At 51.8% G+C, this 115,343-nt stretch carries 102 protein-coding genes, 1 tRNA gene and 1 pseudogene (2 of these 104 running past the window's edge); 67 read left to right on the top strand and 37 right to left on the bottom strand.

The features are described from left to right. The 16 genes and pseudogenes from ACK3CJ_RS16740 to ACK3CJ_RS16665 all read left to right on the top strand — a co-directional run. Positions 1 to 1,363, top strand: the 3' portion of a protein-coding gene (locus ACK3CJ_RS16740) for an LTA synthase family protein (RefSeq protein ID WP_409523354.1). Its footprint begins 188 nt before the window's first position; the window shows 1,363 of its 1,551 coding nt (coding positions 189-1,551); its start codon lies beyond the left edge, outside the window; its stop codon occupies positions 1,361 to 1,363. A 79-nt stretch (positions 1,364 to 1,442) separates the two neighbouring features. Then, positions 1,443 to 9,023: a type I polyketide synthase gene (locus ACK3CJ_RS16735; RefSeq protein WP_409523353.1), complete on the top strand. Its 7,581-nt coding sequence runs from the start codon at positions 1,443 to 1,445 to the stop codon at positions 9,021 to 9,023. Then, positions 9,024 to 10,349: an aminotransferase class I/II-fold pyridoxal phosphate-dependent enzyme gene (locus ACK3CJ_RS16730; RefSeq protein WP_409523352.1), complete on the top strand. Its 1,326-nt coding sequence runs from the start codon at positions 9,024 to 9,026 to the stop codon at positions 10,347 to 10,349. A gap of 128 nt (positions 10,350 to 10,477) precedes the next feature. Continuing rightward, a complete protein-coding gene (locus tag ACK3CJ_RS16725) occupies positions 10,478 to 10,876 on the top strand; it encodes a DVU3141 family protein (protein ID WP_409523351.1) in 399 nt (132 codons plus the stop codon). 35 nt (positions 10,877 to 10,911) lie between these two features. Beyond that, a complete protein-coding gene (locus ACK3CJ_RS16720) occupies positions 10,912 to 12,609 on the top strand; it encodes a polysaccharide biosynthesis/export family protein (RefSeq protein ID WP_409523350.1) in 1,698 nt (565 codons plus the stop codon). Between the two features lie 70 nt (positions 12,610 to 12,679). Then, complete coding sequence (locus ACK3CJ_RS16715) at positions 12,680 to 13,468, top strand: ABC transporter permease (RefSeq protein WP_409523349.1); 789 nt, start codon at positions 12,680 to 12,682, stop codon at positions 13,466 to 13,468. Next, the gene (locus tag ACK3CJ_RS16710) at positions 13,465 to 14,139 is read left to right on the top strand and encodes an ABC transporter ATP-binding protein (RefSeq protein ID WP_409523348.1); all 675 of its coding nucleotides are present in this window, start codon (positions 13,465 to 13,467) and stop codon (positions 14,137 to 14,139) included. The genes ACK3CJ_RS16715 and ACK3CJ_RS16710 overlap by 4 nt, the downstream gene beginning before the upstream one ends. Then, positions 14,136 to 15,278, top strand: coding sequence for a chain-length determining protein (locus ACK3CJ_RS16705; protein ID WP_409523347.1), 1,143 nt, complete (start codon positions 14,136 to 14,138; stop codon positions 15,276 to 15,278). The genes ACK3CJ_RS16710 and ACK3CJ_RS16705 overlap by 4 nt, the downstream gene beginning before the upstream one ends. A 211-nt stretch (positions 15,279 to 15,489) precedes the next feature. Then, positions 15,490 to 15,999 carry a DUF6036 family nucleotidyltransferase gene (locus tag ACK3CJ_RS16700; protein ID WP_409523346.1) on the top strand — a complete coding sequence of 170 codons (510 nt, stop codon included), beginning with the start codon at positions 15,490 to 15,492 and terminating at the stop codon, positions 15,997 to 15,999. Beyond that, entirely contained in the window at positions 15,992 to 16,429 is a 438-nt protein-coding gene (locus ACK3CJ_RS16695; RefSeq protein WP_409523345.1) for a hypothetical protein, read from the top strand. Before ACK3CJ_RS16700 ends, ACK3CJ_RS16695 begins: the two co-directional genes overlap by 8 nt. 119 nt (positions 16,430 to 16,548) lie before the next feature. After that, on the top strand, positions 16,549 to 18,594 hold the full coding sequence (locus ACK3CJ_RS16690) for a hypothetical protein (protein ID WP_409523344.1): 2,046 nt from the start codon (positions 16,549 to 16,551) through the stop codon (positions 18,592 to 18,594). 17 nt (positions 18,595 to 18,611) lie between these two features. Beyond that, complete coding sequence (locus ACK3CJ_RS16685; protein WP_409523343.1) at positions 18,612 to 18,929, top strand: hypothetical protein; 318 nt, start codon at positions 18,612 to 18,614, stop codon at positions 18,927 to 18,929. Continuing rightward, on the top strand, positions 18,926 to 20,044 hold the full coding sequence (gene wecB / locus ACK3CJ_RS16680; RefSeq protein ID WP_409523342.1) for a non-hydrolyzing UDP-N-acetylglucosamine 2-epimerase: 1,119 nt from the start codon (positions 18,926 to 18,928) through the stop codon (positions 20,042 to 20,044). Before ACK3CJ_RS16685 ends, wecB begins: the two co-directional genes overlap by 4 nt. 18 nt (positions 20,045 to 20,062) lie before the next feature. After that, entirely contained in the window at positions 20,063 to 21,346 is a 1,284-nt protein-coding gene (wecC, locus tag ACK3CJ_RS16675) for a UDP-N-acetyl-D-mannosamine dehydrogenase (protein ID WP_409523341.1), read from the top strand. Positions 21,347 to 21,432: 86 nt separating this feature from the next. Beyond that, a complete protein-coding gene (locus ACK3CJ_RS16670) occupies positions 21,433 to 25,992 on the top strand; it encodes a glycosyltransferase (RefSeq protein ID WP_409523340.1) in 4,560 nt (1,519 codons plus the stop codon). A 184-nt stretch (positions 25,993 to 26,176) separates the two neighbouring features. Continuing rightward, a pseudogene (locus ACK3CJ_RS16665) lies at positions 26,177 to 26,367 on the top strand (transposase family protein); the annotation flags it as partial. 131 nt (positions 26,368 to 26,498) lie between these two features. On the opposite strand, the gene ACK3CJ_RS16660 reads toward ACK3CJ_RS16665, so the two are convergent. Then, positions 26,499 to 27,533, bottom strand: a complete 1,035-nt coding sequence (locus ACK3CJ_RS16660; protein ID WP_409523339.1) for an IS630 family transposase — start codon at positions 27,531 to 27,533, stop codon at positions 26,499 to 26,501. Between the two features lie 103 nt (positions 27,534 to 27,636). Between ACK3CJ_RS16660 and ACK3CJ_RS16655 the strand changes: the two genes are divergently transcribed. The 27 genes from ACK3CJ_RS16655 to ACK3CJ_RS16525 all read left to right on the top strand — a co-directional run bounded on the left by ACK3CJ_RS16655 (position 27,637) and on the right by ACK3CJ_RS16525 (position 59,597). Next, entirely contained in the window at positions 27,637 to 28,740 is a 1,104-nt protein-coding gene (locus ACK3CJ_RS16655; protein ID WP_409523338.1) for a hypothetical protein, read from the top strand. A 127-nt stretch (positions 28,741 to 28,867) separates the two neighbouring features. Beyond that, on the top strand, positions 28,868 to 30,199 hold the full coding sequence (locus tag ACK3CJ_RS16650) for an IS1380 family transposase (RefSeq protein ID WP_409523337.1): 1,332 nt from the start codon (positions 28,868 to 28,870) through the stop codon (positions 30,197 to 30,199). 276 nt (positions 30,200 to 30,475) lie between these two features. Further along, a complete protein-coding gene (gene gmd / locus ACK3CJ_RS16645) occupies positions 30,476 to 31,591 on the top strand; it encodes a GDP-mannose 4,6-dehydratase (RefSeq protein WP_409523336.1) in 1,116 nt (371 codons plus the stop codon). Between the two features lie 8 nt (positions 31,592 to 31,599). Next, positions 31,600 to 32,529, top strand: coding sequence for a GDP-L-fucose synthase family protein (locus tag ACK3CJ_RS16640; protein WP_409523335.1), 930 nt, complete (start codon positions 31,600 to 31,602; stop codon positions 32,527 to 32,529). Continuing rightward, positions 32,522 to 33,700: a DegT/DnrJ/EryC1/StrS family aminotransferase gene (locus ACK3CJ_RS16635; protein WP_409523334.1), complete on the top strand. Its 1,179-nt coding sequence runs from the start codon at positions 32,522 to 32,524 to the stop codon at positions 33,698 to 33,700. The genes ACK3CJ_RS16640 and ACK3CJ_RS16635 overlap by 8 nt, the downstream gene beginning before the upstream one ends. A gap of 11 nt (positions 33,701 to 33,711) precedes the next feature. Beyond that, on the top strand, positions 33,712 to 34,188 hold the full coding sequence (locus ACK3CJ_RS16630; RefSeq protein ID WP_409523333.1) for a GDP-mannose mannosyl hydrolase: 477 nt from the start codon (positions 33,712 to 33,714) through the stop codon (positions 34,186 to 34,188). Between the two features lie 68 nt (positions 34,189 to 34,256). Then, positions 34,257 to 35,609 (top strand): mannose-1-phosphate guanylyltransferase/mannose-6-phosphate isomerase, encoded by a 1,353-nt coding sequence (locus tag ACK3CJ_RS16625; protein WP_409523332.1) that lies wholly within the window; start codon positions 34,257 to 34,259, stop codon positions 35,607 to 35,609. Between the two features lie 64 nt (positions 35,610 to 35,673). Further along, complete coding sequence (locus tag ACK3CJ_RS16620) at positions 35,674 to 36,645, top strand: IS5 family transposase (RefSeq protein ID WP_409523331.1); 972 nt, start codon at positions 35,674 to 35,676, stop codon at positions 36,643 to 36,645. 80 nt (positions 36,646 to 36,725) lie between these two features. After that, the gene (locus ACK3CJ_RS16615) at positions 36,726 to 37,052 is read left to right on the top strand and encodes an ISAs1 family transposase (protein ID WP_409523330.1); all 327 of its coding nucleotides are present in this window, start codon (positions 36,726 to 36,728) and stop codon (positions 37,050 to 37,052) included. A 163-nt stretch (positions 37,053 to 37,215) separates the two neighbouring features. Further along, positions 37,216 to 38,247, top strand: coding sequence for an FkbM family methyltransferase (locus ACK3CJ_RS16610; RefSeq protein WP_409523329.1), 1,032 nt, complete (start codon positions 37,216 to 37,218; stop codon positions 38,245 to 38,247). A gap of 221 nt (positions 38,248 to 38,468) precedes the next feature. Continuing rightward, complete coding sequence (pgm, locus tag ACK3CJ_RS16605) at positions 38,469 to 40,076, top strand: phosphoglucomutase (alpha-D-glucose-1,6-bisphosphate-dependent) (protein ID WP_409523328.1); 1,608 nt, start codon at positions 38,469 to 38,471, stop codon at positions 40,074 to 40,076. Positions 40,077 to 40,248: 172 nt separating this feature from the next. After that, complete coding sequence (locus ACK3CJ_RS16600; protein WP_409523327.1) at positions 40,249 to 40,515, top strand: hypothetical protein; 267 nt, start codon at positions 40,249 to 40,251, stop codon at positions 40,513 to 40,515. Positions 40,516 to 40,735: 220 nt separating this feature from the next. Then, positions 40,736 to 40,984 carry a hypothetical protein gene (locus ACK3CJ_RS16595; protein WP_409523326.1) on the top strand — a complete coding sequence of 83 codons (249 nt, stop codon included), beginning with the start codon at positions 40,736 to 40,738 and terminating at the stop codon, positions 40,982 to 40,984. Between the two features lie 128 nt (positions 40,985 to 41,112). Further along, positions 41,113 to 42,492: a hypothetical protein gene (locus ACK3CJ_RS16590; protein WP_409523325.1), complete on the top strand. Its 1,380-nt coding sequence runs from the start codon at positions 41,113 to 41,115 to the stop codon at positions 42,490 to 42,492. A gap of 162 nt (positions 42,493 to 42,654) precedes the next feature. Beyond that, complete coding sequence (locus ACK3CJ_RS16585) at positions 42,655 to 43,035, top strand: hypothetical protein (RefSeq protein WP_409523324.1); 381 nt, start codon at positions 42,655 to 42,657, stop codon at positions 43,033 to 43,035. Then, on the top strand, positions 43,032 to 43,523 hold the full coding sequence (locus tag ACK3CJ_RS16580; RefSeq protein WP_409523323.1) for a DUF2335 domain-containing protein: 492 nt from the start codon (positions 43,032 to 43,034) through the stop codon (positions 43,521 to 43,523). Before ACK3CJ_RS16585 ends, ACK3CJ_RS16580 begins: the two co-directional genes overlap by 4 nt. Before the next feature lie 126 nt (positions 43,524 to 43,649). After that, positions 43,650 to 44,111, top strand: coding sequence for a hypothetical protein (locus ACK3CJ_RS16575; RefSeq protein ID WP_409523322.1), 462 nt, complete (start codon positions 43,650 to 43,652; stop codon positions 44,109 to 44,111). Continuing rightward, positions 44,108 to 47,200 (top strand): glycosyltransferase, encoded by a 3,093-nt coding sequence (locus ACK3CJ_RS16570; protein ID WP_409523321.1) that lies wholly within the window; start codon positions 44,108 to 44,110, stop codon positions 47,198 to 47,200. Before ACK3CJ_RS16575 ends, ACK3CJ_RS16570 begins: the two co-directional genes overlap by 4 nt. 82 nt (positions 47,201 to 47,282) lie before the next feature. Then, positions 47,283 to 47,672 carry a hypothetical protein gene (locus tag ACK3CJ_RS16565; RefSeq protein WP_409523320.1) on the top strand — a complete coding sequence of 130 codons (390 nt, stop codon included), beginning with the start codon at positions 47,283 to 47,285 and terminating at the stop codon, positions 47,670 to 47,672. Further along, positions 47,651 to 49,075, top strand: coding sequence for an ImmA/IrrE family metallo-endopeptidase (locus ACK3CJ_RS16560; RefSeq protein WP_409523319.1), 1,425 nt, complete (start codon positions 47,651 to 47,653; stop codon positions 49,073 to 49,075). Before ACK3CJ_RS16565 ends, ACK3CJ_RS16560 begins: the two co-directional genes overlap by 22 nt. A 118-nt stretch (positions 49,076 to 49,193) precedes the next feature. After that, positions 49,194 to 51,755: a glycoside hydrolase family 99-like domain-containing protein gene (locus ACK3CJ_RS16555; RefSeq protein ID WP_409523318.1), complete on the top strand. Its 2,562-nt coding sequence runs from the start codon at positions 49,194 to 49,196 to the stop codon at positions 51,753 to 51,755. A 16-nt stretch (positions 51,756 to 51,771) separates the two neighbouring features. After that, positions 51,772 to 52,311 carry a hypothetical protein gene (locus ACK3CJ_RS16550; protein ID WP_409523316.1) on the top strand — a complete coding sequence of 180 codons (540 nt, stop codon included), beginning with the start codon at positions 51,772 to 51,774 and terminating at the stop codon, positions 52,309 to 52,311. A 40-nt stretch (positions 52,312 to 52,351) separates the two neighbouring features. Continuing rightward, on the top strand, positions 52,352 to 53,812 hold the full coding sequence (locus ACK3CJ_RS16545) for a methyltransferase domain-containing protein (protein WP_409523315.1): 1,461 nt from the start codon (positions 52,352 to 52,354) through the stop codon (positions 53,810 to 53,812). A gap of 45 nt (positions 53,813 to 53,857) precedes the next feature. Next, positions 53,858 to 55,999 carry a glycosyltransferase family 2 protein gene (locus ACK3CJ_RS16540; protein ID WP_409523314.1) on the top strand — a complete coding sequence of 714 codons (2,142 nt, stop codon included), beginning with the start codon at positions 53,858 to 53,860 and terminating at the stop codon, positions 55,997 to 55,999. Positions 56,000 to 56,004: 5 nt separating this feature from the next. Next, on the top strand, positions 56,005 to 56,925 hold the full coding sequence (locus tag ACK3CJ_RS16535; RefSeq protein ID WP_409523313.1) for a glycosyltransferase family 1 protein: 921 nt from the start codon (positions 56,005 to 56,007) through the stop codon (positions 56,923 to 56,925). Between the two features lie 10 nt (positions 56,926 to 56,935). Continuing rightward, positions 56,936 to 58,960, top strand: a complete 2,025-nt coding sequence (locus ACK3CJ_RS16530) for a capsular polysaccharide biosynthesis protein (protein WP_409523312.1) — start codon at positions 56,936 to 56,938, stop codon at positions 58,958 to 58,960. A gap of 28 nt (positions 58,961 to 58,988) precedes the next feature. Then, positions 58,989 to 59,597, top strand: a complete 609-nt coding sequence (locus ACK3CJ_RS16525) for a GNAT family N-acetyltransferase (RefSeq protein ID WP_409523311.1) — start codon at positions 58,989 to 58,991, stop codon at positions 59,595 to 59,597. Here the strand turns inward: ACK3CJ_RS16525 and ACK3CJ_RS16520 are convergent. The 3 genes from ACK3CJ_RS16520 to ACK3CJ_RS16510 form a co-directional block, all read right to left on the bottom strand. After that, on the bottom strand, positions 59,569 to 60,792 hold the full coding sequence (locus ACK3CJ_RS16520) for a nucleotidyl transferase AbiEii/AbiGii toxin family protein (protein WP_409523310.1): 1,224 nt from the start codon (positions 60,790 to 60,792) through the stop codon (positions 59,569 to 59,571). The two genes, ACK3CJ_RS16525 and ACK3CJ_RS16520, sit on opposite strands and share 29 nt — an antisense overlap. Beyond that, positions 60,792 to 61,379, bottom strand: a complete 588-nt coding sequence (locus ACK3CJ_RS16515) for a DUF6088 family protein (protein WP_409523309.1) — start codon at positions 61,377 to 61,379, stop codon at positions 60,792 to 60,794. The genes ACK3CJ_RS16520 and ACK3CJ_RS16515 overlap by 1 nt, the downstream gene beginning before the upstream one ends. Before the next feature lie 165 nt (positions 61,380 to 61,544). Beyond that, positions 61,545 to 62,846, bottom strand: a complete 1,302-nt coding sequence (locus tag ACK3CJ_RS16510; RefSeq protein WP_409523308.1) for an MBL fold metallo-hydrolase — start codon at positions 62,844 to 62,846, stop codon at positions 61,545 to 61,547. A 94-nt stretch (positions 62,847 to 62,940) separates the two neighbouring features. On the opposite strand from ACK3CJ_RS16510, the gene ACK3CJ_RS16505 reads away from it, so the two are divergent. Beyond that, on the top strand, positions 62,941 to 65,067 hold the full coding sequence (locus tag ACK3CJ_RS16505; protein WP_409523307.1) for a GGDEF domain-containing protein: 2,127 nt from the start codon (positions 62,941 to 62,943) through the stop codon (positions 65,065 to 65,067). Positions 65,068 to 65,130: 63 nt separating this feature from the next. Here the strand turns inward: ACK3CJ_RS16505 and ACK3CJ_RS16500 are convergent, their stop codons facing one another. The 12 genes from ACK3CJ_RS16500 to ACK3CJ_RS16445 all read right to left on the bottom strand — a co-directional run bounded on the left by ACK3CJ_RS16500 (position 65,131) and on the right by ACK3CJ_RS16445 (position 76,162). Next, positions 65,131 to 65,901: a MetQ/NlpA family ABC transporter substrate-binding protein gene (locus tag ACK3CJ_RS16500; protein WP_409523306.1), complete on the bottom strand. Its 771-nt coding sequence runs from the start codon at positions 65,899 to 65,901 to the stop codon at positions 65,131 to 65,133. 30 nt (positions 65,902 to 65,931) lie between these two features. Continuing rightward, positions 65,932 to 66,597 carry a methionine ABC transporter permease gene (locus tag ACK3CJ_RS16495; RefSeq protein ID WP_409523305.1) on the bottom strand — a complete coding sequence of 222 codons (666 nt, stop codon included), beginning with the start codon at positions 66,595 to 66,597 and terminating at the stop codon, positions 65,932 to 65,934. Further along, entirely contained in the window at positions 66,594 to 67,604 is a 1,011-nt protein-coding gene (locus ACK3CJ_RS16490; RefSeq protein WP_409523304.1) for a methionine ABC transporter ATP-binding protein, read from the bottom strand. Before ACK3CJ_RS16490 ends, ACK3CJ_RS16495 begins: the two co-directional genes overlap by 4 nt. A gap of 366 nt (positions 67,605 to 67,970) precedes the next feature. Beyond that, positions 67,971 to 68,047 (bottom strand) — tRNA-Met (locus tag ACK3CJ_RS16485). Positions 68,048 to 68,117: 70 nt separating this feature from the next. Beyond that, complete coding sequence (locus tag ACK3CJ_RS16480) at positions 68,118 to 68,540, bottom strand: PilZ domain-containing protein (protein WP_409523303.1); 423 nt, start codon at positions 68,538 to 68,540, stop codon at positions 68,118 to 68,120. Next, entirely contained in the window at positions 68,537 to 69,331 is a 795-nt protein-coding gene (locus ACK3CJ_RS16475) for an OmpA/MotB family protein (RefSeq protein ID WP_409523302.1), read from the bottom strand. The genes ACK3CJ_RS16480 and ACK3CJ_RS16475 overlap by 4 nt, the downstream gene beginning before the upstream one ends. Before the next feature lie 4 nt (positions 69,332 to 69,335). After that, a complete protein-coding gene (locus ACK3CJ_RS16470; RefSeq protein ID WP_409523301.1) occupies positions 69,336 to 70,124 on the bottom strand; it encodes a motility protein A in 789 nt (262 codons plus the stop codon). Between the two features lie 85 nt (positions 70,125 to 70,209). Next, entirely contained in the window at positions 70,210 to 70,596 is a 387-nt protein-coding gene (apaG, locus tag ACK3CJ_RS16465) for a Co2+/Mg2+ efflux protein ApaG (protein ID WP_409523300.1), read from the bottom strand. A 16-nt stretch (positions 70,597 to 70,612) separates the two neighbouring features. Continuing rightward, complete coding sequence (rsmA, locus tag ACK3CJ_RS16460; protein ID WP_409523299.1) at positions 70,613 to 71,416, bottom strand: 16S rRNA (adenine(1518)-N(6)/adenine(1519)-N(6))-dimethyltransferase RsmA; 804 nt, start codon at positions 71,414 to 71,416, stop codon at positions 70,613 to 70,615. Beyond that, on the bottom strand, positions 71,416 to 72,429 hold the full coding sequence (gene pdxA / locus ACK3CJ_RS16455) for a 4-hydroxythreonine-4-phosphate dehydrogenase PdxA (RefSeq protein ID WP_409523298.1): 1,014 nt from the start codon (positions 72,427 to 72,429) through the stop codon (positions 71,416 to 71,418). The genes rsmA and pdxA overlap by 1 nt, the downstream gene beginning before the upstream one ends. Positions 72,430 to 72,435: 6 nt before the next feature. Beyond that, positions 72,436 to 73,728, bottom strand: coding sequence for a peptidylprolyl isomerase (locus ACK3CJ_RS16450; protein WP_409523297.1), 1,293 nt, complete (start codon positions 73,726 to 73,728; stop codon positions 72,436 to 72,438). Then, positions 73,715 to 76,162, bottom strand: a complete 2,448-nt coding sequence (locus tag ACK3CJ_RS16445) for an LPS-assembly protein LptD (RefSeq protein ID WP_409523296.1) — start codon at positions 76,160 to 76,162, stop codon at positions 73,715 to 73,717. Before ACK3CJ_RS16445 ends, ACK3CJ_RS16450 begins: the two co-directional genes overlap by 14 nt. A gap of 117 nt (positions 76,163 to 76,279) precedes the next feature. On the opposite strand from ACK3CJ_RS16445, the gene ACK3CJ_RS16440 reads away from it, so the two are divergent. From ACK3CJ_RS16440 to djlA, 3 genes are read left to right on the top strand one after another with little or no spacing between them, the layout of a single operon-like run. Continuing rightward, on the top strand, positions 76,280 to 77,410 hold the full coding sequence (locus ACK3CJ_RS16440) for an aminoglycoside phosphotransferase family protein (RefSeq protein ID WP_409523295.1): 1,131 nt from the start codon (positions 76,280 to 76,282) through the stop codon (positions 77,408 to 77,410). Next, on the top strand, positions 77,407 to 78,105 hold the full coding sequence (gene murU, locus ACK3CJ_RS16435) for an N-acetylmuramate alpha-1-phosphate uridylyltransferase MurU (protein ID WP_409523294.1): 699 nt from the start codon (positions 77,407 to 77,409) through the stop codon (positions 78,103 to 78,105). The genes ACK3CJ_RS16440 and murU overlap by 4 nt, the downstream gene beginning before the upstream one ends. Then, a complete protein-coding gene (djlA, locus tag ACK3CJ_RS16430) occupies positions 78,098 to 78,940 on the top strand; it encodes a co-chaperone DjlA (protein ID WP_409523293.1) in 843 nt (280 codons plus the stop codon). Before murU ends, djlA begins: the two co-directional genes overlap by 8 nt. On the opposite strand, the gene ACK3CJ_RS16425 is transcribed toward djlA, so the two are convergent. Continuing rightward, positions 78,937 to 80,043 carry a DUF3530 family protein gene (locus ACK3CJ_RS16425; RefSeq protein ID WP_409523292.1) on the bottom strand — a complete coding sequence of 369 codons (1,107 nt, stop codon included), beginning with the start codon at positions 80,041 to 80,043 and terminating at the stop codon, positions 78,937 to 78,939. The two genes, djlA and ACK3CJ_RS16425, sit on opposite strands and share 4 nt — an antisense overlap. 142 nt (positions 80,044 to 80,185) lie before the next feature. On the opposite strand from ACK3CJ_RS16425, the gene rpe reads away from it, so the two are divergent. Continuing rightward, positions 80,186 to 80,860, top strand: coding sequence for a ribulose-phosphate 3-epimerase (gene rpe, locus ACK3CJ_RS16420; RefSeq protein WP_409523291.1), 675 nt, complete (start codon positions 80,186 to 80,188; stop codon positions 80,858 to 80,860). Beyond that, positions 80,860 to 81,555 (top strand): phosphoglycolate phosphatase, encoded by a 696-nt coding sequence (locus ACK3CJ_RS16415; RefSeq protein ID WP_409523290.1) that lies wholly within the window; start codon positions 80,860 to 80,862, stop codon positions 81,553 to 81,555. The genes rpe and ACK3CJ_RS16415 overlap by 1 nt, the downstream gene beginning before the upstream one ends. A gap of 119 nt (positions 81,556 to 81,674) precedes the next feature. Here the strand turns inward: ACK3CJ_RS16415 and ACK3CJ_RS16410 are convergent, their stop codons facing one another. From ACK3CJ_RS16410 to gatC, 4 genes are all read right to left on the bottom strand, one after another. Further along, positions 81,675 to 81,869 (bottom strand): bacterioferritin-associated ferredoxin, encoded by a 195-nt coding sequence (locus tag ACK3CJ_RS16410; RefSeq protein WP_409523289.1) that lies wholly within the window; start codon positions 81,867 to 81,869, stop codon positions 81,675 to 81,677. Positions 81,870 to 82,143: 274 nt separating this feature from the next. Continuing rightward, positions 82,144 to 83,613, bottom strand: a complete 1,470-nt coding sequence (gene gatB, locus ACK3CJ_RS16405) for an Asp-tRNA(Asn)/Glu-tRNA(Gln) amidotransferase subunit GatB (protein ID WP_409523288.1) — start codon at positions 83,611 to 83,613, stop codon at positions 82,144 to 82,146. A 13-nt stretch (positions 83,614 to 83,626) separates the two neighbouring features. Then, positions 83,627 to 85,078: an Asp-tRNA(Asn)/Glu-tRNA(Gln) amidotransferase subunit GatA gene (gene gatA / locus ACK3CJ_RS16400; protein ID WP_409523287.1), complete on the bottom strand. Its 1,452-nt coding sequence runs from the start codon at positions 85,076 to 85,078 to the stop codon at positions 83,627 to 83,629. 36 nt (positions 85,079 to 85,114) lie between these two features. Continuing rightward, a complete protein-coding gene (gatC, locus tag ACK3CJ_RS16395; RefSeq protein ID WP_409523286.1) occupies positions 85,115 to 85,402 on the bottom strand; it encodes an Asp-tRNA(Asn)/Glu-tRNA(Gln) amidotransferase subunit GatC in 288 nt (95 codons plus the stop codon). Positions 85,403 to 85,603: 201 nt separating this feature from the next. On the opposite strand from gatC, the gene ACK3CJ_RS16390 reads away from it, so the two are divergent. The 7 genes from ACK3CJ_RS16390 to ACK3CJ_RS16360 all read left to right on the top strand — a co-directional run bounded on the left by ACK3CJ_RS16390 (position 85,604) and on the right by ACK3CJ_RS16360 (position 94,807). Next, positions 85,604 to 86,641: a rod shape-determining protein gene (locus tag ACK3CJ_RS16390; protein WP_151702950.1), complete on the top strand. Its 1,038-nt coding sequence runs from the start codon at positions 85,604 to 85,606 to the stop codon at positions 86,639 to 86,641. Between the two features lie 115 nt (positions 86,642 to 86,756). Next, positions 86,757 to 87,566 (top strand): rod shape-determining protein MreC, encoded by an 810-nt coding sequence (mreC, locus tag ACK3CJ_RS16385; protein WP_409523285.1) that lies wholly within the window; start codon positions 86,757 to 86,759, stop codon positions 87,564 to 87,566. Continuing rightward, positions 87,559 to 88,047: a rod shape-determining protein MreD gene (gene mreD, locus ACK3CJ_RS16380; protein ID WP_409523283.1), complete on the top strand. Its 489-nt coding sequence runs from the start codon at positions 87,559 to 87,561 to the stop codon at positions 88,045 to 88,047. Before mreC ends, mreD begins: the two co-directional genes overlap by 8 nt. 6 nt (positions 88,048 to 88,053) lie before the next feature. Continuing rightward, a complete protein-coding gene (locus ACK3CJ_RS16375) occupies positions 88,054 to 88,662 on the top strand; it encodes a Maf family protein (protein ID WP_409523282.1) in 609 nt (202 codons plus the stop codon). A gap of 29 nt (positions 88,663 to 88,691) precedes the next feature. After that, positions 88,692 to 90,167: a ribonuclease G gene (gene rng / locus ACK3CJ_RS16370; RefSeq protein ID WP_409523281.1), complete on the top strand. Its 1,476-nt coding sequence runs from the start codon at positions 88,692 to 88,694 to the stop codon at positions 90,165 to 90,167. An 11-nt stretch (positions 90,168 to 90,178) separates the two neighbouring features. Then, on the top strand, positions 90,179 to 93,979 hold the full coding sequence (locus ACK3CJ_RS16365; protein ID WP_409523280.1) for a YhdP family protein: 3,801 nt from the start codon (positions 90,179 to 90,181) through the stop codon (positions 93,977 to 93,979). Between the two features lie 3 nt (positions 93,980 to 93,982). Beyond that, entirely contained in the window at positions 93,983 to 94,807 is an 825-nt protein-coding gene (locus tag ACK3CJ_RS16360) for a carbon-nitrogen hydrolase family protein (protein ID WP_409523279.1), read from the top strand. 29 nt (positions 94,808 to 94,836) lie between these two features. Here ACK3CJ_RS16360 and yjgA read toward each other — a convergent pair whose 3' ends face one another. The 11 genes from yjgA to ACK3CJ_RS16305 are packed head-to-tail and all read right to left on the bottom strand — an operon-like array spanning position 94,837 to position 102,333. Next, the gene (gene yjgA / locus ACK3CJ_RS16355; RefSeq protein WP_409523278.1) at positions 94,837 to 95,382 is read right to left on the bottom strand and encodes a ribosome biogenesis factor YjgA; all 546 of its coding nucleotides are present in this window, start codon (positions 95,380 to 95,382) and stop codon (positions 94,837 to 94,839) included. A 17-nt stretch (positions 95,383 to 95,399) separates the two neighbouring features. Continuing rightward, the gene (locus ACK3CJ_RS16350; RefSeq protein ID WP_409523276.1) at positions 95,400 to 95,669 is read right to left on the bottom strand and encodes an HPr family phosphocarrier protein; all 270 of its coding nucleotides are present in this window, start codon (positions 95,667 to 95,669) and stop codon (positions 95,400 to 95,402) included. A gap of 31 nt (positions 95,670 to 95,700) precedes the next feature. Next, a complete protein-coding gene (rapZ, locus tag ACK3CJ_RS16345; protein WP_409523275.1) occupies positions 95,701 to 96,558 on the bottom strand; it encodes an RNase adapter RapZ in 858 nt (285 codons plus the stop codon). A gap of 3 nt (positions 96,559 to 96,561) precedes the next feature. Continuing rightward, positions 96,562 to 97,026 carry a PTS IIA-like nitrogen regulatory protein PtsN gene (ptsN, locus tag ACK3CJ_RS16340; protein WP_409523274.1) on the bottom strand — a complete coding sequence of 155 codons (465 nt, stop codon included), beginning with the start codon at positions 97,024 to 97,026 and terminating at the stop codon, positions 96,562 to 96,564. Positions 97,027 to 97,053: 27 nt separating this feature from the next. Further along, positions 97,054 to 97,344, bottom strand: a complete 291-nt coding sequence (gene hpf, locus ACK3CJ_RS16335) for a ribosome hibernation promoting factor (RefSeq protein WP_409523273.1) — start codon at positions 97,342 to 97,344, stop codon at positions 97,054 to 97,056. 54 nt (positions 97,345 to 97,398) lie between these two features. After that, entirely contained in the window at positions 97,399 to 98,988 is a 1,590-nt protein-coding gene (locus ACK3CJ_RS16330) for an RNA polymerase factor sigma-54 (protein ID WP_409523272.1), read from the bottom strand. A gap of 43 nt (positions 98,989 to 99,031) precedes the next feature. Beyond that, positions 99,032 to 99,757 carry an LPS export ABC transporter ATP-binding protein gene (gene lptB, locus ACK3CJ_RS16325; protein WP_409523271.1) on the bottom strand — a complete coding sequence of 242 codons (726 nt, stop codon included), beginning with the start codon at positions 99,755 to 99,757 and terminating at the stop codon, positions 99,032 to 99,034. A 2-nt stretch (positions 99,758 to 99,759) separates the two neighbouring features. Beyond that, the gene (gene lptA / locus ACK3CJ_RS16320; RefSeq protein ID WP_409523270.1) at positions 99,760 to 100,272 is read right to left on the bottom strand and encodes a lipopolysaccharide transport periplasmic protein LptA; all 513 of its coding nucleotides are present in this window, start codon (positions 100,270 to 100,272) and stop codon (positions 99,760 to 99,762) included. Then, entirely contained in the window at positions 100,259 to 100,825 is a 567-nt protein-coding gene (gene lptC / locus ACK3CJ_RS16315) for an LPS export ABC transporter periplasmic protein LptC (protein ID WP_409523269.1), read from the bottom strand. The genes lptA and lptC overlap by 14 nt, the downstream gene beginning before the upstream one ends. After that, on the bottom strand, positions 100,826 to 101,362 hold the full coding sequence (locus ACK3CJ_RS16310) for a KdsC family phosphatase (protein WP_409523268.1): 537 nt from the start codon (positions 101,360 to 101,362) through the stop codon (positions 100,826 to 100,828). It lies immediately after the preceding gene. Next, entirely contained in the window at positions 101,362 to 102,333 is a 972-nt protein-coding gene (locus ACK3CJ_RS16305) for a KpsF/GutQ family sugar-phosphate isomerase (protein WP_409523267.1), read from the bottom strand. Before ACK3CJ_RS16305 ends, ACK3CJ_RS16310 begins: the two co-directional genes overlap by 1 nt. A 379-nt stretch (positions 102,334 to 102,712) precedes the next feature. Here ACK3CJ_RS16305 and ACK3CJ_RS16300 point away from each other — a divergent pair, with 379 nt between their 5' ends. The 9 genes from ACK3CJ_RS16300 (at position 102,713) to hisD (ending at position 109,305) form a co-directional block, all read left to right on the top strand. Next, positions 102,713 to 103,522, top strand: a complete 810-nt coding sequence (locus tag ACK3CJ_RS16300) for an ATP-binding cassette domain-containing protein (protein ID WP_409526607.1) — start codon at positions 102,713 to 102,715, stop codon at positions 103,520 to 103,522. Beyond that, a complete protein-coding gene (mlaE, locus tag ACK3CJ_RS16295) occupies positions 103,519 to 104,301 on the top strand; it encodes a lipid asymmetry maintenance ABC transporter permease subunit MlaE (protein WP_409523266.1) in 783 nt (260 codons plus the stop codon). The genes ACK3CJ_RS16300 and mlaE overlap by 4 nt, the downstream gene beginning before the upstream one ends. A gap of 2 nt (positions 104,302 to 104,303) precedes the next feature. After that, positions 104,304 to 104,762: an outer membrane lipid asymmetry maintenance protein MlaD gene (gene mlaD / locus ACK3CJ_RS16290; protein ID WP_409523265.1), complete on the top strand. Its 459-nt coding sequence runs from the start codon at positions 104,304 to 104,306 to the stop codon at positions 104,760 to 104,762. Between the two features lie 4 nt (positions 104,763 to 104,766). Next, positions 104,767 to 105,423 carry an MlaC/ttg2D family ABC transporter substrate-binding protein gene (locus ACK3CJ_RS16285; protein ID WP_409523264.1) on the top strand — a complete coding sequence of 219 codons (657 nt, stop codon included), beginning with the start codon at positions 104,767 to 104,769 and terminating at the stop codon, positions 105,421 to 105,423. Continuing rightward, on the top strand, positions 105,404 to 105,703 hold the full coding sequence (locus ACK3CJ_RS16280) for an STAS domain-containing protein (protein WP_409523263.1): 300 nt from the start codon (positions 105,404 to 105,406) through the stop codon (positions 105,701 to 105,703). Before ACK3CJ_RS16285 ends, ACK3CJ_RS16280 begins: the two co-directional genes overlap by 20 nt. A 102-nt stretch (positions 105,704 to 105,805) precedes the next feature. Next, positions 105,806 to 106,045 (top strand): BolA family protein, encoded by a 240-nt coding sequence (locus tag ACK3CJ_RS16275; RefSeq protein ID WP_409523262.1) that lies wholly within the window; start codon positions 105,806 to 105,808, stop codon positions 106,043 to 106,045. 24 nt (positions 106,046 to 106,069) lie between these two features. After that, positions 106,070 to 107,332 (top strand): UDP-N-acetylglucosamine 1-carboxyvinyltransferase, encoded by a 1,263-nt coding sequence (gene murA / locus ACK3CJ_RS16270; protein WP_409523261.1) that lies wholly within the window; start codon positions 106,070 to 106,072, stop codon positions 107,330 to 107,332. A gap of 19 nt (positions 107,333 to 107,351) precedes the next feature. Continuing rightward, complete coding sequence (gene hisG / locus ACK3CJ_RS16265; RefSeq protein WP_409523260.1) at positions 107,352 to 107,996, top strand: ATP phosphoribosyltransferase; 645 nt, start codon at positions 107,352 to 107,354, stop codon at positions 107,994 to 107,996. A gap of 1 nt (position 107,997) precedes the next feature. Further along, positions 107,998 to 109,305, top strand: coding sequence for a histidinol dehydrogenase (gene hisD, locus ACK3CJ_RS16260; RefSeq protein WP_409523259.1), 1,308 nt, complete (start codon positions 107,998 to 108,000; stop codon positions 109,303 to 109,305). A gap of 23 nt (positions 109,306 to 109,328) precedes the next feature. On the opposite strand, the gene ACK3CJ_RS16255 is transcribed toward hisD, so the two are convergent. Further along, complete coding sequence (locus ACK3CJ_RS16255) at positions 109,329 to 110,489, bottom strand: S1C family serine protease (RefSeq protein WP_409523258.1); 1,161 nt, start codon at positions 110,487 to 110,489, stop codon at positions 109,329 to 109,331. A gap of 76 nt (positions 110,490 to 110,565) precedes the next feature. Here ACK3CJ_RS16255 and ACK3CJ_RS16250 point away from each other — a divergent pair, with 76 nt between their 5' ends. After that, on the top strand, positions 110,566 to 111,327 hold the full coding sequence (locus tag ACK3CJ_RS16250; protein WP_409526606.1) for a Nif3-like dinuclear metal center hexameric protein: 762 nt from the start codon (positions 110,566 to 110,568) through the stop codon (positions 111,325 to 111,327). A gap of 5 nt (positions 111,328 to 111,332) precedes the next feature. Here ACK3CJ_RS16250 and ACK3CJ_RS16245 read toward each other — a convergent pair whose 3' ends face one another. Continuing rightward, positions 111,333 to 111,929, bottom strand: a complete 597-nt coding sequence (locus ACK3CJ_RS16245; protein WP_409523257.1) for a YhcB family protein — start codon at positions 111,927 to 111,929, stop codon at positions 111,333 to 111,335. A gap of 256 nt (positions 111,930 to 112,185) precedes the next feature. Between ACK3CJ_RS16245 and ACK3CJ_RS16240 the strand changes: the two genes are divergently transcribed. Continuing rightward, positions 112,186 to 113,745: an HDOD domain-containing protein gene (locus tag ACK3CJ_RS16240; protein WP_409523256.1), complete on the top strand. Its 1,560-nt coding sequence runs from the start codon at positions 112,186 to 112,188 to the stop codon at positions 113,743 to 113,745. A gap of 13 nt (positions 113,746 to 113,758) precedes the next feature. Here the strand turns inward: ACK3CJ_RS16240 and ACK3CJ_RS16235 are convergent, their stop codons facing one another. The 3 genes from ACK3CJ_RS16235 to ACK3CJ_RS16225 form a co-directional block, all read right to left on the bottom strand. Next, positions 113,759 to 114,328 (bottom strand): cob(I)yrinic acid a,c-diamide adenosyltransferase, encoded by a 570-nt coding sequence (locus ACK3CJ_RS16235; RefSeq protein ID WP_409523255.1) that lies wholly within the window; start codon positions 114,326 to 114,328, stop codon positions 113,759 to 113,761. Positions 114,329 to 114,435: 107 nt separating this feature from the next. Beyond that, on the bottom strand, positions 114,436 to 115,230 hold the full coding sequence (gene ppk2, locus ACK3CJ_RS16230; RefSeq protein ID WP_409523254.1) for a polyphosphate kinase 2: 795 nt from the start codon (positions 115,228 to 115,230) through the stop codon (positions 114,436 to 114,438). Next, positions 115,223 to 115,343, bottom strand: the final stretch of a protein-coding gene (locus tag ACK3CJ_RS16225; RefSeq protein ID WP_409523253.1) for a ketopantoate reductase family protein. It continues 809 nt past the right edge of the window; the window shows 121 of its 930 coding nt (coding positions 810-930); the start codon falls outside the window, past its right edge; its stop codon occupies positions 115,223 to 115,225. Before ACK3CJ_RS16225 ends, ppk2 begins: the two co-directional genes overlap by 8 nt.

Genomic DNA, 115,343 nt, shown 5'->3' with positions numbered 1-115,343 from the left:
CGCCGCATCCGGGGTGTTGGCGCTCTACTTTATCCTGCTGATGGTCAATAACGTTAAATTCGACTCGCTTAAAGAGCCGTTTGTGCATCAGGATTTCGAGTATTTCACAGACGCAATTCGACACCCTCGCCTGTATCTGCCGTTCTTTGGGGTGGCCAGAACACTGCTTGGTGTATTGGTATCACTCTTGGTTGTCGGTGCTGCGATATGGGTTGAACCCTCACTGTCGGCCTCTTTTCAGCTGCTACACTGGCTGGGAGTGGTTGGAGTGCTGCTCATAGTGGCGCTGGTGATGACGCTGTATGCCTGCCGTTATCTGCCCGAGATGCGAGTCCGGCCTGCCGAGGATCTGGCGAGGATCGGCTTTTTGCCCATGCTGTGTGCCTATATCCGTCTGGCATGCAGGCCGATGAAAATTGATCGGCCTACGCGCCTGGAGCAGGCAGCTCAACCCCTGCTACAGTCAGGGAGCAGTCCTGGAGCGGAGAAAAAATCCCTGCCTGATCTTATCGTGGTTCAGAGTGAATCCTTTTTTGATCCCAGGGTCGCCTATCCCTTCATTCGCTCGGATGTACTGGCAAATTTTGACCAGGCATGCCTTGCGTCTGTGCAGTATGGTGAACTGACTGTTCCGGCATGGGGGGCAAATACGGTCAGAACCGAATGTGCGTTCCTGACCGGTCTGACTGAGCAGGAGCTCGGCATACACCGGTTCAATCCTTATCGCCAGCTCCTCAAACAGCCGGATCTGCCCAATCTGGCAGGATTGCTGAAGCAAGCGGGCTATCAGACAATCTGTATACACCCCTATCCCCAGAGTTTTTACCAGCGTGACCAGGTATTTAAACATCTCGGTTTTGATCAGTTTATTGATATCCGCAATTTTGAAGCAGATGAGTATTGTGGTCAGTATATCGGTGATCAGGCTGTGATGGATCGGGTTGAGGCTCTGATGTCAGAGCCTGCTGCTCAGCCGCGATTCATTTTTGTCATCACGATGGAGAATCATGGGCCGTTGCATCTGGAAAAACCACTGCCAGGCAGTAAAGGTCTTTTTTATCAAACAGAAGCGCCACCAGAGTGCGAGGATTTGACGGTGTATCTGCAGCATCTCAAAAATGCAGATAACATGATTGCGCGTCTGACCGCTCTTCAGAAGGCATCTTTCAGGCCTTGTGTGGTGGGCTGGTACGGAGATCATGTGCCGATTATGCCTGATTTGTACGGTCGCTATGGTGAACCCAATGGGGGAACTTGTTATTATATCAACACGGCTCATTCCGAAGGTTTCAAACAAACCATCAAACCGATTGATATGAGTGCTTTCACAACAGAACTGCTGCGGTACGTGGTGTGTGAATAATTTTTTAGTGTGACTCATCTGGCTGAATCAAGAGATGAGTACTTAGTCATTGTTTTAATGGATGCAAGATTGGTTATTCATGGATAAAACTGTAGCAATTATCGGTTATTCATTCAGGTTTCCCGGTACATCACAAGCCAGATTCTGGCAGGATCTACTGGATAAAAGGGATCTGGTTACAGAAGTGGCGGATGATCGCTGGGCCAAAGAAACTCTGTTGCATCCCGACAAGCGTCACGCCGGTACCAGTTACAGCTTTGCGGCAGGCAGTCTTGGTGATATTTCCGGGTTTGATGCTGGCTTTTTTGGCCTGTCCCCCCGTGAACTGACACATATGGACCCTCAGCAACGGATGTTGTTGGAAATGAGCTGGGAAGCAATCGAATCTGCCAATATGCCTCCATCGCAACTCCGTGGCAGCCGTTGTGGCGTCTATATCGGAATTGCCAGTGGTGATTACGGGTATCGCTATTCTGATGACTTCAGCGCAATCGATGCCAATACGGCAACGGGTACCTCGCCCAGCATAGCGGCAAACAGAATATCCTTCATGTTTGATCTTCACGGACCAAGCATGGCCATGGATACCGCTTGCTCCTCATCCATGATTGCATTCCATCAGGCCTGCCGGGCAATTCAAAGTGGCGAGATCTCAACGGCCCTGACAGGGGGCATCAGTCTGCATGCTCATCCGATCGGCTTTTTGATGTTTTCCAAAGCCACCATGCTGTCACCGACAGGCCGCTGTCAGGTGTTTGATGCCGATGGCGATGGATATGTCCGTTCAGAGGGTGGTGGAGTCTTTCTACTCAAATGCTACGAACAGGCGTTAGCCGATGGCGATCCGATCCTTGCAATTGTTGCCGGCTCCGCTGCTAATGCTGATGGCAGCAAATCAGGGCTGACGATCCCGAATGCCGATGCACAGGTCGCGTTGATGGAGCAGGTTTATGCCAAAGCAGGCATCAGTGCTGACGACATCACCTATCTTGAGGCTCACGGTACGGGCACCCCGGTCGGTGATCCAATTGAGACGCGTGCGATAGGTCTTGCACTGGCGCAAAAGCGTTCAAAGCCGCTACCTATTGGCTCCATTAAAAGTAATCTGGGACATCTGGAAACGGCATCAGGTGTCGCGGGGCTTGCCAAGGCACTACTCAGTATCCGGAATCGTACGATTCCAGCAACCATCAGCATGAAAACGCCAAACCCCAATATCCTGTTTGATGACTGGAATATCCGGGTTGTGACAGACACGCAACCCTTGTCTGAATCCGGCGTCCTGACCATAGGGGTTAACTCCTTCGGGTTTGGTGGAGCAAATGCGCATGTCATTCTGCAGTCTCCTCCGGAAACGGTCACACAAAATGCGCCATGCCAGACCTGTCAGCCAGATAGGCTGGCGGGCGCAAAGCTTCCGATCAGGATAACGGCTCGCTCACCAGAGGCGTTGAAGGCGCAGGTGCTAGCCTTATCGGATTTTCTGGCCAACAGCGAAGATGAGCTTTACAACATCGCCTGGTCGACCATGTTCCGTCGTGAACATCACCCGCATGGCCTTCTTATCTTTTCAGACAGCAAGCAGAGCTGTCGCGAACAGTTGCAGGAATTTGTTGAGAAGGGTGAGGCAGGGCAGGTTTATCGTGGCGATAAAGTCGAGTCTGCCCAAGGGCCCATCTTTGTCTACTCAGGTAATGGGTGTCAGTGGGAAACAATGGGGCGGACACTGCTGGAGCAGTCTGAAATTTTCCGCCGGGCGGTAGTTTCTGTCGATCAGATTTTCCAGCAGCACGCTGGTTTTTCACTGGTAAAAGAGATTCAAGGTGAAAATGGAGCGGGTCGCTTCGAACGTACAGAAATAGCACAGCCCGCCCTGTTTGCATTACAAGTAGGTATTACAGAACTGTTACGCTCGCAGGGTGTGCAGCCAGTATCGGTAATCGGACACAGCGTGGGTGAAGTAGCTGCAGCCTGGGCTTCTGGTGCACTGAGTCTGGAACAAGCCGTCAAGGTGATCTTCTACCGTAGCTATCATCAGGGCAAAACGGCCGGTCAGGGTCAGATGACAGCAGTAGCATTGCCAGTAGATGAGATAATGCACTGGCTGGAGCAATCAGAATACAGGCAGATCAGCCTTGCCGGTATCAATAGCCATCGCGGGGTCACTCTGGCTGGCGATGCGGATCTTTTGACAGCGCTTGAATCTGAACTGAAGCTACAGGGTGTGCGACTCAAGCGTCTGGATCTGGACTACGCGTTCCATAGTAGCAAGATGGATCCGATAGAACACGGGGTCAGGGAGGATCTCAGTGCCATAGTGCCTGTGAGCACGCTGGTGCCCTTTATTTCTACAGTCACGGGCAGTGTGCTTCACGGCGAAAATCTCGGTGCCGAGTACTGGTGGGACAATATTCGACAGCCAGTGCAGTTCCAGTCTGCTGTTAATCAACTGCTGGAGCAGGGTAACAACACCTTCATTGAGATAGGTGGTCACCCTGTACTCAGCAGCTACCTGCATGAAGCGCTTCGCGAAGCAGATCAATCGGGCGCTGTTATCCCGACAGTCGCGCGTCAGCAAGACCATATCAGTGCTATCAATCAGTCGATCGCTCAGTTTGTGCTGAGTGGCGCCGTAAAGGATTATTCACACTGGTTTCCGGTCAGTGGGCAAAGTGTCAGCTTGCCCGGATATGTATGGCAGCATGAGTCCTATTGGCATCCTGTAACAACAGAAGCAATAGGCACACTGAGTCGGCATTACGTACACCCTCTGCTGGGCTACAGAACCAAGCAGCGGCAGCCTACCTGGCAAAGTGAACTGGATACACAGCGATATCCCTGGCTGGCTGATCATAAAGTGGGAGGGGGCGTCGTTTTCCCCGGTACCGGATTCACAGAGTTGGCACTGGCTGCAGTCGTACATCTGCGTGCGCCTGAGGTGATAGCCATGGAGGATCTTGAGATTCTCTCTCCGCTATTGCTGGATGACAAAAACAGCAAGTCAATGCAGATTCAGATGGACAGCCAGACCGGATCTATCCACGTTTATAGCTGCGATAAGCAGCGTTCTGACGAGTGGAATCTGCATCTGCGTGCTCGTGCGCTGAGCGAAACCGTTGGTAGTGAGTTGAACGTCACAGCACCAGTGCTGCCTGTTCGTCAGCCAGACTTCACCCGTTCAGAACATCATGCAATCGCATCCGAGATAGGCCTGGATTACGGACCTGCTTTTCAGGCGATCAGCCATGGCTGGGTTGATCAGCGCAGCGTGATCGGTGTGTTCGATATTACACCCGAAATAGCAGCAGACGTACCTGCACTGATCTTGCATCCCGGGATACTGGACAGCGCTTTTCAGCTTCTGATTCAGCTCTTGAAAGAGCAACTGCAACAACAAAGCGGAATCGTCTTTGTTCCCACTCAGATTGCGTCACTGCAGTTGAGAACAGCCTGCTCAGGCATTGCTCCGACCATGACCAGAGTCACCCTTCTCAAACATTCTCCGCACTCGCTGTTGGCAAAAGTTGAACTTTTTGCAGCAGATGGTCAGGCAATGGCTGTTATGGACGGTGTTCGTTTGCGGGCAGTTGCCTTGCGCAAAACACATGAGCAATCGATCAGCCACCTTAATTATTCACTGGTGCCTGTGTCATTGCCGACTCAGCAGGCCCCTCAATTGCCGGAATCATCCGCTTGGCTGCACGAGCTTTCTCAGTTGCTGAGCAGCCAGGAAGCGTTCGAGACCTATATCGGTGAAGTGGAGCCGCTGCTGGATGCTCTGTCTGAAGCCTTTGTGCTTAAAGCGCTTTCAGAGCTTGCAGTGGATGATGGGGTGTTACAAGAGCTGCCAGTCAATCTGCTGTCACAGGTGTTGCTTGCCCAGGCTCATGCAGAGGGCTGGGTGAGTGATGAGCACCCGCCGCGGTTGTTGATGCAACCCGAAACCGATCCCGCTGTGATCTGGAACCTGCTGGTGCAGGATTATCCTGCTCATGTATCGCTGACGCACATGGTTGGGCGGGCAGGGCTACATCTGCCAGCGTTGTTACGACAGCACATGACGGATGATCATCCGGTTCCCGGCAGGCAACAATATGCGCAGGCATTAAAAAACTCACTGGGCGAGCAACTGCTGTCGGTGCTGACCTGTGCGTTGGCTGCTCGTATGGAAAAAATTCAGGAATCCCTTCAGCCCGGTCAACGCCTGAGTGTGGCTGAAATTTCAGCCGGACTTCCTCTGGCAACAGATGGCATCTGCCGCAAACTGGATTTTTCAGTCAGTGACTACACCTGTCTTTCAACCAGTGCAGATACATTGGCAGAGTTGAGTCAGCATTTGCACGACTATCCACTGATGCAACTGGGTCATATCGATACAGAAGCGCTGAAAATAAAGTGCCATACTGGCTCTGCCATACCCCTGCTGGACCAGGTTGTTATACATCTGGATTTTATGGCCTTGTCGCAGGCGCAAACCGTGCTGCGTATGCTGCGCCCTCAGCTCAGACCGGATGCCCAGATCATCATGCTTGTGCACCAGCCCACCTACTGGCTTGATCAGGTTTTTGGTGCCAATGATGATTGGTGGATCGATGCCAGCCAATCACAGCAGGCCACCCCTGAGCAGTGGCAGGCAATGCTCAAAGAGCTGGGTTATCAGGTGGTGGAGGCAGTGCCTCTGAGCGATAACGAGCGTGGAGCTGTCTTGATCTCTGCTGTTGCTCCGCAATCATTGCCTGAAGAGGGTGAGGCAGCAGATAGTGTGACACCGGAGCATTGGTGCCTCTTCACCGATCAGGCGGATGCTCAGTTACATCTTACGCATTGCCTGACACAGGCGCTGGAGGCAAAGGGTATTCGTGTCAGCGTTTGTGATACAACCGATATTACGGCTGAAGATGCCCATAAACTGCATGACTTGATCCCTTCAGCGGATGTGCCACCCACCAGGGTGGTATTGATCAGCGGACTGGAAGACACCAATCCGGTGATAGACGCGCAGACACGCCGTTGTCGGCTGGCAACAGCACTGGTCGGTGAATCTGAGCGATATCAGTCTCAGCCGCAGGCGATCATCCTCACGCGTGGCGTCGTCGCGATGTACGATTATCAGAACGCAGCGCCCAATGCTGATCCTGAACCAGTGGCGTCAGATGCTGCTGTGTGGGGATTTGTTCGAACCTTGATGAATGAATACCCACAGGTACCTGTTCGTCTGGTCGACTTACCAGCGGCTGATGATAGTCGAGCCTTATCCTCGCTGGTTGAGGCGATTAATGAGCTCCATGAAGATGAACTCTTTATCAGCAATGATGGCAGTTGTGCTGCACCGCGGCTTCGCAATCAGGAAGAAACCGTCTGTGAGGATTCTATAGAGCAGGGCAAGTCGTCACAGACAACTCTGACGTTGGGATTTGACCTGCCAGGTCAGTTGAGAAATCTGCACTGGTATCAGAAAACTCTGCCATTGCCTGCTGCCGACGAAGTACAGATCGACGTGAAGGCGACGGGCCTCAACTTCCGTGATGTGATGTATGCATTGGGGTTGTTGTCTGATGAGGCGATAGAAAACGGTTTTTCCGGACCGACTATGGGCCTTGAGTTTGCTGGTGTGGTGACCCAGGTTGGAGCCCACATCACACAGTTTGTTAAAGGCGATCAGGTGGTTGGCTTTGGGCCGGCCAGCTTTACCACGCGGATGTGTGTCTCGGCCGATAATCTGACCCTGATACCTAAGGGCATTGATTTTGCTGGTGCTGCCACCATCCCGACCACCTTTTTTACCGTCTATTATGCGCTTAAACATCTTGCAAGACTGGAGCCAGGCGAGCGCGTACTGATTCATGGTGCTGCCGGTGGTGTAGGGCTGGCTGCGATTCAGATTGCGCGCCTGCTCGGCGCCGAAATCTACGCCACGGTCGGTTCTCAGTCCAAGCGTGATTTTCTGACACTGCTGGGTGAGGACAGGGTTTTTGATTCACGCTCGCTGACATTTGCTGAAGAGATACTGGCATCTACACCCGATGGGCAAGGGGTGGATATCGTCCTCAACTCCCTGGCGGGTGAAGCAATCAATCAGAACTTACGCGTACTCAAACCGTTTGGTCGTTTTCTGGAGCTCGGTAAACGTGACTTCTACGAAAACACAGCAATCGGTTTACGTCCTTTCCGGAACAATATCAGTTATTTCGGGATCGATTCCGATCAGCTTATGAAACTGCGTCCAGAGCTGACTCAACGGTTGTATGGTGAAATGATGGGGATGTTTGAGGCGGGCGATTTGCATCCGCTGCCCTATACCCAGTTCCATGCCGACCATGTCATTGAAGCGTATCGGTACATGCAGCAGGCCAAGCAGATAGGTAAGGTCGTCATAACCTATCCACAGGCACCGCAGGCGTATCATCCAGAGAGTGTAAAACGGGATTTCGACACTCAGGCATTCCAGATAAGTCCAGACAGTACCCATCTGGTAACCGGGGGGCTGAATGGATTCGGTTTGCGGACTGCTCAGTGGTTAGTGGAAAAAGGCGCAAGGCATCTTGTACTGATCAGTCGCAGTGGACCCGTCACCGAGGAAGCGCAGGCGGCCATAGCTCAGTTCGAGTCACAGGGCGTTGCCGTGCACGCTTGTGCCTGTGATGTCACCGACCGTGATGCACTTGCCGCCTTGCTCAGTCAGCTGTCCGGTACTATGCCGCCGCTGAAAGGGGTTGTTCATGCAGCAACCGTTTTTGAGGATGGGTTGGCAAGGCACCTGAGTGCTGAACAGATTCGTCAGGTTCTGGCGGTGAAAATATCAGGGGCGCAGAATCTGCATCAGCTCGTTGGTGCTGAGCTGGAACTGTTTGTGCTCTTCTCTTCCGCCACCACCTTGTTCGGCAATCCGGGGCAAGGTAATTATGTGGCAGCCAACCATTGGCTTGAGGCGCTGGCAATGTCCCGCCATCGTCAGGGGCTGGCTGCTACCTGTGTGCGTTGGGGTGCGATTGATGATGTTGGTTATCTGGCCAGAAATCAGAAGATAAAAGAGGCCCTGGAAGGGCGAATGGGTGGGCGTTCGCTCAGATCTGATCAGGCGATGCAGCAGCTTGAGCATCTGCTCCTTCGGCAGATACCGCTGATGGGTGTAATGGAGCTTGAATGGCCAGCCATGGCTCGTTTTCTGCCCAACTCGGATGCAGCTAAATTCCACGAGATTGCTGCGCGTGCAGATGAGTCAGATGGCGGCGAAAACGCTCAGGCAGAACTGCTGGCGCTGCTGGAAACACAATCGCCCGAAGAGCAGATCAAAACCGTGACCCAGATCCTGGCCAGTGAGCTCAGCAAAATTTTGCTGATTTCTGAAGAGAAACTGGATGTGAATCGATCCGTCTATGATATGGGGTTTGATTCATTGATGGGTGTTGAGCTCATGACGGCGATAGAAAACCGATTTGGTGTTCAGTTATCTGTCATGGCGCTGAGTGAGGCACCGACGTTGACCCGTCTGGCAGAACGCCTCACCAGTCAGCTGAATGGAGAAGAAGGGCAGTCCTCAGATGAGGGCGGTGATATGGAAAATGTTGCTGTACAACTTGCTCAGCAGCACGGCGTGACAGATGAGATCAAGGACAAACTGGCTGAAAAGCAGTCAGTCGCATTGGAGCATAAGGGCTGAATGAAGAAAACCGGCGCGACAGAACTACTCAAGCAGAAGCTTATTGAGCAATCACTCAAGCGTAAGCTTAAAGTGGCAGAGAAACCAACGACCGCAGGGCTCTTTTCGCGCGGTATGAAGGACCTCTCAGCTTATACGGATTTTGCGAGCCATCCTGGCCATAAACAGATCCGCCTTATTCGCGAAGGGTCGGCGTTGCTGGGGGTTCCGGATCCCTTCTTTCGGGTGCACGAGGGTAGCTCGGGTGCGACAGCGCAGATAGGTGGCAAGACATATCTGAATTTTTCCAGCTATAACTATCTTGGTCTGTCTGGCCATCCGGAGGTGAATAGAGCTGCGAAGGCCGCCATTGATACCTATGGTACCTCAGTGTCTGCCAGCCGCATGGTGTCTGGCGAAAGGCCATTGCATCAGATGCTTGAAGCTGAGCTGGCCAGGGCATATCAGTGTGAAGATGCGTTAGTGTTTGTCAGTGGCCATGCCACCAATGTGTCTACGCTTGGTTATCTTCTAGGCCCGAAGGATCTTGTGCTGCATGACGAGTTCATCCACAACAGTACTCTGGTGGGGGCTGAGCTGTCGGGCGCGCGCCGTATCTCCTTCAAACACAATGATACAGACGCGCTGGAGAGTATTCTCTCCGAACAGCGTGATCGATACGAACGGGTTCTGATTGTGACAGAAGGGCTGTTCAGTATGGATGGCGATATTCCGGATCTGCCAAAACTGATCAGTTTGAAAAAGCGTTATCACGCCTGGTTAATGGTCGATGAAGCTCACTCATTTGGCGTGCTGGGTAAGACAGGGCTGGGAATACGTGAGCACTTTTCGCTTGAGTCATCCGATGTCGATATCTGGATGGGCACGCTCAGCAAGAGTCTGGCCAGCTGTGGGGGGTATATTGCCGGGAACCGAATACTGATTGAAATGCTGCGTCATTTTGCGCCCGGTTTTTTATACAGTGTTGGCATGCCGGCCCCTCAGGCTGCTGCTTCACTCGCTGCGCTTGAAGTGATGGAAAGAGAGCCTGATCGGGTGCATCGACTGCATCGAAACTCAATGTATTTCATGCAAAAGCTGAAGAGTATGGGGTTCAATATCGGGGCAGCCAATGGATATGCTGTTGTGCCGCTGATCACTGGAAGCTCACTTAAGGCCGGTCGTATGACGGCAGAATTGTTTGAAAATGGGATAAATGTTCAGCCAATACTCTACCCGGCTATTGCAGAAAAAAGCGCCCGGTTGCGTTTTTTCATCAGTGGTGAACATACAGAAGAACAACTGGAGCAGGCGCTTAACTCGATCAAGCAACTGAAGATTAGATAGATGCCTGTTTGAATTTGAACAGTGATTTTAAACTGGTGCACTGGAATGCAAGTTGCTACTATGCAAAATAGTGCTGCAGGCCGCGTGGGCACGTCATGTGGCAATGAAACTCAGGAGATAACATAAAAATGCAACGAAAATTTACGCGAGCTTTGCTCATCGGTAGCGTATTGGCACTGGTCGGTGGCTGCAGCTCAATGCAGAATAGCCTGCCTTTTTCCAAATCACATGCTGATTACCAGGCACCGAGCGTCACGCAGCCATCTCTACCGAACGAGATTGGCAAGTTGTTGACCGAGGCCAGCATCAGCCAGATTTTTCAGGTGACGCCCAGCCCCTGGGGTGATCAAGTTGAGCTGAGACTGGATGCGCCTTACTTCGCAGCCACCGGCCAGACATGCCGTGAGTTCAGTGTTCTCAGAACATCTGGCGTAGTCAGCCGCCATCTGGCATGCGAGCATGCAGCGGGTCGTTGGTTAGAAGTGAGATTGATCACTGAAACTGCCTCAACGAGCGCTGGAAATTGATAGTGAAAACGCTACTCAGGCTAAAGGAATTTGTTATGTTGCGTAAATCGGTTTCATTATTACTGTTGCTATTGGCTGTGTCATTCTCCCTGTCATCGCAGGCTAACACCGCACTCAGCTCAGATGGCATACTCTCGGCGGATCAGCGAGCTCAGGCCATCCCCGATACAGAGCTGGAACAGCACAGAACAGACTGGCGCAGCGGTAGCTACGGCTCACAGCAGCGTTACCCACAGATACCACCAGAGCCCGTCCGTCCGTTCGGCGTGCATCTGTTCAATGGTGGGTTCAGTGGTAACCGTGCGGATGGTCTGAATCCCGGTTACCGTATCGTACCGGGTGATCAGGTCACCTTAAGAACCTGGGGCGCTGTCGAGATTGAACGATTGCTGCCGGTTGATGCGCAAGGGAATATCTTTATCCCATCCATTGGTCCCATCCAGGTTCAAGGCTTGAGCAATAGCCAGCTGAATGATCGCGTCAGGCAGGGTGTACAGTCTGTCTATCCAGAAAACGTTTCTGTTTACACCAACCTGCAGGGCGTGCAGCCTGTCGCCGTTTTTGTGACGGGTTATGTTGTCAACCCAGGGCGCTATGCAGGCACCCCCAGTGATTCACTGCTGTATTTCCTCGACCAGGCTGGCGGAATAGATGACCAGTTGGGTAGCTACCGTCAGATCAAAGTACTCAGAGGCAATCGTGAAATTGCACGTACCGACCTTTACGACTTCCTGATCAAAGGCGAAATGGCGCGTCCGCAGTTTCAGGATGGCGACACCATCGTCGTGGAGGAGCGTGGCCCTGCCGTTATCGTGACAGGTGATGTTCAGCGCGATTATCGTTATGAGTTGCTGCCAAATGAGATGACCGGTGCAGCCTTGCTGGAACTGGCACGTCTGCGTTCAGACGTCTCTCATGTCCTGTTGCGCGGTGCAAGATCTCAGGGGCCTGTTTCAGCCTACTTCTCGATTAATGAGTTCCCCAACCAGAAAATCTCCAGCGGAGATGAGATCCTCTTCAGTGCTGATCAGCGTGATGAAACTATCGTTGTTCAACTCGAAGGCAGCTTCTATGGTCCATCACGTTATGCCTTGCCAAAAGATGCGCGCCTGCTGGAGCTGTTGTCTGCCATACCGGTTCCTCAGAGCCTGACAGATGTGCACAGTGTTTCTCTGCGCCGTCTCAGTGTGGCTGAGCGTCAGCGTCAATCACTGGATGATAGTCTGAAGCGTCTTGAAGCAACCTACCTGGGGGCATCATCTGCCACCTCACAGGAAGCAGAAATCCGCGTGCGCGAAGCTGAACTTATCGCACGCTTTGTAGACAAAGCTTCTCAGGTTGAGCCGACTGGCCGTCTGGTGGTGTCCAGCAATGACCGCATCACCGATATCCGCCTGCAGGATGGTGATGTTATCACCCTGCCCGAATACAGTGATTCATTGCTGATCAGTGGCGAGGTGCTGGTTCCCCAGTCGGTAGTCTTTACCCCAGGCATGAGTGCGCAGGATTACATCAGCAGCGCCGGTGGATTCTCGCAGCATGCCGATAAGAACCTTGTGTTGGTTGTGCGGCAGAACGGCGAAGTTCGCAGTGCATCAGATGTCAAGTTAAGAGCTGGTGACGAGATTCTGGTGTTGCCGAAGATTCCAACCAAAAACCTGCAACTGGCATCAACCGTCAGTCAGATTCTTTACCACATTGCGATTGCCGCAAAAGTGGTTCTGGATATCTGATTCAGCCAGTGGCATAAATCACGTGGGTGCTGTCAGAAGCGCCCACGTGTTGTTTTTTTGGAGTTAACGCTTGAAAACCCGCTCCTCCTGGCAGGTCACCTGTGCTGTATGGCATGCCATGTTTATGCGCGAAATAGTTGCGCGCACCATGAAAGACCGCATGGCATGGTTCTGGATGCTTGCAGAACCTATCGCCATGATTTCACTCATGCTGCTTATTCGAACCATCGTGCTCGGGCGTTCGAACATGCTGTACAACGCTGAGTTTGTTCCCTGGCTGATTGTCGGACTTCTGGGGTTCTTCCTGTTTCGCGAAAATATGACGCGATCCATTGGTGCCGTGGATGCCAACAAAACGCTCTTTTCCTATCGTCAGGTGAAACCCGTCGACGCAGTGCTGGTGCGCTGCTTTCTTGAGAGCACGCTCAAATCCTTTATCTTCCTGCTGTTTATTGCCGCTGGGGTGCTGCTGGATCTTAAGCTGCTGCCGGATCTACCGCTCGAGGCGATGTTTGTCTGGTTATCACTCTGGATGTTCGGTCTGGGTATCGGGTTGCTCCTGTCAGTTGCGTCAGGACTGGTCCCCGAGATAGGAACGGTCGCACGGATCATGGCCATTCCCCTGCTGCTGCTGTCGGGCGTGATCATCCCCATTACCATGCTGCCGACGTTCCTGCATCCCTATATTCTGATGAATCCCATCGTGCATGGGGTAGAGACGCTGCGGATGAGCTTTTTCGAGCGTTACGTCACCCTCCCCGAGATAGATCTCATGTATATGTGGTACTGGACGCTGACCATGATGGCGTTGGGGTTGATGTTGCATATCCGATTTGAGATGAGGCTGAAAGAAGCATGATCAAAGTCAACTCACTCTGGAAGCGTTACCATCATCATATCGCCAATGACTGGGTGCTGCAGGATATCAACCTGAACATCCCCAGGCATGTCAATGTGGGGCTGATTGGTGCCAATGGAGCGGGCAAGTCAACGCTGCTCCAGTTGATCGCAGGAATGGATGCGCCAACGCGCGGCAGTATTGAGCGCAACTGCAGTGTGTCCTGGCCCATCGGGCTGTCGGGTGGGTTTCAAGGCTCCATGACCGGCAGGCAGAATGTGAAATTTGTTGCCCGTATTCATGGCAATGATCGCATGCAGGAGATCATGGATTTTGTGCAGGATTTTGCCGAGATAGGCAAGGCGTTCGAACAACCAGTTAATACCTACTCATCCGGTATGAAAGCAAGGCTGAAGTTTGGCCTTTCGCTGGCGTTCAATTTTGATGTGTATCTGTCTGATGAGGCCACAGCGGTCGGCGACAGATCCTTCAGAAAAAAAGCAGAGCAGGCATTTCGCGACAGAGTGGGCGAGTCCAGCCTGGTCATAGTGTCGCACAGTGAAGGGATACTGAAGGACCTTTGTCAGGCAGGGGTCTGGCTTCATCAAGGCCGGGCTTTCTGGTTCGACAACGTCAACGATGCAATCGATGCCTATCACGAACAGGCAGATATGAAAGATAGATTAAAATGACATCAACTATTCAAAACGCTATACCCGGCACGGCCATTAAAAAGGCAAAGGCTGCTGGACTACTCAAGAAGTATCCATATCTTCTGTTCTGTCTGATCGCCATTGCCGGCGCCAGCATCTACTGGAGCTTGATAGCCAGTGACCGCTACGTATCAGAAGCCAACGTGGTGCTCGAAAGCCCGCAACTGGGCGCTGCCTCTCTGAACTTCCAATCCATTCTGTCGGGCGGTGGGCCGGGGCGCAGCGATATGCTGTTGCTGCGTGATCACCTGATGTCTGTCGATATGCTCAATCGCCTGCAACTGGGGCTGGATATTCGGACCCACTTTGCTGATTCAAAAGTCGACTACCTATCTCGACTGAGTTCGGCGGATGTGCCAACAGAGGAACTCCACAAATATTTTCTTAAGCGCGTCAGTGTCGATCTGGATGAGTATGCACAGGTGTTGCGAATACGTGTAGAAGCGTTTGACCCGAATATGGCGCAGGCGATCACCGATCTGATGCTGTCGCAGGGTGAGGCCCATATGAATATCATGGGTAAACGCCTTGCCGAGGAGCAGGTGCGTTTTCTTGAGGCTCAGGTTAATCAATTAAAAGAGAACCTGGATGAAGCGATCGTTGTGCTCATCGATTACCAGAACGAGAGTGGGCTTGTGTCACCTCAGGGCGCTGTCGAAAGTATCAGTGCCGTAGTGGCCGGGCTGGAATCGCAGCTGGCGACCTTGAGTGCACGCCGAACAGCGCTACTGAGTTATCAAAGCCTTCGCTCCCCGGAAATACTGCGTGTAGACAGTGAGATACAAGCCGTCAATGAGCAGATCAGGCGTGAAAGGGCGCGTATGGCGCAATCATCCGGTGGTGCGCTCAACACACTGAGCTCGGAGTATCAGGCACTGGAACTACGCATGAAGTTTGCCATGGAAAGCTACTCAGCCGCCCTGATGGCATTGGAAAATACCCGCATAGAAGCTGCTCGAAAGCTCAAACAGGTTTCAGTGCTGCAAAGCCCCACCTTTCCGGAGTATCCGGTGGAGCCGCGGCGGATATACAACATCACCGTGTTTACCATTATTACTCTATTTTTCGCTCTGATTGCACACATGCTGGTGTTGATCATAAAAGACCATCGCGACTGATTGCGTAGGCCGATAAATTAAGACTGGGTAAAGAGTGCCACTTGCCCAGTCTGTTAAGTGAAAAATAAAAAAATGGCACAAATACAATATGTTATAAGGATATCTCCGAGGTTGTTGCTTTTTAAAGTACCGCGATCGGGCGGTAGCGTGTCTGTTGGCTACAATTTGAGCAGGTGAGTTTATTAGTCTGAATACCTTCGGAAGGTGGTGAATGCAGAAAGTCATTGAACCAAGATCAAGCCTGGGCTGTGCAATAGTAGAGTTCTTTGATGCACTTTCGGAGTACTTTCCTGAAAATGACGTAAAGCGATGTGAGATCCTTGTGTTTGGTGGCTGTGCAGTTCATGTCTACACTGAGGCTCGAGGTAGTGCAGATATAGATGCCGAAATACTGGCTTGTGATCAGGCCAGAAAAGAGGATATTGTTGCAACTCTCGTCGGTGAGGAAGGCTTTTATTATATTGACGATGACGGGATTTCCAAAAGCCTGGAGCTCGATACCAACTTCAATACCTCCCTTGGCCCACTGCATGAAGACTATACTGATCGAAAAGTTCGTTTGACTCTGCAAACTGCAAACCCCCGAATTGAGGTCTATCTTGCTAGCCCAGTGGATGTTGCGATCTCGAAGCTTGGGCGTTTCGGTCAGATTGAACTTACAAGAGGTGCTGTCTTATCAAAGCAGCCATTGAACCATAAATATGGTATTCGCTATGAATGATATGAAGGTTATGGAACTGTTGGTTGGGGTAGCCAGGCAACCATTGCAGTATATGCCAGAAGACGTTATCAAGCTGGCTCAACAACTATGGTTTCAAGAATCAGAACCTTCCGACACAGTGCTTGAAGTTTTAGCTGTGCGATTAAATGATCATGAGTTCAGGCGTGTGCTTTGTGTATTGGAGATGCTGAGTCAGTACCCTGTGTGTAAGACCAAAACCGCAAAGCGACTACAACGGCTCACAGAAAAATATCATCTTAAACTTTTCGGTAACGAGCCTAATCAGTTAAGTGGGCGTTACTCACCCAGCAAACGGTGGCATCTAAAAGACGAAACAAGTGCATTGAGACAAGCTCTATTGCCACTGCAAACCAGAACTTTTGCATTCAATCAAAAGTCTTCACATGGCTTTAACGAAGTTTCAATGTAATGTTTTCGCTGCACGATATTGCCAACCCTCTAACCAAAAGGCGGGTTTACATTTGAATGAATGATAGTCTACCAGCCTACGCTGAAATACCTGCTTCAAAAGTAATTCGAGAACAACTCATGGATTCTCCCTCCCCGTATCACAAACATAGCATCAGAATTGACACACTTATTCATCTGGGTGCGGGCCGTTGTACTGAGTTTGCGGCTTATCAGCAGATCAATCCCGAGAGGATCATTCTTGTTGAGGGCAACAAGGATATTGTTGAGTACCTTAAGGATGCTTACGGCAGTAACCCTCAGGTAGAACTCATCCATCAGGTAGTGGCTGAAGCCAAGAGGCAGGTTATATTCAATCGCTTCAGCCTCAGCGATGCCAACAGCACCTTTGAGCCCGATGCCTTGCTGGAATATTACCCAGGTATTCGGCAGATAGATCAGATCGAGACAGAGGCTGAAGATATCAGCGAGCTGATCAACCGCTTATCTTTGACTACTACTCAAAACATTCTGGTGGTAGATCTGCCGGGGCAGGAGGGTCAGTTGATCAGGCGGCTGGCCGAAGCCGGAGTTCTTGATCAGTTTGAACAACTTTGGGTGTACACCAACGCGCAGAGCCTTTACCAGCAGGAAGCTGACGTAAGTGAAACGCTGACCTGGATAGAAGGCCAAGGATATGACTTTACAGGTACAGATACGAGCATGGACCTGGAAAGGCCTTGCTATCAGTTTTACCGCCACCCGCTGGTACTGGAAAATACGAAACTGCTACAGAAGGTCCAAGAACAGGCAGAGGCTGCAGCCAATACTGAAAAAACACTGGCAGTAACACAACAGTCATTGGCAGAGGCTCAAAAAAGCCTAAGTAGCATCAAACAAGCCAACGAAAAACTCAAGGTAGAAAAAACGGATCTGGAACTGTCCAAGCAGTCTCTGAGCAGGCAGTTGAGCAAATCAGATGAGCATCTGAAGTTGTCAAATCAACAGTTAGCAGAGAGTGAAAAAGCTGTTGCGCAGATACATGCATCATTAGCAGAAGCCCAGAAAGAGCTAGCCAGCATCAGGCAAACCAATGAACAACTCGAGGCCGAAAAATCTGAACTTATTGCTGCTAACGAATCTCTTATTGCACAGTTGAGCATAACCCGTGAAAATTTGGATAATAATCGTACCTGGTTCATAACACGGAAGGAGCAGGCAGAGAAAGGCGAGCTCAGGATAAACGAACTCACTGCGAAGTTAGCAGAATCAGAGCAGAAGCTGGTATTGACTCAGCAGTCGCTGGAGATGGCGCAGCAATCATTACAGGCACAAACCGCAACCGGTAGCCAGTTGAATCATCTTGAGACCAAGCTTCAGGAGCTATTCAATGCTCAGAGCGAGCAGATGCAGCAATATACCAATGCACTGGGACAGCATGTTACGCGTACTGCCAAAAACAGCACACAGCAGCTCGAGGCATTTGTCAGCGTGCAGAAATATCTCGTGCAGGATGGTGTGCCGCTACAGCTCAATGGGGACGACATGCAGGCAGATCTCGCTTTGCAACTGACCGAGCTGATCAATCAACAGCACTACGACCTGATTATTGAGTTTGGCAGTGGCACCTCCACCTTGCTGTTGGCTAAGGCGATCCTGAAGCAGCAGCAGGATAAAAACCAAAACCATCATCTGATTACACGAGAAAGAACAGTCTCTGATAGCTACGACCTGCCGAAGCGGATCATCTGCTTTGAGCACGACAAGCGAGAGTGCAAATCGTTTGGTGAGCTGCTTCAAAAAGAGGGGCTGGATCACCTGGTTGATCTGGTTTTCGCGCCATTGACCGAGGTCAATCACAAGGGGAGCGAATATCTCTACTATGAAAGCAAGGCAAAACTGCGACAGATTGCGCAGGTATTTGAGAATCGTGAGGCAAAGCTACTGATCCTTGTGAATGGCCCGGATACTCAACAGGAACAGTTAGACCGTTTCCCGGTATTACCTCTGCTGCTCAAGCAACTGGCTGCACACCAACTGGATCTACTTTTGACAAATGCTCAAAAAAATTCAAATCCTGCACTCCTGCAAAAGTGGGATGAGATACTCGAAAAGCGCTGCCTGACCTTTCATAGAAAAGAACTGGCTTCCCAGAAGGGCGCTTTGCTACTCAGTATCAATCGTTAATATAGAGCAGGTAACTTATGTCAACATTCGTTAAAGATGCAGCCAGCCTGTTCAGGCAGGGGCAGTATGAAAAAGCAAAACAGTGTTATATACAAGCTGCCTCTCGTTATGGTGAGCAACTGTTCAAGGCAAATATTGCGCTGTGCGATCGTTATATCAGCAAAAAACCATCTAAGGCTTTTGCTGTGGCCTCACTAGGTATTCTGCCAGCCGCAGCCAGCCAAGATCCCGTTGTTCTCGCTAACCAACTGCAACAGACCCAGGCCCTGTTAGAAAAATATTTTATACGAGCTCAGGAGCTGGAGTATCAACTGAAGGACACACATTCAGCATGAAAGTATTAACCGTATTCGGAACCCGCCCCGAGGCGATTAAAATGGCGCCCCTGGCGCTTCAGCTAGCCAGCGATGAGCGCTTTACCGCTAAAGTATGTGTGACGGCTCAGCACCGTGAGATGTTGGATCAGGTGTTGGGGTTGTTTGATCTGACACCGGATTATGATCTCAACCTGATGAAGCCGGGGCAGGATCTGACCGATATTACAACAGGAATACTGCAGGGCCTGAAAGGGATATTTGCAGAGTTCCGGCCCGATATTGTGCTGGTACACGGTGATACCGCCACGACCTTTGCAACCACACTGGCGGCTTATTATCAGCAGATTCCAGTTGGCCACGTAGAGGCTGGTTTGCGCACAGGTAACATCTACTCACCCTGGCCAGAAGAGGGTAATCGCAAATTGACCGGTGCACTGGCCAATATTCACTTTGCGCCCACAGAAACCTCAAAGGCAAACCTGCTGAACGAGGGCGTGGCAGAAGCCAGTATTCATGTCACTGGCAACACAGTGATCGATGCCCTGTTTGAAGTAGTGCGTAAGCTGGACAGCAACAGTCAGTTCTCGGAGCAGCAGGCTGCCTGTTTTGACTTTCTGGATGCCGATAAAAAAATGGTTCTGGTGACCGGGCATCGTCGTGAAAGCTTCGGTGGCGGCTTTGAGCGTATCTGCCAGGCGTTAGCCGATACTGCACAGGCGCATCCAGAGGTACAGATTGTTTATCCAGTTCACCTGAATCCCAATGTGCAGGAGCCAGTGAACCGCCTGCTGGCAGGCTTCAGCAATATTCATTTGATAGAGCCACAGGACTATCTGCCGTTTGTTTACCTGATGTACCGTGCTCATATCATCCTGACCGACTCCGGGGGTATTCAGGAGGAAGCGCCATCGCTGGGTAAACCAGTACTGGTGATGCGTGACACCACCGAAAGGCCAGAAGCGGTAGACGCAGGTACCGTCAAGTTGGTGGGTACGGATGTTGGCACTATCACGCAGGAGCTTTCAACATTGCTGACTGATCAGGCAGCTTATAACACCATGAGCTTTGCCCATAACCCCTATGGGGATGGCAAAGCTTGCCAACGAATTCTCGATGCACTTGCTGCAGTATAATGTAAACAGGTATTTTTCATGAGCTTTAACACCATCTCAGTTATCGGCCTGGGGTATATCGGCCTGCCAACAGCAGCAGTATTTGCATCGCGCAAGCAAAACGTCATAGGCGTTGATGTCAATTTACAAGCTGTGGAAACAATCAACAAAGGTGAAATCCATATTGTCGAGCCAGAGCTGGATATTGTCGTACATGCAGCCGTGACTCAGGGTTACCTCCGTGCCACGACGCAGCCAGAAGCTGCGGATGCTTTTATGGTCGCGGTTCCGACTCCGTTTATTCATGACGAAGCTGGTGACAGCCACAAAGCCGACTTGAGTTATATCGAATCTGCCAGCAAAGCGATTGCACCGGTACTGAAAGCAGGTGATCTGGTAGTGCTTGAGTCTACCAGCCCAGTTGGTGCCACCGAACAGATGGCTGCTTGGCTGGCTGAAGCAAGGCCTGATCTAACCTTTCCGCAGACTCACGGCGAAACTTCCGATATACGTATCGCGCATTGCCCTGAGCGTGTACTACCGGGTCATGTGATTCGTGAACTGGTTGAGAATGACCGTGTGATTGGAGGCATGACGCCCAAGTGTTCAGAAAGAGCGGTTGAACTTTACAGAATTATTGTTGAAGGCGAGTGTGTTATCACCAATGCACGTACAGCCGAGATGGCTAAACTGACGGAAAACTCCTTCCGTGATGTGAACATCGCTTTTGCAAATGAGCTGTCAACCATCTGTGATGAGTTGGATATAAACGTGTGGGAACTGATTGCGCTGGCTAATCGACACCCCCGCGTTAATATTCTGCAGCCGGGTGCTGGTGTGGGTGGGCACTGCATTGCTGTTGATCCCTGGTTTATTGTTGACTCCTGCCCTGAACAGGCGCGCCTGATTAAAACCGCCCGTATCGTTAACGATGACAAACCAAAATGGGTACTGGCGAAAATCAAACAACAGCTCGATATCCTCCATCAGCAGCACCCGGAAATGACGCGTAGCGATATCAAAGTTGCTTGCCTGGGTATTTCGTTCAAACCAGATATAGACGACCTGCGCGAAAGCCCTGCGCTGGGCATTGCACAGCAGGTGAAATCACTTGGGTGTCAGTTGATGGTAGTTGAGCCCAATATCGAATCTCTCCCTGCTTGCATGCAAGGTGGCAATGCTGTTTTAGCGACACTGGATGAAGCCATAACCCAGGCTGATGTGATCGCTGTGTTGGTCAAGCACACACTCTTCACCAACAATGCAACAAAGGTTGCTGAAAAAGAGCTAGTGGTTGACGCAGTGGGTCTGCTCAACCGCTGAGTTTTCTGATTGATACTGTTTCCGTACACCTCAGGCATTTAATCGTGCCTGAGCCTCATGGATTCTAAACCGAGGCCCCGGACTAAATGGACGCGCTCCTGCAACACGCTCAACAACTGGCAGAACAGCCAGACACGCCTTACCTCCCTGTAAAACACCGTATTGCATACATTGTCAGTCATGGGCAGAGCTATGCAAGCAATGGCTATGCCATACGCACTCAAGGCATTGCCCAAGCGCTGAATCAACATGGATTCGAAACGTTCTGCTTTGTGCGGCCTGGACGTCCTTGGGAACTAGGTATAGACCAACAGGGCATAGCTCCCGAGGTAACAGTCCAAGGTGTACGTTATATTCACAGTCGCTGGCCCAATGGGCAGCGACCGGAGGGCGAACGCAAGCGTATTGAGGCCTCAGTAGATCGTTTCATTGAGCTGTTCCGTGTCTACCGCCCCCAGGTGGTGCTGGCCGCCTCTAACCACGAAGTTGCGCTACCGGCGCTGATTGCAGCTCGCCGGCTGGGGCTGCCGTTCCACTATGAAGTCCGTGGGTTCTGGGAAATATCACGTATCTCTCGCGATCCGTCCTGGCATGACACTCCTGACTTTATGCGCCACTACGACCATGAAACCTGGGTGTGCAACCACGCGGACAGGCTCTATACCCTGAACCGGTTCATGCGTGAAGAGCTGGTCAGACGAGGTGTCGCGGCTCAGCGAGTCACGCTGGTGCCCAATAGCGTGGCTGAGTTGCCATCATCGCAGCTGTCAGCTAATCAGCAACTGAAAGCGTCGTTGGGTATTCCTGAAGGCGCTTTCGTGGTGGGTTATATCGGGGCCTTGACCGAGTACGAGGGACTGGAGTTGCTGCTGGAGGCGCTGGTCAAACCTCAGTGCCAGACCGTTCATGCACTGATTGTCGGCGGCTACAGTCCTGTCAGCCAGCCCAGCCAGAGCAGGAGCGAGCCTATCGTCGAACAGCTCGCCTCACTCGCCAAACGTCTCGGTGTGGCCGACCGCGTTACCTTTACCGGCCGAGTTCCGCATGAAGCGCTGGGCGATTATTTCGGGCTGATTGATGCCACGGTGATTCCTCGTAGGCCGCTACCGGTATGCGAACTAGTCAGCGCCATCAAGCCGCTTGAGTACTTGGCCTGGGGCAAGCCGGTTATCGCCTCCGATGTAGCACCGCAGGCTGAGCTACTTGAGCATGGAGAACTGGGTTGGCTGTTTGCCAAGGGGAATATTGACTCTTTGGCAGATACCATCCAGACGGTTCGCAGTGGCTCTCCTGAGGTGCGCCAGGCAAAAGTGGATAAGGGGCGCGAGACCATCAAGCGCCACTACCTGTGGCACCAGGTGGTCCGGCCGATGGTGGAGGGGCTGAAGGGCGAGCCCTTGGCTACCAAGGGGCCCAGAGTGGCCTGTATCATGGATAACTTCACCTATAGCTCCTACAGCCCAGAAGCCAACTTCTTCCAGCTGACGCCGGAGTACTGGGAGCAGGAGCTGGAGGGGTTTAGGCCGGAGATGCTGTTCATCGAGTCCGCATGGCGCGGCAAGGATGAACTGTGGGGCAGCAAGGTTGGCCACAAGAGCCAGGAAGTGCTAGGTATTGTGTCTTGGTGCAATCAGCATGGCATTCCCACGGTGTTCTGGAACAAGGAAGACCCGGTCCACTTTGAGACCTTCCTGAATACGGCCAAACTGTTTGACCACGTCTTTACAACCGATCTGGACTGCATCCATCGCTACAAAGCCGCGCTGGGCCATAACCAGGTGTATTTCCTGCCGTTCGCCTGCCAGCCCAGGCTAACCAACCCCATAGAAACCTACGACCGCAAAGATGCCTTCTGCTTTGCTGGTGCCTATTACGTTCGATATCCAGACAGAACCAAAGACCTCGAAACCTTCGTGGAAGAGTTACCCAAGTTCAAACCACTGGAAATTTACGACCGCAATTACGGCAAGAACGACCCGAACTACCAGTTCCCGGCTAACTACCAGCCCTACATTGTTGGCACTCTACCATTCAGCGAGATCGACAAGGCCTACAAAGGCTACCGGTACGCCATCAACCTGAACTCAATCAAACAGTCGCAAACAATGTTCGCGCGCCGGGTATACGAACTGCTGGGCAGTAACACCATCACTGTGAGCAACTTCTCACGAGGTGTGCGCCTGATGTTCGGCGAACTGGTGCTGACTTCAGACAGCGGAGAGGAAATTGTAGACCGCCTGCAAAAACTGGAAGAAAACCCTGCCAAGGCGGACAAATTCCGCTTAGCCGGGCTGCGCAAGGTGCTCCGTGAACACACCTACCAGAACCGCTTGGATTACATTCTCAGTAAGGTGACAGGTAAGCCACACAACCACCCGTTACCCGGCTACACCGTCATCAGCCCCGTAGCGGATGAGCAGCAACTGAAGAACACGCTGGATAATTTCAAACGCCAGAGCCACGAAGACAAAAAACTTCTTCTGGTTTTATGTGACGGCTACAGCGAAGCGGAGGCAAAAGAACACATCTCGGTTGAAGCGTTAAGCGATTGCTGCAGCTGTATTGCAGAAGTACAGCTGGACAATCAGCAACTCAAAAACATTGCCGGCGGCTATCGCTGGGCTGCGAGCTTCAGCCCGGAAGACTACTACGGCCCAAATTACCTGACAGACCTTGCGCTGGCAACCCGGTTTACCGACGCACCGGTTATTGGTAAGGCGAGCTACTACCAGGTGCAGGAGGGTGAGTTGCGCCAGCAAAGTAAACATCACGTATACGCTAGCGGTGCTCCCATACCTGTTCGAGCCAGTGCTCAGGCACCAGAGGCTCAAAACGTGCCAGCCAGTAAATGGCTGAATAGCATAATTACCGGTTGGCACACCGACACAAACCAGCAGTCTATCGACCCGTTCAACTACGCCTGGCATGCCTTGGTGCCCACTGAGCCGGTAATAAACCTTGAACAACTCCAGTTGGAAGTGGGCGACGCACAATTCGATGAGGGAATACCGCTGGATGACCTTACACAACTGGCCGAGCGCACAATACCCACGGGTGCGACAGAAGACCAGATTCCAACCTACAGCGCCGAGGAGCTGTACCAGATATTCGATAACCCTGGCACTAATAACGTACAGCTAAAAGTTACCGATGACGGCATAGTCGTAACCTCAGACCTTGAAGACGGTAAACACGAATACATCTATGTAAAAGGTGGAAATGATCTGCCCCTGTACAAGCTACAAGACCCCGCCACTGAAGGTGGAAGGCTTCGCTTGCACTTGGAGATGACTCCAGGCCTGAATCTGAGCTTTGTGATTATTTTCTTTGAAGCAAAGGGTGAACGTCTACAACACAAAATCCTTCAGGCAAACAAAAACAATGAACTAGTTGTACCGGAAGGTACTGCAAAAGTCCGCCTGGGCTTCAGGGTGTATCAAACTGGTCAAGGAACCATCAAAAAGCTCCTGTTGGGCAATAAAGACTTGTCACCGGGAAATGTGCTGGGTCGCTCTGATGTGTTGCTAGTGACAAACCACTACCCAAGCTATGACGATCTTTACCGTAATGGTTTTGTTCATAGCCGAGTAAAGGCCTACAAGGAACGCGGTGTTGAAGTTGATGTTTTCCGTTTCCGCAAGGATCAGGCAGTCAGTTGGCACGAGTTCCAGAATGTCGACGTCATTACTGGTTCTCCCTCGGCATTGAGTCGAATACTGGAAAGTGGAAAGTACCGGCACGTTCTTGTCCACTTCCTGGATGCTGAGATGTGGGATGTGCTTGGTGGCTTTATTGATGAGATTAAAATGACAGTGTGGGTGCATGGCGCTGAGGTCCAACCTTGGTGGCGCCGAGAATACAACTACACTAATAAAAAAGACTTGGAGTTGGCTAAAATCCAAAGTGCTAAACGTCTAGGCTTCTGGCAAAAATTGCTGGACACAATGCCTACACACTTGTCATTGGTTTTCGTTTCGCAGTATTTTGCTGACGAAGTGATGGAAGATATTGGGTTTAGGTTGCCAGAAAACCAGTATAAGATTATTCATAACCCAGTCGATACAGATCTATTTTTTTATATTGAAAAAACACCTGAACAGCGCAAGAGAATACTATCAATCAGACCTTATGCTTCTCGAAAGTATGCGAATGACTTGAGTGTTAATGCAGTGTTAGAACTTTCAAAAGAGCCTTTTTTCAATGACTTAGAATTTCGCTTTATAGGTGATGGGGCGTTGTTTGATGAGACACTGTTGCCGTTGAGAAAATTTTCGAATGTGACTATTGAACGTGGATTCTTGGCACAAACCGATATTGCAAAGTTACATAAAGAATATGGTGTTTTCTTGTGCCCGACTCGAATGGATGCGCAAGGAGTCTCAAAAGACGAAGCTATGTCATCAGGTTTGGTTGTCGTTACTAATGGTGTAACAGCGATTCCTGAGTTTTTAGATAACAATTGCGGTGTTCTAGCCGAAGGTGAGGATTTCCTCGGAATTGCAGACGGAATTAAACGGCTATATCTCAGTGAGGCCTACTTTAAAAAATTATCTATAGATTCTTCTAAACGAGCTAGAAAACAAGTTGGTAAAGAGCTAATTATAAAAAAAGAATTGAAAGAGTTTGAGGGGCTGAAGTTTGAATGAGCTTTAACATTATAGAAAAAGCTTAATGTCTTTAGGGGAGTAAAATTAGTGAGCTGTCGGATTAGGGAAATATCACGAAACCCCTTGCTATCACTGGCTTTCATCCGAACTCAAATACAAGGTAATTGGTGTCAATCGACAAAATATGCTCTGATGCAGATACAACGACACATCAGGTATCCCTATGAATCCACAAGACTTATTCAGCCATTTTTCAATTCTTATAGACTATCGCCAGGACTGGAAAGTTGAACATAAGCTTTCAGATGTGCTGTTGCTGACAGTCTGGCGGGTGCAGAGGGCTGGGAAGAGATCGCTGATTTTGGTGGTGACACACATCTTGAATGGCTGAAGTGTTATGGTGATTTTGAAAACTACCGGCATTCAGCGCAAACGAAAGAAGGCAGCAATGAGCTGGGAGTATCTGTCACAAGTCTTAAAGACATGCGGGGTTTCATGATATTTCCGTGGGTTGAATGTATTAACCCGGCGGCATTTTAGATCGCCTATGCAGCATAGGCTATATGCTCAGAGTTAAAGTACTTTTTCACCCGTTCGGGACGTCGCTGCAGTGTCCGCATGCAGGAGCGAGTTCGGTTCTTCAGCTCGTCCACTGTCCGAGGAGCCGGACCACTATGTACCATGCCTTTCAGATCGCAGTTCAGATACTCATCCGGGTTCAGCTCTGGCGAATACGCCGGCAGAAAGAAGACTTCCAGATAGCGCTTAACCGCCTTACGTTCGAGCCAGCGTTTCACCACTTTGGCATGATGTACCCGCAGATTGTCCAGGATCAGGAAGACCTTACCGGGTGTCGACTCAATCAAGGCCCGCAGGAATTTCTTCAACACCTTGGCTGTCATCGTCGACTCATACAACATGAAGCGCACAGTGCCCTGATTGGTGATCGCCGAAATCATATTCAGCGACACCCGCTTGGCAGGCAGTGGCTGGACCGGAGTTTGACCCACCGGTGCATAGCTCCGACCGTGCTGGGTGTTGTTCTTGATACCCGTCTCATCACCCCAGAAAATCTGGGCATTCTCCGCTTCTGCACGCGCTTTGATCTGGGGATACTCCTCCTTCAGCCAGGCATCGACACGGGAGGGGTTCTGCTCCCATGCTTTCTTCAGCGGCTTCTGTGGTGTGAAGCCCCAGCGTTTGAGGTAATCCCCCATTGTACGGACAGGTATGTCGATGCCCCAGAGCTGCTTGATCAACTGAGCAATAGCGCGACGAGTCCACAAGGCGAAACCAAGCTTGTACTGATCTGGCATCTGGTCGCGAACAGCTTCTATGACCTGCTGCTCCTGTTGTTCACTCAATCGACGTGGTTTGTTTTTAGGGCCTCGTTTTTGAACCGCAATAGCGGCGGCACCGCCTGTCTCGTAGCGCTTGTACCAGCGCCCGACAGTATCGGGGTGAACGTCGAGAAGTTGACCGATTTCACGGAAGGTTTTGCCTCTCTTGCGGAGTCGAATCGACTTCTGCCTAAGAAGTTCCTGTTGCTCTGGGCTGAGCTTGCGTGCGTCAATATTCATGCAGGCATTATACATAAATCAGATGTAAATTACCACCGGGTTAATAATCTCAGAAGTATTTGACAATAATCCTATTTTTTGAGAAAGAGGTAATCACTAAGTTATGACTAATATTATTGCTAAGGGGTATTATGGGCTAGGTGGAAATATCGCAGTCTTGTCCTCAGCGATGCGGCTCGCTGATTTGCGTGGTGCAAAGTTGATCGTTGATTGGGTAGATGGTGTTTATGGCCTCAGTAGTGGAGACGTATTTAATGAAGTGTTTGAGTTTCCTGTTTCTAATTCTGAGCTGTTAAAGAGTGAAGACTTCACAGTATGGCCGGTTGCTTGGCAAAATTATTACAAAATGACAAGGCCACACAAGGAAGTCAACGGGTTGCAGTTGTCTCGGGTAACTTCTGATATGATTGAAGCATCTGGAGAGTTGTATTCAGGGAATTTTGATGCCTTTATTGTGTCGCGTGATGACAAGTATTGGCATCATAGTGAATTTAGCGACGAAATTTCGAAGTATGTCCAACAAATTAGGCCACAGCCGAGAATTGTAAATAAAGTGAACAGCTATGATTTAGGGGGTAGCAGTATCGCTGTTCATTTTAGGCATGGAAATGGTGAAATAACTGTAGTGCCGCCTGATTTGCAGTGGTTCTTTTCAAAAGTAGATGGGTACTTAGAGAGTGCTCCTTTATCAAGTGTGTTGGTCTGTACAGATTGTATTAGAATATTGGAACTCTTTCGGGAAAGGTACGGTGACAAGGTTATTTCAACAGATAAGCAATATCCTGAAGTTGGAAATGGAGCGATGCATTGCGAGGATACGAACGATGGTAGGCTTAGGAGTTTAGAGGAGGCTATTATTGATATTTGGTTAATGTCTCGTTGTGATTTTTTTGTAGGGTCCAAGAGTTTTTTTACGGGTGTGGCGCTGAAGTTAGCTGGGAGGGTGGAAAAACAAAAAATTTCTGTGTGGAGTCCTGTATGGCGGAGTCATAAACCAGAACCACAACAATTGCCGGTGGAAAAATTTGAAGAAATTGCGGATATGCTTTTGGGGGCTGGTATAACATTAGATGGTCTTTTCGTTGAGGAAACAGGAAATGCATTTGAGTTATACTATTTGTATAATTTTGTTTGTTCTATAAATGATTTGCACCTCGCAGATATCGAGTTTATTAGAGAAAAAATTAAAGGTTTTAGGTATTATTAGCTGTTCATTTAATGTATTCGACCTGAATCCGTGACTTTAAAGCAATAAATCATTCTGTAAACATATGATATATAATGTATTTTTGGTAAAATATTCGTCCGACAAAAACTCACTTCCCAGGTGAATCATGCGCAACTTCATGATCGAGCAGTCCCCCTCCGAGATCTACACCTCTGCCGCCGGTCTGGCACTGGGCGGGCTCTGTCTGAACAAGCACACCTCACTGATAAAAACCTCGCGCAGCCTCGCCAAGCGCCACGGCATCGCCAACATCGACCTGATCCGTACCTACATGGGGCTGATACTGACCGGCAAAAGTGATTTCGAAGCCGTTGACCTGGTTCGCCGGGATCCCTTTTTCAAGGAGGCCATGGGCATCAAGCAAAGCCCGTCCGCTTCCCGTCTGCGTCAACGATTCGATGAAGACGCCAAGGCATTGATTCCTCTGATGGATGAGGCCAGCATTGCGTTTCTTCAGTCAGTGAAGGCCCCCATTACGGCACTGGCAACCGGTCATGTCCCGCTGGATATGGATGTGTTTCCCCAGGATAACGGAAGAACCAAAAAAGAGGGGGTGTCGCGCACCTACAAGGATAATATCGACGGCTATGCGCCCATCGCTGCCTATCTGGGCAATGAGGGCTGGTGCGTTGCCTGTGAGTTGCGCCCTGGCGCTCAACACTCCCAGAAGGAGTTCGGCTATACTCTGGACCGCGTCCTGCCCCGGGTGAAAGCCCTGACGAGTGCGCCGATCCTGGTTCGCCTGGACAGCGCCCACGACGCCGAAGACAACCGGGATCGATTCCGGGTGGAGGAGATGGACTACCTGACCAAGTGGAATCCCCGCAAACAGTCCCCGTTAGAGTGGTATGACCTGGCCAAAGAGCAGGACGCCGACTGGAGTGATCCCCGTCCCGGCAAGCGAGTGGCAGTCTTCAGCGTCACCCGTTACGACGGCAAGCAGGACGAGGAAAAGCGACCCTACCGCTTGGTGGTCCGTCTGATCATCCGGCTATCTGATCGACACGGACAGCTCTTTCTGGAACCACAATTCGAGCTGGAAGGCTGGACCACCTCGTTGGCGGAACAGGACTATGATGACAAAAGGATCATCCAGCTGTACCGGGATCATGCCACTAGCGAACAGTTCCACAGCGAGTTCAAGACCGATCTGGATCTGGAGCGGCTGCCTTCGGGCAAATTTGACACCAATGATCTGGTCATGACCTTCGGCGTACTGGCCTATAACATTTTGCGCTGGATGGGGATCAAGTCCTTACTGGGGATGGATTCGCCGGTGCGCCATCCGGCCAAGCGTCGAAGATTGCGAACGGTGATGCAGGAGATCATTGGCGTGGCGGGCCGAATGATGGAGCGTAGCCGACGGCTGGTGCTGCGCTTTGGTCAACATTGCCCAGGCTTCAACGCTTACAGGCAGTTACACCTGCTGTTGAACTGAGCCGATCAGGCTTGAGCGATCTAACTGAGACCGATGGCGAGAGCAACCGGGGGTACCGCTCGGGAAAACGTAACTATTGATCACTAAATGATCAGATTGAGCTCAAAAGGAGTACCGAATGAAGCTTGATAGCGGATAAAATCAGCCATTTTAAAGAGCGAAGTCGGAAAATTTAAACAGAAAATTTCCGGTAATGCCGAGCAACGGACTAAGTCACGGATTCAGGTTCGAGAGTTGAAAAGTTGATTGGCTTAAAAAATAGGCGTGGGTTTGACGATGAAAAAAGCTTTGATTACTGGTGTTACCGGTCAAGATGGATCGTATTTGGCGGAAATTTTGCTGGAAATGGGTTATGAAGTCCATGGTATTAAGAGAAGAGCTTCTCTATTCAATACTCAACGTGTAGATCATATTTACGAAGATCCTCATGTAGAGAATCAGCACTTTATACTTCACTATGGTGACTTGTCAGATGCTACGAACATTATTCGTATAATTCAGGAAGTTCAGCCTGATGAGGTATACAATTTGGCGGCTCAATCTCATGTTGCTGTGTCTTTTGAGTCTCCGGAATACACGGCAGATATTGATGCTATCGGTACTCTGCGACTGTTAGAGGCTATTCGTATTTGTGGATTGATAAATAAGACTCGTTTTTATCAAGCCTCCACATCTGAGTTGTACGGCTTAGTTCAAGAAACTCCTCAGAAAGAAACTACTCCTTTCTATCCTCGCTCACCATATGCTGTCGCCAAGCTGTATGCTTATTGGATAACGGTGAACTACCGTGAATCCTACGGGATGTATGCGTGTAATGGTATTCTGTTTAACCACGAGTCTCCACGTCGTGGAGAAACATTTGTAACTCGCAAGATCACGCGAGGCCTGGCAAATATCGCGCAAGGTTTGGAAAATTGCTTGTATTTGGGAAATATGGATGCTCTACGCGACTGGGGGCATGCCAAGGATTATGTTCGTATGCAGTGGTTAATGCTTCAACAGGAGCAGCCTGAAGATTTTGTAATCGCTACGGGTAAGCAGTATACGGTTCGGCAATTCGTACAATGGTCCGCTGAAGAGCTTGGTATTAAGCTCCGTTTTGAAGGCGAAGGAGTTGAAGAGCAGGCCGTAGTAGAATCGGTTAACGGTGAAAACGCGCCAGCAGTGAAGGCTGGTGACGTGATCCTGAAGGTCGATCCTCGCTATTTCCGGCCCGCTGAAGTGGAAACCTTGCTCGGTGACCCCACAATGGCGAAAGAGAAACTGGGCTGGGAGCCAGAAATCACAGTGCAGGAAATGTGTTCTGAAATGGTGGCACATGATCTCGATCAAGCAAAACGCCACGCACTGCTCAAGAGTCATGGGCATCATGTTTCTGTGTCAACAGAGTGAGAGCCACCATGCGGATACTATTAACCGGCGGCTCAGGAATGGTTGGTCGCAATTTGCAGGAACATCCGGCAGCCGATAAATTCGAGATTCTGGCACCAAGAAGCCAGGAGCTGGATCTTTTGGATAGAAAAGCAGTTTCCAGCTATATGGAAGAGAAAAAACCTGATCTGGTGATCCATGCAGCTGGTCGAGTAGGCGGTATTCAGGCCAATATGGCAGATCCAGTAGGTTTTCTGGTTGATAACTCCTTGATGGGCATTCATGTTATTAACGAGGCTTATAAAGCTGGTGTTGAAAAGTGCATTAATCTAGCCAGTTCATGTATGTACCCAAGAAGCGCCACTAATCCTCTGAGTGAGGATCAGATTCTTACTGGTGAATTGGAACCAACCAACGAAGGCTATGCACTGGCCAAAATCACCGCTACAAGATTAAGTCAGTACATCAGCAAGGTCGATAGTACCAGGAAATACGTTACTCTGGTCCCCTGTAATCTTTATGGCAAGTACGACAAGTTTGATCCTGCTCACTCTCACATGATACCCGCAGTGATTCGGAAGATTCATGAAGCCAAAATGGCTGGGCTGTCGGCGGTGGACATTTGGGGCGATGGAGAGGCGCGGCGTGAGTTCATGTTTGTGGCTGATCTCGCATCCTGTGTGTTTAAGGTCATTGAACAGATGCGTGCTGATGTACCTTTACTGATGAATGTAGGGCTGGGTAAAGACCACACAATCAATGAGTACTATCGTGCTGTAGCTGACGTCATTGGGTTTCAAGGTGAGTTTGAGCACGATCTGACCAAGCCTGTAGGCATGCGACAGAAGCTAATCGATAGCACTCGAGTAGGTAGTGTTGGATGGCAAGCCAAAACATCTCTCCGTGAAGGCATTGAGCAAACTTACCAGTATTTTTTGAAGGACGTGATTAATGAGTAACTATTCTCTGGCATCCAGCACATGGGATCAAAAAGAGTTGGATGCAATCCAGCGTGTCATTGATTCCGACATGTACACCATGGGCAAGAACGTTGCAGAGTATGAAAAGCAGTTTGCAGGCTACTTTGGTTCAAAGTATGCCGTTATGGTCAGTTCCGGCTCTACAGCAAACTTGTTGATGATTGCCGCTTTGTTCTTCACACAAAACCCAAAGCTGAAGCGTGGGGATGAAGTTATCGTGCCTGCTGTATCCTGGTCAACCACCTATTTTCCACTCCAGCAGTATGGTTTGAAAGTCAAGTTTGTGGATATTGACCCGGACACCTTGAATATAGATTTGCAAAAGCTGGAATCAGCTATCTCCGATAGTACAAAGGCTATTTTGCTGGTTAACCTTCTGGGTAATCCCAATGATTTCGATGCTATCCAGGAAATGGTCTCAGGAAAAGACATCCTCATTCTGGAGGATAACTGTGAGTCGATGGGGGCTGAGTATAAAGGCAAGAAAGCTGGCAGCTTCGGGTTAATGGGTACTTTCAGTTCCTTCTTCTCTCATCATATTGCAACAATGGAAGGTGGCTGTGTCATTACAGATGACGAAGAGCTCTACCATATCCTGCTTTGTATTCGTGCACATGGGTGGACGCGTAACCTGCCTAAGGAAAACAAAGTATCAGGAATAAAGAGCGATGATCCATTTGAGGAGTCGTTCAAGTTTATACTTCCAGGGTATAACGTACGGCCGCTTGAAATGAGTGGAGCCATTGGGCTTGAACAGCTTAAAAAGCTGCCTGATTTTGTAGCCGTTCGACGCCAGAATGCCACTTTGTTTCAGCAGCTTTTTTCTGACCATCCCTTTTTGACGATTCAAAAAGAAATTGGTGATAGCAGTTGGTTTGGGTTTTCCATGGTGATTAACCCCGGTGCACCTTTCACACGAAAGCAGATGGTAGCAGCAATGCAAGAGGCTGAAATCGAGTGCAGGCCCATTGTTACTGGAAACTTTCTCAAGAATAAAGAGGTACTGGAGTACTTTGATTACGAAGTGGGAAGTTCAATGGAGGCGGCTGAGCATATCGACCAGAATGGGCTGTTCGTTGGTAATCACCAAGTGTCTCTAGACAAAGAACTCCACTATTTGAAGTCCATTGTCGACAAGCTTACTGCATAAGGTGGTTGGCATTGTTCAATGAATTGAGATCATCACAGGCCTTGTCAGAAGAGCAGTTCAAGCAAGTGGTTTTTGCCACACCACTGGTTTCCATCGATCTTGTGGTACTGAACGCCGGTCGAATTCTTCTAGGTCAGCGGCTAAATCGCCCGGCAAAGGGCTATTGGTTCGTACCTGGAGGGCGAATCCGCAAGGGCGAGTCAATTGAGAGCGCGTTTGGCCGACTTACAACACAAGAGCTTGGGGTCGACCTGCCTTTTTCTGAAGCTCGATTATTAGGTGCCTATGATCACTTCTACAGTGACAGTGTTTTCGGGGAATCTCCTTCAACTCACTATGTTGCGCTTGGGATGTTGATAGAAGTAGATCAAGAACTCAAAGCAATGCCAGATGATCAGCATGACAGCTTTACGTGGTGGCCTATTCAAGAGGCATTGGATAGCTATGTTGTTCACCAGAATACCAAAGCCTACCTGCTGGCGATTTAATTCAAGGGAGTTTTACTATGATACACCCCGTGGTAATGGCTGGTGGTAGCGGTTCTCGGCTTTGGCCCATGTCCCGTGAATTGTATCCGAAGCAATTCATCAGTTTACTTGGCAATCAGTCGATGCTTCAGCAAACCCTGGCCAGGCTAGAAGGCTTGAATACGGCACCGTCTGTACTGATTTGCAATGAAGCACATCGTTTCCTGGCGGCCGAGCAGCTAAGGCAAATGGACTTGTTGGATCACAATATCATTCTTGAACCGGTGGGGAGGAATACAGCGCCAGCGATTGCATTGGCTGCTATCACAGCGTTGAAAGAAGACAGTAACGCTATTCTATTGGTTTTAGCAGCAGACCATGCTATTGCCAAAGAACAAGTATTTCACGAAGCAGTCTTGGAAGCTGAACGTTACGCCAAGTCTGGAGAATTAGTCACATTTGGCATTGTACCGACACACCCTGAAACTGGATATGGCTATATTCGAAGAGGGGAGGACACTGAGAATGCCTATCGGGTTGCTCAGTTCGTCGAAAAGCCTGACCAGGCTACTGCGAATCAGTATGTAGAGAGTGGAGATTACTACTGGAACAGCGGCATGTTTATGTTCCGAGCGGATAGGTACTTGGAGGAACTGCAGAAGTTTCGACCTGATATTTACAATGCTTGTGTTGTTGCAATGCAAAGTGCGCAGTCAGACTTGGACTTCATTCGTGTTGATGAACCAGCATTCACTCAATGCCCTTCTGAATCAGTTGACTATGCTGTTATGGAAAAAACAGACCGGGCTATGGTTGTGCCACTAGATGCTGGATGGAGCGATGTAGGTGCATGGTCGGCCCTGTGGGAGCTTTCAGAAAAGGATTCTCAAGGTAATGTCTGTAAGGGGGACGTAATAGCCCAGAGTACAGAAGGTTCCTACGTATTGGCTGAAAACGCTTTGGTAGCCACTGTAGGAGTGAGGGACCTTGTAATTGTTCAAACGAAAGATGCAGTTCTGGTGGCAAACAAGCACCAGGTACAAGATGTAAAAGCGATCGTAGCCGAACTGAAAAGCCATGGCCGGAATGAATACAAGTTACATCGCGAAGTGTATCGCCCATGGGGTAAGTACGACTCGATAGATAACGGTCATCGCTATCAGGTCAAACGAATTACCGTTAAACCCGGCGAAAAACTGTCTGTGCAGAAGCATTATCACCGTGCTGAACATTGGGTGGTTGTTTCTGGTACTGCCAATGTGACTATAGATAGTGAAACCCGAATGTTGACAGAGAACCAATCCATTTATATCCCTGTTGGTAGTGTTCATGCGTTGGAAAATCCCGGAAGGATACCTCTGGAATTGATAGAAGTACAAAGTGGTACTTATCTTGGAGAAGATGATATTGTTAGGTTTGAGGATCGATATGGCCGAAGCTAGGGAAGGTGTGAACAAGTCTCCCTCATGAGACAATATCACCATCAAGTATATTGAGGACAGCCGGATGGATCAGCAGCTCACCTTCGCTGACAGCGAGTTCAACAACAAGCGTCGTCAAACCCGCAAGGAGAAATTTCTTGGACGAATGGACAAACTGATCCCGTGGTCTCGTCTGGAAGCTGTGATTGAACCCTATTACCCTAAGGCTGGTAATGAGCCCCGTCCTTACCCTCTGGCAACCATGCTCCGAATTCACTGCATGCAGCAATGGTACAACCTCAGTGATCCCGCGATGGAAGATGCGTTGTATGAAATAGCTTCTATGCGTCTGTTTGCGGGCCTGTCACTGGACAAAGCAATTCCTGATCACTCCACTATATTGAAGTTTCGCCATTTGCTGGAGCGCCATGGCCTTGCTCGTCAGATTTTTGAAGAAGTAAATCAATGGTTGTCCGAGGCCGGTGTGCTGCTCAAGGAAGGCTCTCTCATTGATGCCACAATTATCGAAGCGCCCAGTTCTACCAAAAATCAGGCTGGTGAGCGTGACCCCGAGATGCACCAGACCAAGAAGGGTAACGAATGGTACTTTGGCATGAAAGCGCATATTGGCGTTGATGCACGAACCGGTATCACGCATAGTTTTACCACGACAGCGGCACATGAGCATGATCTCAACCAAGCGGGACAAGTGCTGCATGGGAAGGAAGCCTTTATCTTCGCTGATGCTGGATACCGCGGGGCTGAAAAGCGGCCCGAGCTAAAACATGTTCAAGCTGACTGGCATATCGCAGAACAGCCTGGGAAGATGAAAGCCCTGAAAAAGCATCCTCGAATCAATAAAGTCAGGATCCGTACTGAATATCTGAAAGCGAGTGTTCGAGCGAAGGTTGAGCATCCATTCCGGATCATCAAATGCCAGTTCGGATTTGTTAAAGCTCGCTATCGCGGTCTGATGAAAAACGATGGCAAGTTGGCGATGCTGTTTGCACTGTCAAACGTCGTACGTGTGGATCAGATATTGCGATCGCAGAGTTAATCCGTCTGCACCACCTGAAAAGGTGATCTGCGGGTAGCAAATACGGGATAAACACATCCAGTTGGCGTGTTTTTGCTGCGGTGATCGCGTGTAAGGGAAAGGCTCCGCTTAATCACAGGTTCCTTAGCTCAGAAGTTTTAACAGCGGAGCGTTTTGCGCAGGCGGTACGCCAGCACTGGCAGATAGAGAATAAATTGCACTGGTGTCTAGATGTTGGATTTAAAGAGGATGCCTGTCGGATACGTCGAGAAGATGCGGCCGAGAACTTGGCAGCCGTCAGGCATATCGCGATGAACTTCTTGAAAAGTGAAAAAACGTTCAAGGCAGGTATTCAGCGCAAACGAAAGAAGGCAGCAATGAGCTGGGAGTACCTGTCGCAAGTCTTAGAGACATGCGGGGTTTCATGATATTTCCGTGGCATTTGAGGCTAGCTGGGAGGGTGTGCAGTCGGATGACCCGGTTCTTTCAGTAAAGTTGTCTGTTTTGCTGAAGAAATAAGAATCATCGTATTGTATTTCTGGCGTTGACGCAGGAACATGTATAAAAATAATTCCGCCAAAGGTAAATCAAGTGGCAGATAATATATTCGAGATTTCAGTAGACGAACACAGCTACAGGATGGTACTGCCGCATTGGGAGACCGACTATATACAGGGAGTTTTGGCGAGTACTCATCAGCCCTATGAGTTGGAAATGTTGCGGGCTATGGCCGCTATGCTCAAGCCAGGAGAGCTGGTTCTGGATATTGGGGCCAATATTGGTAATCACAGCATGTACCTTTCGGCCGTTGCAGGATGTAGGGTTTTTGCTTTCGAGCCGAATGTGGAGCTTTATAAAGCGTTTGTTGAGTCTGTCGAAAACAATGGGCTGGTTGGCCTAATAACCGTTCACCAAAAAGGAATTGGCGCTGCGTCAGGCAAGGCACACTTTGCTAACCACACTCCGGATAATCTGGGCGGGCAATCCTTGACCGTAGATGGTTCTGAGGCGTCTGATATTACCGTCGTCTCCTTAGATTCCTTCGGCATTAATGACACAGTTAGAGCAGTCAAGGTTGATGTTGAGGGTATGGAGTTGGAGGTGCTGCGGGGTGCCAGGCAACTTTTATCTCGCGACAAACCGCATTTATTTGTAGAAGCACAGACTGAACATGACTTTGATATGCTGGAAGGTGTTTTGGTTTGTTTGGGCTATGTGTATTGGAAAACATATAATGCAACTCCTACTCATTTATTTATACACAAAGATGAATTAGCTCAATCTGATATGATTAATCGCTATTTTGAAATAGCAAGGGATCTGTATAAATTTCGAGCGGTAAAAAGTGAAATAGAGCAAAAGTTAAGTGACGCCAATAAAAAATATCGAAATGCAAATGAGCGTATAGAAGAGCTAAAAGAGAAACTAAATAGTGCAAATGAAAAGTACCGTGAATTCACAAAGCATGCGCGAGAGGTGTCTGATAGGTTGAATAAGGAGGTTTCTATCCTAAGAGTAGAGATTTTAAGCCTCAAAAAGCAATGTTTGCCAGTTTTATCAATAAATGGAAGTCATCCGGAACGTGATATAGGCTTAGACTTCTCCCTTCCTGAAGAGCGCTAATAAGCGCACTTATTCAATTAGCTTTAGTTATTCACACTACCGCAGCCACGCCTGGAAAAATCGTTCAAAGACCTTTTTCCGATGCATCGCCTGGTTGATTAGGATGGCGATTACTACAGCACCAGTGGTGAGTGATCGTAAGCGTTCATTCCAAGACGTCCTGTCCCCTTGGTGAATTTGTGGGGCGGGTAAACTAATTCAAATTCATGAGGTGTAAGTCAATGATTGAGACTCTTCTTCGTGCTTACACCAACCGTCCTGATAATGCAGACCCCGCTCAGCGCGTGAGCTTCGGTACGTCTGGCCACCGTGGTAGTTCGCTGGCTGGTAGCTTTAATGACGCGCATATTGCTGCCATTGTGCAAGCGGTGGTGGACTATCGCTGTGAAGCTGGCATCACTGGCCCGCTGTTTTTAGGTCGTGATACCCATGCGCTGTCGCGACCTGCCTGGGATACGGCGATGGAAGTGCTGGCTGGCAACGGAGTTGAGGTGGTGATCGCCAAAGAGGATGAGGTGCTGGCCACGCCGGTGATCAGCCATGCGATACTGCGCCACAATGCTTCGCTGAAGGCTCAATCGGATGCGCCATTGGCCGATGGTTTGATCATTACGCCGTCGCATAATCCGCCAGAAGATGGCGGGATCAAGTACAACCCTCCTCATGGCGGTCCGGCGGAAGCCAATATCACCGCCTCGCTGGAAGCGCAGGCTAACCGTTATCTGGATGATGGAGGTGCCACAATTCAGCGCCTGCCGTTGGAGCAGGCTCGTGCTCTGGTTCGCGAGCAGGATCTGATCGGACACTATGTGGACACGCTGGGTGATGTGATTGATATGGCCGCCATTCAGAGCCAACAACAGCGCAGCGGGTTGCGCTTGGGTGTGGATCCAATGGGCGGAACGGCCTTGCCGATCTGGCAGACCATTGCCAAGCGCTACGGGTTGGCGTTGGACATAATCAATCCTCAGGTAGATGCCAACTTTGCTTTTATGCCGCCAGATCATGACGGCAAAATTCGTATGGATTGTTCCAGTAGTGCAGCTATGGCGAACCTCTTGGCGATCAAGGATCGCTTCGATCTGGCATTTGGTAATGACCCGGATGCGGACCGTCATGGTATTGTTGATGCCGGTGGATTGATGAATCCTAATCACTATCTGGCAGTGGCAATAGACTATCTGTTAGGTCATCGACCTCTGTGGGGACAGTCATTGAAGCTGGGTAAAACGCTGGTGTCATCCTCCATGATTGATCGCGTGGTGGCTGCCCATGGCTGCGAGCTTTATGAGGTGCCGGTGGGTTTCAAGTGGTTTGTTGAAGGGCTGCACCAAAGCTGGCTGGCGTTTGGCGGGGAAGAGAGCGCTGGTGCAAGTCTGCTGACGTTCGACGCTATGCCTTGGTCAACGGATAAGGATGGCATTGCACTGTGCCTGTTGGCAGCCGAAATAATGGCCGTGACTGGTCAGTCGCCCAGCCAGCGCTACGCCGAGTTGACCGCCCGCCACGGTGCCCCCGTATATAGACGAATCGATAGTCCGTGCGACGCGCAACAGAAGGCTGCCTTCAAACAGCTAAGCGCAGATAGTGTTGTAGCCAGCACCCTGGCAGGGGACCCTATCACACAGATCATGACCAAAGCCCCCGGCAACAACGAGTCGATCGGTGGCCTGAAAGTCACCACAGCCCACGGCTGGTTTGCGGCACGCCCCAGTGGGACTGAAGCGCTGTATAAGCTTTATGCTGAAAGCTTCCGTGGTGAGGCGCACCTTGAGGCCATTCTGGATGAGGCTCGGCAACTGTTGGCGGTTGCGTTGGCAGTAGTGTGAAGGTGGTATGTAATCTGTCCGAGGGCGAAATGTATGTTGTGCCCAAGGGGATTGAGCACAAACCTTATGCTGAAGGTGATGCTGATGTCAGCTTTGATACAATCAATCTATGGTGCTTGGACAGGGTGAGAAGCTGTGTGTATGCTATTAGACTGGTGAGAGGGTAAAAGAAATGAGTACATGTCATAAGAGTCTGGTTGCAACCAAAGTGCGTAAGCACAAGCGAGCTGATGCATTTGAAGACAATCGTGAACTGATGCGGCTGGCAAAGGTATCATCGCGAAATGCTATAGCCTCGCTCCTGGAGTCAGGTATCTCTGTTGTTTACCTCAAAGACGGTAATGTGGTCCGCAAGTCGCCAGATAATACAATTACGGTTGTGAGTGAAGGCGGCAGTGCTGAGAAGTTTGATCTGAGAGAGTATTTGTGCCAAGGATAAGGTTGATTGCGGGACCCAATGGATCGGGTAAGACAACACTGATGCGTACGCTGGTACAAAACGGGATACCAGTAGGCCAGTATATTAACCCTGACGATATGGCAAAGCATATTGTCTTATCGGAGCAACTGAAAAAAACAGCTGATATTATGTTTGTACTTCTGATCTTGAGATTAACAAGCAACGAGTGAAACAGCGAGTATGTTCCGGTGGGCATGATGTGCCTGAAGACAAAATTGCCAGTCGCTATGTGAACAGCCTTAATTTACTAACTCCTATGGCCCGAAAGTGTAAGCGAGTATATCTGTTTGATAATTCCGGTAGTGAACAGCTGCACTTTGCAGAGGTAACACCTGACGGTTATCTTGATATCTTCGAGAATCAGTTTACCCAGCTCAACCCCCAGTGGTTCGTTAAAAACATGTTACTCAAGTGGGATAGAAAAAAAATCCGCTTGGCAACACTATAGTGAATTCTGAGCTGGATAAGTAAGGCTTTCTGCCTCAAAGATGCAATGTATGCTCAATCATTTCAATGTTAATTTTGCTTCAGTGCTTTGGTTAATAGAGCACTGATCGCTCTGTGGATGGAACGGATATGGTGTTGTTGGTTGGTAGTACACCCTATAGTGATGTAAAGCCGTTGGTACCTTTTTTTGAATGGCTGGGGTCTACCAGTGTTCAGTTGCTCGAATCTTCTCAGCAGGCTGAGGAGCTGGAGCAACAGTTGAAGAGTAACACTCAGGCTGGCGCCATTCTGCTATTTCACTCGCTGGAGTATACGCTGCATCAGGCTGTGACTGGGCAGGATAGTGCTGAGGGTGTAGTGGAGCGCTGGCGGCTGGCGGCTGAGCAGATGCTCAGGTTGAGCAAGCTGTATCGTGGCAGGGTGTTTCTGTTTGATCTGGATGAGGTGCTGAGTTATCCACAGATGTTTTTTGATCTCTGTGTTGATAAATTTTCTGTCACGTCTGAAGTGCCTACAGGCTGTAAGGTACTACCTCAATTTAATCCCGCTCCTGCAAGCCTGACGCTGGCTGTAGCCCAGCTGAAAAAAACTCAGATGCCTTTGTTTCGCTTGAGTGAACAGCTCAAGGCTTGTGCCTATCCTGTGAATATTTCAGAGGTTAAGGCTGAAAGCTCTGATCCTTTAGCAGCATTCAATGAGTATCGCCAGTTGCTGCTGCAAGCGCAGGCACTGTCGGCAAGTCAGGCAGATACTGAGGCTAAGTTGTCAGACAGGGATAATGAGCTCTTGCTGCAGACGCAGCGTAATCAACAGTTGGCCACTGACCTTGAGCAACGTGAAGAGGAGAGTTCGTTACTGATCAAGCAGCTTCATACCGTTCAGGAGGAACTTGAGCGGGCATATCTTGATAAAGAGTCACTTGAAGAAGAAAATTCTTTGCTGATCAATCAGCTGCATACCGTGCAGGAAGAGTTTGAGCAGATATTTCTCGACAGAAAGTCACTCCAGGATGAGTGCAGTCATCTGCAGCAAGCAGTCACTGATCTGAATGCTGATTTGAATGCAAGGGTGTCTGAATTGGAGGGCAACCTCCAACAGCAGGGCAAGGCAAATGATCAGCTCAAGCGACATTTGGCTGCAAGTGAACTCAGAATCCAGTTACTCAATCATCAGTTGAGTGAGCAGAAGCGATTAAGTGGGTTGAACAGGATCGAGCGCAGCCTGCTGAAGAAAAAGCAGTTGGCCAAGGCTGAAGAGATCAACCAGTGCGAATGGTTTGATGCGCAGTGGTACCTGGATCAGTACCCAGATATCGCATCAGATCAGCGACTCTCCAGCAACCCTGCTTTGCACTACCTGCGCTTTGGTGCATTTGAGGGACGCAACCCATCAGTACGTTTTAATAGCTTCAATTATCTGCTGGCTAATCCTGATGTACTCGAAAGCGGTATGAATCCGCTATGGCACTTCATCAAACAGGGGCTGGATGAGGGGCGAAAGCCACTTTAGGCTGCGAAAACAAGTGCCCAGAGCCTTGAATACCTGCTAGTCGCAGTGAGTCTGATTGTTAGCAACTGCTATAATATAGGCAATGCTGAACTTAGATTTCACTGGGTTTTTAATGCAGAAAAGCCTACAATTTGGCTTAGAAGTAAAGGAGAAAAAATGGTTATGCAAACTGATCGAACAGATCTAAAGCATGAGTCAAACATCCTTGATGGTTCAAGCTTAAATAAGCTCAAAGAGTACATAAAAACTCATGAGACTATTTGCGATGAAGCTTCGAGCTCTCAAGATTACGATTTGCTAAATAAAAGCTTGACTAATATTTATATGTTGGAGATTGGTCGGGAAAAAGATATTACAGAAAGAGTTAGAGATACTTTTTTTACATTTAATATATACCCAGACTCTACGGCTAGTGACTATTTAAAAAATACTAAGTTAAAGGTTTCAGTTAACAAATCTATAGCTGGCGACTGGAAGAAAGTCGGTGCTCAATTATGGTTAGCCTACTATAATCAAGTTAATGATAAGGCCGACTCCGAATGAAAAATACAGCTGAGTCAGGAAGTCTCGAGAAGGCTGATGAAAAAGAGATTTTAGAGTTGCTCTCCAAGCTTCCAGAAAATGTTCTGGCAGAAGCGTTGGCTGAAAAAGTAGTAAGAGAAGATCCTTCTGGTGAAATTACCGAAGTTGTTAGAACAATTGCGCAAGAATATTCTGGGCCTATTCCCCCGCCAAGAATGCTGGAGCACTATGAATCGGTACAACCTGGATTTGCTGATCGAATTGTTTCGATGGCAGAAAAAGAGCAATCTCATAGGCATCAGTTAGAATCTCGCGGGGTTGAAGGAGCTGTCAGGAAGGATGCAAGAGGACAGCATTATGCACTCATAACCTCTGTACTCCTGATTGTTAGCTGTGTATTTCTAATTTATACGGGACATGAGGTGTCTGGATCTATATTGGCTGGCGGTTCACTAACTGGATTGGCATATATTTTTATCTCTGGTAGAAAAAAAGATAAAGCGCCTTGAATTTATCCTAATTCGGAAAGACCGTCAGGAAGGTTGTCAGAAAGTCAGGCGTGAGGTTACATGCAGTCTGATCAGCAATCCAGCATTATGTGAGCGAGATGAGTGTGGTGCGGGTGTAATGTGAGTGTGATTAAAGATCAAGCCAGTGTCGAAGCTGATCAGGCAAGCCAATTGCAGCAGCGTATTCGCCATTTGCTGAATGAAAATGAACAGTTGCAGCAGTATCGGCAAGCGATGCTCACTAAGATTGAGGCGCTGCAGTTCAGGCTTGATCGATCTGATGATGCGCTACGGCAGCACTTTCAGGAAGTGTCGGTTCTGACCGCTATGTTGCACGATGAGCAGACCCTTTCGGCAGGGCAGGCCAGCGAGTTGGAAGTTGCGAATGCAGAAAAAAATGCAATGGAGTTGGCTTTGGCAGAGTGCCTCCAGCATGGCTCAGAGAAAGAACAGCAATGGGCGAGTGAGCGCAAGGCGCTGATAAAGCAGATGGTGCGGCAACAGTGTGAGCTGGAGCGTCAGGCACGGGAGTTGGGCCAACTGGCCAGACAAGCTCTGGCCAGCGGCAATAAAAGTGCTTCAGGATGATGTTTGATCAGGCAGTGCAGCAAAGACTGATAGCATCTGGATTGTTTGATGAACAGTGGTATACACAGCAGTATCCCGATGTCGCTCTCAGCGGATACCCAGCCTGGGAGCACTTTGTTCAGTTAGGCTCAAAACTGGGCCGTAATCCTGGCCCCGGGTTCGATGGGCAGCTGTATCTGAGTGCCAATACAGACGTTGCAGCAGCTGGCATCAATCCTTTGCTCCACTACCTAGGCTATGGCTGGGAAGAGGGGCGCCCGGTGATCCCCCCCAAAGTGTCTCGGTTAGAATATTATCTGTGGCGTGGCCTTGCCCCGGCCATGCAGCCTCGCCTTGAGCGGATAGTGGGTGAGGGGCGGGCAAGTTCGATTGAAGTTGGCTACGCCCGTTGGGCGTTGGCTCGCTGGTATGCGTGGCAGCAGGATTGGCCCGCTGTGGACGGGGTGTTACAGCACTGCTATCCGCTTGCAGGCAGTGCCGGAATCGGGCCTTTTCTGTTGCGTTTGCAGGCGTCGTTACATTTGGCAGAGCTGGACGAGGCAGAAAAACGGCTCGCAACGCTCAAACGGCTGTTTCCTGATGCTGCTGACACGCTGTTGGCGGAGTCCAACTATCTGGCGGTGCGTGCCCAATACGAGTGTCAGGACGAGTCTGAACATTTGAGTGCTGTCGACAGCCAGCGTTTGAGCCTGTTGAATCAGGTATATGCTCACCACGGGTTGCTGCCGCTGAGTCTTCAGCCCGGCAGCGATATGTTGATGCTGGATAATCTGGGTACCGATGAACATTCAGATCAGATACCCTTAGATGAGCTAACCCTTGATCAGGCACATCTGGCTCAGATACAAAAAGTATCTGTGATTGTTCCTGTATTTAATGCCGCGACAACTCTGCCAACAGCACTGAACAGCCTGCTGGCGCAGACCTGGCCCAGGATTGAAATTCTGCTGGTGGATGATGCCAGTGAGGATAACAGCTGGGAGGTAATGCAGGCATTTAAGAATGGATCTCGCCCCGATATTGAGCTGGTGCTGTTGCGCCATGAGGTGAACCAAGGGGCCTATCCGGCAAGGAATACGGCTCTGGCAGCAGCCACCGGTGATTTTATCACCGTTCACGACAGTGATGACTGGTCTCATCCGCAAAAAATCGAGTGTCAGGTGCAGGCGTTGCTGGACGATCCTGACAGCAAAGCCTGCTGGTCATCCTGGGCACGGTGTACGGACGATCTCTATTTTGATACCTGGTATCTGGAGCCTGGCTGGGTCAGGCCGAATATCTCATCGCTGATGTTCAGGCGAGAGGTCTTTGATCAATTGGGGTACTGGGATCGGGTGCGTGTCAGTGGTGATACTGAGTATCACCAGCGCATAGTCAAGGCTTATGGTGCACAGAGTGTGCTACATGCCTTGCCGGATGCCCCTCTGGCTTTTGGGCGCATGTCTGCTGAGTCCTTGACTCAGACCGGTGCCACACATCTGGTCACTCAGTTTATGGGGCTGCGCAAGGATTATGAGGATGCTTTCAGGCGTTGGCATGATCAGGCCGCTTCGCTCTATTGTTCTGACACGGCATCTAGCCGCCTTTTCCCTGCTCCCCAAGCACAGGTGCGTAATTCAAAATCCCAGACACACCCTTCAGACTTGCTGATTGAGCTGCAAGACCCGCGAACAACCGCGCAGCTCTCCGATCTGTTTGACTCAGCCTGGTATACCCGTTGTGTGTTGGGGTTGGAGGCAGAGCCTGTTGATCCTTTCCAGCATTACTGGAGTTGCGGTGTTGATCAGGGGTTGGACCCTGGGCCTGAGTTCAGCACCAGTGGTTATCTGCGTGCCTATGCTGAGCACCTGGAAGAGGGTGAGCACCCGCTGCTGCACTTTATTGAAAAAGGCCGATTACAGGGGTTGGACCCCTGCCCGGAGTTTGCCGGTGAGCAGGCGTTCAAATCGGGTAGGCCGACCCTGCTGCTGGTGGCGCATATGGCCAAAGCGACGCTGTATGGCGCCGAGCGCAGTTTGCTGGATACGCTGCGAGCGTTGGCGGCTCTGGATATCAATGTGATGGTCATGCTGCCATCGGCGGCTAATAGTGATTATGTTGACCAGATCTGTGCACTGGCTTGTCGGATTAAAGTGCAGCCTTATGGTTGGTGGATGCAGGGGTTTGATCCATGTGAGGCGACCATCAGGCAGATGCAGGCGTTTTATACTCAGCACGCAATCGACTATGTGTATGTGAATACGCTGGTGTTGTGTGAGCCGCTGATCGCGGCGAAGCAACTGGGGCTTCCTGTCTGGCTGCATGTGCGTGAGCTGCTGGAGTATGACCCGGCGCTGCAGCAGATTTTGAATGCCGGTCAGCCCGAGGTGGCTGCTTTTGTCATGGAGCATGTGGATCAATTGATCTGCAACTCACTGGCAACGGCCGAACCCTGGCAGGATAAAGGCAAACCGATCCATCTGCTGTACAATACGCTGCCCATGCAGCCGCTGCTGATGTTGCCCGAGCCTGTAAGTAAGCCATCACGCGATGTCAGTGTTCCTGTAAGTGAACCGATGCGGGTGGTGATGATCAGCAGCAACACGGAAAAGAAAGGGGTAGTAGAGCTGTATGAGGTGGCGCGATTGTGCAGCCTGGAAGGGGCGCCCATCGAGTTCTACCTGTATGGAGAAGATACGCCTTTGCTCAGGCAGTTGCTTGAGCAGGCCACTGAGCAGGGCATAACGAATATGGTTTATGCCGGCTATACCGAAACACCCTTAACAGCCCTGCAGCAGGCAGACCTGCTGGTGAGCCTGTCGGTGTTTCGTGAAACCTTCGGGCGCACAGTGCTTGAAGCGATGGCCGCCGCCCGACCGGTTATCTGTTATAACTGGGGGGCCTTGCCAGAGCTGGTGCAGCAGGATGAAACCGGCTATCTCGTCCCCTTTATGGATGTGCAAGCGGTTGCTGAGCGTTTGCTTGAGCTGGCACGCGACCCTGCTCTGTGTCGTCGTCTGGGGCAGGCCGGTCGGCAACGCGCAGTGACTGTTTTCGGTGAGCAGGTGTACGCCCAGGCCTGGGAAAAACTCTGCGCCAGGCTGATGTAGCCACCCGACCTGTTTTTTTGCAAAAAGGATGTTATGCGAGTGTGTAAATGTTGATCCAAGGAGTAAGGAGATAACCATTTCAATGAATTGGAATTTTGAACGTGGTGAAGGACGGCATAAGCATCGCTGGAAGCAGGATGAAGCAGGCTTTCAGCCGGGACGAAATGGCTCGATAGGAAAATGCCATCGCAGCATCACTGAAGAGCTTGCCACTGAAATACTTAACAAGGGTGTTCCAGTCTACAATGATCCAGAAGACAGCTATCCAGGCAAGATATACACTTTGTATCGAGGGGTTATTTACGAAGCCGTACCAACAACACCTGGAGTGTCTTGGCATGGATACCCATGGAGGGGCGATCTTCCGGGGCGCCCGGGATTGCCCAGAAGTGTGAAAAATAAGTTGGAGAGCATGGCTCAACATACTGGCTACAGTGAAGAATATGAAAAATGGCTGAAACAATACGGTTAGGCAGCAGTGAAGGGATTGAGCTTCTGTTTCAGCATTCCGGTAAGAAAAAACGGAGTGCGGGGCTGGCTTGGGGCTATGGCACGGTTTATGTAGCCGGTGCTCCCGTATTTTCTGCAGAAGACGGTGTGCCAGTAGAGTGGACCTGGATAGACCTACTCGAATGGCTGGCAAAAAACTGGGCATATATTCTTTGTGAACAGACCTTTCCTTTTCAAATGCAAACCAACAGCATCGTCACGCTGATGCGTGATCTTGAACAGCGCTGGGAAAACATGCCAGAGGAGCGTGTAGAAGAAGAGGAAGCACAAGCCATCAGATTCATCGAAAGGCATGACACAGCAACAGCGTTCAAAGGCATATACTTTCCAGCAGTATTTCTGATGCGGACAGGCCTTGTCATGGAAGTGCTGACGGCTGAAAACCAGAGAACTCATTATTTACCACTGCAACGCGCAGTGCAGGACTTGCAAGCCATAGGTGATGGCATTGTGGAGCTGCTGGCAGGTACTGAACATAATCGCGCTGAGCTCGCAATCAGTAACTGGACAAATAAAGAAGATCTGCTGCAACAAAATGCCTTGAGCTTATTGACGGGATTAAGCTTATCCAGTCAGCAGGCATTGCAAGCACAGGATGAAAATTTCTGGGAATATGACAGCACTGCTGGGTACATAGAAACAGAGCTTATGGCTGCTGCACGGATGACTAATGGTAGTTTGTCGTTGACGCAGCAAAAATACTTATTGACCTTATGCCGTCAACTGACTCAGCAAAGCACCGATGAGCTTGATCAGCTTGCTAACGAGCTGAGGCATGAATTTCAGCCACAGGGAAAACCCCACGACCAAGGTTATTGGGTAGCAGGATGGCTACGAAGGAAGTTGAAACTGGCAGACAATCAACCTGCCATGCCTGCAACGTTGTTAAGCACGTGGAAGGTGAGGGTTGAATCTTTCGAACTGGAAAATTCAAAACTGGACGCTTTGGCCTGCTGGGGGCCAAAGCATGGCCCCGCAATTCTCATTAATAAATCTGACCAGAGTACGGCAGCGCACTTATTTGGTGAAAATTCAACGCTGGCCCATGAGATCTGTCATCTGCTACTCGATAGAGCAGACACGTTGCCGGTTGCAGAAGTGTTGAATGGTCATACACCGGAAAGACTTGAGAAAAGAGCCAGAGCTTTTGCAGCTGAGTTTCTGTTACCTCGGCATATTGCTGCTCAACAGGTGAAGAGCGGAACCTCTGTAGAAAAATCTGTGAAACAGTTATCGGAGAAATATCAAGTCAGTGAAACTCTTGTTTCTTGGCAAGTGATCAATTCGGATGTTTATGGGGCATTGAATCAAAATGAACAACACTGGTTAACCCAACACGCAACCGGGTCGATCATGCACCCGTAGGGATGGTTTTTTATGCCCGATCGGTTATCTGCTATAACTGGGGGCCTTGCCAGAGTTGGTGCAGCGGGTGTAGCCCACAACCTGTTTTTTTGCAAAAGGATGTTATGCGAGTGTGTAAATGTTGAGTCGGCAAAACCTGCTGAATGAAGTGTTGTTTGATGCCCAGTGGTATGAGCAGAACTACCCTGATGTGGCTCACTCAGGATTGTCGCCCGAGCATCACTATCTGTCGGTAGGTATCTCGTTGGGGCGTCTGGGGCGGGACTATGCGCAGGGCTCAGCCCTCGGCAAAGGTAATGATGCCTTTGCTCAGGGTAATTATGAAGACGCGATCAAATACTATGTTGATGCCATCGGTGACGATGAGACCTTGCTGCCTGTGCTGGAGCTGAATATCAGGCTCTGCTACGACAGGCAGGGCATACAGGCCAGTGACGCGATCATTCTGACCCGGATAAAAACCGCATTGCGTGAGCAGCAACGCATCCGCCTGGATGCCGCATTGTTGCAAAGACCTGAGTGGCTGGATACCTACAGTTATGGCCGCATCATTGAGTCTGGCCTGTTTGATCTGTCTTACTATCGGGAGCATAACGCCGATGTTGAGGGTGTCGAGGAGAATCCCTTGGCGCACTATCTCAGCGTTGGTGTGGAGATGGGTTTGAACCCGTCGGAGCATTTCGACACGCTGCACTATTTAAAGCAGTATCCGGATGTCGCCGAGGCAGGCGTACACCCGCTGATCCACTATGTGTGCAGCGGGCATAAAGAGGGGCGGGAACCTGTGCCTTTCCCGTCTGGCCCTTATCAATCGCGCTATACGGTGGCAGAGGTTGAGTATATCCCTTATGCCGAGTCCGACCGAGTTGAGCGGAATACCCCGGTTAAGGTGATCTGTTTCTATCTGCCGCAGTTCCATGCGATCCCCGAGAACGATGAGTGGTGGGGCAAGGGGTTTACCGAGTGGACCAATGTTGAGCCCGCCAGATCGCAGTTTGCCGGCCACTACCAGCCGCATGTTCCGCATGAGGATATCGGTTATTACAATCTGCTGGATCGTGAGGCACAGGCTAAGCAGATAGAGCTGGCGCGCCATTATGGCATAGAGGGTTTCTGCTACTATCTTTACTGGTTTTCGGGCGAGCGCCTGCTGGAGCAGCCGCTGGATAATATGCTGGCAGACAAATCGCTGGATTTCCCCTTTTGTGTCTGTTGGGCCAACGAGAACTGGAGTCGGCGCTGGGATGGTCTGGATCATGATCTACTGATGGTGCAACACTACTCTGACGAAGACGATATCGCGTTTATCCAGAATATTGCCCGTTACTTGCAGGATGAACGTTACATCCGCATTGATGGCAAGCCGCTGTTGCTGATCTATCGCCCCAATCTTTTCCCGTCGATGAAAGAGACCGCCACGCGCTGGCGAGACTGGTGTCGTGATAACGGCATCGGCGAGATCTACCTGGCCTATCCGCAATCGTTTGAGTGTGCGGATCCGGTTATTTATGGATTCGATGCGGCGATTGAGTTTCCACCGAATAACAGTGTGCCGCCCGATATTACGGATCAGGTGGAGAAGCATGATCCGGATTCATCCAGCACGGTATACGACTGGCGGATTTTTCTGGAAAGAAGTGATGCTTACACAGAGGAGGGCTATAAGCTCTTCAGAGGCGCAACGCCCTCATGGGATAATACCGCACGTAAAAAAGACCGGAGCACGATCTTCCACAACAGTTGCCCCAGGTTGTTTACACAACTGCTTGTAAATGCCTTTTCGCATACGCTGTTGCAGCAACCGAATCCTGATGAGCGCCTGGTGTTTGTCAATGCCTGGAATGAGTGGGCCGAGGGTGCGCACCTGGAGCCGGATCAGCGCTATGGCTATGCCTGGCTGAAGAGTGTCAGTGATGCGCACAGGCTCACACAACAGGCACAGGAATTGAAAGTGGGCATCGTGATTCATGCTTTCTATCCTGATGTGCTGGAGGAGATCATGAGCAGCCTGGAGTGGTTGCCCACGCAGGGTGTGAAGTTCTATGTCACGACAGCGCAGGATAAAGAGCAGCGTGTGCGGGAGATTTTCAATGCTTATGCTCACGATCTGCATCTGGAAATACATGAGAACAAAGGCCGAGATGTGCTGCCGTTCTTGCAGCTTCTGCCGCGTGTGATCGAGGATGGCTGCCATTTGCTGTTGAAGGTGCATACCAAGAAATCCCCTCATCGGGTGGATGGCGAGCAGTGGCGACAGGATCTGTATCGTGCGCTGCTGTCGAGGGGCTTCTATCTGAAAGCCCGCAGTCTGTTTGTGCTGGACCCGTCTGTCGGTTTGATTTCGCCGGCGGATCATGTGGTGCCGCTGTCCAGCTACTGGGGCTCAAACAGCCAGCATGTGACCACTCTCTGCGACAGGCTGGGTATTGAGTTGCAGGAGGTGGATGATTACGAATTTGTTGCCGGCACCATGTTTATGGCACGGGTGGATATGCTGAGCCAGGTATTGCAACTGGGCCTGGGTGCTGAGGATTTTGAGCCGGAATCCGGGCAGGTGGATGGAACGCTGGCGCATGCGCTGGAGCGTTTTTTCAGTATTGTATGTGTTGCGCAGGGTAAAACGATTCACAAGTATGGTGAACGCAAGGACAATACCTATAAATATGCAGAGGTTGGCTAGGTGATAAGGTACAGTGATGCAACCTGATAATGATGAAGAGCGCATGAAACAGCTGGTGAATGAAAATGAGCGCCTGGTACAGCATCTGCATTTTGTGCAGGAGGAGCTTGAACGGTTTCGTCATGAAAATCGTGCGCTCAAGAATACGATAGCGGATATGGAGGGCCAGCGCGTTTCTGACAACCCTGTAGACCTCGATAGTCAGAAGACTCAGGTGAAGGGGCGCGGCTCTAACAAGCTTCTATCCCTGTTCTCTTCGGGGCACAGACAGCGTGTTCAGTTGCAGAAAACAGCAGCGGAGTTGCTTGACTCCGGCTGGTTTGATGCAAAGTGGTATCTGCAAGAGTATCCCGATATTGCCGCCAACCCTGATTTTTCGGCGAATCCTGCGTTGCATTTTTTGAAGTTTGGTGGCTTTGAGGGCCGTAATCCCGGTCCTGGCTTTGATTCTGCTTATTACGTGAAACGCTATCCGGATGTTATCAACAGTGGCATGAATCCGCTGTTGCACTTTATTCGGGTTGGGGAAGCAGAAGGGCGTAAGCCTGCTCCCTGAGTGTGTCGAGTCATTATTTACTGAAGGTGTACACGCAAGTATGCAGTATCAATCATTTCCCGGTATGAAGGGTGGCTCTGAGTCACATGACAAGCTGATCGCGTTTCGCTTGCCGGATCTTACCGGAAGAAAGGTGTTGGATGTCGGCTGTAATGAGGGCTATTTCTGTGGCTATGCTCACTTTGCCGGGGCATCCAGTGTGGTCGGGATGGATCGCTCGAAAGAGGCGATTGAACGGGCATCGGTGCGCTTTCCTGAATGCCGGTTCTTGAATCAGTCGTGGGATAGCTTGCCAGAGGATGAGTTCGATCTGATCCTGCTGGCATCGGCACTGCATTATGCAGAGGATCAAGCCGAACTGATTCACCGTTTGATGGGTCGACTGGCACCGGGTGGCACTTTTGTCCTTGAGGTGGGTATTGCTTCATCTAATGAGAGTGAGTGGGTGCTGGTGGACCGATCCATCGATCAGTGCTACTTCCCCTCGCGCTCGAAACTGGGCGAGATTCTGCAGGATTACGCCTGGAAAATCATAGGTCACAGCGTAAAACAGCAGGGCGATCCGGTGCAGCGATATGTGGTGCATATCAAACATATGCGCCCCTTTGCCTATCTGTTGATGGGCACCCCCGGTACTGGAAAATCCACGATAGGGCGTCAGTTGTTTGGTCGGGCTGATGTTCATGTGGTGTCTGGTGATGGTGTGTTTCAGCAGGTTGCGAATGGCGCGCATGAGGTGTCGGACTTGCTGCGAGAAACGATCAGCGAGAACTTCACGACCGGCACAATCGATAAGACAACCGAGCGGGTATATGCCAATGGTTTAATCGATGAGCTGGTGCATCTCTGGATCACTTTGGCTGGTGAACGCGATTTTGCAGTGGATTCGTTTGTACCTGAAAAGTATCAGGATGAGTTGATAAGGTGTATTGAAAAAGCGGGCTATATACCGGTGATTCTGTCCTGGCATGTGGAAAAATCCATGTCGTCGGCTCAGGGTGCACGTGAGCGTGCCGACAGTTATCAATTGGCACTTGAGCAGCGATTCTGCAATCCGAAATGGACGGTGGATGTAACCAGCTGTCTGGAAAGCCACTACAGAAAACGCTTTAAATGGCACTTTGACTCACCCTTGAAGGGAAACAGCCCGATACAGGGGCAGGCGCTGGGAATCTCTGGCTGGGTGATTGATACTTTTGCACAGGAACCTGAGCCTCTTCAGCTGTATATCAAGACAGCGGCAGAGATCAAGGTGTCTCCCTTTACCGTTGGCCGTAAAGATGCGCTGAACCATGTCTATGGAGGTGATGCGCCACCCGGGTATGCGGGACTCCGCTGCGGCTTCAGCACACGTATCGACTTTGATGATTTTTTGCAGGGGGTCGAGGTGGGCATCGTGTCGAAAGGTGACAGGATTCCGTTCATCAAAGTGACCAATAGCAGTGCATCTAAATCTATTTTTGAATCACTGAAAGAGAAAGTGTCCAGGGGATTGAAATAGTGTGTTTTCCACTACTCTCTGATTCAGGTATAGGTTGTTTGGAAATTGGCTAGTTTGAATAGCACTATCGATTTTTCGGAGCTGGACCGGGTTCTGTTGAGTGAAGAGTCGCACCTGCTGCGTGAAGGGTGGGTGTTGCTGCGTGGGCATCTTCGGCGAAAAGGGCGGCAGCTATCAGCATCTGTTCTTGCTCATACCGGCAATCAGAGCCACAGAATCAATCTGCCGGTCACCTATAAGGGCACAATTTTTGAGTTGGTGAAGCTTCCTGCCGGTGTCACGCGTCTGGAGTTGGTTCCGCTGCTGGGTGCCGGGGAGTATGAGTTGACTCATTTCACGATCCGGCGCGTCAATATTGCTGAGCGCACCTATCTGATGTGGAAGCGGGTGTTGCCGTCCTTAAGAAAGATTCCACCGGTTCAGCGTTCAAGAGCAAACCTCTTCTGGTATACGCCATTGCTGAATCTGCCGCGTGCGTATGAATCAGTGGGGATGTTCCGTGGTTATTCTCCTCAGATATCCTACTCCGATTGGGTTATCCGGTTTGATACGCTGACCGCTCAGGATAAGCGAGCAATTGCGTCGCGAGCCCGTCGCCTGTACTCAGCGCAGCCTGTTATATTGCTGGACGCCACAGCCGCGACAAAACTATCGGATGTCGTGGAGTCACTCTATTCGATCAAAGCCCAGATCATGAAGCCGGTTCGGGTTCTTCTGCAAGTTAATGATGATCAGGCAGCGCAGTTGCAGCCGTATTGCTGGCCAGAGGTGGAGGTGCTGGGCCCGAACAGGGCTCTGGCATGCGGGGAATTGCAGTTTGCCGCATCCGACTGGGTGCTCTGGGTACCGGCAGGCAAGGTGCTGGCACCTCATGCACTTTTCTGGTTCAGTGCTATGATTCGACGCCGTAAGGATGCCAGTTTTATCTACTCGGATCATGATCACCACACGGCTGAGCGCGAGCGGGTTGATCCCTGCTTCAAGCCAGACTGGTCAATCGAGCTTGCCAGAACCGCGGGATATACGGGGAGTGTCTTTGCGCTGAAGGCAGAAAGGCTTATGAGTATTGCCAGAAATAGCGCTCAGATGATGAGCCCCTATTCACTGATGCTGCAGGCGACCGCTGGTATTGAGCCATCTGCCATTGTGCATATCCCGGCTATTCTATGGCACCAGTTAAGCCATGAGTCTCTGGCTGATAAGTCAGAGGAACGGGAGTCCAGTTTGTCGCAGGAAGCACTGGAGTACTCTCTGGCGCTGCAGGGTATTGCCGCCAGTGTGCAGCGAACAGCGCAGGGTTATCTGCGTGTGCAGTATGCCTTGCCAGCCAGCTTGCCGAAGGTGTCGATTCTGGTACCGACCCGGAATATGTTGAGTCATCTTCAGCCCTGTATTGAAAGTCTGCTATCCAGAACCGGTTATCCGGATTTTGAGGTGTTGATTATCGATAATCAGAGCGATGATCCGGATACGCTGGCCTTTATGCAAAGCGCCTCCTCCGATCCAAGGGTTCGGGTGCTGCACTATGATCAGCCTTTTAACTTCTCGGCGATCAATAACTTTGCCGCAGCGCACGCTCAGGGAGTGCTGATCTGTTTGCTGAACAACGATACTGAGGTGATCAGCGAAGACTGGCTGGATGAGATGGTCAGCCAGGTGTTGCAGCCAGGTGTGGGTGTGGTGGGGGCAAAGCTTTATTTCTCTGATGGTCGTGTCCAGCATGCAGGTGATTGTGTCGGGCCCGGCGGGTGTGCCGATCACATGTATGGTGATCTGGATAAGAGTGATACCGGTTATATGGATCGGGTTGTGCTGGCTCAGGATCTCTCTGCTGTGACTGCTGCCTGTATGCTGACACCAAAATCACTGTATCAGAAGCTGAGCGGGTTGGATGCGGCTAATCTGGCTGTAGCGTTCAATGATGTCGACTATTGCTTGCGTGTGCGTGAGGCAGGTTTTCGCGTTGTATTTACTCCCTATGCCGAGCTGTATCATCATGAGTCTGTCTCGCGTGGCAAGGATGATAATCCCGAGAAAAAAGCCCGCGCGAAAAGCGAAGCAGACTATATGCGCAAGCGCTGGCGGCATGTGATGCAGCATGACCCTTTTTATAATCCGAACCTGAATTATAAAAGAGCGGACTTTACGCTGAATCAGGCGCCAGCCGTCGAAAAACCCTGGGAGTAGTCGCTGTGCAGCCGCATGAGCAAGTGTATCTGGTTGAGGAGGGCAGTAATCCATCCACGGATTTCTTTGTATTGCCTTATCTGCGTGATGCAGGGTGCCCGGTTGAACGCTTCAACTTTGATCAGTTGCCGGCGCTGGTCGGTGCTTCGGTACAGGTGGTATTTGTTCGTTATATACCGTCTTTATGGAAGGAGTGGGTTCAGCAGAATCGGTCGGTGATCTCCTCTGTGGTCTACTTCATGGATGATGATCTGCTGGATCGACAAGTGCATGCCGCCTTACCTTTGCGCTACCGATGGAAACTCTGGTCTCTGGCTCAGCGCCACCGGCAGTGGTTACACAAGGTCGGTGCGCAATTATGGGTATCCACTGCTTGGCTGGCTGATAAGTACAGGGAGTGGCAGCCTAGTGTATTACCGCCGCGCTATCCGCATCATGGCATTACATCGAGTGCAAAAACCTTTTTCTATCATGGTAGCGCCTCCCACGCGGCAGAGCTTGAGTGGCTGGTGCCGGTGGTGACTGGCGTGCTGCAGGAACAACCGGACCTGACCTTCGAGTTGATTGGTGGCAAGACGGCACGCAAGTTGTTTGCAAAGTGCCATCAGGTGCGTGTGCTGCACCCCATGAAGTGGCCAGCCTATCAGGTACTGCTGCAACAACCGGGCCGACGGGTAGGGCTGGCGCCGCTGTTACCGGGCAGATTCAATGCGGCACGCTCGCCAACCAAGTTTTTTGACATTACGGCAACCGGTGCCGTGGGCGTGTATGCAAAGGACCCGGTTTTTGCCTCTTTGGTGACGCACGAGATGAACGGCTTGCTCCTGCCGATGAACACCCATGAGTGGATAGACGCCATTATCAGGTTGATGAATGATGATGCCGCTTGTCAGAGGTTGCTGGCCAATGCGCGGGCAGGACTGTGATTGAGTGGTTATGACAGTGACTGAACCTGTGGTGGGTGTGTTTGTTCGCAGCCTGGTCAGACGAAAGCATCTGGAAGCCTTGCTGGGCTGTCGGGTGGTGTCGATGAACTCTCGGGCGCGCAAGGATGTGACACATATCGCTGGCTGGGGGTTGAAGTCTTCAGCAGACAAAGCGCGAGACTACGCCCAGCGCTGTGGTTTGAACTACATCAGCCTGGAAGATGGATTTCTGCGTTCGTTGTTGCCGGGTGTCAGTGGCGGGGCGGCACATAGCCTGATCGCGGATTACAGCGGTGTCTATTATGATGCAACGCGCCCGTCGGATCTGGAATCCCTGATTCAGGCTGCAGAGTATAGCTCCTCGTTTAGCGAGGGGCAGCTACAGCGGGCCGAGCAGGCGATGGCACTGCTGCGCCAGTATCGCTTGAGCAAGTATAATCATGCGCCAGAAGTGGTGCTTAAACCCGTCGGCACTGCACGTGTGCTGGTGGTGGATCAGACGGCGGGAGATGCGTCCATCGCGTTTGGAATGGCCAGCGCGGCCCATTTTGAACAGATGCTGCGTGATGCCGTGCGGGATAATCCCGAGGCAGAGGTTCTGGTCAAGATCCATCCCGATGTGATTGCCGGAAAAAAGCAGGGGCATCTGCTGGCGCTGGCCAGATCGTTACGCTGCACGTTACTGAGTGATGATATCTGCCCCTGGTCGTTACTTGATGCTGTCTCCCGCGTGTATGTGGTCACCAGTCAACTGGGCTTTGAGGCGCTGTTGGCCGGTAAAGAGGTGATCTGTTACGGCGCGCCTTTTTACAGTGGTTGGGGGCTGACTCAGGACAAGTTGATTCTGCCACGTCGGCAGGTGAAGCGCTCATTGGCACAGGTTTTTTATGCGGCGTATATCGAGTATTCGCGTTATGTAAACCCTTATACCGGTGAGCGTTGCGAGCTGGAGCAGACAATACGGCTTCTGGCTCAGCAGAAAGAGCATAATGACAAGACGGCAGGGCGCTGGTTTGCACTGGGTTTTTCCGGTTATAAAAAGCGTTTTCTACCCCATTTTCTCGGTGAGCGTTCGACGCTGACCTTCTCCCAGCGGTTGAGTGGTGCCGTGTTGAAGCGATTGAAGCCTGAGGATTGTGTGCTGGCCTGGTCCAGCCAAGTGGGCGCTGATCTTGAACAGGCAGTTCGGGCATCGGGAGCCCACTTGTGGCGTATGGAGGATGGTTTTATTCGATCTGTGGGCCTCGGCGTTGATCTGGTGCCGCCGCTGTCTTTGGTGTTGGATACGCGGGGGATCTATTACGATGCCACTCGCAGCAGTGATCTTGAGCACCTGCTTAATCATCATGAGTTTGATGAGGTGTTGCTGAAGAGCGGAGCCGAGTTGCGTCAAAGGTTGGTGGATGCGGGATTATCCAAATACAATGTGGGGCGATCCGGCAGGTTGAATTTGCCATCGGGCCGACCCGTTCTGTTGGTGCCGGGTCAGGTGGAAACAGACGCCTCGATCCGGATGGGATCACCTCAACTGAAGCGTAATGTTGAATTGCTTCAGGCCGTTCGCACAGCCAATCCCGATGCGTTTATTATCTATAAGCCACACCCGGATGTCGTGGGTGGTGGTCGTGTGGGTGAAATTGTCGGCCAGCCTCTCGACACGCTGTGCGATCTGGAAGTGCGTGATCTCGCGATGCCTGACCTGCTGGCGCAGGTGGATGAAGTGCATACCCTGACCTCTCTGACCGGCTTTGAGGCGTTGCTGAGAGGGATACCCGTCACGACCTATGGTTTGCCTTTTTATGCAGGCTGGGGCCTGACCCGAGATCATATGAACTGTCATCGTCGGAGCAGAACCTTGACACTTGATCAACTGGTGGTGGCAACCTTGATTCTGTATCCCACCTATGTGGACCCTGATTCCGGGGATGTGATTGATGCAGAATCGGCCGTGACACTTCTCACCCGCCAGAGAGAGCAAGCCTCCGGGTCTTCAGTGAAGACATACCTTTATCGCATGATTCGACGTCGTAAGTAATCATCAGCCTATGGATTTATCTGTTCGAATGGCAAAGAAAATAAACAGTCCCATTGAGATTATGGTGGCTCCGAATCAAGCACAGCTGACCCCCGACATGCTGCATATCGTTGCAACCGGCAGGGGCTCCATGAGCTTTGTGCTGGGCGATGCTGAGCAGCGTTATCAGCTGTTTCATCAGTCGATCGACTGGAGCAAGGTTGTCATTGCCTGTGTTGATCAGGAGGTGGTGGGTTTTCTGGCCTGTAAAATGAAAAATCGGGGGCCCTACCGCCCGGATTTTGCTGCATTCAAAAAGACATTCGGGATTGCTTCGGCACTTTGGCGTTTTTTGATTTTCTATCTGGTGGAGCTGGCGCAATCCACTTTCTCCTTTTACATCTACGGACTGAAAGTGATGCCCCGTTGGCGACGTAAAGGGGTAGCTCTGGCTATGCTTGAGGCAGCAGAGCAAATTGCGATAGAGGCTGGCTCACCTGGGTTGCGTCTGGATGTGTCGGTGGCAAACACGGCTGCACTGGCGCTGTATACACAGCGAGGTTACCGGGTAACGAAAACAGTGGACCTGTTTTTTCTTCCCCGGGTTTTCAATTTCAAGAAAATCTGCGTTATGCAGAAGGATTTGTACTCAGAATAACATTAACCAAGTGATCGATTGCTCTCTGTGGATTTTCAATTAACGTCATTTCAGAGCGGATTTTTTTCTTCTCTAACACCAGCACGGCTTGCATCCAGGCGCCAGAATACGCCCAGTGAGCATTGTTTGTAATCCAATCAGTCAAAATTGCTTTATTGATATTATTCTGTGCGAGGGTTAACCGACTGATAATCTGGTCAAAGTCGTCAGGGTGTTGATGAGTAAAGAACATGCGTCCCTGAATTGCATCCCTGTGATCATCCGCTATACCAGCCAAACGTTCACCGTCAGGAATGAGCTTCAGTTGACCTCGCAATGCTAACTCATAATCAACACCTTTTTCAGCCCAGCGCTGCTTCTTCATTTCAACCACATCATCTCGTGCCTGTTTTGCCGAGAAAGGATCATTGATGTCTTTCTCCAGCATGCAATCGACATCATACCAATGTCTGGCTAAACGATGTTTATTGGGTTCTTTTTCCATAGTCGAGTACTGATGAAGTGCTGTCAGTTTTTCCCATATGATATACGCAGGGTCGTACGCCTGAACGGTGGCCGTTGGCAAGTCAAAGGCATCCTGCAACTCAGGAATGTCTGCCATATAGCTGCCGATCTTATGAGCTACCGTAGGCTGCCCTCGATTCCGACCACCAAACTCCAGCAGCACATAATCCAGGTGGTAATGGTTTTCGCTCTCGGTCACTCTCGGAAACTGAATGTTGATCTTTTCACCATGTGAGCCGACTTCAAGCTTAGCGCTTAATTCTTCAATACCATATTCTGCAAAGCGCTGATTGAGCTTCTCTACAAGCTGGCAGGACCATTCTGTCAAGCGAGCGGTTTGACGTTCACGAAATTTTTTCTGCTGACTTGGGTTTCTTATTGATTGCGCCCATGCAGCCGACTCTTCTTCTACTTCGGCTAAGTCTGCCCAGTGAATAGAGAGGTCAATATCTTCGGAGAATCGATCAATAGCCTTCCAACACTTGCTGAGCGCAGTACCACCTTTAAAAGCGACGGCGTAATCCCCCAAAAGCTGTTCGTCATAGAGTAAGCGTAGGATTTCGGTCACCCACAGGTCTTTTTCCAGGAAAAAATCCGGCAGACCATCTGGGTGCTTCTGAGCACCGATCAGCAGTATCTGTTTTAGCTCCTCACGTTTCTCAGGGGCTCGATAATAATCGAATATATACATCAGGCAGTCTGCTCCAACTGCTCCAACTGCTCCAACTTGCTTTGCCAGGCATTCAGAAGAGGGAGAGAGCTGAGTTTTTTTACAACCGCTTTGATTTCTGCAGGCGTCAGTGACAATCGCTGGACGGCTTTTTTCAGGCCCGAAACTTCTACTGATTCAGGCGGGGTCACCAGAAGTCCACGCAACAAAGCTCCTGCCGGCTCTTTTTCCCAGCGCAGCTTTTGGTCACTGATATGGCGGACTTCAACAACTTGATTGCCAATCCGGAACTCCCTTGACGGCCCATTGCTCCAATAAACTGTTTTCATGGGCGCCTGCGTTTGCAACCCCAATCGGTAAGCTGCTTCCTGACCTTGACTCACCAGCTTATAGCCGTGCTCTTTGGCCCAAGCCTTGGCGACTTGTTCAGCACTGGCTGTCGTTTTGATTGAAGGCATACTCGGCAAGGGTTTTGGGCGAACGTAGAAACCTTTGGATACCCGCTCAACAACGCCTTCCAGCGCCAAGCGACTGATCGCTTTTTGCACGGACGCGCGGCTCCCCAAGGAATAAAACCCTGTGATGGAGAAGGGAACGCCGCGCTTCATGCGGTTAATCCGGTATGCCACTTTCATTGCAACAGACATGGTCACTCTAATTCAGACAATAAATATTAATGTGAATCTATTGTAGCTCACTATTTACAGTGCTTTCCAGATAATTTATGTCAGTATTATTTTGGGTACATGCGGAGATCTGGATGTCAATTACACTTAGCTACCTGTGGGTATCGGCAGGGTGGTGGCGCGCATTGTTTTGCGTGCCCAGAGTAGCCAGCGGATCAGCGAGGCTGGTTTGTCTGCATAGCCATAGTCTGCCAGTATCATCAGCATCCAGATAATATCTACACGTCGTGCCGTTGTTTTACCATGCAGGTGGATCGGTACAAACATGGTGATGCACAGGTCGCCGAAATGGCCGTAATTCAGTGCATCTTTCAGCGCTGCTACCGGGATCTCCAGTGTGCAGGCACCCAGAGTTTCGCACTCGATCAGTCTCCCGCTGATGGGGCGGTAGAGAAAACGCCGGCCAGCGCTGGTGATCCCGATGCCTTGTGGCATGATGCCGGCAATCAGCCAGCGACATCTGTTCAGTGTGCTGCGTAGCTTTTTGATATCCTTTTCAGTCAACGTTTCACGTTGATTCCGCATCTCTTCGTCTGCAATCTTCTCTTTCCACTCCTCTTGTTCCTGTGCATCTGATAAGACGGGTGTGCGATCTGTCATGGTCAGCGAACTCAGTGCAACTGTGGAGAAGGGTTTGCAGAGCTGAGTTTTGCAGTTCCATCCCTTTTCAAGATCCGGATAGGTGACTTTGTACTCATTAGCCCAACTGGAGTCTGCCCGGCGCATGACTACCTGGCTGGCAAAAGGGATGTAGAGATCTGCCTTCAGGCGTCTGCATACCGAGTTGACCTTGCGCACATAGCCATCAAGTGTCATCTGTGGTGTGCGCTTACCCTCACGGAAGTAGTTGAAAAAAGGGCCAGCAGGTGAGTAGCTTCTGAGCAGTATCAGAGGTTTGTTCAGGTGTGTTTTAAGGGTGGCGATCTCATCCAGAACATGGCTTTGGGGTTTAGCATCGTTCAGATTAACGATCAGGGCTTGCGGTGTGTTAATGAGCAGAACCGAGTCGTTGTTCCATTGTGGCAGTGCCATCACCTGTACACCTTCTTCAAGGTGCTCCCAGGTGTGGCTGCGCAGCCGTCTGACCGAGTATCCCATCTTGATCAGATGCTGATCCATTGACATGCACAGGAAGTCAGGCATTAATATTTGCGGGTGGCTGCCGATACGCCTCAGGCTTGGCAGGTGTAGATGATCAGGATGTTCATGCGTGAGATATAGATAGCGTGATTCTGCTATTCTAGCTATCTGGGTATCTGTTGGCGGATTCTGCAGCCACCAGCTTCTCCAGTAGCTTGAACCGAACAGCCAGGGATCGGTTGCCAATAGCGATTCGCCCGACGAGTTTTCCAGCAAAAGGCAGGCGTGGCCGTAGGTATGGAGTTGCATGACAGTTGTCCTGAAAAGTAGTCCTGAAGCGTTTTACGGATGAGCAAGGGTAGCTGTGAGTGTCATTGAATTCAATAGAAACCCGGAGAGGGATATGTCTCGAAGCTGTATTCGATACCTGTTGTTCCTGATCATGTTGGTGTTTGTCTCAAACGCGATGGCTGCGTCTCGTCTGGCCCTGGATCAGGGTTGGGAATATCGCTGGGGGGACTCACCTTTTGTTGATGGTGTGCCGCAATGGGTGCTGGCTGATGAGCCAGACCAGTGGCATGGCATTGAGTTTCCTTCCAATCCACCGGGGCGTCATCTACAGCAGAATATCTGGTATCGGGTGACATTACCGCAGAGTCACTGGGTTGATCCGGTTTTGTATGTCACGAGTATAGACCTGATCGGCGAGGTGTATCTCGAAGCAGACAAAATTTACCATTACGGCGAATTTGATGCTGAGGGCAAGGGCGATTTCATCGGCTGGCCTTGGCATATGATTGAACTGAACCCGGATGACATGGGGCAAACGCTCTATTTCCGAGTTTATTCCGACTACACAGACATCGGACTCTGGGGCGAGGTGATGCTGATGGAGCGACCGGACCTGTTGCTGATGATTATCAGTAGTTCGGTTGTGGATCTGGCAATCGCAGCCTTTTGCATTTTTATCTCCTTGCTGGCTCTCGCGTTTGCGCCGATGCGGCCCGGCAGTCAGCACTTCGTTTATCTGGCCCTGTTTTCATTGACGATTGCTGGCAAGTTGCTGGGCGAGAATGCAGCTGTTCAGTTGGTTCTTGATGCGCCTCTTTTTCGAGTCTATCTGACGGCGGCAGCCTACTTCTCGATGCCGATCTTTATCGCTTTCCTGTTGGGACAGTGGTTGGGTAAAGAGGGGAGTCGGTTGATTAATCGCATCGGTTACCTTCATCTCGCCTATCTGTTTGTTGCACTGGGTTTGTCATTGATCGGGGTTATTCACCTGTCGATCACCTATCCGATCTTTGATGCACTCTTCACACTGACGCTGGTCGTGTTGTTGGTGGTGACGCTGCGCGATCTGAAACAGTTGAATACGGATCAGCGCCTTATAGTGGCGGCCTTCAGTATCTTCGCCCTCTTTTTGCTGGTGGATATGGCGGTTGCGCATGGCTTTCTGCCTTGGACTAGTGTACCGCTCTCGCTGGGTGGGTTGATCTTTGTATTGGTACTGGTGCTGATTTCTCTGCGTGAGTATGGGCGGACAGATAAAGCGGTGCGCCTGATGAATATCACCCTGGAGAATCGTGTTGCTGAGCGGACCGCAGCGATCGAAACCTATGCTCAGATAGAAAGGGAGCGTAGCCAGCAGGCTGAGCGGACCCATCAGATGAGTCTGTCTCTGGATGAGTTGGTAAACCAGTTGCAACAACTGGACAGTCTGAAAGAGGCTGGTGAATTGCTGGTTCAGCGGTTACCGGAGCTGTTTGCTCCGATGAGGCTCAAGGTCAAACTGCTCAGTGCGGTGGAGCGTTATGCCGAAGAGGAGTTGAGCGAGAGTGAGGTGCTGATCAGAATCCAGCAGATGCAATCCGGCGATCATCCGTTTGCCAAGGTTTATCTTGATCTGGGATCATTGCCCTCCGATGATTCCAGAAGGATGACCAAGGCCTTTTTGCTGCGGATGAGTGAACGGATCGGTGTGACCCTGACCAGTATTAATCTGCGTGAATGTTTGCAGCAGATGTCTTATGAGGATGCCCTGACAGGACTGAAAAACCGCCGCCATCTGGATGATTCGCTCAAACGCGAGATAGCGCTGGCCAAGCGCCAGCAGAGTGCTCTATCGATATTGATCTGCGATATAGACTTTTTCAAGCAGTTCAACGACCGCTTTGGTCATCAGGCGGGAGATATGGCGTTGCGTGCAGTGGCGTCTGTCATGCTGGAGCAGTTTCGGGAGACCGACATCTGCTGTCGCTTCGGTGGTGAGGAGTTCGTTGTGGTGATGCCTGGCATTGCATCTGAAAGCGCGTTACAGCGCGCTCTGGATCTGCTGATTAAAGTGTCTGAGCGGGAGCTGGTGTACCAAGGGCAGCATCTTGGCAACATCACTGTGTCGATCGGACTGTCGAGTTGGCCAGGTGGCAGCTCCACACCACATCAGCTGATGGATGATGCCGACCGAGCCCTGTACCGGGCCAAGGTGAATGGACGTAATCGGGTAGAGCTGCATCAGGCGGTTCAGGTTTAGGCGCTATTGTCAGGGGAGGGGGTGTTGACCCACGCCACTCCCCCGCAAATATCTATGTCTGGATCAGAATGCCGGTACAACCGCTCCGGTATACTTCTCCAGTATGAAGGCACGGACTTCGTCTGTTTGCAGTGCATCAATCAGGGCTTTCAAACCGCTGTTCTCGGTATTGTCAGCATGAGTCACCAGAATGTTCACATAAGGTGATTCGCTACCTTCAATGAACAGCGCGTCATCGCTAGGTGACAAGCCAGCTTCCAATGCATAGTTGGTGTTGATCAGCGCCAGATCCACCTGATTCATTACGCGTGGCAGGGTTGCCGCTTCGATTTCACGAATGTGCAGCTGCAGCGGGTTTTCGGCGATATCGCGTGGTGTGGCGGTGATGCCGGCTTCGGGCTTGAGCGTGATCAGACCAGCGCTCTGAAGCAGCAACAGGGCACGGCCACCGTTGGTGGCATCATTCGGGATCGCTACCTGCGCGCGCTCTGGCAGGCTTTCCAGAGTGGTATGCTTGCTGGAGTATGCGCCAAACGGTTCGACATGAACCCCTGCCACATTCACCAGTGAGGTGCCGCGGGTGGTATTGAAGTTATCCAGATAGGGCTGGTGCTGAAAGAAGTTGGCATCAATGCGCTTTTCGGATACTTGCACATTGGGCTGAACATAGTCGGTAAAGACGCTGATTTTCAGCTCTACTCCCTGCTCGGCCAGCTGTGGTTTAACAAATTCAAGAATTTCGGCATGGGGAACAGCCGTTGCGGCCACGCTGATTGATTCGGCCTGAACAGTAAAAGCAGCCAGTGCAGCAAGGGCGGCAAACAATTTTTTCATGGTGTATCTCCGTAAGGTGAATATATGCATTTACTTGCGTGAATAATGAACAACCAGTCGATCCCCGAGGCTTTGCAGGATCTGAACCAGTATGAGTAGCAGTACGACAGTGACAATCATCACGTCGGTCTGAAAACGTTGGTAGCCATAACGTATGGCCAGATCACCCAATCCACCGGCGCCCACGACCCCGGCCATCGCGGTATAGGAGACCAGTGTAATGGCAGTAACCGTGGTGGCTGCGATGATGCCGGGACGGGCCTCTGGCAGCAGGGCATGGGTGATGATCTGGCGTGTGCTGGCACCCATTGCCTGGGTGGCCTCTATGATGCCGCGATCCACTTCGCGCAGGGCAGTTTCTACCAGCCGGGCGAAGAAGGGGGTTGCCCCAGCCACCAGTGGCGGTATTGCTCCAGCCACACCCAGAGAGGTGCCGGTGATCATCAGCGTCATCGGGATCATCACAATCAGCAGGATAATGAACGGCAGGGAGCGCAGAACATTCACGCAGAAAGACAGCAGAGCATAGATCCCCTTTTGCTCGAACATCTGCTTGGGGCCTGTCATGAACAGGACAATGCCCAGCGGTAAGCCCAGCAGCACGGTGAACAGCATCGATCCACCCAGCATCAGCAGGGTGTCGAGTGTGGCCATCCAGATATCGTACCAGTCTACATTACTGAAAAACTGCATCATGATCGGATCACCTCAACGGTTACCTGTGCCGCTTTGAGTTGTTCAATCGCCATATCGGCATCTCCGCCCACCAGCGACAGCGTTAACTGGCCGTAAGGCGTGTCTCGTATATGGTCAATGCGACCGGACAGAATGCTGTAGTCGACACCAGACTGCCGTGCTACCTGGCCCAGCAGAGGGGCATAGGTGGACTCACCCTGGAAGGTCAGGCGCACAATGCGTCCCTGTACCTGTGCAAAGTCATTCGACAGTTCCTGTTCATCCACATGCTCCGCCTCGTACACAAAGCGGCGAGTGGTGGGGTGTTTCGGGTGCAGGAACAGATCAGAGACCAGGCCCTGTTCAACTATGTGCCCTGCATCCATCACGGCTACTTGATCGCAGATACGACGGATCACATCCATCTCATGGGTGATCAGCACGATGGTCAGATTCAGCTCGCGGTTCAACTCATTCAGGAGCTGCAGAACCTGCGCTGTGGTCTGAGGATCCAGTGCGCTGGTGGCCTCGTCACAGAGCAGGATTCTTGGGTTGGTAGCGAGTGCGCGGGCAATCCCGACGCGCTGCTTCTGACCGCCGGAAAGCTGTGCCGGATATTTCAGGGCATGGCCGCTGAGCCCAACACGATCAAGTAGCATAGCGACACGCTCGCGGATCTGCACAGTTGAGTAGTTACCTGCCAGCTTGAGCGGCATGGCGACATTGTCGGCAACCGTTTTGGAGGAGAGCAGATTAAAGTGCTGGAAGATCATCCCCAGGCGCTGACGGAACTGTCGCAGCGCTTTGGCATCCATGGCGGTAACATCCTCGTTATCAACCAGAATGCGGCCTGCGGAAGGGTCTTCAAGGCGGTTGATAAGACGCAGCAGAGTACTTTTACCGGCACCTGAGTGCCCGATAAGACCGAAGATCTGCCCCTGCGGAATATGCAGGTCACAGGGCTCCAGTGCCGTAATCTCGCGTCCACCGACCTGGTAGGTCTTGTGTACACGTTCAAATTCGATCACAGAGAGTAAACCTTGTGGGTTGTAATGCCTTTTGGTAATAGATATTGGATTTGATATGCGATTATATAGTAAAAAATGGTGCACCTGCACTATAAATCAGCAGGTGCTAAACAATAATTTTTGCACGTTAAGATGATTGTTATTCAGGTTGAGTAGGGGGAAAGGGTTCTTCAGGCACAAAAAAACCGGGTAAACTGTAAGCTTACCCGGTTTCTCTTAATTGGTAGCGGGGACAGGATTTGAACCTATGACCTTCGCCTGGGTTTATGAAGAGCGAGCCCGACGAGCTACCAGACTGCTCCACTTATCCATCCTTCAGGCACAAAAAAACCGGGTAAACTGTAAGCTTACCCGGTTTCTCTTAATTGGTAGCGGGGACAGGATTTGAACCTATGACCTTCGGGTTATGAGCCCGACGAGCTACCAGACTGCTCCACCCCGCATCAACGTGAGCAAACTATACGCTCGCATCAGAGGTGTGTCAACCCATTGTTTTATAAACTTCAGTTAAACTCAGGATTTATGGCCTGCTTGTTGCTCTTCCAACCTTTTGCGTCGCTGTTCAAGGCGTTCTTCATGGGCTTGCTGTATCAGTACTTTCTGACAGTAGGTGATAAAACGCGACAAAATGCGCTCGTCTACTTCATTGAGCTGCTCAAACTCACCTGCGAAGTATTCGCTGCCGATGCGGTTGAGATTGAGCTGTAGATTGAGGTTGAAGGTCTGTTCATCCAACACAAAGCTCAAGTGTGCAGGGTATTGCCCTGGTTGCAACTTTTCAGAGCCATGAAACGCGATACCGGTGTTGGAAAGATCAAGCAGTTTCATCGGTTGATCAGCAATACTCAATTGCACCAGCTTGTCGCAGAGTTTCTTCATACGATAGGAGCGGCGCCCTTTATCTACTGTGTTATCTATGCGTATTTCAGGTTTCATAACCTTGGCTCGGGTATTTTTTCGAGTACAAACTCAATACGACGGTTAATGGAGCGATTGACCTCTGTATCGTTGCGTACCAGAGGCAGGGATTCGCCATAGCCTGTTGCAGTCAGCCTGCGCGGAGGAATTCCACCCTCTATCATATAGCGTAGCACGGTTGTGGCGCGAACGGCTGACAGCTCCCAGTTGGAAGGAAACTGAGCTGTGTTGATTGGAATATTGTCCGTGTGGCCCTGAATCTCCAGTTTGTACTGTGTATTGTTGAGCAGTGTTTCCAGTATGGCATCAAGCATGGGGGTCATGGCCCGGTTGAAAGTCGCTGATCCTGACTGGAACAGCACGGCACCATTGACGCGCAGGGTCAGCTTTCCATCCAGTGGGGCGCCGATCTCTACCAGATCACCAACCTGCATCAGGTTCAGTGCAGACTCCAGTTCAGCTGTAATGGGTTCCCAGTCGATATCAAGTGAGGTGGAAATGTGGTCATCCCGGGCGTCCGGTTGACTGCTTGGTGCCTGGCCTGCCTGCGGCATCAGAGGTTGTGCCAGTTGTGGTATCTCTGTCTGGGCGCCTGCATCGTATTCCAGAGGAATCAGGCTGGTGGCACTGCCATCGCGTGACAGCGCAACATTGAAAGCTTTCATAGTCTGGCTGAACGCTTCACGCTCAACACTGGACATGGAAAAGAGCAGCACAAAAAACACCAGCAGCAGAGTCATCAGGTCGGCATAGGTCGTCAGCCAACCGGGGCTGTCGCTGTCATCCATCAGTTGTTGCTTGCGGCTCATCTGTCTACTCCTTCGGCGTCTGCTGCTCGCTGCGGCCTATTTTCAGTGGCTTGCGGGAGTCTTCCGGCAGATAGGAGGAGAGTTGCTCATATACATGGGCATAGTGATCGTTGGTCAGGATGCTGATGCAACCCTCTCTGATCACTTCGAGGTTGGTGACTTCCGACAGGGTTCTTGCTCGGAGCTTTCCTGCAATTGGCATGAATACAAGTGTGGCCAGCAGGGAGCCATAAAAAGTGGTCAGCAGCGCAATCGCCATAGCTGGGCCGATAGTGTCAGGGTTGGTCAGCTCACTGAGCATCTGGATCAAGCCGATCAGGGTGCCCAGCATACCGAAGGCGGGTGCGTAGAGCGCCATTTTCCGGAACACATCCTGTACTGTCATATGACGTGAGACCAGTGAATCTATCTCGTTCTGCAGGGTGTTGCGAATCACTTGTTCGGAGGCGGCTTCGGCGAGCAGATTGCAGGCGCGACGCAGGACGTGTGAGTCGGTTTCAACGTCTCCAAGACGCAGCAGTCCATGCCGGTGACTGATTCGACTCAGCTCCAGCATGGTATCGATCATATCCTTGACGTTGGTTTTGTCGCGAGTGAATACGATATAGGCAGCGCGAAAGGCGTTCAGAACATCCTTGAACTGCACTGTCAGCAGTGTTGCGGCGATGGTGCCACCGGCGACGATCATCAGGCCGGGTACGTTCACGAATACGTCTGCCTCGCCGCCAATCAATATGGCGGAGATAATCAGCGCTAAACCCGAGATAATCCCTATAAGGGATGCAAAATCCATAATTTGCCCCTGATACTCAATCGCTTGATGTTCAGCTTAACAGCTTAAGCTCCTGATGCCTTTACGTTCCTGTAACCTCTGTTGATCAATGCAGTGCGTTTGGTTGCGCCAGAGTGAAAGGTGCAATCAAGGTGGTGAAGCTATCCTCACTATCAGTCATCATCTGGTAGTGGCCCTGCATGGTGCCTACTTCCGTTGCGAGAACGGTTCCACTGGTGTAACTGAAGCTCTCTCCGGGGTTTATCACCGGTTGTTCGCCGACAACGCCTTCGCCTTGTACCTCCTGAACATGCTGATTGCCATCAGTGATCAACCAGGAACGGCTGATCAGTTGAACCGGAACCTGGTTCTGGTTGGTTATGGTAATCTGATAAGAGAATACGTAACGATGAGCATCAGGATCAGATTGCTCAGGCAGGTATGCTGTCTTTACGTCGATGATGACGTTCTGTCCCAGTTCGTTAACTTCCATCTTGCTTGTGTATTCCTCAGTAGGTTTCAGTGATCGCATCACTGATGGTAACAAATTCCTGCAGTGTCAGGCGTTCAGGTCTGAGGCCTGGATCTATGCCCAGTTCCTCCAGTTGTTCTGCTGCCATCAGAGGCTTCAGGTTGTTGCGCAGGGTCTTGCGACGCTGGCCAAAAGCTGTTCTGACGACATTCTGTAGCATGGTGACATCTTTCGCGACAATCGGCAGCGTCTTGTACGGCACCAGTTTGACAATGGCTGAGTCTACCTTGGGCGCAGGGTTGAATGCACCGGGTGGAACCAGAAAAAGGTTGTCCACCTGACAGTAGTACTGAGCCATGATGCCAAGTCGACCATAATGATTGTCGCCCGGTTTTGCTGCGAGCCTCAGTACAACCTCTTTCTGCAGCATGAAGTGCATGTCCTGAATAATCTCGGCATGGCTGAGTAGATGAAAAATCAGCTGTGTCGAAATGTTGTAGGGCAGGTTGCCGACAATTCGCAGTTGCTCACCGTCTTTGATCAGCGAGTGATAATCAAATTTCATGGCATCCGCTTCATGAACACGAAACTGATCGCCATGACGAAAAAATTTGGTGCGCAGTACCGGGATCAGATCCCGATCCAGTTCGACGGTATCCAGTGCACCTGCTGCCTCCAGTAGAGGCTCGGTCAGCGCGCCGAGGCCTGGGCCTATCTCGACCAGATGTTCACCGGGTCTTGGGGATATGGCGCCTACGATGCGGCGGATGACATGGCCATCGTGCAAAAAGTTCTGACCAAAGCGTTTGCGGGCCTTGTGGCCCAGCGTTTGTTTACTCATTACGTGCCTTTTGTTGTTGCATATGAGTGCTTACCCGCCATTGCCATATCGGTCGCGTATTGAATGGCTGTGAACAGGCTGCCGGCATCTGCCTGTCCGCTTCCGGCCAGATCAAGGGCTGTGCCATGATCGACAGATGTACGGATAATGGGCAATCCAAGTGTGATGTTCACTGCCTGACCAAATCCCTTATATTTCAATACTGGTAACCCCTGATCATGATACATCGCCAGCACGGCATCGGCTTTTCTCAGATGGTGCTCGGTAAACAGGGTATCTGCGGGCAGGGGGCCGATGAGTCTTGCACCAAGAATTCTGAACTCGTTCAAAACCGGAGTGATGATATCCAGCTCTTCATGACCCAGGTGCCCACCTTCGCCAGCATGAGGGTTGAGCCCTGCAACCAGTATGCGTGGATTGGTAATGCCAAAATGATTTTGCAGATCATGGATCAGAACCGCCAGTACATCGCGCAACAGGGGAGCGGTAATGGCATCGGCGACCTGCCGTAGTGGCAGGTGAGTAGTGGCCAGCGCAACGCGAAGGCCTTCAGTTGCGAGCATCATCACGACCTTGTGGCTGCCGGTCAGCTGCTCCAGAAATTCGGTGTGACCGCTGAAGGGGATACCGGCATCGTTGATGATTCCCTTGTGTACCGGGGCTGTCACAAGCGCATTAAAGCGCTGTGCCATGCATCCCTCTGTTGCCTGGCGCAGGGTTTCAAGGACATAGCTCGCATTCGCGGTATTCAGCGTGCCCGGCACAACTGGTGTGTTGAGCTTTATCGGCAAAACTTTGAGTGTGCCGGGGGCGGTTGCTGTAGCGGGTGCCTCCGGCTGAAACTCTTCCAGTATCAGCGGGAGTTTCAGTTGATCTGCGCGCTGTTGCAGCAGATCGGGGTCAGCAAGAACAATCAGCTCGTGCTGATGTCCCTGTTGAGCCACCTGAATACAGAGATCTGGGCCGATACCTGCCGGTTCTCCTGGCGTGATCGCTAAGCGGAGTTTTTTCAATAGTGTTCAGCCTTTCAGATCGATAAACGCCTGGGAACGAATTTCTCGCAGCCAGTTATCGAGCTCTTCGTTGTATTTGCGCTGACGGATGCTGTTGCGAGCCTGTGAGTCGCGCATCTCTTCACCAACATCCTGAGTGCGTCTATCCAGCACTTCAAGAATATGCCATCCGAAACGAGACTCAAACGGTCGGGAGATGCGTCCAACAGGGGTATCTTTCATTACTTGCTCGAACTCCGGCACCATCTGGCCATCCTGCGTCCAGCCAAGATCGCCTCCCAATGAGCCGCTGCCGGAATCATCGCTGTAACGGCGGGCGAGCTCGGCGAAAGGCTGACCATCCTGCAAACGGTTATACAGATCGACTGCCAGTACGCGGGTCTGTTCGGGGCTTCGAATTTCGTTGGGCGAGATCAGAATGTGGCGCACCTGGCTCTGCTCGATCAGTGTTGCGCTGCCGCCACGAACATCGCGTACCAACATGATATTGAAGCCGCTGGGCGTTCTGATCGGTGAGGTTATGGTGCCTGGCTGCATGCCAGCTACCTCTGTAGCGATAGCGCCGGGCAGTTCGTTCTGACGGCGCCAGCCGAGATCGCCACCATTCAGTGCATTCGGGGCATTGGACTGCGCCACGGCAGTATTGGCAAAGTCGGCGCCGTCCTGTAACAGGGCGATTATCTCCATCGCTTTGCGCTCAGCATCTTGAATCATTGCAGGCGACGCCTGGGAGGGGAGTGCGACCAGAATGTTGCTGAGCAGAAATTCAGCCTGCTCCTGTTGCTGCCCCATCTCTGAATTCAGATAGTTGCGCACCTCCTGCTCCGACACCTGAATGCGGCGATTGACATTGCTCTGCTGTACCTGATTGAGCAGAATCTCACGGCGAATCTGCTCGCGTGCCTGTGCATAATCCTCGCCTTCGGCTATCAGTGCCTGACGAAACTGCTCCAGCGTCATATTGTTCTGGGCGGCAATCCCTTCCAATGTTTCATTAAGTTGCCGATCGCTGACGCGCAGACCTTGCTCATCGGCAATCTGCATCTGAATGTTCTCGAGAATCAGACGATCCAGCACCTGCTGACGAAGGGTGTCAGCGGGAGGTAACTGCATTCCTCTGGACGCTATCTGCTGTGTGACCAGAGAGGTGCGTTGACGCAGTTCGCTTTCCATGATGATGTCGCTGTTAACAACGGCAATTACCCGATCCAACAACTCCTGAGCACTGGCTTGCTGGATGCAGATAACGCTCAGCAGAACCAGCAATGGCTGGCGCAGGAAACGCTTAAAACTTGTCATGGTCATCCTCTTTAATGCCTGTGATCTCTTCAATGAAGCCGCGGCCACCGTCTGGTCCGATGGTGCCGAGCCCACGCAGTACGAATTGTACAAACAGTCCTGTGTCCTGTTCAAAGTCTGCCGAAGGATTGCCGGACAGCCAGCGTCTGGCTGTGAGACGCATTTTCCAGCAACAGGTGCCGTATTCGACACCGAACAGTGTATCAAGGTTCTCGCCTTCTTCATGGTCATACTGCCAGCGGCCAATCACGTTCCATTTGGGGTTGATTGGGTAGCGGAAACCTATATCAGACTGACGTATGGTACTGTCATTCGTGTTGTTGGTGCCTTTTTTATCGCGATAGCTGATGTAGAGTAATCTGAGATCATCAGGTGTGTAGGTCAGTTTGTAGTTCTGCTCACGTGTGTTCAGGCTGTTGCGATCCAGCTCGGAATCATGAGTGAATCGCAGCGAGTCGGTGATGTTCCAACTTGCCAGAAGCGCATAGTTGGAGCTGTTTTCCTGACCCGTACGGTCTCCCGGGCGCAGTATGTCACGATCCCTGAAGTAATGCGCCTGTGCAACACCCAGACGCGCTTTTTCTGAGCCGTTGGCAGTGTAGAAGCCGCTCGACAGGCCAACTGTTGCCTGTCGGGTATCTGCTACTGTGTCGTTACCACTCCAGCCATATTCGTTGAACAGGTTGTAGTAGCTGAAGCCCATGCGCGCCGAGTCGAAGTTGAAATAATCAGGCTGCTCAACTCCAGGAACGTCCAGCAGCATCAGCCTGGGTTCAAGAGATTGAGAAAAGCGGCTGTAGTCACGGTCAAAGTAGAGACCGGTATCCAGGCTGGAAATCGGCGTAGTAACCGATGGACGAGAATCCTGAGCCATTGAAGTATTATCGAGTTGATACTGGCTGTGCCAGATGCTCACCTTGGGCTTGGCATAACCCCAGGGGCGCTCAAACAGGTAGCTGACAGAAGGCCGCAGATGTAGTCGATCGCCCATGATACGGTCATTGCCAGTCAGGCCGACCAGGTCACGCTGAAAATTGACATATTCGGCAATGTAGGTGAACTGAACATCAGCAGGCAGTGCTTCACGTCCGGTAAACAGCAACTGAGGTTTACGCTCGTAGGGTGCCTTGCCATCAATGAGTGTCTGGTAGCCATGCACACGACCGGTGAAATCCCAGCCGTTACCCACATAGCGCATTTGAACGATCTGATCGAGATGGTCCTTCTCTTCAATATCCAGCTTGGTGCCTAAATCATTGAAGTAGTCATCGTCGCTGACCTGAGTATATTGGATGCGACTGAACCAGTTGTTGAAGGGGGTGCCTTCATGCTCTATTTCGGTCAGCCAGCGATTTTTTCCATAGATATTGTCATTATGCAGATACGACGTGCTGAGTGAGCTGGTCGACCACTCATTCATGTATCTGAATTCATTTTCCAGCAGCAAACCGCGTTTTTCAATCAGTCGCGTCACCAGTGTATCGTCGTAATTGGGCGCCAGATTGAAGTAGTAGGGTATGCTCAGCTGCAGACCATTGTTGCGCGAGTAACTGCCACTTGGGTAGAGAAAGCCGGATACACGGCGTTCATCGATCGGAAACTTGAAGTAGGGAATGTAGAACACCGGGATGTTGGCAACTTCGAACACCGCATGACGTGCTGTGCCAAAGCCCTCGTCCAGATCCAACTCAACACTGCTGGCTGTGATCTGCCAGGCATCGTTCCCCGGCTCACAGAAGGTTAAAGCACCCTTGTCCATGACGACCCGGTTGTCACCGTAACGTGAGATACGTTTGGCAGAGCCGCGCATATGCTCTTCATGCATAACATATTGTGCGTTGTTGAAGTGGGTGTCGCCAGTTTCAAAATTGGCATCTGCACGATCACCGATCAGCAATAACCCTTTTTCTCTGTATCTGATCTGGCCTTCGAGGAAAGCGGTCATGTTGTCTTGATCTATTTCGCCATACTCACTGCTGATCATCCTGCTGCCCTGACGCAGGTTGATGCCGCCGACGAGGCGAGTCAGTCGCGAATTGAGGTCGGCACTGGATTCGATCGCATCGGCAAAGATCGGCTGTTCGCTGAAAGGAATATCGTCGTCCATGAATTCGACATCAGGTTCGATATATCCGCCATGACACAGTCCCGGCGCCTGGCCCGGTGGGTAAGGATAGTAATCCAGGTGGGCAAAGGGACTGTTCAGACGCAGTCGGATATCGTCAGGCTGAGCCGCCTGAGTGGATTGAGGTAATGCGCGTGCAGCCGAACCTGGTGTGGGGTTGCCCTGCTGGTTGAAACTACAATCCCACTCGCCTTCGCTATCGACGCGACAGTCCCAGCCATCGGCATTCCCAGCCAGGGCGGTCTGTGCCGTGATGATGGCCGTTATTGCCAGTGAAAGGCTTATAGAAGCATGAAAATTGAAGGACATTCGGGTCGCCATCCGGTTGCAAACAAGGGGAAGCCGTTTCTTGCTCCCCGTCAGTCTAGTACTATACGAGCGTTGCATGATAAAGCATTCAATACGCCAAGTGCTAGAGGATAGGGAATGGGAAGTAGGCTCGCAGCCCTGAATGACTGGGTAAAAAGTGAAGTTAATAGGTTGGAGCTGCCGGTCTCGGGTGAAATCCGGCTGGAGGCTGTGTCGGGCGATGCGAGCTTTCGCCGCTATTTCAGGCTGCAGGGCGATGGTGTGAATTGGATAGCGATGGATGCTCCGCCGGAGTTGGAGGATAGCCATCCATTTGTTGCAGTGGCGAGTGATTGGTATCAGGCAGGTGTAAGAGTGCCGCGTATTATCAGCCATGATCTGTCACTTGGTTTTCTGCTGCTGGAAGATTTTGGCAACACACTGCTGTTGAGCAGGCTGGATGATAGCAGCGCGGATACGCTGTATGCGGCAGCACTGGAAACGCTGGTGACGATACAGCAGCAGTCGACCGAATCCCTGCCGCCTTATGACGAGGTGCTGTTAAAGCGGGAGATGGGACTGTTTCGAGATTGGTTTACTCAAAAACTGCTGGGTTTGAGCCCGGATACCAATACCTGGCGGATGCTGGATGAGGTCGAGGGTGCTCTGGTGGATTCAGCTTTGTCGCAGCCTCAGGTCTGTGTACACAGGGACTTCCATGCGCGCAATCTGATGATGTTGGATGATGGTGGAGCTGGTTGTGTTGGAGCTGATAGTGCTGGAGCTGGTAGTACTGGAACTGGTAGTACTGGAACTGGTAGTACTGGAACTGGTAGTGCTGGAGTAGGAGTACTGGATTTTCAGGATGCCGTCAAAGGTGCGGTGACCTACGACCTGGTCTCGTTGCTGCGTGATGCCTATATCGACTGGCCGGATCAGCGAGTGGCAGGTTGGGTCGAAGAGTATCGTGGCATGCTGGAAAAACAGCAGAAGGTTGCTGAGCCTGAGCTGTTTCTGCAGCAGTTTGACTTGATGGGAATGCAGCGACAGCTCAAAGTGTTGGGTATCTTTTCCCGACTCTGGTTAAGGGACGGCAAAGCGGGGTATCTGGGTGATATACCGCGCACACTGAGCTATCTCTATCGGGCATCCGGTCGCTATCCGGCGTTTTCCGACTTCCATCTCTGGCTGGGTCAGGTGGTGATCCCGGCATTGGAAGCCAATGAGCACTATCGCTCACAGTCGCTGTCACACTGGTGGCACAGATGAAAGCGATGATTCTGGCGGCGGGTCTGGGAACGCGTATGCGCCCGCTGACACTGGAAACCCCCAAGCCACTGCTGACAGCAGGTGGTAAGGCGTTGATTGAATATCATCTGGAGAATCTTGCTGCAGCGGGCGTGCAACAGGTGGTGATCAACCATGCCTGGCTGGGCCACAAAATTGAGGCGGCATTGGGTTCCGGGGAGCGCTGGGGGCTGCAGATCCAGTACTCGGCGGAAGGTGAACCGCTCGAAACAGGTGGTGGAATCCTGCGCGCTCTGCCATTGCTGGCTCTGCGCGACGATGAGCGGTTGCTGGTGATCAATGGCGATGTTTATTCGGATCTTTCGCTGCGTGATCTTTTGTCGGCGCCGTTACCTGAGTCATGCCTGGCTCATCTGGTGATGGTGGATAACCCGGAATGGCATCCCCAGGGTGATTTTCTATTGCAGGATGATGGGCAGTTGAGCGGAGCTGAAGGGCGAGCTCTGACATATGCCGGTATCAGCCTGCTGCATCGAAGTCTCTTTCCTTTGCAGGTGTCGGTGGAGTCTTTTCCGCTGGCGCCGTTGCTGCGCAAGGCGATAGAGCAGGGGCGGGTCAGTGGTCATTGGCACCGAGGTGTCTGGTCGGATGTGGGAACCCCTGCGCGGCTGGCTGAACTGAATCAACTATTAACTGAGCACAGTGGGCATGAATAACAAAGCACAAGGGCAGGGAAAACGTCTGGCAGAGGGTTTTCTGCGCTACAGAACAGGGCTGGTGATCGGCGGGATGATCGGCTTGGTTTCCGGGGGTATTTTTGGCTTGCTGTTTGGCGGGTTTATCGGCTATCTGCTGGAAAAGACAATCCGCAAGGCTAAGGATCTGTCACCTCAGCAGCTTTTCTTCAAAGCCACCTTCAGCGCCATGGGTAAGATTGCCAAGGCTGACGGCCGCGTATCCGAGAGTGAAATTGAGCTGGCGCGTGAGGTGATGGCGCGCATGAACCTGAATGATGAAACCAAGAAACGCGCTATCGCTCATTTTAATGAGGGCAAGGATAGTGAGTTTGATCTTGGTGTCGTGTTGCAACCACTGGCGATCATGTTACGCCGCCGTCCTGCCGTCAAATTGATGTTCATTGAGATGCAGCTGGCCATTGCGATGGCTGATGGTGAAATATCCGAGCCAGAGCTGCGAGTGATTGAGGAGATCTGCAGGCATCTTCGATTCAACCCGCAAGAGATGGAAGCGGTGGTGCAGCGTATCCGTGCTGCGCAAGCCTTCCAGCAACACAGTTATGATGCTCATGGCCGGGCAACACCCGGTAACCAGGGGATGTTGCTGCAGGACGCTTATGGTGTCATCGGTGTATCACCGGAAGCAACGGATGACGAAGTCAAGAAAGCCTGGCGTAAGCTGATGAGCCAGCACCATCCCGACAAGCTGGTGGCGCGTGGCTTGCCTGAGGAGATGATGTTGCTGGCTACCGAAAAAGTGCAGGAGATTCAAGCTGCGTATGAGCGTATACGAGAAGCCAGGGGTATGCGCTAGAGATCGAAACTGACCGGGTTACGGCCCGGTGGACGCTGCTCGGTTGGTGCGGTTTCATTCAGTGATGGATCGTCAGACTCGTTCTCTTCAAGTAGGTGCCGCTTCAGTTTTCCGCGTATCTGGCGGCTCAACCAGGGAGTGTTCCAGCCTCTGAATGTGCCGGAAATCCGTGCCTGATGATAATCCGGGTGAGCACTGCGTTGCGCCATCTGTCGCCGCTGGCGCGCATCCGGGATGATGGTGGGCTTTCCGGGTAATGGCGTGTGATACAGATCGATGACCAGACTGTTCAGTGTTGAGATGTTGGCAAGCAGATCGGGCTGCTCGGCACTCAGCGCCGGTCTTGGATCAATCATCAGCAGTACTGGCCTGTCCAGCTCTGGCATTTGCTGAATATAATCGGCCGCCCAACCGGCGCTGCTACCGATGGCGATAATGACCCACCTTTCCTCAAGGCTGCTGTCTCTGAGGCGTAGCTCCTCCAGACCGTTGCGAATTCTCTGTGAGATGCGCTCTGTATAGGGTGCTAATATCAGCTCGGGCTCAGCATCAGGCTCTGTCGTGCTCTCTGTCGTGCTCACTGGGGGCGTTGCAGGGCTGGCTTCAGGTGTCGGCGGGGGTGTTTCTGATTCACTGACAACAGGTGGGTCGACTTTGATAGGCAGAGTACGCTGTGGGTGAGCAATTGGCGCGGGTAAAGGCATCTCCATCACCAGAGTCGTCCAGCCATGGTCGGCCAGATAACGGCGCATATGAGCACTCTGCTCCACCCAGACATCACCGCTGACAATGTCGGGCAGGATCAGGACGTTGCCATGACTTTCGGCAACGTTGGCAAGCTGGATCAACGCATAATAGGTTTCGCTGTCGCTTTCAAAGGTCTGCAGCTCAGTGTCTGCAGGGAGTGCCTGAGCCAGGCGCTCTGCTCTGGTCATCTGGGGTGCTGCAAAGCGCTCGGTAATGGGCGCCGGTGACTCTGGCGACTCCAGCGCTGTCCCGGATGCTGCTGCCGGTGCCGCCTCTGGTTCGAGGGCATTCTCCTGGGCATGCAGGGGGGTGAAAAGTCCCAGTATCAGATAGATGGCAAGTAGCTGTTTGGTCATTAAACGGGTCACTGTTTCACTGTCACGGCTGGTTGTGTGTTGATTATGTACATAGTCTCTTGTTCAACGATTAAGAGGCTGCAGCCTCTGTTCTGCTGCGTTACAATAGCGCAAATTTCGACAACTGACGACCGGGATAGCCATGTCTGATTTTCTGATTGCCCCCTCCATTCTTTCTGCTGACTTTGCCCGACTGGGTGAAGAGGTGACACAGGTGCTGGCATCTGGTGCAGACGTAGTGCACTTCGACGTGATGGATAACCACTATGTGCCCAACCTCACCATCGGGCCGATGGTCTGCAAGGCGTTGCGCAACCATGGCATCAAGGCGCCGATCGATGTGCATTTGATGGTGAAGCCGGTTGATCGGTTGATTGGCGACTTCATCGAAGCCGGTGCCAGCTGGATCACTTTTCACCCGGAAGCGTCGGAGCATATAGATCGCTCTTTGCAGATGATCCGTGATGGTGGCTGCAAGGCCGGGCTGGTGTTTAATCCAGCAACTCCCTTGCATTACCTGGATCACGTCATGGACAAGTTGGACATGATCCTGCTGATGTCGGTGAACCCGGGATTTGGTGGTCAGAAGTTCATCCCATCGACGCTGGATAAGCTGCGACTGGTCCGGCAGCGTATTGATGCCAGCGGCCTGCCGATCCGGCTCGAGATCGATGGAGGTGTAGGGATAGGCAACATCGCCGAGATCGCACGTGCTGGTGCCGATACCTTTGTCGCAGGCTCTGCCATTTTCAATACCGCGGATTATGAAACGACCATTTTACAGATGCGTGCTGAACTGGCGAAGGTGTCCGGCTGATGCGGGCACTGTTCGATGGCGAGCTGCCCGAGCTGGTCATGTTTGATCTGGACGGCACGCTTGTCGACAGTGTGCCCGACCTGGCGCGCGCCGTTGATCAGATGCTGTTGGCACTGGATAGAGACGCTGCCGGTGAAGATCAGGTGCGTGCCTGGGTGGGTAACGGGGCGCAGATGCTGGTCAGACGCGCATTAGCGGGGCAGCTTGTTCCTGCTGATACTCATGCAGAAAGCCCCGCGGATGAAGATCTGTTCCCGATCGCCTATGAGCTGTTTCTGGCAGCCTATGCGCAGTGTAATGGACGCAGCAGTCGGCTTTATCCGGGTGTGATGATCCTGCTTGAGGCCTTGCACAAGGCGCAAGTACCCATGGCAATCGTGACCAACAAGCCCCATGCTTTTACGGAGCCTCTGCTGCAATCATTGCAGATAGCGGGCTTTTTCTGTCAGGTAGTATCGGGTGATAGTCTCAGCCAGAAAAAACCTGATCCTGCACAGCTTAACTGGGTGCTGGACAAGCAGCAGGTGCCTGCTGCGCGGTCCTTGTTCGTCGGCGATTCAATGCATGATGTGCAGGCTGCGCGTGCAGCGGGCTGCCCAGTCATCTGTGTCAGCTACGGTTATAATCACGGTGAGCCAATAGCGTTGAGTCGGCCTGATCGCGTGCTGGACTCCTTGGCTGATCTGCCTGTTTGAAGCTACTCAGCCTGGGGCCGAGTTGAGTGATGCTGATGTCGGTGGGATTACCGCATTAGAAGATAGAGCCAGTGCGGTATTGAAGCCTGCACTGGCTTTTTTATTTCAGATAGTATTTTCTAAATCGCATAAGCCAACTGATCTGCCAGCTGCTCCTGCTCTGCGCGTAATATGGCGCGTGCCACGCAGGTACATTTTCCACACTGACTGCCAACATCCAGCTCACGATTCAGATCACGAATCGAGCGCGCACCTTCAGCAACAGCAGCTCTGATAGCTTTGTCGGTAACGGCGTTGCAGATACAGATGTACATGACGTAGACCTCGTGTGAAAGATACTAACAAGATAGTAACTAATAATAATTCGTATTCACTAGAATGCAAGTGTCTTTTTTTCATGTGTGGATTTTTTTGCGATAAAGTTGTATCTGTCACTTGGGTGGTTTTGGGTTTTGTTTGTTTTTATGGGGTAGAGGCGTTAAAAAAGGCCGGTAGGTTAAAAAACCGTCCCGGCCTGGATGTTGATCATCTGAGGTGAGCATCTGAGGTGATCATCTGTCGCAATCATGGATGTTGAAAATGGAGAGCTCAGTCGCAGAGGGCGTCCAGTTTCTGTTTCAGCAATCCCTGTACCTGGCCCGGGTTCGCCTTGCCCTGGGATGCCTTCATGATCTGACCCATAAAGAAGCCGAGCATCTTGCCGCGCTTGTCCGGCTCAGCTGTCTTGTATTGATCAACCTGCGTGGTGCACTCGGTAATCACCTGATCAACTATCGCTTCAATCGCGCCGGTATCGGTTACCTGCTTCAATCCTTTGCTTTCGATAATCTCATCGGCACTGCCACCCTCGGCCCACATGATCTCGAACACCTGCTTGGCAATCTTGCCGGTGATGGTGTCATCCTTGATGCGGGCAATCAGGCCGCCGAGTTGGTCGGCACTGACCGGGCTTTCCTTGATATCCAGATCCTTCTGGTTCAGGTTCTTCGCCAGTTCACCCATGACCCAGTTGGCAGCCTGTTTCGCATCTCCTGCAACCCGTGTTACCTGCTCGAAGTAGTTGGCCTGCGCATGGTAGGCAGACAGTACAGCTGCATCATATTCTGACAGGCCGAACTCGCTGACAAAGCGCGCTTTGCGGGCATCCGGCAGTTCAGGTAGTCCTGAGCGGATCTGCTCGATATAGGCCTCATCAATGATCACCGGCAGCAGGTCGGGGCAGGGGAAGTAGCGATAGTCATTGGCTTCCTCCTTGCTGCGCATACTGCGGGTTTCGTTGCGATCGGGATCATACAGGCGGGTTTCCTGAATCACGCGCCCACCATCTTCAATCAGGTCTATCTGACGGGCCACTTCTGTTTCAATGGCGCGCTCGATAAAGCGGAAGGAGTTGATGTTCTTCAGCTCGGTGCGTGTGCCGAGTGCTTCCTGGCCTTTGGGGCGGATCGAGACGTTACAGTCACAGCGCATGGAGCCTTCGGCCATGTTGCCGTCGCAGATTCCCAGCGTGGTGATAATGGCGTGGATCTTTCTGGCATAGGCGGCTGCTTCTTTGGCCGTACGCATATCCGGTTCTGAAACGATCTCGACCAGGGGGGTGCCGGCACGGTTGAGATCAATCCCGGTCATGCCGTGGCCCATCTCGTCAAAAAAATCCTCATGCAGTGATTTACCGGCATCCTCTTCCAGATGAGCGTGATGGATGCGCACGCGACGGGTGGTGCCATCGTCCAGTTCGATATCGATATACCCCGGCCCGACAATCGGCTCAGCCAACTGGGTGGTCTGATAGCCTTTGGGCAGATCCGGATAGAAGTAGTTCTTGCGTTCAAAAACGGATCGTTTTGCTATCTCGGCGTTTACGGCAAGACCGAACATCACCGCCATACGCAGGGCGTTTTCATTGAACACAGGCAGAGTGCCGGGCAGAGCCAGATCAACGGCGCAGGCCTGGGTGTTGGGTTCTGCTCCGAAGGCGGTGCTGGCACCTGAAAAAATCTTGGTGTTGGTGGCGAGCTGAGCGTGAATCTCAAGCCCGATGACGGTTTCCCATTCCATTTACGCTATCCTCTCAAATGCCTGCCGGTGTCTGTTTATGCCAGTCGGTTGCCAGTTGGAACTGGTGCGCGACGTTGAGCAGTTTCGCTTCGGCAAAGTAGTTGCCGATGATCTGCAGTCCGACGGGCAGGCCTGCTGTTTGTCCGCAGGGGATCGACATGCCGGGTAGCCCTGCCAGGTTCAACGACAGCGTGAAGATATCTTCCATATACATCGAAACGGGATCATTGCTTTTCTCGCCGATCCGGAAGGCCGGGTGTGGTGTGGTCGGGCCCATGATCACATCCACCTGCTGCAGGGCGTTGATATAATCCTGCTGTATCAGGCGGCGGATCTGCTGCGCCTTGCGATAGTAGGCGTCGTAGTAGCCTTCTGACAGGGCATAGGTGCCGACGAGGATGCGACGCTGAACTTCGCTGCCGAAGCCTTCACCGCGACTGCGTTTGTAGAGGTCTTCCAGATCTTTTGGATCTGCGCAGCGATAGCCATAGCGCACACCGTCAAAGCGCGACAGGTTTGTGGAGGCTTCTGCCGGGGCAAGAATGTAGTAGGCCGGAATAGACAGGCGGGTATTGGGCAGGCTGATCTCCTGCACGCTGGCGCCCAGCTTTTCATATTCGCGGATTGCATTCTGGACCTGCTCGGCAATGGCCGGATCCAGTTCGTCGGCAAAGAACTCCTTCGGCAGACCGATCTTCAGCCCATCCAGAGGTGTGTTCAAGCCAGCCAGGTAGTCGGGCACTGGCTGATCTGCACAGGTGGAATCGAGCGGATCGGCACCAGCCATCACCTGAAGCATCATGGCGGCATCTTCTGCCGTGCGGGTCATGGGGCCGGCCTGATCAAAGGATGAAGCATAGGCGACCATGCCATAACGAGACACTCGGCCATAAGTCGGTTTGATGCCGGTGATGCCACACAGTGCTGCAGGCTGGCGAATTGAGCCGCCGGTGTCGGAACCGGTAGTCGCAGGTGCCAGGCGTGCAGACACGGCGACAGCGGAGCCACCGGAGGAGCCGCCGGGGACACGTTCAGTATCCCAGGGGTTGCGTGATGGCCCGAAGTAGCTGTTTTCGGTGGAGGAGCCCATCGCGAACTCGTCCATGTTGGTCTTGCCCAGTGTGACGGCGCCGGCTTCATTGAATCGGCTTACCAGTGTGGCATCATAAGGCGATATGAAATTGTCCAGAATTCTGGATCCACAGCTGGTTTTAATGCCTTTGGTGCAGAACAGATCCTTGTGAGCGATCGGCAGGCCGGTAAACAGACCTGCATCTCCCTGTTCTATGCGCGCATCAGCGGCGGCGGCCTGTTTCAGGGCCTGTTGATCACACACGGTGATGTAGCTGTTGTACAGGCTGTCTTTGTCGTGAATGCGGCTCAGGTAGGCTTGCGTCAGCTCAACACTGCTGAATTCACGTTTTTGCAGACCTTTGGCCAGTTCGGCCAGTGTCAGATCAAACATTGTCTGGAGTTTCCTTGCAGAATTGGGTGGCGATGATCATTCGATGACTTTGGGAACCAGAAACAGACCCTTTTCTGTTACAGGTGCATTGCTCTGCAGCAGTTCGCGCTGGTTCGATTCGGTCACCACATCGGCGCGCAGGCGCTGTACGGCGTCAAGCGGGTGTGCCAGAGGCTCGACACCGGTCGTGTCGATGGACTGCATCTGGTCAAAAAGGTGCAGAATACTGCTGAGGTTCTCGGCATACGCCGGGATATCCTGGTCATTGATCTGCAGGCGAGCCAGATGGGCAATGCGTTCTACGTCGGATCGATCCAGTGACATAAGTCGGTTACTCACTAAAATAACTAATATTCTGTTTAATCCAAAAAAAGTCATGACGAAATACACGGTTCAACCATCTATTCTGTCAAAGATGTGTAAGTTAACACATTTGCTCCTTGCTCAAAATCCCCGCCATTGTTAGAGTTAGTGGCTTTCAGGATTATCGGCCAAATTAGGGCTAATCTCAGGGTATCCACTTTCATGTTCAAGAAAATCCGAGGAATTTTTTCAAGCGATCTCTCCATCGATCTGGGGACCGCTAACACCCTCATTTATGTCCGCGATCGCGATATAGTGCTGAATGAGCCATCTGTTGTGGCTATTCGTACCACCGGCAATCAGAAATCGGTTGCTGCTGTCGGCACAGAGGCAAAGCGCATGCTGGGCCGTACTCCCGGTAATATCACTGCCATTCGTCCGCTTAAGGACGGCGTCATTGCTGATTTTCATGTCACCGAAAAAATGCTGCAGTATTTTATCAGCAAGGTTCATGGCAACAGTTTCATGACACCGAGCCCGCGTGTGCTGGTGTGCGTACCCTGCAAATCCACTCAGGTTGAACGCCGTGCCATTCGTGAGTCAGCCATCGGTGCCGGTGCGCGTGAAGTCTACCTGATCGAAGAGCCCATGGCGGCTGCGATCGGTGCAGGCTTGCCGGTTGATGAAGCGAACGGCTCCATGGTAGTCGACATCGGCGGAGGCACGACTGAAATTGCAGTGATCTCCCTGAATGGTATCGTTTATGCGGAGTCTGTCCGTATTGGGGGCGATCGTTTTGATGAGTCGATTGTTACCTATGTGCGTCGTAACTACGGCAGTCTGATCGGTGATGCAACGGCCGAGCGCATCAAGCAGGAGGTCGGAACGGCTTATCCGACCAATGAAGTGCTTGAGATCGATGTTCGTGGCCGCAATCTGGCCGAGGGGATTCCACGCAGCTTTACGCTGAACAGCAACGAGATCCTTGAAGCGCTGCAGGAGCCTCTGTCTGCGATTGTTCAGGCGGTCAAAAGTGCGCTTGAGGGCTGCCCACCGGAGCTGGCGTCAGATATCGCCGAGCATGGTATCGTCCTGACAGGTGGTGGTGCGCTGTTGCGTAACATTGATCGACTGATCAGCGAAGAGACCGGTCTGCCTGTTATCATGGCGGAAGATCCTCTGACCTGTGTTGCGCGGGGCGGCGGTAAAGCACTCGAAATGCTTGATAAGCATGCCTTCGAGCTGTTGACGCACGAATAAACAGGGCTGTCCATGAGGGTGGTGATATTTGATAAGCGCCTTGTTCTGAACAGGGTGGAGGTGCTTTATTAACCCTATTTTCAGACGAGGCAATCCACGACCGCTGTTTATCGCTTTGTTGATACTCGCTCTTTTCCTCATTGTGGCCGATCTTAACTGGCCCAAGATGAGAGAGGGGCGGGTTTACCTGTCTCTGTTGATTACCCCTTTGCAGTGGATGGTCGATCTTCCGGCACGCGCGGCTGATAATCTTTCGGATGTCGTGGTCGATAGGGCGACTCTGGTGCGTGATAATGAGCGTCTTCGCACCGAATCATTGGATCTGGAGCGCAAGGTTCAGCTCATGGCGAGTCTTGAGCGTGAAAACGAACAGTTACGCGATCTGCTCAATGCTCGCCAGCGCATTGAAGCAGATGTCACGATGGCCGAACTGATCGGTATCAATCCGGATCCCTTCCTGCATGAGATCATCCTGAGCCGTGGTACAGAGGATGGCGTATTCGAGGGCCAACCGGTGCTGGATGCTGGAGGGGTCATGGGGCAGGTGCTGTCAACGGCACACTATACCAGTCGCGTGATGTTGATTACGGATGCCCGAACAGCGATACCTGTTGAGGTGCTGCGTAACAACTTCCGTACCATCGCGATTGGCCGTGGTGTGCCAGGTGAGCTGGAGATTGCACATGTACCCGACACCGCGGATATCCGTGAAGGAGATCTGCTGCTGACATCAGGTCTGGGTGGGCGTTTTCCGCCGGGATATCCTGTCGCAGTGGTGACCGAGGTGCTTCGTGATCCGGGTCGCCCATTCTCGCTGGTTAAAGCCAGCCCCTCTGCGCGTCTGGATAGAAGCCGTCATCTACTGCTGGTGGATTATCACGAACCCCGTCCGGCAGTACCGATGCCGGAGGACAGCGATGAATGATGCGCGCCAGGGTGGTGGCTTCATCATCTTTGGCACTTTCCTGCTGGGTCTGATACTGACGCAGATACCTCTGCCTGATTTTCTGGTCTGGTCACGTCCTGAATGGGTCGCTCTGGTATTGATCTACTGGGTGATGGTCGTGCCGCATCGTGTGGGTCTGGCCAGTGCGTTTGCCATCGGCATTTTGCTGGATCTTGTGCGAGGCAGTGTACTTGGGTTGAATGCGCTTTCGCTGACAATTATCGCTTTTCTGGTGCTGCTGCTCTATAAGCGGCTGCGTATGTTCCCTCTCTGGCAGCAGTCGATGATGGTGCTGGTGCTGGTGGGTATCAACCAGCTGCTGTTCTACTGGATGCAGGGAATTACCGGTACGGCAGTTGCCGGGCTGATGTTTCTGCTGCCCTCCGTCATCAGTGCGCTGATCTGGCCCTGGATCTATGTCATGCTGCATGGCATCAGGCGTACCTTCCGAATAGAGTAATCTATTATGAACAGTAAGACCGAGCCTCAACTGATTCTGGCATCAGCGTCTCCCCGTCGCAGTGAACTTCTGACACAGATAGGTGTTAAACACCGTAAGCTGGCCGTGGATATCTGCGAAGACAAGTTGCCGGATGAGACTGCCATGCAGTATGTTGAACGTCTGGCCAGAGAAAAAGCCAGAGCAGGATTCAAACTGGCGGGTTGTGGTCGGCCTGCGCTGGGGTCTGACACCAGTGTCGTGATCGATGGGCAGGTGTTGGGCAAACCTGTCGATGAGCAGGATGCTGTATCAATGCTGATGCAGTTATCTGGCAGGGTCCATCAGGTAATGACGGCTGTGGCTGTGTGTGATGGTGATCGTCTGCTCAGTCAGGTGGTCACGACAGATGTCACCTTTGTGACCCTGACCCAAGCGCAGTGCCGTCTTTACTGGCAGAGCTCAGAGCCTTGTGACAAGGCGGGTGCCTATGGTATTCAAGGGTTGGGCGCAGTTTTTGTCGCATCTATATCAGGAAGTTACTCTGCGGTGGTCGGGTTGCCTCTGATGGAAACCGCACGCATGTTGGCTGAATTTGACGTGCCGGTCTGGGCGACAGTTGATACCACGCATTAATCTGCCCGACAGGCAGTAAGGAAGACACAATGGCAGATGAGATTCTGATCAACTTCACGCCGATGGAAACACGCGTGGCAGTGATAGAAAATGGCATGCCGCAGGAGGTTTATGTTGAGCGGGTCAGTCGACGCGGTATAGTCGGCAACATCTACAAGGGAAAGATCGTGCGCGTGCTGCCGGGTATGCAGGCGGCCTTTGTGGATATCGGATTGGAGCGCGCCGCCTTTATTCCGGTGGATGAGGTGATGGATCAGAACCTGCCTGCAGCCTCGCGTACTGGTGTCTCGATTGCACAGTTGTTGCGCGAAGGTGATACGCTTCTGGTGCAGGTGACTAAAGACCCCATCGGTACCAAGGGTGCCAGATTAACCACCCATATTTCGGTACCGTCGCGATACCTGGTATTGATGCCGGGTAACTCGCATATCGGTATATCCCAGCGCATTGATGATCCGGCTGAGCGCGAACGTCTGCGAACGGCACTCGAGTCGCTTGTAAATGCAGAGGGGCAGGAATCTGTCGATGGAAACGGCTTCATTCTACGTACTGTGGCGGAAGGGATCAGTGAGGGGGAGCTGAAAGCCGATCTGGATTTTCTGCGCCGGCTTTGGGTCAAGATTGATGAGCGTATCGGCAGACTGAAAGCGCCGGCCATTGTCTATGAAGATCTTCCTCTGCATATGCGTGCCCTCAGAGATATGGCGCACAGCGGTGTTGAACGGATACGTATAGACTCAAAGGAAACTTATCAGCGTGCGATTGATTTTGCGAACTCTCTGGTGCCTGAAATACGCGAAAAACTGGAATACTATCCCGGTGAGCGTCCGCTGTTTGATATGTTCAGTGTTGAGGAGGAGATGCAGCGTGCATTGGGGCGCAAGGTCGAGCTGAAGTCCGGCGGGCATCTGATTTTTGATCAGACCGAAGCGATGACAACCGTGGATGTGAATACGGGAGCCTTTGTTGGCCATCGCAATCTGGAAGAGACTATTTTCAAGACCAATCTGGAGGCAGCCACGGCGATTGGACGCCAGCTTCGGCTGCGTAATCTGGGTGGTATCATCATTATCGACTTTATCGATATGGAAGATCCTGACCACCAGCGTCAGGTACAGCGTACGCTGGAAAGGATGGTGGAGAAGGACCATGCCAAGTGCAAGGTGACTTCGGTGTCTGATCTGGGATTGGTCGAGATGACGCGTAAACGAACTCGAGAAAGCCTGGAACAGGTGTTGTGCGAGCCTTGTCCCATGTGCCAGGGGCGTGGTTCGATCAAAACTCCTGAGACTGTTGCCTATGAAATTTTTCGTGAAATTCTGCGCCAGCATCGTGCTTATGAAGCCGACAGCTATCTGGTGCTGGCAGCCGAACTGGTGGTGGACTATATGCTGGATGATGCGTCCAGCCACGTGGCTGAGCTTGAGGCCTTTATATCCAAAACCATTCGTTTTCAGGTGGAGAGCATGTACAACCCTGAACACTTTGACGTTGTACTGCGCTGACGGAGTTGTTGATGCGACAGGTTACTAGTCGCCTGCTCTGGTTGCTGCTGATATTGGGGCTGTTGCTTGCCCTGATGTTGGTGGCTGTCCGTGTGGCGCTGCCTCAGTTGAACCTATACAAGGACGCTCTGGCAAGCAGGATCAGTGATCACCTGGGTATGCAGGTGGATATTGGCTCCATTAGTGGCAAGCTGGATGGCCCGAACCCCGGATTCACCCTGACGGATATCTCGATTCACAGCCTGACACCACAACAGGCTCAGGTCTCATTGCAGATCAGTGAACTGGGTCTGAAGGTTGATCTCTGGCGCAGTATCCAGGCCAGAGCGCCGGTATTTCAGTTTTTGCACCTGTCTGAAACAGATCTGCAGTGGCGGGAGCGTCAGGGGCAGTGGCTGCCCGGGAGCGAATCAAGCGAGGATGAAGGGTTGCAGCCATTGCTGAGCTTTCTCCTCCAGCAGCCCTTTATTACGGTAGAGAATCTGCGTATCGGCTTGCAGCCCGAGCAGGGTGATCTGCAACTGATATCTCCGGTCAATGCTCGCTTTGAGAGTGCTCGGAACGAGTTTCAGATCAGCGGTTCAATGAAAATGCCACTACTGGGTAGTAATAACCAGATACGCTTTGCATTGCAGGGGGATAATGTTCCTTTATCTGACCCTTTACAGGGGGATCTGTCTTTCTATCTGGGTACTGATGCATTTGGGCCGGAACTGCTGCAACTGTTTCCCTTGCCGGTGACGGTGAAGGAGCTGTCCCTGCAGACTGAGATCTGGGGTGATTGGCGGCATGGCCGATTGAGTCATCTGTTGGGCAATGTTTCGCTGGACAGGCTGGCGCTGGATATTGAGGGGATGCCCAGAATTCAGAAAGCGGGTATGCAGATCGCGTTACTGCCGTTCGATCAGCAGCATCAACTGCAGATCAAGAATCTGTTCCTGCACAGTGGTGGCGCTGCTTTCAATCTTCCTCTGTTAGTGGCCAATCTTGATCTTCACTCTGAATCCGTAGCTCTACATCATGTCGGCATACCGGCTCTGGATCTTGGTGCAACCCATCATTGGCTGCAGTTTCAGCCTTTCCTGCCACCCTTTCTGGATGATCTTCTTCTCACGCTGGCACCTGAAGGGGTGTTACGTAATATCAGGCTTGACTGGGAAGATCCAAATGACTTGATGAGCCTGCAGCTGGATGCAGACCTGGAAAAGCTTGGTTTGTCTGCCTGGGGTGACGCACCGGCTGTCAGTGGTATTGATGGCCGGTTGAAAGCCACCCTGACCGAGGGTGAGATCTACCTGCAGAGTGATGACTTTACTCTTTATTTTCCTGAGCTGTACCCCGAAGGATGGCGTTATGGCCATGCCAGTGGTGTCGTAAACTGGCGCATAGATGAGGAGCAAGTCAAGGTAGGCAGCGGGCTTCTACGGCTGGCAGATGAGCATGTCAGTGGTGCGGGCCGATTCAGCATGGTGGTACCTTTTGACAACCAGCAGCAAACTGAGCTGACGCTGATGATCGGCATGACCGGTAGTGACGCGTTGCAGACTGAGCGTTACACCCCATTGCGGGAGGTTGGAGAAGATCTGCATGCCTGGCTTGCTGAATCGATCATGTCTGGGTACCTGAATCAGGGAGGTTTGCTGATTCATGGTGGCACGCGTAGAGCGGCTGATCCCTCACCGATGACAGTGCAGTTGTTCTTTGATATTGAAAAAGCTGAGTTTGCTTACCAGCCGGGCTGGCCTGCAGTTGAACAGGGTGATCTGTTCATGCAGTTGTACAATGATACGCTGCGTATCGATATTCGTTCTGGCCAGATCCGGGACACGAAAATTCATTCGGGATGGGTTTATCTCCCCAGTGGCGCTGATCGCGTGCATATTGCAGCGCAGTTGGAAGGGCCTGCCCGGGATCTTGAATATTTTCTGAAACAGACTCCTTTGCGTGATGAAATCGGCGATCCACTTGATGACTGGGCATTCGGGGGCGAGCTGCAAACGCAACTGAATCTTCAGATACCGCTGAATGCACGGAAAAATCCCGACATAAATGCTGTCGCTCAAGTGACTGCGGGGAGATTGACGTCTGAGCGGCAGCGGTTGGAGCTGAGTGAGTTACAGGGTGAGCTGACCTACAGCAGCCAGAGTGGCTTGCAAGCAGAGGGGTTGGAAGGTCGCCTGTTTGGAGAGCAGATCCGAGGCAGTATAGATACCGAAGGTGATCAGCTGGGGATCAGCCTGACAGGACGAATTGATCCAGCACGCATCCAGGAGTGGTCAGATGTCAGTTTGCTGCAGTTGCTGACGGGTACTACAGACTATCATGCTCGTTTACAGGTCTGCCCACAGCAACCGGGTTGTTCGCGCTTGAATATCAATACGCTATTGCAAGGAGTGGCGGTGGATCTGCCAGCGCCTTATGGCAAAACTCCTGAAATGGAGCGCTTGCTGGAGCTCTCGATACTGCTCGATCGTGATGAGCTGACATTCAGCTATGATCAATATCTGCATGGGGTGTTTGATCTACAGATGCCGCTACGTGGGCATGTTCATCTGGGAACGGATGGTGTGACGTTGCCTGGTGGGCCGGGTATTGTGGTAGATGGGCAGATGGCACACTTATCGGAGCCTGTGATCAGATCCTTTTTGTCTTCATTCACGAGTGCGGCTGATCTTGAAATGAGCCATTCCGTATTGAGTCGGCTGGCGCTCAAAGTAGGGCGCTTTGAGGCGCGTGGTGTGTCGATTGATAATCTGGATATGGTATTGAGACCCGCGCTGGGTGGTGGTTGGCAGTTGCAGCTGACCGCTCCCAATATGACCGGTCAGTTGGCTATTCCCGAGCAGCAGGGGCAGCTCTGGCGGCTGGACCTGGCACACTTTGCTCTGATTGAGGGTATGCTGATCGGTGGTGCGGAAGAGGGGGTAGATGAGGGCGTGGAAGAGAGTGTTCCACCTGTGCCTCCGCTGTCACCTGATGATATTCCAGCCATTGATATTCATGTTTCTGAACTGATACTCGGGCAGAAGCCGATGGGTGAGTGGAAGTTGAAGTTGAGGCCTGAACAGGGCAGGGTGGCCGTCAGAGATATTGAGGGAGACCTGCAGCAGATACAGGTCAGGGGAGAGGCAACCTGGCATACTGGCAATGCACCAACCACAGGGCTGACGTTGCGCATCGAGGGCAAAGATGTCGGCGATGTACTGGAGCGATGGGAATATGGCAGGGCAATTGAGACTGAGCTGATAACTTCGGACATCCAACTGGACTGGCCCGGTGCTCCCTGGGATTTTGAACTGCCTCAGTTGTCAGGTGGGGTGGTTCTGCATGCGGAAAATGGTCGAGTGATTGAATCAGGCAACAGTTCAAACATTCTGCGCCTTTTCGGGATTCTGAATCTGAGTACGCTCTCCAGAAGGCTGCGCCTGGATTTCAGTGATCTGCTCAAGCGTGGAGTAGTGTTTGATCAGTTAACGGCTGATTACAGGTTGGATCAGGGGATAGCGCATACGCGCGCGCCACTGCAGTTGGATGGCCCATCTGCAATGATGAAACTTGAGGGTTCGTTGGATCTGATTAATGAGACTGTGGATAAGTCAATTGAGGTGCTGTTACCAGTGAGCAGCAATCTGACCATCGGTGCCGCACTGCTGGGCGCACCGCAAGTGGCTGGCGCACTGTTCATCATTGATCGAATCACCGGTGGTAGCCTTGAGAAATTGACGGCGATCCGCTATACCCTGACAGGTGACTGGGGGGATCCGCAGGTACAGTTGATTACTCCGGAAGTTGAACCGCCGATCAGGAGGTGAGTAGTGAAAGCAGGTGTCATACAGATGGTATCCGGTGCTGAGCTGGAACAGAACCTGGAGCAGGCTGAGCGGTTGATAGCTGATGCTGCCAGGGGAGCGTGCACACTGGCGCTGCTGCCTGAGAACTTTGCCATTTTCGATAGCCGCCAGATGCGCTCGGTGGCTGAACTCGAAGATACTCAGGGTAGATTGACGGAGTTTCTGACTCACAGTGCCAGGGTGTATGGCATCTGGTTAGTGGCGGGGAGTATTCCGGCGCTGCGTGATGAGTCAGGTGAAGTGCTCGACAGAGGGCGTGTACGCAGCCGCTGCCTGGTGGTGGATAGTGATGGCGAGATCTGTTGTGCCTATGACAAACGCCATCTGTTTGATGTCGATGTCGGCGATGCGCAGCAGGTCTACCGTGAATCCGACTGGATTGAGCCGGGTGGCGATGATATTCAGGTGATCGATACACCAGTCGGGCGTCTGGGGCTGAGTATCTGCTACGACCTGCGCTTTCCCGAGCATTATCAGCGCCTGTTGGCCGCCGGAGCGCAGGTGATCAGTGTTCCTTCGGCGTTTACCTGGAAAACCGGCAAGGCGCACTGGAAGCTATTGCTAAGGGCGCGTGCCTGTGAAACTCAGTGCTATGTGCTGGGAGCCAATCAGGGAGGTCGTCATAGTGAGACGCGCGAGACCTGGGGGCATTCGATGATTGTAGACCCATGGGGTAAGGTACTCGCCAGATGCAAGCAGGGGCCCGCTTTGGTTATGGCTGACATTGATCTCGAATATCTTGCTCAGATCAGGCAGCGCATGCCTGTGCAGCAGCACAGGCGTGACTGAAAAGGCTTAAGCTTGCCAGGAGCAATAGATCAGCTTTCCTGGGTGCCATCTTCCAGTTCATCCAGCTCGCGCAGATAACGGAAGAGTTTGCGCGCATGTGCCGGAGGTTTCTGCTGCTCCCTTTCGCGCTGAGCATTGCGGATCAGTTGGCGCAGATGCTGGATGTCACATCCTGCATAGGCGTCGATAAATAGCTGTATGGTATTGTTGTCACCCGTGATCAGGCGTTCACGCCAGTTCTCCAGAGCATGGAAGCGCTGATTATGCGCTTGGGTCGAGGCATCAAACATGTCCACAGCGATCTGTATCGCTTCGTTGTCTTCGGTACGCAGCAGTTTACCGAGGTATTGCATATGTCGCTTCAGCGCGATGTGGGAACTGATACGTCGGCTCTCTTCAACCGCACGGCGCATATGATCGCTCATAGATACTTTTGCCAGTTGGTCCGGGCGAAGCTCAGAGAGCTTCTTACCCAGCTCCTGCAGCGCGTGCATCTGGCGTTTGATCTCCGACTTGCTGATCTCTTCGGATTCGTCGTGCTCCAGATGCTCGTTTCCTGCCTTGCGTTTACTCATCAGTCATCTTTCCAGAATTATTCAGCTTCGTCGAAGCGGTTGTTGATCAGAGTCTCAAGCGCCTCAATTGCCGGTTGTTCATCATCGCCGTCAAGATGAAAGGTCAGCTCTGTGCCCTGGCTGGCCGCCAGCATCATCACCGCCATGATACTTTTACAGTCAGCAACACGTCCTTCCTTCTCGACTTTGATGTCGCAGGTATATTGGCTGGCTGTTGCCGTCAGCTTTGCTGCAGCGCGCGCATGCAGGCCCAGCTTGTTAATGATGGTCAGGGAGGTTTTGATCATGTTGCTGTAGGGTTCTCTGGCTTGTCGGTGATCAGGTCAGTTCGCGGTGGCGTACCTGCACATTATCCATATGCTGACTGAAATGACCAGCAAGACACTCGGCAATATACACGGAGCGATGTTGTCCGCCGGTGCAGCCTATGCCGATGGTGAGATAACTGCGGTTATCGCGTGCGAAACGGGGAATCCATTTTTCCAGAAAACCTCGCAGGTCATCCAGCATCTCCTTTACTTCCTCAGACTGCTCGAGAAATGCCTTGATCTCGGTGTCCAGCCCTGAGTATTGACGCAGTTCCGGGATCCAGTAGGGATTAGGAAGAGCGCGGACATCGAAGGTGAAGTCTACATCCAGGGGGAGGCCATGTTTGAAGCCGAAGGATTGAAACTGCAACGACAACGACTGTTCCGGTCTCTGAGCAACACGCAGCTTGATGGAGTCGCGCAGCTCATAGAGCGTCAGCCTCGAGGTATCCATACGAATATCAGCCAGGCTGGCAATCGGTTCGAGCAGTAGTCTCTCTTTTTCGATCGCTTCTTTCAGCCCCGCACCACTGCTGGTCAGCGGATGCTTACGGCGAGTGGCATTGAAGCGTTTGAGCAAAGTGGCTTCACCGGCATCAAGGTAGATAACTTCACTGCTGAGATCTGGAATCTGGCTGATACTGCGCAAAATATCCGGTACCTGACGCAAGTTGCTGACCAGATTGCGGGCATCTATGCTGACGGCCAATCGTTCAGGACGATCTGGCGCCAACAACATCTGACCAATGAGTTCCGGCAGGAGCAGGGCTGGAAGGTTGTCGATACAGTAAAAATCGATATCTTCCAGTGCCTGCAGGGCGGTGCTTTTGCCCGAGCCGGAGCGGCCGCTGAGGACGACCAGTTTCATCTGTTAACTCCCGTTACCCGAGGTGGCCACCAGCGCCTGATAAAGCGAGTGACTGTCGGTACAGTTGCGCAGAGTTTCACGCACATCGCTGTTGCTGAAAAGTTCGGCAATGCTGGCCAGAGTCTGAAGATGTTGTGCGGCTTCATTTTCCGGTACCAGCAGGCAGCACAACAGATCAACCGGTCGGTTGTCGATCGCATCGAAGTCGATGGGTTGCTCAAGTGTTATGAGCAGCGCCAGCGCTTGTTCACAGCCGGGAAGGCGGCAGTGCGGAATTGCCACACCATCACCTATCCCGGTGCTACCGAGTCTTTCGCGATTAAGCAGACCACTGAAGATTTCTTCAGTTTCCAGTCCTTCGATCTGGGCAGCGAGGGTATCGCTGGCCAGTTCGAGGACTCTTTTCTTGCTGGCCGCATCCATGTGGCATAGTGTTCTGGATTCGGTCAGCAGCTCGGAGATATGCATAGGGTAATGTCGGTCTTGGTTAGTGGGTTATTTGAAAGACTTCATTTTTTCCTTGTGCTTGATAACCTGCCGATCAAGTTTATCAACCAGCCCATCAATTGCGGTGTACATGTCATCCTGTTCATCTGTCGCAAACAGTTCTCCACCTGCTAGATGTACATCAGCTTCTGCTTTCTGGCGGGTTTTTTCAACAGTGAGGATAACCTGAACATTGGTAATGTTATCGAAATGGCGCTCCAGCTTTTCAAATTTCGCATGCACATATTCGGTCAGTGCATCAGTCAGCTCTACATGATGGCCAGTGATATTAATCTGCATAAGGCTTCTCCTTGTTGTCAGGCACGATAAGGTTTGTTCTGTGCCTGTTTGTTATTAAAGCAAACGCTTGCGCTCATTAGAAGGTGGTATGCTCAGCGCTTCGCGATATTTTGCGATAGTTCGCCTTGCGACGTTAATGCCCTGTTCTTTCAGCAGTTGAGCGATCTTGTTGTCACTCAGTGGTTTTGCGCTGTTTTCACCTGCAACCAGCTTCTTGATCAGTGCACGAATAGCGGTGGAGGAGGCGCCTTCACCGTCAGCAGTCGTGACCTGGCTGGAAAAGAAATATTTGAGCTCGAAGATGCCGCGCGGTGTATGTATGAACTTTTGCGTGGTGACCCTGGAAATGGTGGACTCATGCATGGAAACAGCTTCCGCAATGTCGTGTAGCACCATGGGCTTCATTGCCTCCTCACCGAAATCCAGAAAATCTCGCTGTCTTTCGACGATTTCGCTGGCAACCTTCAGTAGTGTGTCATTGCGGCTGAGAAGGCTCTTCAAGAACCAGCGAGCTTCCTGTAGATGACTTTTAAGATAGTTGTTATCGGCGCTGTTGTCAGCCCTTCTGATCAAATCTGCGTATTGAGTGTTGATGCGCAGTTTTGGCGAGGTGTCAGGATTCAGGGTAACAATCCACTCGTCACGGTGCTTGCTGACAATGACATCAGGGATCACATATTCAGATTGACTGGAGATGATGCTGGAGCCCGGGCGCGGATTCAGTGACTGAATCAGTGAGATGATCGATTGCAGATCATCTTCCTTGACGCGCAGTTTACGCATCAGGCTTCGATAGTCGTGGCTTGCCAGAAGCGGCAGATGATCCGAGGCCAGCTTTATCGCTTCTTTGCCCCAGGGTAGCGAGGATCCAAACTGTCGCAGCTGGATGATCAAACACTCACTGAGATCGCGAGCCGCTACGCCGGGAGGATCGAACTGCTGGATACGATGCAGAACGGCTTCTATTTCATCCAGCTCGGCATCGCCAAAATAATCAGGTTCCTGTTCTTTGAACTGCTCGAGCAGTTCTTCGGTTGAAACCTTCAGGTAGCCATCGGTGTCGATGCCGTCAATGATGGCTTCAGCGACCATGCGATCAGCATCGCTCATTGGCGTCAGATTTAACTGCCAGTTCAGATGGTCCTGCAGGGTGTCTTCGCGGGTATCATTCTCGTTGTCTGGCCAGTCGTCGGATGATGCACTACTGCTCTGCTGCTGGTATGTGTCATCCCAACTGCTGTCTGTAGCCAGTTCAGAGGGGATCTGTTCGCTCCATTCACTGTCGGTATCCGGGCCGTCAAAACTGTCATCACTCTCGGCCCGACTGTCAGTACTCTCCGTATTGCTCTTGCTGACAATCTCTGAGTTACCGGATGGCTGAAACTCATCCTTCTCATCGTAGCTTTTGCTGTCATAGCTGTCTTCGTGCGCATCTTCGTAAGAGGTGTCGTAGGATTCCTCTATCGACGCGGTCTCTGGCTCATGCTCCTCTTCGCTGACCTCCAGCAGTGGATTGTTTTCCAGCGCCTGCTGTATCTCCTGCTGCAGATCAAGCGTCGACAGTTGCAGCAGCCGTATCGCCTGCTGCAACTGAGGTGTCATCGTGAGATGCTGGCCAATCTTGAGATGTAGCGCTTGTTTCATATGCCAGTATTATCACTTGAGGTTAGACGGTGGATAGTGGTCATCATAGCCTGAACTGTTCGCCCAGATAGGCTGATCTGACCTGCTTATTCGCCATGATTGTCTCGGGATCTCCCTCTGCGAGGATGGCTCCTTCACTGACAATGTAAGCGCGTTCACAGATATCGAGTGTCTCCCTGACATTATGATCGGTGATCAGAATTCCTATACCGCGACTCTGCAGATGGCGAATCGTCTGCTTGATATCATTGACCGAAATGGGGTCAACGCCGGCAAATGGCTCATCCAGCAGTATGAAGGTGGGCTCTGTTGCCAGTGCCCGGGCAATTTCGACGCGTCTCCTTTCGCCACCCGACAGCGCCATACCGGGACTGTTGCGGATGTGCGTGATATGAAACTCCTGCAGCAGTGCTTCCAGTTGCTCTTCACGATCGGCCTTGCTCATCTCCTTGCGTGTTTCCAGAATTGCCATCAGGTTATCACGTACACTGAGCTTTCTGAAAACCGAGGGCTCCTGAGGCAGATAACCGACTCCTCGCTGTGCACGGCCATGCATCGGCATGCCTGTGACATCATCCTGATTGATACGGATATGGCCCTCATCCGCTGCCACGAGACCGACAATCATGTAGAAGCAGGTGGTTTTGCCTGCGCCGTTGGGGCCGAGGAGACCCACGATCTCTCCCTGGCTGATCTTGAGTGATACATCACGCACAACCTGACGGCCTTTGTAGCTCTTGGCCAGATGGAGTGCTTCAAGCATTGCCATAATCAGTTTCCACTGCTTCTGGGTTGAATGACCATTTCAACACGCTGCCCACCACTTTCGCTACCGAATGCATCCACAACCGCCTGATCCATGTTGTATACGATACGTTCGCCGGTGAAGTTGTCGTTACCCTGAACCACACGGGCCTGATTGGTGATGGTGACCTGCTGCTGTGTAACGTGGTAATTCATGTTCTGGCCGTAAGCTTTGGTCAGTGGCTGCCCCTCGCGGTGCTGTTGATGGAACTCAGCAGGGGTGCCGGTTGAGATGATGCGTTCAATTTCGCCATCGGATGAACGACGCAGCTCTACACGGTCTCCCAGCAGCAGCATGCTGCCCTGACGTATTTCAACGCGGCCACTGTAGATGGTAACGCCTGTCTGCTCATTCATGCTGGCCTGATCTGCACTGATGTAGATAGGTTCATCTTTGTCGCTCGGCAGGGCGTGTGCAGCGTTTGCCAGAAGCAAGCAACTGCTCAGGCACAATAGTGCCACTTGTTTAATTCTTGACATAAATACCTCTTACCTCTGATAGCAGCTCAACACGTCGCTCACTGAACCAGGCCTGCATACCAATGGCATCTGTGCGGCTTTGGCCATCTGTAAGAGTTACGGCTGCTTCTGTCGAAGCGAAGTCCTGTGGTGGAAACAGGGCCAGAACGCTTGTGGTCATGATAATGGGTGTGCCTTGTACAGGATTATCAATAACCTGTACATCCCCTGCAAGTTCAATCTTGCTTTCATCGTCCAGCATCCAGGCCTCATCGGCTATGATTTCGAGCACCGATCCGTCTGCTCGACTCTGGGTCAGCACAGGTGTCATCATCTGCACCTGTTCCAGGCCTGGCAGGTGTTGCACCAAGGGAGTGGTGATCTCCTGTTGCAACTGACCGTCAACACCAAATAGCTGTATGCGGGCATCACGGATGAAAAAGTCCACTTCATCTGGCAGGGGAGGCCTTTCTGATGACGTTTCGGTCGGGATGCCGAAGAACCCCCAGAACAACAGTAAGGGTACCATGATCAGCAGCGCCAGCAGAATGCGCAGACGAATCGATGAAAACACTTAGCGGTACTCCTCGAAAAGCGCCTGCAGCTTGCCCTGTGCGGCAAGAATGATTTCACAGAACTCGCGAGCAGCTCCCTCTCCACCACGACGGCTGGTGCACCAGTCAGCTTCCTGGCGTACCAGGGCGTGGCCATCAGGGACGGTTGCGCCAAAGGCCACTGTAATGATGGCAGACAGATCCGGCAAGTCATCCCCTATATAAGCGGTTGTAGCGGCAGAATGTCCGGTGTCGGTCCAGATCTCTTTCAATGCGGCCAGCTTATCTTCGCGTCCCTGCATCAGGTAGGTGATGCCGAGCGCCTTGGCACGCAGCTCAACCTGAGGTGAGCTGCGACCTGTGATAATTGCAGTTTCCAGTCCAGCCTGATGGAGCAGCTTGATGCCCAGCCCATCCAGCGTATTAAAGGACTTGATCTCCTGTCCATTAGCCAGAAAATTAAGCTGGCCATTGGTAAGGATGCCATCGACATCAAAAGCGACCAGATGAACCGATTTAAGGCGGTTGATCAATGCAGTGGAAAGATCATGTGTCATCAGATCACTCCCGCTTTCAGCATGTCATGCATGTTGAGTGCGCCGATCGGGACCCCCAGAGCATCAGTGACCAACAGCGCGTTGATCTTGCGCTCCTGCATCACTTTCAGTGCTTCGGCAGCCAGCGCATGGGCCTGCACGGTTGTGCAGCCCACTGTCATGACATCGATGATGGCCGTGTGCTTGAGATCTATCTCCTGATCCAGAGTACGTCTGAGGTCACCATCGGTGAAAATACCCTTGAGTACGCCGTTGTCATCCGTCACGGCGGTCATTCCCAGGCGTTTTCGGGTGATCTCCATCAAGGCTTCGCGGATCGGTGTCGAGATCGTCACGCGCGGGATGTCATCGCCACTGTGCATGATATCTTCAACCCTTAACAGCAGTCGTCGACCCAGGCTTCCACCCGGATGAGAGATGGCAAAATCTTCGGCACTGAAGCCGCGAGCTTCAAGCAGCGCAATGGCCAGCGCATCGCCGAGCACCAATTGTGCGGTTGTGCTGGAAGTCGGTGCAAGATTGAGCGGGCAGGCTTCGCGCTCAATAGGAACATGCAGATTGATGTCAGCTGTTCTGGCCAGAGTTGACTCGGGGTTGGACGTGATGCTGACCAGAGGGGCCCCCATCCGCTTGATCAGAGGCAGTATGGTCACGACCTCGGATGTTTCACCTGAGTTGGAAATTGCCAGCACGACATCCTGACCGGTGAACATGCCGAGATCGCCATGGCTGGCCTCGCCAGGGTGAACAAAGAATGCCGGGCTTCCTGTGCTGGCCAGTGTGGCGGCGATCTTGTTGCCGATATGGCCGGACTTACCCATGCCGGTCACAATGATACGGCCCTTGCACTGCATCAATAGCTCGCAGGCGTGTACAAATGTTTCATTCAGATGGTTCAGCAGGAGATCAACGGCTTCTCGCTCAATCTCTATTGTGCGTTTTCCGGTTTCGAGAAAGTTGAATTCTGTCATGCAGTATCGGTTCGCCTCTCACTTGGCTTGAATCGGCAGCTCCTCAGGAGCATTTGTCTCATGGCCGACAAGTTTAACCCAGCTCAGCTTCAGATCGTATCGGATTTGTTGAATTCACTCCAATTCCCGTACGGATGTCGGTCAGGTTGAAACTTTTGTCTGGTAAAGGGGGTCAATCGCTGTGCGATCTTCAGTTCAGGTTCAGTTCTGGCTGTCATGCTTTGAAACCACTCATCTCATCGTGTGGTCAGGCGAGGCGGTAATCTGAACCTCATTTTAACTTGTGTTGGCAAATGATATATTGGGCGGCTTTGTTGACAGTGATTGATAGGGTATTGCCAGAATGGAAGCGGAAACCTCACAGGCTGCGGCTTCGACCATGCTCAGTGACATAATTATCGATATACAGGAACTCACCTTTTCGCGGGGTGAACGTGTCATTTTTGATGGTGTGGACATCGCAATACCGCGTGGCAAAGTCACCGCTATCATGGGGCCTTCCGGCAGCGGCAAAACCACCTTGCTGAAACTGATCGGTGGACAGCTTGCACCGGAGCGTGGCCAGGTATTGCTCGAAGGCAATAATATCTCCCGCATGGGGCGCAATGAGCTGTTCAGGGCGCGTGAGCGCATGGGTATGCTGTTTCAAAGTGGCGCGTTGTTCACTGATATGAGTGTATTTGACAATGTCGCCTTCCCGTTGCGTGTTCACAGCGACCTGCCAGATGCGATGATCCGCGATATCGTATTGATGAAGCTTCAGGCGGTTGGTCTGCGTGGGGCGATTCATCTGATGCCGGCAGAGCTGTCAGGCGGTATGGCGCGTCGAGTTGCCCTGGCTCGTGCCATCGCACTGGATCCTGATATCGTGATGTATGACGAACCTTTTGCCGGGCAGGATCCGATTGCAATGGCTGTCCTGGTAAACCTGATTAAACGGCTTAATCAGGCGCTGGGGCATAGTAGCATCATCGTGTCGCATGATATTCAGGAAACTCTGTCGATTGCCGACTACATCTATATTCTGGCTGATGGCAAGGTGGCAGCACACGGGACGCCCGCCATGCTGCGTGAAGTCGATTCAGAACAGGTGCGCCAGTTTGTGCAGGGATTGCCGGATGGGCCTGTGCCATTCCATTATCCCGCACCTGATTTCATGCAAGATCTGTTGGGTGGGGAGCTTAAATGATAGATCGAATACAGCGACTTGGGCATAAAACCCTGTCGAAGGTGGCCGCTTTCGGGCGGTCCGGCCAGATACTGATGCATGCACTGGTCGCGAAGCCCCAGCCTCTGGTGATGTTGCCATTGCTGATCAAGCAGATCTATTTTGTGGGTGTGCTGTCTCTGGTGATCATAGTGGTGTCCGGATTATTTATCGGGATGGTGCTGGGTCTGCAGGGCTATACAATCATGGTTGATTATGGCTCGGAGCAGGCAGTCGGTCAGATGGTTGCCCTGAGCCTGTTGCGTGAGCTGGCACCCGTTGTGACGGCATTGTTGTTTGCCGGACGCGCCGGTTCTGCGCTGACGGCAGAGATCGGTTTGATGAAAGCGACCGAACAGCTGGCAAGTCTCGAGATGATCGGTGTAGACCCCTTGCGCAGAATCATTGCGCCACGCTTCTGGGCAGGCTTCATGTGTCTGCCGCTGCTGTCGATGATATTTGCCGTGGTCGGGATCTGGGGATCGTCACTGGTCGCGGTAGACTGGCTGGGAATTTACAGCGGTGCTTACTGGTCGAATATGCAGCAGGCTGTGGATTTTACAGATGACGTGCTCAACGGTGTGGTCAAGGCGGTGGTGTTCGGCTTTATCGTGACCTGGGTCGCTGTCTATCAGGGTTATGACTGTATTCCGACATCCGAAGGTATCAGTCAGGCGACAACGCGTACTGTGGTATATGCCTCCCTTGCTGTGCTGGGAGCGGACTTTATTCTTACTGCTTTGATGTTTGGAGATCTGTAACAATGCGCATGCGTACAATGGAGATAGGTGTCGGGTTTTTCATGCTTCTTGGCTTTCTGGCCCTGATCGTGCTGGCGCTGAATGTGAGTGGCTTGAATCTGACCAGCAAAGGGCAGGGTTATAAGATCTATGCCCACTTCGAAAATATCGGTGGTCTGTCAGCACGCGCCCGGGTATCCATGTCGGGTGTGCATATCGGCGAGGTGACCTCGATTCGTCTGGATCCTGAGCTTCTGCTTGCAGAAGTGGAGATGGAGATTCAGCCGGAGTTCAATTTTCTGAGCGTTGACAGCTCAGCTCAGATACTGACCTCGGGTCTGTTGGGGCAGCAGTATATCGGGATAGTACCAGGTGGTGATGATGAATCACTGCAAGACGGTAGTTTTATTTATGATACCCAGTCTGCTCTGGTCCTGGAGGACTTGATCGGACGGTTCCTGTTTAACCAAGTAAGCGAGTAGCGGAATGACTAAATATTTGACTAATGTATGGCTGGTGCTGCTTTTGGCGTGCCTGTCTTTTCAGACTATGGCGACGCAGGATGACTGGAAAGAAGCGAGTCAGGTGGTCGAGAAGGCCACCGATGAAATGCTGGCCATGATGAAAGATGAAACACTGCGACAGGAAGCTAATCGCGAACAGTTGCTGGGCGAGGTTGAGCGCATCGTTGAAGAGGTGATCGATTTTGAACACTTTGCGCGACGTGTTATGGGGCGTTATGTCAGAACGGCGACGGACGAAGAGGTGTTACGTTTTGCTGATACAATCAAGCAAACGCTGATTCGTACCTACTCTTTGGCTATGGTTGGCTTTGAAGTTCGCAGCTACACCATTACACCACCCCATGCGCCAAGTCCGGAACCTGGTATGCAGGTTGTGAATGTCACAGTAACTTCCGGTGAAGGTCAGGATTTTGGACTGCTTTATTACATGTTGAAGCAGGACAGCGGTTGGAAACTGGTTAATGTCATGGTGGATGGTATTAACTTGCGTATCACCTTCCGTAATCAATTTGCCGATATGTATCAGCGCAATCGCAGTATCAGTGCCACCATTGACAGCTGGGAAGAAAAGATTGCCAGTGTGGTTGAAGAGGCGCTTGATGATGATGCCGAAGGTTGAGATCGGGGACGACAAAGTCCTGCGTCTCAGTGGTGACCTGCTTTTTTCAACGGTGGTCACGTTGCGTGACGAGCTACTGAAGGCAATAGATGATCAGGGCGAGGGCGCCTTGATACTGGATATGGCCGGTGTTGAAAAGGTGGACAGTTCTGCGCTTTCTCTGTGGTTGTGTTGTCAGCGAGAGGCAAGAAACAATGGCAGGGAAGTCACTGTTCACAACCTGCCGAAGGATATGAAATCGATTGCGGATCTGGTGGGGCTGGACGACTATCTGCATTGATTCCCACCCCGGGGCTGAACAGGCATGATCGCCTTTTCAGCCCTTTTTCGTTATTATGCCTGCCACAGTAATATTGAGTCACAGAGTAATTGGAGTTCTCCCATGCAAGCCCAAGAGGTTAAGCAGATTATCGAAAGTCAGCTGGAAGGCTGTCAGGTCATTACGGCAGGCGAGGGCTGTGATTTTCAGATCACAGTGATTGGTGAACTGTTTGCAGGTCTTTCTCCGGTCAAGAAGCAGCAAAGCGTTTATGCTTGCCTTCAGGAGCAGATTGCCAGTGGTGCTATTCATGCCATCACGATTAAAACCTATACACCTGAGCAGTGGCAAGCACTGAACTGAAACCCCTGTCGGTCAGGAATTCCAATGGATAAGTTATTGATTGAAGGTGGTGTGACCCTCAACGGTGAGGTGCGCATCTCTGGTGCCAAGAACTCGGCTCTGCCGATTCTGGCAGCTTCACTGCTGGCAGATGAGCCGGTTACTATTTGCAATCTGCCACATCTGCACGATATCACCACCATGCTTGAGCTGTTGCGTCGCATGGGAGTTGAGCTGATGGTGGATGCCAAACTCAGCGTCGAGATAGATGCCACGAAAATTAATGTTCTGGTCGCACCCTACGATCTGGTGAAAACCATGCGTGCGTCCATTCTGGTACTGGGACCGATGCTGGCACATTTCGGCGAAGCTGAAGTGTCCTTGCCGGGCGGCTGTGCCATCGGTTCTCGTCCTGTGGATCTGCACATACGTGGCCTTGAAGCGATGGGAGCCGATATTCTGGTTGAGAACGGCTACATCCGTGCCAAGGTTGATGGGCGTTTGAAAGGGGCCACGATATTCTTTGATACCGTGACCGTTACCGGAACCGAAAACATTCTGATGGCGGCGACGCTGGCAGAGGGGCAGAGCATCCTTGAAAATGCTGCACGTGAACCGGAAGTGGTCGATCTGGCCAATTTCCTGAATGCGATGGGTGCCGATATACGTGGTGCCGGTACCGACACCATTGTGGTGAATGGGGTCAAGTCGCTGAAAGGGTGTCGTTTCTCCGTGCTGCCGGATCGTATCGAAACCGGCACCTTCCTCGTTGCTGCAGCCGCCTCTGGTGGTCGTATCAAAACCAAGAATACCCGTCCTGATACCCTCGATTCCGTGCTGCAGAAACTGCGTGAAGCGGGTGCTCTCATCACTACCGGTGAAGACTGGATCGAGTTGGATATGCAGGGCCGCCGTCCTAAGGCCGTGAATATCACCACTGCACCTTATCCGGCATTTCCGACCGATATGCAGGCGCAGTTTGCAGCCTTGAATGCGGTGGCGATGGGCGTTGGCATCATCAAGGAAACGATTTTCGAAAACCGTTTCATGCATATGAACGAGATGCGTCGTATGGGTGCTAACATCACGATTGACGGAAATACCGCCATTATCGAAGGTGTCAGCAAACTTCAGGGAGCGCCGGTAATGGCGACTGATCTGCGAGCCTCAGCCAGTCTGGTTATTGCAGCGCTGGTGGCCGAAGGCGAAACCCTGATTGACCGTATTTACCACATTGACCGTGGTTATGAGTGTATCGAAGAGAAGCTTCAGCAATTGGGTGCCCGCATCCGACGTGTTCCCGGCTGACATCACAGAAGAGATTCGAATGAAACAACAGCTGACTATTGCTCTGTCCAAGGGCCGTATACTGGAAGAGACGCTGCCGTTGCTGGCAGCGGCTGATATTGTACCGGCTGAAGATATCTTCAGCAGTCGCAAGCTGATTTTTGATACCAACCATGCCCATATCAAGCTGCTTGTTATTCGCGCCACGGATGTTCCCACCTATGTTGAGTATGGTGGTGCGGATATGGGTGTTTCCGGTAAGGATGTCCTGTTGGAACATGGTGGCAGTGGCTTGTATGAGCCGCTGGATCTTGAGATTGCCTGCTGCAAATTAATGGTGGCCGGAATGGCGGGTGCCAAACCTGTTGATGGGCGTATGCGAGTGGCCACCAAGTTCGTCAAGGTGACACGGGATTACTACGCACGTCTGGGTGCTCAGGTCGATATCATCAAGCTTTATGGTGCAATGGAGCTGGCACCGATCATGGGTTTGGCTGATCGTATCGTGGATATCGTGGATACCGGTAATACTCTGCGAGCCAACGGGCTGGAGGCGATGGAGCATATTGCCGATATCAGTTCCCGTCTGGTGGTCGGGCAGCCAGCGATGAAAATGAAATATGATCTGATCCAGCCGATACTGGAAAAACTGACGGCAGCCGTTGTGGCCAAGCGAGGTGGTTGAGATGAGTCAGCGCAGCATTACCCGTCTGAGCAACCGACAGAGCGATTTCGATACCCGGCTGGACGAGCTTCTGGCCTGGGAAAGCGTGTCGGATAAAAAGGTCAATCAGATCGTGGAGGAGGTACTGGAGCGAGTCAAGCGCGAAGGTGATTCGGCTCTGGTCGAATACACGAATCGCTTCGACCGCATGCAGGCGTCCAGCATGGCTGAATTGGAGATAGGCGCTGCTCGTTTGCAGCAGGCGTTGCATGATCTTCCAACTGAGCAGCGAGCTGCGTTGGAGCAGGCAGCAACACGTGTGCGTGACTATCATCAGCGTCAGTTGGGCGAGTCCTGGCAGTACACCGAAGCCGATGGCACCCTGCTCGGGCAAAAAGTAACACCGATGGACCGCGTTGGAATCTATGTACCCGGTGGCAAGGCAGCCTATCCCTCCTCTGTGCTGATGAATGCGATTCCGGCAAAAGTGGCGGGCGTTGCAGAGATCATAATGGTCGTGCCGACACCTGATGGCACGGTGAATGAGCTGGTGCTGGCTGCCGCTGCACTGGCCGGTGTGGATCGTGTCTTCACCTTAGGTGGAGCGCAGGCTGTTGCGGCACTTGCATATGGCACTCAAACCGTACCCCGTGTCGATAAGATCGTGGGCCCCGGGAATATTTTCGTTGCGACAGCCAAGCGTGCAGTGTTCGGTGCGGTCGGCATCGATATGATTGCCGGTCCGTCAGAAATTCTGGTGATCTGTGATGGTCAGACAGACCCTGACTGGATTGCGATGGATCTCTTCTCTCAGGCTGAGCATGATGAAGACGCCCAGTCGATCCTGATCTCGCCGGATAGTGATTTTATCGATCGTGTGGAAGCCAGTATTGCTAAGCTACTGCCTACGATGGAGCGTCGCGAGATCATAGAGGTGTCATTGCGTGAGCGTGGCATGTTGATCGAGGTGGCTGATCTGGATGAAGCAACAGCGCTGAGTAACCGCATAGCGCCAGAACATCTGGAGTTGTCTGTTGCTGATCCACAATCACTGTTGCCACAGATCCGTCATGCCGGTGCGATTTTCATGGGGCGTTATACCGCTGAGTCCCTGGGTGATTACTGTGCAGGTCCCAATCATGTATTGCCGACATCCGGTACGGCGCGCTTCTCATCTCCACTGGGTGTGTATGACTTCCAGAAGCGCTCTTCGCTGATCATGTTTTCAGCTCAGGGTGCATCCGAGATGGGTAAGGTGGCATCAGTGCTGGCGCGAGGTGAGAGTCTGACCGCGCATGCCCGCTCTGCTGAATACCGGATTCTGGACTAGCCGCTGATATCGGAAAGGTGATATCAGCGGGTGGGTGGTCGTTCACCGATGGTAGCGATCACTGACATCTCTCGGCCGTTGCGAAGCACGGCCAGAGAGGTCTGCTGACCCGGTTGGAAACGCGCAATGCGGTTCATTGAAGTTCTGCTGTCTTCAACTGGATGACTGTCGATCTCCAGCAGAATATCACCCGGTTGCAGACCAGCCTGATGCGCAGGACTGTCTCTGAAAATACCTGCTATCAATATGCCACCTTGCGTACTGAGTCCGAAGGATTCTGCCAGATTGGGTGTCATCTCCTGTATTTCGATACCCAGCCAGCCACGTATGACACGCCCATGTTCGATCAGATCCTGCATCACCTGCCTCGCGATTGAGGAGGGGATCGCGAAGCCGATGCCATGTGATCCGCCCGATTGCGAGAAGATCGCTGTGTTGATGCCCAGTAGATTGCCTTCGGTATCGATCAGTGCGCCGCCTGAGTTGCCCGGATTGATGGCGGCATCTGTCTGAATGAAGTTTTCATAAGTGCTCAGCCCGATACTGTTACGTCCCAGAGCGCTGATAATACCCATGGTAACCGTCTGGCCGACGCCGAAAGGGTTGCCTATTGCCAGTACAAGATCGCCGACACGCTGCTCATTCGAGGTGTTGAGCGTGATGCTGGGGAGATCTGCCAGGTTGATCTTGAGTACCGCTATGTCTGTTTCCGGGTCCGTGCCGATAACGGTGGCCAGGGCTTCGCGCCCATCTTGAAGTGATACAACGATGCTGTCAGCACCACTGATGACGTGATTATTGGTGACCACATAACCCTGGGGGCTGAGAATTACGCCTGAGCCGAGGCTGGATTCTATACGTTCATTTGATGGCAGGCGATCATTGTTGAAAAACTGCCGGAACATCGGATCATTGAACAGTGGGTTGTTCTGCTGGCGAACGATGGTTCGGGTGTTGATATTAACTACAGCTGGCGCAGCGCTTGCGACGGCATCGGCAAACGACAACCCACCGGGCATCCCGCCCGACATTGCCAGGGTGTTGATGTTGTCGCGTGACTGAGTCTCACGAATTTCAACCGTAGTGATCTTGGGCCCGAGTATCTCTGGATTCAGTTGCAGTATCAGTAATGCTGCCAGAATTCCGGTTACAATAGGCCATCCTAGAAAGGTGAGTTTGCGCATTGATCTCTATCGTATATGTAAATCATTATATTATACGGACATGCTATCAGAATTGGGAATCGGCTTTATGCAGAATATATCGATTACGACGACTGAATTGGTCAGATACTGTGACACGCTGCTTCAGGCAGGGCGCTTTCGTGACTATTGTCCGAACGGTCTGCAGGTGGAGGGGCGGGCAGAAGTCAGTCGCATCATGACGGGTGTGACCGCTTGTCAGGCGCTGCTGGATGAGGCGGTGAAGTGGAAAGCTGACCTGCTGCTGGTGCATCATGGTTATTTCTGGAAGGGTGAGTCTGAAGCTATCTGTGGCATCAAGCGCAAGCGTCTGAAAACACTTCTGCAGCAGGATATCAATCTGGTGGCTTATCACCTGCCACTGGATGCCCATCCTGAGCTTGGTAACAATGCGCGTCTGGCAAAACGATTGGGAATTGAGGTTGACGGCACACTTGAGCCGGATAATCCCCTTGCGATCGGTAATATCGGTTCACTGATCGAGCCGGCAACGCTGGAGAAGTTTACCCATCGTGTGGCCGATGCGCTGACGCGAAAACCTCAGGTGATCAGTGGTGGTTCGCATCCTGTGCGTCGAGTGGCGTGGTGTACGGGCTCGGCAGAACGTTATATCGAGCAGGCGCTGGCCGCCGGTGCTGATACTTATATCAGTGGAGAGATATCAGAGCCTGTAGTGCATTTCGCGCGAGAGGCAGGAATTCACTACATCGGTGCTGGGCATCATGCGACAGAACGCTACGGTGTTCAGGCGCTGGGTGCCCATCTGGCACGCCACTTTGGCCTTGAACACCGTTTTGTGGATATTGATAATCCAGTTTGAACTGATCAGTGAACAGTTCGTTTATCTGACTCTTCATTTTCGTTGGCATCGGCCGATGCCAGGTCGGGAATAGGACTTTCGACCTTGTCGGCACTCTTTTTCAAGCCATAGCGGTCAGAGAGAGTGCCCTCATCTTCAGGCTTTTTGGGAGCGTAGTCGCGAGGCGGTTCGACGTGCGTTTCTTTTTCGTCGACTGCTTCATGTTGTTCGGTTGCGACTGTTTTATCTGTCGCTTTTTGAGCGGTCTCAGCTTTCGCTGCGCCGGGTTGCTCCAGATTTTCGACCAGTTGCTGTGGCTGCAGGGATGCCTTGAGAGCATTGCCAGCAGGCTGTCCCGGGCACAGTGTCTGCGCACTGCTCGCCAGATGCTGATGAACCTTGCGATAGTTGTCGGTCAGTTCATTGACCAGGCTTGCAGTCTGCTCGAAATGGCTGGTCACATCCTTCTTGTACTTGTCCATTTCCTGACGGGTAGCGGTCAACTCCTCTTCCAGTTTACGCTTCTGTTGTTCGGCATCACCTGATCGACCGATCAGATAACCTATCAGGGCGCCGACAGCCAGTGCCGCTGCCGCAATGATCCAGATGTTCTCCAGTTCCACAACCTTTCCTCTTATAATATGCACTTTATAATCATGACCAGACAGTGAATAATCTGACTCATGCACTGATAATGCCTAATATATGACGCTTAGGCAATTAGCTGAATGAATTGAGCGCTTGTTGTCGACAATCCACAGCTATACTGTCAGTCAGATGCAGGTATTATATATTGCAGGTGTTATGTATCCTGAAGTTAGTTATTTTGATGTGAGTTATCTGAATCAGACATGGATGTCACTGTATGAGTGAGCCGTCTTGAAGTATCAGGAAACCTTGAACGCAATTTATGCGCAATTGGATCGCATCGGCGATCTGCCTGTTTTCAGTGCAACCGTAAACCATATACGGCAAATCAGCAGTTCCCGTGAAACGGATGCGATGGCACTGGCCATAGCGGTCATGAAAGATGCTAACCTGACTACCAAACTGCTGCGTCTGGCTAATTCCAACTTTTACAATCGTGGCAGTGGCAAGATTACCGCTATCTCGCGGGCCGTGGTGCTGATTGGTTTCGAGCGCATTCAGAATCTGTGCATGACCCTTAAACTGATCGAAAGCTTCAAGGAAAAAGAGCCGGGAACAGGTGTAGAGGATCTGCTGGTGGCTGCAGTATTGAATGCCTCAGCGGCACGGGATCTGGCCGCAAGCGCCGGTGTCCGTGACATAGAGGAAACCTATATCTGTGGCCTGCTGTATGGTCTGGGTGAGATCGTGGTGGCCTTTACGTTGCCGGAGCTGTATCGCTCCATGCTCAGAGAGCGTAAGCATGAAACACGAACCTGGGCATCTATTCAACAAGAGGTGATGGGCGGAGATTTTGTTACCATCGGTCAGGATCTGGCTCAGAGCTGGGGTTTCCCGAAAAGTGTGGTCACGACTATCAATCCTCAGGGGCGGCCCGATGCATCCAGTGTGGATGGCCGCCTGAACCATTCGATCATCGCTGGCTGCCATCAGGTGTTTGAGCATATCTATCAGCGTGGCCCAACAGATGGACATGAATACACCGATCAGATGAATAAGTTATCAGAAGTGACGCATCAGTCACCGGAGAGGCTTGAAGAACTGCTGAATAACTCGGTGCGTGAGGTGTGCGATCATCTTGAGCAATATGGTCTTTCACACAGAACCCTGATGCCACCTCTGCGTGTCAGCGGTAACGACGCGCTGGATGAGACGACCCGTAAGATCGCTTATTACGTTCACTCCAGACAGGAGCGCAAGGCCGAAAAAGAGGAGCCTGAGCAGGACGGAGCTGCAGATCAGCAGAAGTTGCTCGCACTGTATAATGAGCGTCAGCTCTACTACCTTGAACGCCTCAATGAGTTGATTGCAGAAAAAGCCGCTGCAACGAAAATTCTGGCTACAGCGGTTGAGGGGATTGAAACCAGCAGTTCGCTGGATCGTGTGGCTTTTTGTCTGCGTAGTGGTTCCGGTGATCAACTCGCTGCAAAACTGCTGGAGGGCGAGGATCTTGAGCCTCTACTGGGCTACTTCAAGCTTAACCGTCAGGATGCCGAAGGGAAGCTGTTTTTCCGCATCCTGGATAGAGGGGTGACGCTGTTGGTCACTGACTGCAAAGAGGCAGGCTGGCAGCAGCGGTTGCCAGCCGGGTTTCAGAAACAGGTAAAGCCTGCAGGAATGATTCTGGCGCCACTGGTGGTGTCAGGTAAGCCGATAGGGCTGCTTTATGCTGACAAGCTAGAGGGATCAGGAGTGGTTGAAGACAGGGACTTTAGAGTCTTCAACCAGTTTCTGGTGCAGAGTCGTATTGCTCTTGAGATGGGCAAACACTTCGAGACGGAGCGGCATTGATCAGCCCGTTTGATCAACCGGTTGCAGCTCTTGGCTTCCAGAGAATCTCCTGACCACCCTGGCGGCGCGAAAGCGTTCTTGCCATCACAAACAGCAGATCAGACAGGCGGTTAAGATAGGCAACCGAGAGTGGATTCACGGTTTCCTGAGTGGCAGACATCAGGTCGACCAGGCAGCGCTCCGCTCTTCGGCAAACGGCTCGGGCGAGATGTGCCTGTGCAGCTGACTGTGAACCTCCCGGCAGTATGAACTCCTTCAGCGGCGGGAGAGACTGGTTCAGTTGATCCAGAAACAGTTCCATCTCGTTGATGATCTCCAGAGTCATGACGCTATAGGCCGGATCAGCGACGGCCAGCTCACCGCCTATATCAAATAGATCATTCTGTATCTTCATCAGCCAGGGCGCGATGGGATCCTCTGGATCAACACTGCTTGCCAGCAGCCCGATCAGGCAGTTCAGTTCATCCACCTCACCCAATGCATTGATTCTGGGGTGGGTTTTGGACAGGCGCTTACCATTGGCCAGTGCAGTGGTGCCCTTGTCTCCGCTGCGGGTATAGATACGATCAAGACGATCAGACATGTTACAGCTCCTTATAAGTATCAGGGGTACGGATATTGCCTGTTACTTCATAATAATGCTTTCGTTCATACAGGCTTCGATCATAAAGGCTTCGATCATTCATCAAGTTATTCTTTCCCCTGCAGCGTGCTGACATGAAGTGTTATCAAGGGGTCAGGTTCCAGATCAATCTCGGTATTGCGATCCGGGTAGGGTAGTTGGCTCAGCACCAGACGTATTGCGCTGAGCCGGGCGCGTTTCTTGTCGTCTGAGAGAATGGCTGTCCAGGGGGCATCCGCAGTGTCAGTATGTCGGAACATCGACTCTCTGGCTTCAGAATAGGCATCCCACTTATCCAGTGATGCCATATCAATCGGTGATAGCTTCCAGTGCTTCAACGGATCGGACTGACGGGCTTGAAAACGCCTGAATTGTTCATCACGGCTGACATCGAACCAGAGTTTGAACAGGCGGATGCCGCTGCGTACCAGCATTCGCTCAAGCTCCGGTACCTGACGCATGAACTCCAGATACTCCGACGCGGTACAAAAGCCCATCACCCGTTCAACACCTGCCCGGTTGTACCATGAGCGATCGAACAGAACCATCTCTCCTTTGGTTGGCAATTGCTTGATATAGCGCTGAAAATACCACTGGCCACGCTCGGTCTCTGTGGGTTTTTCGAGTGCTATAACACGGGCATGACGAGGGTTGAGATGTTCCATAAAGCGTTTAATCGTGCCCCCTTTGCCGGCAGCATCACGGCCTTCAAAGATAATCACGACCCTCTGCCCGGTTTCACGGACCCAGTTCTGTACTTTCAGCAGTTCTATCTGAAGATCCCGCTTCTGTTCTTCATAGTCTTTGCGTGAGATCTTCTTTGCATAGGGGTAGGGCGTATCTGAAGTTTCTTGTTTACTCACATCCTTCTCCCTTGATGTCGTGCCGGCTCTGCAGAGTGCGGATCTGATCCAGTAGCCGTTGGTTGTGGGGGACTTGCATACCCAGAGTAGATGCCTCGCGACAGAGAAAGCCT

The organism is Nitrincola salilacus (assembly GCF_046271865.1).
Lineage (GTDB): Bacteria > Pseudomonadota > Gammaproteobacteria > Pseudomonadales > Balneatricaceae > Nitrincola > Nitrincola salilacus.
This window is presented reverse-complemented; position numbering and strand designations above follow the sequence as displayed.

Excerpts from the sequence above, each read along its gene's own strand:
- ACK3CJ_RS16735 (WP_409523353.1), top strand. The coding sequence starts at position 1,443 with ATGGATAAAACTGTAGCAATTATCGGTTATTCATTCAGGTTTCCCGGT.
- ACK3CJ_RS16730 (WP_409523352.1), top strand. The coding sequence starts at position 9,024 with ATGAAGAAAACCGGCGCGACAGAACTACTCAAGCAGAAGCTTATTGAG.
- ACK3CJ_RS16725 (WP_409523351.1), top strand. The coding sequence starts at position 10,478 with ATGCAACGAAAATTTACGCGAGCTTTGCTCATCGGTAGCGTATTGGCA.
- ACK3CJ_RS16720 (WP_409523350.1), top strand. The coding sequence starts at position 10,912 with ATGTTGCGTAAATCGGTTTCATTATTACTGTTGCTATTGGCTGTGTCA.
- ACK3CJ_RS16710 (WP_409523348.1), top strand. The coding sequence starts at position 13,465 with ATGATCAAAGTCAACTCACTCTGGAAGCGTTACCATCATCATATCGCC.
- ACK3CJ_RS16705 (WP_409523347.1), top strand. The coding sequence starts at position 14,136 with ATGACATCAACTATTCAAAACGCTATACCCGGCACGGCCATTAAAAAG.
- ACK3CJ_RS16700 (WP_409523346.1), top strand. The coding sequence starts at position 15,490 with ATGCAGAAAGTCATTGAACCAAGATCAAGCCTGGGCTGTGCAATAGTA.
- ACK3CJ_RS16695 (WP_409523345.1), top strand. The coding sequence starts at position 15,992 with ATGAATGATATGAAGGTTATGGAACTGTTGGTTGGGGTAGCCAGGCAA.
- ACK3CJ_RS16690 (WP_409523344.1), top strand. The coding sequence starts at position 16,549 with ATGGATTCTCCCTCCCCGTATCACAAACATAGCATCAGAATTGACACA.
- ACK3CJ_RS16685 (WP_409523343.1), top strand. The coding sequence starts at position 18,612 with ATGTCAACATTCGTTAAAGATGCAGCCAGCCTGTTCAGGCAGGGGCAG.
- wecB (WP_409523342.1), top strand. The coding sequence starts at position 18,926 with ATGAAAGTATTAACCGTATTCGGAACCCGCCCCGAGGCGATTAAAATG.
- wecC (WP_409523341.1), top strand. The coding sequence starts at position 20,063 with ATGAGCTTTAACACCATCTCAGTTATCGGCCTGGGGTATATCGGCCTG.
- ACK3CJ_RS16670 (WP_409523340.1), top strand. The coding sequence starts at position 21,433 with ATGGACGCGCTCCTGCAACACGCTCAACAACTGGCAGAACAGCCAGAC.
- ACK3CJ_RS16660 (WP_409523339.1), bottom strand. The coding sequence starts at position 27,533 with ATGAATATTGACGCACGCAAGCTCAGCCCAGAGCAACAGGAACTTCTT.
- ACK3CJ_RS16655 (WP_409523338.1), top strand. The coding sequence starts at position 27,637 with ATGACTAATATTATTGCTAAGGGGTATTATGGGCTAGGTGGAAATATC.
- ACK3CJ_RS16650 (WP_409523337.1), top strand. The coding sequence starts at position 28,868 with ATGCGCAACTTCATGATCGAGCAGTCCCCCTCCGAGATCTACACCTCT.
- gmd (WP_409523336.1), top strand. The coding sequence starts at position 30,476 with ATGAAAAAAGCTTTGATTACTGGTGTTACCGGTCAAGATGGATCGTAT.
- ACK3CJ_RS16640 (WP_409523335.1), top strand. The coding sequence starts at position 31,600 with ATGCGGATACTATTAACCGGCGGCTCAGGAATGGTTGGTCGCAATTTG.
- ACK3CJ_RS16635 (WP_409523334.1), top strand. The coding sequence starts at position 32,522 with ATGAGTAACTATTCTCTGGCATCCAGCACATGGGATCAAAAAGAGTTG.
- ACK3CJ_RS16625 (WP_409523332.1), top strand. The coding sequence starts at position 34,257 with ATGTCCCGTGAATTGTATCCGAAGCAATTCATCAGTTTACTTGGCAAT.
- ACK3CJ_RS16620 (WP_409523331.1), top strand. The coding sequence starts at position 35,674 with ATGGATCAGCAGCTCACCTTCGCTGACAGCGAGTTCAACAACAAGCGT.
- pgm (WP_409523328.1), top strand. The coding sequence starts at position 38,469 with ATGATTGAGACTCTTCTTCGTGCTTACACCAACCGTCCTGATAATGCA.
- ACK3CJ_RS16600 (WP_409523327.1), top strand. The coding sequence starts at position 40,249 with ATGAGTACATGTCATAAGAGTCTGGTTGCAACCAAAGTGCGTAAGCAC.
- ACK3CJ_RS16590 (WP_409523325.1), top strand. The coding sequence starts at position 41,113 with ATGGTGTTGTTGGTTGGTAGTACACCCTATAGTGATGTAAAGCCGTTG.
- ACK3CJ_RS16585 (WP_409523324.1), top strand. The coding sequence starts at position 42,655 with ATGCAAACTGATCGAACAGATCTAAAGCATGAGTCAAACATCCTTGAT.
- ACK3CJ_RS16580 (WP_409523323.1), top strand. The coding sequence starts at position 43,032 with ATGAAAAATACAGCTGAGTCAGGAAGTCTCGAGAAGGCTGATGAAAAA.
- ACK3CJ_RS16570 (WP_409523321.1), top strand. The coding sequence starts at position 44,108 with ATGATGTTTGATCAGGCAGTGCAGCAAAGACTGATAGCATCTGGATTG.
- ACK3CJ_RS16565 (WP_409523320.1), top strand. The coding sequence starts at position 47,283 with ATGAATTGGAATTTTGAACGTGGTGAAGGACGGCATAAGCATCGCTGG.
- ACK3CJ_RS16560 (WP_409523319.1), top strand. The coding sequence starts at position 47,651 with ATGGCTGAAACAATACGGTTAGGCAGCAGTGAAGGGATTGAGCTTCTG.
- ACK3CJ_RS16555 (WP_409523318.1), top strand. The coding sequence starts at position 49,194 with ATGTTGAGTCGGCAAAACCTGCTGAATGAAGTGTTGTTTGATGCCCAG.
- ACK3CJ_RS16550 (WP_409523316.1), top strand. The coding sequence starts at position 51,772 with ATGCAACCTGATAATGATGAAGAGCGCATGAAACAGCTGGTGAATGAA.
- ACK3CJ_RS16545 (WP_409523315.1), top strand. The coding sequence starts at position 52,352 with ATGCAGTATCAATCATTTCCCGGTATGAAGGGTGGCTCTGAGTCACAT.
- ACK3CJ_RS16530 (WP_409523312.1), top strand. The coding sequence starts at position 56,936 with ATGACAGTGACTGAACCTGTGGTGGGTGTGTTTGTTCGCAGCCTGGTC.
- ACK3CJ_RS16525 (WP_409523311.1), top strand. The coding sequence starts at position 58,989 with ATGGCAAAGAAAATAAACAGTCCCATTGAGATTATGGTGGCTCCGAAT.
- ACK3CJ_RS16520 (WP_409523310.1), bottom strand. The coding sequence starts at position 60,792 with ATGTATATATTCGATTATTATCGAGCCCCTGAGAAACGTGAGGAGCTA.
- ACK3CJ_RS16515 (WP_409523309.1), bottom strand. The coding sequence starts at position 61,379 with ATGAAGCGCGGCGTTCCCTTCTCCATCACAGGGTTTTATTCCTTGGGG.
- ACK3CJ_RS16510 (WP_409523308.1), bottom strand. The coding sequence starts at position 62,846 with ATGCAACTCCATACCTACGGCCACGCCTGCCTTTTGCTGGAAAACTCG.
- ACK3CJ_RS16505 (WP_409523307.1), top strand. The coding sequence starts at position 62,941 with ATGTCTCGAAGCTGTATTCGATACCTGTTGTTCCTGATCATGTTGGTG.
- ACK3CJ_RS16500 (WP_409523306.1), bottom strand. The coding sequence starts at position 65,901 with ATGAAAAAATTGTTTGCCGCCCTTGCTGCACTGGCTGCTTTTACTGTT.
- ACK3CJ_RS16495 (WP_409523305.1), bottom strand. The coding sequence starts at position 66,597 with ATGATGCAGTTTTTCAGTAATGTAGACTGGTACGATATCTGGATGGCC.
- ACK3CJ_RS16480 (WP_409523303.1), bottom strand. The coding sequence starts at position 68,540 with ATGAAACCTGAAATACGCATAGATAACACAGTAGATAAAGGGCGCCGC.
- ACK3CJ_RS16475 (WP_409523302.1), bottom strand. The coding sequence starts at position 69,331 with ATGAGCCGCAAGCAACAACTGATGGATGACAGCGACAGCCCCGGTTGG.
- ACK3CJ_RS16470 (WP_409523301.1), bottom strand. The coding sequence starts at position 70,124 with ATGGATTTTGCATCCCTTATAGGGATTATCTCGGGTTTAGCGCTGATT.
- apaG (WP_409523300.1), bottom strand. The coding sequence starts at position 70,596 with ATGGAAGTTAACGAACTGGGACAGAACGTCATCATCGACGTAAAGACA.
- rsmA (WP_409523299.1), bottom strand. The coding sequence starts at position 71,416 with ATGAGTAAACAAACGCTGGGCCACAAGGCCCGCAAACGCTTTGGTCAG.
- ACK3CJ_RS16450 (WP_409523297.1), bottom strand. The coding sequence starts at position 73,728 with ATGACAAGTTTTAAGCGTTTCCTGCGCCAGCCATTGCTGGTTCTGCTG.
- ACK3CJ_RS16445 (WP_409523296.1), bottom strand. The coding sequence starts at position 76,162 with ATGTCCTTCAATTTTCATGCTTCTATAAGCCTTTCACTGGCAATAACG.
- ACK3CJ_RS16440 (WP_409523295.1), top strand. The coding sequence starts at position 76,280 with ATGGGAAGTAGGCTCGCAGCCCTGAATGACTGGGTAAAAAGTGAAGTT.
- murU (WP_409523294.1), top strand. The coding sequence starts at position 77,407 with ATGAAAGCGATGATTCTGGCGGCGGGTCTGGGAACGCGTATGCGCCCG.
- djlA (WP_409523293.1), top strand. The coding sequence starts at position 78,098 with ATGAATAACAAAGCACAAGGGCAGGGAAAACGTCTGGCAGAGGGTTTT.
- ACK3CJ_RS16425 (WP_409523292.1), bottom strand. The coding sequence starts at position 80,043 with ATGACCAAACAGCTACTTGCCATCTATCTGATACTGGGACTTTTCACC.
- rpe (WP_409523291.1), top strand. The coding sequence starts at position 80,186 with ATGTCTGATTTTCTGATTGCCCCCTCCATTCTTTCTGCTGACTTTGCC.
- ACK3CJ_RS16415 (WP_409523290.1), top strand. The coding sequence starts at position 80,860 with ATGCGGGCACTGTTCGATGGCGAGCTGCCCGAGCTGGTCATGTTTGAT.
- ACK3CJ_RS16410 (WP_409523289.1), bottom strand. The coding sequence starts at position 81,869 with ATGTACATCTGTATCTGCAACGCCGTTACCGACAAAGCTATCAGAGCT.
- gatB (WP_409523288.1), bottom strand. The coding sequence starts at position 83,613 with ATGGAATGGGAAACCGTCATCGGGCTTGAGATTCACGCTCAGCTCGCC.
- gatA (WP_409523287.1), bottom strand. The coding sequence starts at position 85,078 with ATGTTTGATCTGACACTGGCCGAACTGGCCAAAGGTCTGCAAAAACGT.
- gatC (WP_409523286.1), bottom strand. The coding sequence starts at position 85,402 with ATGTCACTGGATCGATCCGACGTAGAACGCATTGCCCATCTGGCTCGC.
- ACK3CJ_RS16390 (WP_151702950.1), top strand. The coding sequence starts at position 85,604 with ATGTTCAAGAAAATCCGAGGAATTTTTTCAAGCGATCTCTCCATCGAT.
- mreD (WP_409523283.1), top strand. The coding sequence starts at position 87,559 with ATGAATGATGCGCGCCAGGGTGGTGGCTTCATCATCTTTGGCACTTTC.
- ACK3CJ_RS16375 (WP_409523282.1), top strand. The coding sequence starts at position 88,054 with ATGAACAGTAAGACCGAGCCTCAACTGATTCTGGCATCAGCGTCTCCC.
- rng (WP_409523281.1), top strand. The coding sequence starts at position 88,692 with ATGGCAGATGAGATTCTGATCAACTTCACGCCGATGGAAACACGCGTG.
- ACK3CJ_RS16365 (WP_409523280.1), top strand. The coding sequence starts at position 90,179 with ATGCGACAGGTTACTAGTCGCCTGCTCTGGTTGCTGCTGATATTGGGG.
- yjgA (WP_409523278.1), bottom strand. The coding sequence starts at position 95,382 with ATGAGTAAACGCAAGGCAGGAAACGAGCATCTGGAGCACGACGAATCC.
- ACK3CJ_RS16350 (WP_409523276.1), bottom strand. The coding sequence starts at position 95,669 with ATGATCAAAACCTCCCTGACCATCATTAACAAGCTGGGCCTGCATGCG.
- rapZ (WP_409523275.1), bottom strand. The coding sequence starts at position 96,558 with ATGAAACTGGTCGTCCTCAGCGGCCGCTCCGGCTCGGGCAAAAGCACC.
- ptsN (WP_409523274.1), bottom strand. The coding sequence starts at position 97,026 with ATGCATATCTCCGAGCTGCTGACCGAATCCAGAACACTATGCCACATG.
- hpf (WP_409523273.1), bottom strand. The coding sequence starts at position 97,344 with ATGCAGATTAATATCACTGGCCATCATGTAGAGCTGACTGATGCACTG.
- ACK3CJ_RS16330 (WP_409523272.1), bottom strand. The coding sequence starts at position 98,988 with ATGAAACAAGCGCTACATCTCAAGATTGGCCAGCATCTCACGATGACA.
- lptB (WP_409523271.1), bottom strand. The coding sequence starts at position 99,757 with ATGGCAATGCTTGAAGCACTCCATCTGGCCAAGAGCTACAAAGGCCGT.
- lptA (WP_409523270.1), bottom strand. The coding sequence starts at position 100,272 with ATGTCAAGAATTAAACAAGTGGCACTATTGTGCCTGAGCAGTTGCTTG.
- ACK3CJ_RS16310 (WP_409523268.1), bottom strand. The coding sequence starts at position 101,362 with ATGACACATGATCTTTCCACTGCATTGATCAACCGCCTTAAATCGGTT.
- ACK3CJ_RS16305 (WP_409523267.1), bottom strand. The coding sequence starts at position 102,333 with ATGACAGAATTCAACTTTCTCGAAACCGGAAAACGCACAATAGAGATT.
- ACK3CJ_RS16300 (WP_409526607.1), top strand. The coding sequence starts at position 102,713 with ATGCTCAGTGACATAATTATCGATATACAGGAACTCACCTTTTCGCGG.
- mlaE (WP_409523266.1), top strand. The coding sequence starts at position 103,519 with ATGATAGATCGAATACAGCGACTTGGGCATAAAACCCTGTCGAAGGTG.
- mlaD (WP_409523265.1), top strand. The coding sequence starts at position 104,304 with ATGCGCATGCGTACAATGGAGATAGGTGTCGGGTTTTTCATGCTTCTT.
- ACK3CJ_RS16285 (WP_409523264.1), top strand. The coding sequence starts at position 104,767 with ATGACTAAATATTTGACTAATGTATGGCTGGTGCTGCTTTTGGCGTGC.
- ACK3CJ_RS16280 (WP_409523263.1), top strand. The coding sequence starts at position 105,404 with ATGATGATGCCGAAGGTTGAGATCGGGGACGACAAAGTCCTGCGTCTC.
- ACK3CJ_RS16275 (WP_409523262.1), top strand. The coding sequence starts at position 105,806 with ATGCAAGCCCAAGAGGTTAAGCAGATTATCGAAAGTCAGCTGGAAGGC.
- murA (WP_409523261.1), top strand. The coding sequence starts at position 106,070 with ATGGATAAGTTATTGATTGAAGGTGGTGTGACCCTCAACGGTGAGGTG.
- hisG (WP_409523260.1), top strand. The coding sequence starts at position 107,352 with ATGAAACAACAGCTGACTATTGCTCTGTCCAAGGGCCGTATACTGGAA.
- hisD (WP_409523259.1), top strand. The coding sequence starts at position 107,998 with ATGAGTCAGCGCAGCATTACCCGTCTGAGCAACCGACAGAGCGATTTC.
- ACK3CJ_RS16255 (WP_409523258.1), bottom strand. The coding sequence starts at position 110,489 with ATGCGCAAACTCACCTTTCTAGGATGGCCTATTGTAACCGGAATTCTG.
- ACK3CJ_RS16235 (WP_409523255.1), bottom strand. The coding sequence starts at position 114,328 with ATGTCTGATCGTCTTGATCGTATCTATACCCGCAGCGGAGACAAGGGC.